Annotated in this window: 106 protein-coding genes and 18 pseudogenes (1 of these 124 running past the window's edge); 27 read left to right on the top strand and 97 right to left on the bottom strand. The window is 32.9% G+C overall.

The features are described from left to right. The 43 genes and pseudogenes from ACQVV1_RS17185 to ACQVV1_RS16975 form a co-directional block, all read right to left on the bottom strand. Window positions 1–631: the 5' portion of an N-acetylmuramoyl-L-alanine amidase gene (locus ACQVV1_RS17185; protein ID WP_431169214.1), read on the bottom strand. 416 nt of this gene lie to the left of the window's left edge; the window shows 631 of its 1,047 coding nt (coding positions 1–631); the start codon lies at window positions 629–631; the stop codon falls past the left edge of the window. A 92-nt stretch (window positions 632–723) separates the two neighbouring features. Continuing rightward, window positions 724–1,212, bottom strand: a complete 489-nt coding sequence (locus tag ACQVV1_RS17180; RefSeq protein ID WP_336376631.1) for a phage holin family protein — start codon at window positions 1,210–1,212, stop codon at window positions 724–726. A gap of 70 nt (window positions 1,213–1,282) precedes the next feature. Continuing rightward, window positions 1,283–1,663: a hypothetical protein gene (locus tag ACQVV1_RS17175; RefSeq protein WP_431169213.1), complete on the bottom strand. Its 381-nt coding sequence runs from the start codon at window positions 1,661–1,663 to the stop codon at window positions 1,283–1,285. A gap of 15 nt (window positions 1,664–1,678) precedes the next feature. Then, a complete protein-coding gene (locus ACQVV1_RS17170; protein ID WP_431169212.1) occupies window positions 1,679–2,614 on the bottom strand; it encodes a hypothetical protein in 936 nt (311 codons plus the stop codon). Window positions 2,615–2,629: 15 nt separating this feature from the next. Next, window positions 2,630–3,016: a hypothetical protein gene (locus ACQVV1_RS17165; RefSeq protein WP_431169273.1), complete on the bottom strand. Its 387-nt coding sequence runs from the start codon at window positions 3,014–3,016 to the stop codon at window positions 2,630–2,632. A 114-nt stretch (window positions 3,017–3,130) separates the two neighbouring features. Next, window positions 3,131–3,607 (bottom strand): annotated as a pseudogene (locus tag ACQVV1_RS17160) (phage holin family protein). Window positions 3,608–3,698: 91 nt separating this feature from the next. Next, on the bottom strand, window positions 3,699–4,157 hold the full coding sequence (locus ACQVV1_RS17155; protein WP_431169211.1) for a hypothetical protein: 459 nt from the start codon (window positions 4,155–4,157) through the stop codon (window positions 3,699–3,701). Between the two features lie 9 nt (window positions 4,158–4,166). Continuing rightward, window positions 4,167–5,150, bottom strand: a complete 984-nt coding sequence (locus tag ACQVV1_RS17150) for a hypothetical protein (protein WP_431169210.1) — start codon at window positions 5,148–5,150, stop codon at window positions 4,167–4,169. 11 nt (window positions 5,151–5,161) lie between these two features. Continuing rightward, window positions 5,162–6,076: a hypothetical protein gene (locus tag ACQVV1_RS17145; protein WP_431169209.1), complete on the bottom strand. Its 915-nt coding sequence runs from the start codon at window positions 6,074–6,076 to the stop codon at window positions 5,162–5,164. Between the two features lie 12 nt (window positions 6,077–6,088). Continuing rightward, window positions 6,089–6,478 carry a hypothetical protein gene (locus ACQVV1_RS17140; RefSeq protein WP_431169208.1) on the bottom strand — a complete coding sequence of 130 codons (390 nt, stop codon included), beginning with the start codon at window positions 6,476–6,478 and terminating at the stop codon, window positions 6,089–6,091. A 14-nt stretch (window positions 6,479–6,492) separates the two neighbouring features. Next, window positions 6,493–12,729, bottom strand: coding sequence for a hypothetical protein (locus tag ACQVV1_RS17135; RefSeq protein ID WP_431169207.1), 6,237 nt, complete (start codon window positions 12,727–12,729; stop codon window positions 6,493–6,495). A 295-nt stretch (window positions 12,730–13,024) separates the two neighbouring features. After that, entirely contained in the window at window positions 13,025–16,864 is a 3,840-nt protein-coding gene (locus tag ACQVV1_RS17130; RefSeq protein ID WP_431169206.1) for a hypothetical protein, read from the bottom strand. A gap of 30 nt (window positions 16,865–16,894) precedes the next feature. Beyond that, on the bottom strand, window positions 16,895–18,631 hold the full coding sequence (locus ACQVV1_RS17125; protein ID WP_252209332.1) for a hypothetical protein: 1,737 nt from the start codon (window positions 18,629–18,631) through the stop codon (window positions 16,895–16,897). Between the two features lie 15 nt (window positions 18,632–18,646). Next, a complete protein-coding gene (locus ACQVV1_RS17120; RefSeq protein ID WP_336376637.1) occupies window positions 18,647–19,978 on the bottom strand; it encodes a hypothetical protein in 1,332 nt (443 codons plus the stop codon). Window positions 19,979–19,990: 12 nt separating this feature from the next. Beyond that, complete coding sequence (locus ACQVV1_RS17115) at window positions 19,991–20,368, bottom strand: DUF8551 domain-containing protein (protein WP_000006644.1); 378 nt, start codon at window positions 20,366–20,368, stop codon at window positions 19,991–19,993. A gap of 13 nt (window positions 20,369–20,381) precedes the next feature. Then, on the bottom strand, window positions 20,382–20,756 hold the full coding sequence (locus ACQVV1_RS17110) for a DUF8551 domain-containing protein (RefSeq protein WP_000464270.1): 375 nt from the start codon (window positions 20,754–20,756) through the stop codon (window positions 20,382–20,384). A 44-nt stretch (window positions 20,757–20,800) separates the two neighbouring features. Beyond that, entirely contained in the window at window positions 20,801–21,184 is a 384-nt protein-coding gene (locus ACQVV1_RS17105; RefSeq protein ID WP_000605840.1) for a hypothetical protein, read from the bottom strand. Between the two features lie 10 nt (window positions 21,185–21,194). After that, entirely contained in the window at window positions 21,195–22,739 is a 1,545-nt protein-coding gene (locus ACQVV1_RS17100) for a hypothetical protein (RefSeq protein ID WP_240853370.1), read from the bottom strand. After that, window positions 22,736–23,419, bottom strand: a complete 684-nt coding sequence (locus ACQVV1_RS17095; RefSeq protein ID WP_050845290.1) for a hypothetical protein — start codon at window positions 23,417–23,419, stop codon at window positions 22,736–22,738. The genes ACQVV1_RS17100 and ACQVV1_RS17095 overlap by 4 nt, the downstream gene beginning before the upstream one ends. Further along, the gene (locus ACQVV1_RS17090) at window positions 23,416–25,800 is read right to left on the bottom strand and encodes a phage tail protein (RefSeq protein ID WP_431169205.1); all 2,385 of its coding nucleotides are present in this window, start codon (window positions 25,798–25,800) and stop codon (window positions 23,416–23,418) included. Before ACQVV1_RS17090 ends, ACQVV1_RS17095 begins: the two co-directional genes overlap by 4 nt. Window positions 25,801–25,830: 30 nt before the next feature. Then, a complete protein-coding gene (locus ACQVV1_RS17085) occupies window positions 25,831–26,235 on the bottom strand; it encodes a hypothetical protein (RefSeq protein ID WP_375296237.1) in 405 nt (134 codons plus the stop codon). Next, complete coding sequence (locus ACQVV1_RS17080) at window positions 26,214–26,711, bottom strand: hypothetical protein (protein WP_000210326.1); 498 nt, start codon at window positions 26,709–26,711, stop codon at window positions 26,214–26,216. The genes ACQVV1_RS17085 and ACQVV1_RS17080 overlap by 22 nt, the downstream gene beginning before the upstream one ends. 42 nt (window positions 26,712–26,753) lie before the next feature. After that, window positions 26,754–27,350 (bottom strand): hypothetical protein, encoded by a 597-nt coding sequence (locus ACQVV1_RS17075; protein WP_000118565.1) that lies wholly within the window; start codon window positions 27,348–27,350, stop codon window positions 26,754–26,756. A 12-nt stretch (window positions 27,351–27,362) separates the two neighbouring features. Then, window positions 27,363–27,779, bottom strand: coding sequence for a hypothetical protein (locus ACQVV1_RS17070; RefSeq protein ID WP_000208342.1), 417 nt, complete (start codon window positions 27,777–27,779; stop codon window positions 27,363–27,365). After that, window positions 27,776–28,192, bottom strand: coding sequence for an HK97-gp10 family putative phage morphogenesis protein (locus tag ACQVV1_RS17065; protein ID WP_002175907.1), 417 nt, complete (start codon window positions 28,190–28,192; stop codon window positions 27,776–27,778). The genes ACQVV1_RS17070 and ACQVV1_RS17065 overlap by 4 nt, the downstream gene beginning before the upstream one ends. Window position 28,193: 1 nt before the next feature. Then, the gene (locus tag ACQVV1_RS17060) at window positions 28,194–28,520 is read right to left on the bottom strand and encodes a hypothetical protein (protein ID WP_000392019.1); all 327 of its coding nucleotides are present in this window, start codon (window positions 28,518–28,520) and stop codon (window positions 28,194–28,196) included. 28 nt (window positions 28,521–28,548) lie between these two features. Beyond that, window positions 28,549–29,082, bottom strand: coding sequence for a hypothetical protein (locus ACQVV1_RS17055; protein ID WP_431169204.1), 534 nt, complete (start codon window positions 29,080–29,082; stop codon window positions 28,549–28,551). Window positions 29,083–29,095: 13 nt separating this feature from the next. Next, window positions 29,096–29,260, bottom strand: coding sequence for a YqbF domain-containing protein (locus ACQVV1_RS17050; RefSeq protein WP_000691127.1), 165 nt, complete (start codon window positions 29,258–29,260; stop codon window positions 29,096–29,098). A gap of 16 nt (window positions 29,261–29,276) precedes the next feature. After that, the gene (locus tag ACQVV1_RS17045; RefSeq protein WP_001060156.1) at window positions 29,277–30,257 is read right to left on the bottom strand and encodes a phage major capsid family protein; all 981 of its coding nucleotides are present in this window, start codon (window positions 30,255–30,257) and stop codon (window positions 29,277–29,279) included. Between the two features lie 20 nt (window positions 30,258–30,277). Next, window positions 30,278–31,468: an XkdF-like putative serine protease domain-containing protein gene (locus tag ACQVV1_RS17040; RefSeq protein WP_431169203.1), complete on the bottom strand. Its 1,191-nt coding sequence runs from the start codon at window positions 31,466–31,468 to the stop codon at window positions 30,278–30,280. A 28-nt stretch (window positions 31,469–31,496) separates the two neighbouring features. After that, the gene (locus ACQVV1_RS17035; protein ID WP_431169202.1) at window positions 31,497–32,837 is read right to left on the bottom strand and encodes a phage portal protein; all 1,341 of its coding nucleotides are present in this window, start codon (window positions 32,835–32,837) and stop codon (window positions 31,497–31,499) included. Window positions 32,838–32,930: 93 nt separating this feature from the next. Beyond that, window positions 32,931–34,178 carry a phage terminase large subunit gene (gene terL, locus ACQVV1_RS17030; protein ID WP_227749024.1) on the bottom strand — a complete coding sequence of 416 codons (1,248 nt, stop codon included), beginning with the start codon at window positions 34,176–34,178 and terminating at the stop codon, window positions 32,931–32,933. Window positions 34,179–34,367: 189 nt separating this feature from the next. Continuing rightward, window positions 34,368–34,859, bottom strand: a complete 492-nt coding sequence (locus ACQVV1_RS17025) for a hypothetical protein (protein ID WP_000113634.1) — start codon at window positions 34,857–34,859, stop codon at window positions 34,368–34,370. A 17-nt stretch (window positions 34,860–34,876) separates the two neighbouring features. Further along, complete coding sequence (locus ACQVV1_RS17020) at window positions 34,877–35,062, bottom strand: hypothetical protein (protein ID WP_431169201.1); 186 nt, start codon at window positions 35,060–35,062, stop codon at window positions 34,877–34,879. A gap of 233 nt (window positions 35,063–35,295) precedes the next feature. Continuing rightward, complete coding sequence (locus ACQVV1_RS17015) at window positions 35,296–35,796, bottom strand: sigma-70 family RNA polymerase sigma factor (protein ID WP_242253712.1); 501 nt, start codon at window positions 35,794–35,796, stop codon at window positions 35,296–35,298. Window positions 35,797–36,067: 271 nt separating this feature from the next. Beyond that, on the bottom strand, window positions 36,068–36,448 hold the full coding sequence (locus ACQVV1_RS17010; protein WP_242253713.1) for an ArpU family phage packaging/lysis transcriptional regulator: 381 nt from the start codon (window positions 36,446–36,448) through the stop codon (window positions 36,068–36,070). A 63-nt stretch (window positions 36,449–36,511) separates the two neighbouring features. Continuing rightward, a complete protein-coding gene (locus ACQVV1_RS17005; protein WP_336584441.1) occupies window positions 36,512–36,688 on the bottom strand; it encodes a Fur-regulated basic protein FbpA in 177 nt (58 codons plus the stop codon). After that, window positions 36,669–37,307, bottom strand: coding sequence for a hypothetical protein (locus tag ACQVV1_RS17000; protein ID WP_001261480.1), 639 nt, complete (start codon window positions 37,305–37,307; stop codon window positions 36,669–36,671). The genes ACQVV1_RS17005 and ACQVV1_RS17000 overlap by 20 nt, the downstream gene beginning before the upstream one ends. Window positions 37,308–37,543: 236 nt before the next feature. Continuing rightward, entirely contained in the window at window positions 37,544–38,374 is an 831-nt protein-coding gene (locus ACQVV1_RS16995) for an ATP-binding protein (RefSeq protein ID WP_489752942.1), read from the bottom strand. Then, the gene (locus ACQVV1_RS16990; protein ID WP_000096621.1) at window positions 38,310–39,074 is read right to left on the bottom strand and encodes a conserved phage C-terminal domain-containing protein; all 765 of its coding nucleotides are present in this window, start codon (window positions 39,072–39,074) and stop codon (window positions 38,310–38,312) included. The genes ACQVV1_RS16995 and ACQVV1_RS16990 overlap by 65 nt, the downstream gene beginning before the upstream one ends. Before the next feature lie 79 nt (window positions 39,075–39,153). Continuing rightward, a complete protein-coding gene (locus ACQVV1_RS16985; protein ID WP_097879319.1) occupies window positions 39,154–39,438 on the bottom strand; it encodes a hypothetical protein in 285 nt (94 codons plus the stop codon). A 213-nt stretch (window positions 39,439–39,651) separates the two neighbouring features. After that, window positions 39,652–39,774 (bottom strand): hypothetical protein, encoded by a 123-nt coding sequence (locus tag ACQVV1_RS16980; protein WP_431169200.1) that lies wholly within the window; start codon window positions 39,772–39,774, stop codon window positions 39,652–39,654. Window positions 39,775–39,959: 185 nt separating this feature from the next. Beyond that, window positions 39,960–40,166 carry a helix-turn-helix transcriptional regulator gene (locus tag ACQVV1_RS16975; RefSeq protein WP_000549412.1) on the bottom strand — a complete coding sequence of 69 codons (207 nt, stop codon included), beginning with the start codon at window positions 40,164–40,166 and terminating at the stop codon, window positions 39,960–39,962. A 137-nt stretch (window positions 40,167–40,303) separates the two neighbouring features. Here ACQVV1_RS16975 and ACQVV1_RS16970 point away from each other — a divergent pair, with 137 nt between their 5' ends. Next, the gene (locus ACQVV1_RS16970) at window positions 40,304–40,948 is read left to right on the top strand and encodes a LexA family protein (protein ID WP_000834515.1); all 645 of its coding nucleotides are present in this window, start codon (window positions 40,304–40,306) and stop codon (window positions 40,946–40,948) included. Between the two features lie 469 nt (window positions 40,949–41,417). Here the strand turns inward: ACQVV1_RS16970 and ACQVV1_RS16965 are convergent, their stop codons facing one another. Beyond that, the gene (locus ACQVV1_RS16965; protein ID WP_016127872.1) at window positions 41,418–41,780 is read right to left on the bottom strand and encodes a hypothetical protein; all 363 of its coding nucleotides are present in this window, start codon (window positions 41,778–41,780) and stop codon (window positions 41,418–41,420) included. A gap of 235 nt (window positions 41,781–42,015) precedes the next feature. Here ACQVV1_RS16965 and ACQVV1_RS16960 point away from each other — a divergent pair. Then, window positions 42,016–42,276 (top strand): annotated as a pseudogene (locus ACQVV1_RS16960) (hypothetical protein); the annotation flags it as partial. Here ACQVV1_RS16960 and ACQVV1_RS16955 read toward each other — a convergent pair. From ACQVV1_RS16955 to ACQVV1_RS16915, 9 genes and pseudogenes are all read right to left on the bottom strand, one after another. Continuing rightward, window positions 42,259–42,492, bottom strand: a pseudogene (locus ACQVV1_RS16955) (S-layer homology domain-containing protein); the annotation flags it as partial. The pseudogenes ACQVV1_RS16960 and ACQVV1_RS16955 sit on opposite strands and share 18 nt — an antisense overlap. 389 nt (window positions 42,493–42,881) lie before the next feature. Continuing rightward, on the bottom strand, window positions 42,882–43,406 hold the full coding sequence (locus ACQVV1_RS16950; protein ID WP_431169199.1) for a nuclear transport factor 2 family protein: 525 nt from the start codon (window positions 43,404–43,406) through the stop codon (window positions 42,882–42,884). A gap of 155 nt (window positions 43,407–43,561) precedes the next feature. Further along, a pseudogene (locus ACQVV1_RS16945) lies at window positions 43,562–43,941 on the bottom strand (nuclear transport factor 2 family protein). Window positions 43,942–44,083: 142 nt separating this feature from the next. After that, entirely contained in the window at window positions 44,084–45,163 is a 1,080-nt protein-coding gene (locus ACQVV1_RS16940; protein ID WP_242253725.1) for an RNA-guided endonuclease InsQ/TnpB family protein, read from the bottom strand. Next, on the bottom strand, window positions 45,160–45,570 hold the full coding sequence (gene tnpA, locus ACQVV1_RS16935) for an IS200/IS605 family transposase (protein WP_242254019.1): 411 nt from the start codon (window positions 45,568–45,570) through the stop codon (window positions 45,160–45,162). Before tnpA ends, ACQVV1_RS16940 begins: the two co-directional genes overlap by 4 nt. A 193-nt stretch (window positions 45,571–45,763) precedes the next feature. Further along, window positions 45,764–46,585, bottom strand: a complete 822-nt coding sequence (locus ACQVV1_RS16930; protein WP_242253727.1) for an MBL fold metallo-hydrolase — start codon at window positions 46,583–46,585, stop codon at window positions 45,764–45,766. A gap of 282 nt (window positions 46,586–46,867) precedes the next feature. Further along, window positions 46,868–47,488: a DsbA family protein gene (locus tag ACQVV1_RS16925; RefSeq protein WP_242253729.1), complete on the bottom strand. Its 621-nt coding sequence runs from the start codon at window positions 47,486–47,488 to the stop codon at window positions 46,868–46,870. A gap of 487 nt (window positions 47,489–47,975) precedes the next feature. Continuing rightward, window positions 47,976–48,311, bottom strand: a pseudogene (locus tag ACQVV1_RS16920) (YxeA family protein). A 497-nt stretch (window positions 48,312–48,808) separates the two neighbouring features. Beyond that, entirely contained in the window at window positions 48,809–50,623 is a 1,815-nt protein-coding gene (locus tag ACQVV1_RS16915; protein WP_242253731.1) for an acyltransferase family protein, read from the bottom strand. A 463-nt stretch (window positions 50,624–51,086) separates the two neighbouring features. On the opposite strand from ACQVV1_RS16915, the pseudogene ACQVV1_RS16910 reads away from it, so the two are divergent. Then, window positions 51,087–51,308 (top strand): annotated as a pseudogene (locus ACQVV1_RS16910) (zinc ribbon domain-containing protein); the annotation flags it as partial. Window positions 51,309–51,647: 339 nt separating this feature from the next. Here the strand turns inward: ACQVV1_RS16910 and ACQVV1_RS16905 are convergent. From ACQVV1_RS16905 to ACQVV1_RS16895, 3 genes are read right to left on the bottom strand one after another with little or no spacing between them, the layout of a single operon-like run. Continuing rightward, entirely contained in the window at window positions 51,648–52,223 is a 576-nt protein-coding gene (locus ACQVV1_RS16905; RefSeq protein ID WP_431169271.1) for a replication-relaxation family protein, read from the bottom strand. A gap of 22 nt (window positions 52,224–52,245) precedes the next feature. Beyond that, window positions 52,246–53,412: an FtsK/SpoIIIE domain-containing protein gene (locus tag ACQVV1_RS16900; RefSeq protein ID WP_431169198.1), complete on the bottom strand. Its 1,167-nt coding sequence runs from the start codon at window positions 53,410–53,412 to the stop codon at window positions 52,246–52,248. Between the two features lie 10 nt (window positions 53,413–53,422). Next, window positions 53,423–53,743 carry a hypothetical protein gene (locus ACQVV1_RS16895; protein WP_242253734.1) on the bottom strand — a complete coding sequence of 107 codons (321 nt, stop codon included), beginning with the start codon at window positions 53,741–53,743 and terminating at the stop codon, window positions 53,423–53,425. A gap of 290 nt (window positions 53,744–54,033) precedes the next feature. Here ACQVV1_RS16895 and ACQVV1_RS16890 point away from each other — a divergent pair, with 290 nt between their 5' ends. Further along, entirely contained in the window at window positions 54,034–54,255 is a 222-nt protein-coding gene (locus tag ACQVV1_RS16890; protein WP_075312952.1) for a helix-turn-helix domain-containing protein, read from the top strand. Window positions 54,256–54,651: 396 nt separating this feature from the next. Here the strand turns inward: ACQVV1_RS16890 and ACQVV1_RS16885 are convergent, their stop codons facing one another. Then, window positions 54,652–55,449 carry a LysM peptidoglycan-binding domain-containing protein gene (locus tag ACQVV1_RS16885; protein WP_242253737.1) on the bottom strand — a complete coding sequence of 266 codons (798 nt, stop codon included), beginning with the start codon at window positions 55,447–55,449 and terminating at the stop codon, window positions 54,652–54,654. A gap of 444 nt (window positions 55,450–55,893) precedes the next feature. Here ACQVV1_RS16885 and ACQVV1_RS16880 point away from each other — a divergent pair, with 444 nt between their 5' ends. Next, window positions 55,894–56,022 carry a hypothetical protein gene (locus tag ACQVV1_RS16880; RefSeq protein WP_255448914.1) on the top strand — a complete coding sequence of 43 codons (129 nt, stop codon included), beginning with the start codon at window positions 55,894–55,896 and terminating at the stop codon, window positions 56,020–56,022. 157 nt (window positions 56,023–56,179) lie between these two features. Here the strand turns inward: ACQVV1_RS16880 and ACQVV1_RS16875 are convergent, their stop codons facing one another. The 4 genes and pseudogenes from ACQVV1_RS16875 to ACQVV1_RS16860 all read right to left on the bottom strand — a co-directional run bounded on the left by ACQVV1_RS16875 (window position 56,180) and on the right by ACQVV1_RS16860 (window position 59,051). Beyond that, window positions 56,180–57,064 (bottom strand): Rpn family recombination-promoting nuclease/putative transposase, encoded by an 885-nt coding sequence (locus ACQVV1_RS16875; RefSeq protein ID WP_431169197.1) that lies wholly within the window; start codon window positions 57,062–57,064, stop codon window positions 56,180–56,182. 524 nt (window positions 57,065–57,588) lie between these two features. Beyond that, complete coding sequence (locus tag ACQVV1_RS16870) at window positions 57,589–58,170, bottom strand: SMI1/KNR4 family protein (protein ID WP_431169196.1); 582 nt, start codon at window positions 58,168–58,170, stop codon at window positions 57,589–57,591. Window positions 58,171–58,262: 92 nt separating this feature from the next. After that, a pseudogene (locus ACQVV1_RS16865) lies at window positions 58,263–58,691 on the bottom strand (hypothetical protein). Between the two features lie 53 nt (window positions 58,692–58,744). Then, window positions 58,745–59,051: pseudogene (locus ACQVV1_RS16860) on the bottom strand (transposase). A gap of 78 nt (window positions 59,052–59,129) precedes the next feature. Here ACQVV1_RS16860 and ACQVV1_RS16855 point away from each other — a divergent pair. The 3 genes and pseudogenes from ACQVV1_RS16855 to ACQVV1_RS16845 all read left to right on the top strand — a co-directional run. Beyond that, window positions 59,130–60,186, top strand: a pseudogene (locus tag ACQVV1_RS16855) (DinB/UmuC family translesion DNA polymerase); the annotation flags it as partial. After that, window positions 60,183–60,524: a YolD-like family protein gene (locus tag ACQVV1_RS16850; RefSeq protein WP_431169195.1), complete on the top strand. Its 342-nt coding sequence runs from the start codon at window positions 60,183–60,185 to the stop codon at window positions 60,522–60,524. The pseudogene ACQVV1_RS16855 and the gene ACQVV1_RS16850, both read left to right, overlap by 4 nt. 46 nt (window positions 60,525–60,570) lie before the next feature. Beyond that, window positions 60,571–60,945: a hypothetical protein gene (locus ACQVV1_RS16845; protein ID WP_431169194.1), complete on the top strand. Its 375-nt coding sequence runs from the start codon at window positions 60,571–60,573 to the stop codon at window positions 60,943–60,945. A 63-nt stretch (window positions 60,946–61,008) separates the two neighbouring features. Here the strand turns inward: ACQVV1_RS16845 and ACQVV1_RS16840 are convergent. The 4 genes and pseudogenes from ACQVV1_RS16840 to ACQVV1_RS16825 all read right to left on the bottom strand — a co-directional run bounded on the left by ACQVV1_RS16840 (window position 61,009) and on the right by ACQVV1_RS16825 (window position 63,632). Next, window positions 61,009–61,812: pseudogene (locus ACQVV1_RS16840) on the bottom strand (DUF2971 domain-containing protein). 65 nt (window positions 61,813–61,877) lie between these two features. After that, window positions 61,878–62,102 carry a helix-turn-helix domain-containing protein gene (locus ACQVV1_RS16835; protein ID WP_431169193.1) on the bottom strand — a complete coding sequence of 75 codons (225 nt, stop codon included), beginning with the start codon at window positions 62,100–62,102 and terminating at the stop codon, window positions 61,878–61,880. A 258-nt stretch (window positions 62,103–62,360) separates the two neighbouring features. Then, window positions 62,361–62,690: a tRNA-binding protein gene (locus ACQVV1_RS16830; protein WP_309260393.1), complete on the bottom strand. Its 330-nt coding sequence runs from the start codon at window positions 62,688–62,690 to the stop codon at window positions 62,361–62,363. Window positions 62,691–62,753: 63 nt separating this feature from the next. Then, window positions 62,754–63,632 carry a DMT family transporter gene (locus ACQVV1_RS16825; RefSeq protein ID WP_431169192.1) on the bottom strand — a complete coding sequence of 293 codons (879 nt, stop codon included), beginning with the start codon at window positions 63,630–63,632 and terminating at the stop codon, window positions 62,754–62,756. 590 nt (window positions 63,633–64,222) lie between these two features. Here ACQVV1_RS16825 and ACQVV1_RS16820 point away from each other — a divergent pair. Next, the gene (locus ACQVV1_RS16820) at window positions 64,223–65,296 is read left to right on the top strand and encodes a Rap family tetratricopeptide repeat protein (RefSeq protein WP_309260391.1); all 1,074 of its coding nucleotides are present in this window, start codon (window positions 64,223–64,225) and stop codon (window positions 65,294–65,296) included. Between the two features lie 608 nt (window positions 65,297–65,904). Further along, on the top strand, window positions 65,905–66,618 hold the full coding sequence (locus ACQVV1_RS16815) for a hypothetical protein (protein WP_336376647.1): 714 nt from the start codon (window positions 65,905–65,907) through the stop codon (window positions 66,616–66,618). Between the two features lie 146 nt (window positions 66,619–66,764). Here ACQVV1_RS16815 and ACQVV1_RS16810 read toward each other — a convergent pair. From ACQVV1_RS16810 to ACQVV1_RS16795, 4 genes and pseudogenes are all read right to left on the bottom strand, one after another. Next, window positions 66,765–67,175 (bottom strand): annotated as a pseudogene (locus ACQVV1_RS16810) (Tn3 family transposase); the annotation flags it as partial. A gap of 128 nt (window positions 67,176–67,303) precedes the next feature. Next, complete coding sequence (locus ACQVV1_RS16805) at window positions 67,304–68,281, bottom strand: DUF4179 domain-containing protein (protein WP_431169191.1); 978 nt, start codon at window positions 68,279–68,281, stop codon at window positions 67,304–67,306. A gap of 3 nt (window positions 68,282–68,284) precedes the next feature. After that, complete coding sequence (locus ACQVV1_RS16800) at window positions 68,285–68,815, bottom strand: RNA polymerase sigma factor SigX (protein ID WP_242253743.1); 531 nt, start codon at window positions 68,813–68,815, stop codon at window positions 68,285–68,287. Window positions 68,816–69,095: 280 nt separating this feature from the next. Then, window positions 69,096–69,311, bottom strand: coding sequence for a hypothetical protein (locus ACQVV1_RS16795; protein WP_431169190.1), 216 nt, complete (start codon window positions 69,309–69,311; stop codon window positions 69,096–69,098). 342 nt (window positions 69,312–69,653) lie between these two features. Here ACQVV1_RS16795 and ACQVV1_RS16790 point away from each other — a divergent pair. Beyond that, window positions 69,654–70,268 (top strand): annotated as a pseudogene (locus ACQVV1_RS16790) (recombinase family protein). Window positions 70,269–70,331: 63 nt separating this feature from the next. On the opposite strand, the gene ACQVV1_RS16785 reads toward ACQVV1_RS16790, so the two are convergent. After that, window positions 70,332–71,051 carry a hypothetical protein gene (locus tag ACQVV1_RS16785; RefSeq protein WP_431169189.1) on the bottom strand — a complete coding sequence of 240 codons (720 nt, stop codon included), beginning with the start codon at window positions 71,049–71,051 and terminating at the stop codon, window positions 70,332–70,334. A 290-nt stretch (window positions 71,052–71,341) separates the two neighbouring features. Further along, window positions 71,342–71,884: a hypothetical protein gene (locus tag ACQVV1_RS16780; protein ID WP_431169188.1), complete on the bottom strand. Its 543-nt coding sequence runs from the start codon at window positions 71,882–71,884 to the stop codon at window positions 71,342–71,344. Window positions 71,885–72,679: 795 nt separating this feature from the next. On the opposite strand from ACQVV1_RS16780, the gene ACQVV1_RS16775 reads away from it, so the two are divergent. Continuing rightward, window positions 72,680–72,985, top strand: a complete 306-nt coding sequence (locus ACQVV1_RS16775) for a hypothetical protein (protein ID WP_242253747.1) — start codon at window positions 72,680–72,682, stop codon at window positions 72,983–72,985. 48 nt (window positions 72,986–73,033) lie between these two features. On the opposite strand, the gene ACQVV1_RS16770 is transcribed toward ACQVV1_RS16775, so the two are convergent. Next, window positions 73,034–73,474, bottom strand: coding sequence for a hypothetical protein (locus ACQVV1_RS16770; RefSeq protein ID WP_242253748.1), 441 nt, complete (start codon window positions 73,472–73,474; stop codon window positions 73,034–73,036). Between the two features lie 374 nt (window positions 73,475–73,848). Between ACQVV1_RS16770 and ACQVV1_RS16765 the strand changes: the two genes are divergently transcribed. Further along, window positions 73,849–75,078 carry an NAD(P)/FAD-dependent oxidoreductase gene (locus tag ACQVV1_RS16765; RefSeq protein ID WP_431169187.1) on the top strand — a complete coding sequence of 410 codons (1,230 nt, stop codon included), beginning with the start codon at window positions 73,849–73,851 and terminating at the stop codon, window positions 75,076–75,078. Window positions 75,079–75,246: 168 nt separating this feature from the next. On the opposite strand, the gene ACQVV1_RS16760 is transcribed toward ACQVV1_RS16765, so the two are convergent. Next, on the bottom strand, window positions 75,247–75,519 hold the full coding sequence (locus ACQVV1_RS16760) for a zinc ribbon domain-containing protein (RefSeq protein ID WP_431169186.1): 273 nt from the start codon (window positions 75,517–75,519) through the stop codon (window positions 75,247–75,249). Between the two features lie 24 nt (window positions 75,520–75,543). Next, a pseudogene (locus tag ACQVV1_RS16755) lies at window positions 75,544–75,738 on the bottom strand (nucleoid-structuring protein H-NS); the annotation flags it as partial. An 8-nt stretch (window positions 75,739–75,746) separates the two neighbouring features. On the opposite strand from ACQVV1_RS16755, the gene ACQVV1_RS16750 reads away from it, so the two are divergent. Next, window positions 75,747–75,992: a recombinase family protein gene (locus ACQVV1_RS16750; protein WP_431169270.1), complete on the top strand. Its 246-nt coding sequence runs from the start codon at window positions 75,747–75,749 to the stop codon at window positions 75,990–75,992. Window positions 75,993–76,317: 325 nt separating this feature from the next. Continuing rightward, window positions 76,318–77,205: an NAD(P)-dependent oxidoreductase gene (locus ACQVV1_RS16745; protein ID WP_286676877.1), complete on the top strand. Its 888-nt coding sequence runs from the start codon at window positions 76,318–76,320 to the stop codon at window positions 77,203–77,205. Between the two features lie 93 nt (window positions 77,206–77,298). Here ACQVV1_RS16745 and ACQVV1_RS16740 read toward each other — a convergent pair. After that, window positions 77,299–77,669 (bottom strand): annotated as a pseudogene (locus tag ACQVV1_RS16740) (MerR family transcriptional regulator). Window positions 77,670–78,058: 389 nt separating this feature from the next. On the opposite strand from ACQVV1_RS16740, the gene tnpB reads away from it, so the two are divergent. Beyond that, window positions 78,059–79,180: an IS200/IS605 family element RNA-guided endonuclease TnpB gene (tnpB, locus tag ACQVV1_RS16735; RefSeq protein ID WP_431169185.1), complete on the top strand. Its 1,122-nt coding sequence runs from the start codon at window positions 78,059–78,061 to the stop codon at window positions 79,178–79,180. 224 nt (window positions 79,181–79,404) lie between these two features. Here the strand turns inward: tnpB and ACQVV1_RS16730 are convergent, their stop codons facing one another. Further along, entirely contained in the window at window positions 79,405–80,376 is a 972-nt protein-coding gene (locus ACQVV1_RS16730; RefSeq protein ID WP_336376654.1) for a hypothetical protein, read from the bottom strand. Continuing rightward, on the bottom strand, window positions 80,376–81,245 hold the full coding sequence (locus tag ACQVV1_RS16725; protein ID WP_336376670.1) for an RNA-binding protein: 870 nt from the start codon (window positions 81,243–81,245) through the stop codon (window positions 80,376–80,378). Before ACQVV1_RS16725 ends, ACQVV1_RS16730 begins: the two co-directional genes overlap by 1 nt. 445 nt (window positions 81,246–81,690) lie before the next feature. Here ACQVV1_RS16725 and ACQVV1_RS16720 point away from each other — a divergent pair, with 445 nt between their 5' ends. Both ACQVV1_RS16720 and ACQVV1_RS16715 read left to right on the top strand, forming a co-directional pair. Continuing rightward, on the top strand, window positions 81,691–82,095 hold the full coding sequence (locus ACQVV1_RS16720; protein ID WP_431169184.1) for a hypothetical protein: 405 nt from the start codon (window positions 81,691–81,693) through the stop codon (window positions 82,093–82,095). Between the two features lie 1,244 nt (window positions 82,096–83,339). Next, on the top strand, window positions 83,340–84,068 hold the full coding sequence (locus ACQVV1_RS16715; RefSeq protein WP_431169183.1) for a glycosyltransferase family 2 protein: 729 nt from the start codon (window positions 83,340–83,342) through the stop codon (window positions 84,066–84,068). Window positions 84,069–85,500: 1,432 nt separating this feature from the next. On the opposite strand, the gene ACQVV1_RS16710 is transcribed toward ACQVV1_RS16715, so the two are convergent. Then, complete coding sequence (locus tag ACQVV1_RS16710; protein WP_075313364.1) at window positions 85,501–85,566, bottom strand: YopX family protein; 66 nt, start codon at window positions 85,564–85,566, stop codon at window positions 85,501–85,503. A 143-nt stretch (window positions 85,567–85,709) separates the two neighbouring features. Between ACQVV1_RS16710 and ACQVV1_RS16705 the strand changes: the two genes are divergently transcribed. The 3 genes from ACQVV1_RS16705 to ACQVV1_RS16695 all read left to right on the top strand — a co-directional run bounded on the left by ACQVV1_RS16705 (window position 85,710) and on the right by ACQVV1_RS16695 (window position 87,373). Beyond that, window positions 85,710–85,943: a CGEA protein gene (locus ACQVV1_RS16705; protein WP_242253761.1), complete on the top strand. Its 234-nt coding sequence runs from the start codon at window positions 85,710–85,712 to the stop codon at window positions 85,941–85,943. Between the two features lie 175 nt (window positions 85,944–86,118). Further along, window positions 86,119–86,364: a CGEA protein gene (locus tag ACQVV1_RS16700; RefSeq protein ID WP_242253762.1), complete on the top strand. Its 246-nt coding sequence runs from the start codon at window positions 86,119–86,121 to the stop codon at window positions 86,362–86,364. Between the two features lie 31 nt (window positions 86,365–86,395). Next, window positions 86,396–87,373: a CgeB family protein gene (locus ACQVV1_RS16695; protein ID WP_336376656.1), complete on the top strand. Its 978-nt coding sequence runs from the start codon at window positions 86,396–86,398 to the stop codon at window positions 87,371–87,373. A gap of 240 nt (window positions 87,374–87,613) precedes the next feature. Here the strand turns inward: ACQVV1_RS16695 and pseI are convergent, their stop codons facing one another. The 9 genes and pseudogenes from pseI to ACQVV1_RS16650 form a co-directional block, all read right to left on the bottom strand. Beyond that, complete coding sequence (gene pseI / locus ACQVV1_RS16690; protein ID WP_336376657.1) at window positions 87,614–88,663, bottom strand: pseudaminic acid synthase; 1,050 nt, start codon at window positions 88,661–88,663, stop codon at window positions 87,614–87,616. Further along, entirely contained in the window at window positions 88,656–89,216 is a 561-nt protein-coding gene (gene pseH / locus ACQVV1_RS16685) for a UDP-4-amino-4,6-dideoxy-N-acetyl-beta-L-altrosamine N-acetyltransferase (RefSeq protein ID WP_336376658.1), read from the bottom strand. The genes pseI and pseH overlap by 8 nt, the downstream gene beginning before the upstream one ends. A gap of 1 nt (window position 89,217) precedes the next feature. Beyond that, window positions 89,218–90,318, bottom strand: a complete 1,101-nt coding sequence (gene pseG / locus ACQVV1_RS16680) for a UDP-2,4-diacetamido-2,4,6-trideoxy-beta-L-altropyranose hydrolase (protein ID WP_336376659.1) — start codon at window positions 90,316–90,318, stop codon at window positions 89,218–89,220. Between the two features lie 39 nt (window positions 90,319–90,357). Continuing rightward, complete coding sequence (locus tag ACQVV1_RS16675) at window positions 90,358–91,353, bottom strand: cytidylyltransferase domain-containing protein (protein ID WP_242253782.1); 996 nt, start codon at window positions 91,351–91,353, stop codon at window positions 90,358–90,360. After that, window positions 91,354–92,559 carry a UDP-4-amino-4,6-dideoxy-N-acetyl-beta-L-altrosamine transaminase gene (gene pseC, locus ACQVV1_RS16670; RefSeq protein WP_242253783.1) on the bottom strand — a complete coding sequence of 402 codons (1,206 nt, stop codon included), beginning with the start codon at window positions 92,557–92,559 and terminating at the stop codon, window positions 91,354–91,356. Continuing rightward, window positions 92,559–93,521 (bottom strand): dTDP-glucose 4,6-dehydratase, encoded by a 963-nt coding sequence (locus ACQVV1_RS16665; RefSeq protein WP_000699379.1) that lies wholly within the window; start codon window positions 93,519–93,521, stop codon window positions 92,559–92,561. Before ACQVV1_RS16665 ends, pseC begins: the two co-directional genes overlap by 1 nt. Beyond that, a complete protein-coding gene (locus ACQVV1_RS16660) occupies window positions 93,518–94,543 on the bottom strand; it encodes an SDR family NAD(P)-dependent oxidoreductase (protein WP_000465151.1) in 1,026 nt (341 codons plus the stop codon). Before ACQVV1_RS16660 ends, ACQVV1_RS16665 begins: the two co-directional genes overlap by 4 nt. A 238-nt stretch (window positions 94,544–94,781) precedes the next feature. Beyond that, a pseudogene (locus tag ACQVV1_RS16655) lies at window positions 94,782–94,981 on the bottom strand (CDP-glycerol glycerophosphotransferase family protein); the annotation flags it as partial. A 4-nt stretch (window positions 94,982–94,985) separates the two neighbouring features. After that, a complete protein-coding gene (locus ACQVV1_RS16650; protein ID WP_431169182.1) occupies window positions 94,986–95,753 on the bottom strand; it encodes a glycosyltransferase family 2 protein in 768 nt (255 codons plus the stop codon). A 291-nt stretch (window positions 95,754–96,044) separates the two neighbouring features. On the opposite strand from ACQVV1_RS16650, the gene ACQVV1_RS16645 reads away from it, so the two are divergent. Then, the gene (locus ACQVV1_RS16645) at window positions 96,045–97,334 is read left to right on the top strand and encodes a glycosyltransferase family 2 protein (RefSeq protein ID WP_242253786.1); all 1,290 of its coding nucleotides are present in this window, start codon (window positions 96,045–96,047) and stop codon (window positions 97,332–97,334) included. A gap of 1,191 nt (window positions 97,335–98,525) precedes the next feature. Here the strand turns inward: ACQVV1_RS16645 and ACQVV1_RS16640 are convergent. From ACQVV1_RS16640 to ACQVV1_RS16630, 3 genes and pseudogenes are all read right to left on the bottom strand, one after another. Beyond that, a pseudogene (locus tag ACQVV1_RS16640) lies at window positions 98,526–98,672 on the bottom strand (3D domain-containing protein); the annotation flags it as partial. Between the two features lie 378 nt (window positions 98,673–99,050). Further along, window positions 99,051–99,842, bottom strand: coding sequence for an SDR family oxidoreductase (locus ACQVV1_RS16635; protein ID WP_242253787.1), 792 nt, complete (start codon window positions 99,840–99,842; stop codon window positions 99,051–99,053). Further along, window positions 99,829–100,746: an aldo/keto reductase gene (locus ACQVV1_RS16630; protein ID WP_336376661.1), complete on the bottom strand. Its 918-nt coding sequence runs from the start codon at window positions 100,744–100,746 to the stop codon at window positions 99,829–99,831. The genes ACQVV1_RS16635 and ACQVV1_RS16630 overlap by 14 nt, the downstream gene beginning before the upstream one ends. Before the next feature lie 882 nt (window positions 100,747–101,628). Between ACQVV1_RS16630 and ACQVV1_RS16625 the strand changes: the two genes are divergently transcribed. Together ACQVV1_RS16625 and ACQVV1_RS16620 are read left to right on the top strand one after the other, a co-directional pair. Next, window positions 101,629–102,639 carry an N-acetylneuraminate synthase family protein gene (locus ACQVV1_RS16625; protein WP_242253791.1) on the top strand — a complete coding sequence of 337 codons (1,011 nt, stop codon included), beginning with the start codon at window positions 101,629–101,631 and terminating at the stop codon, window positions 102,637–102,639. After that, on the top strand, window positions 102,639–103,427 hold the full coding sequence (locus ACQVV1_RS16620) for an SDR family oxidoreductase (protein ID WP_242253794.1): 789 nt from the start codon (window positions 102,639–102,641) through the stop codon (window positions 103,425–103,427). The genes ACQVV1_RS16625 and ACQVV1_RS16620 overlap by 1 nt, the downstream gene beginning before the upstream one ends. A 379-nt stretch (window positions 103,428–103,806) precedes the next feature. Here the strand turns inward: ACQVV1_RS16620 and ACQVV1_RS16615 are convergent. Then, a pseudogene (locus ACQVV1_RS16615) lies at window positions 103,807–104,010 on the bottom strand (IS6 family transposase); the annotation flags it as partial. A gap of 29 nt (window positions 104,011–104,039) precedes the next feature. Next, on the bottom strand, window positions 104,040–105,437 hold the full coding sequence (locus tag ACQVV1_RS16610; protein WP_242253795.1) for a CDP-glycerol glycerophosphotransferase family protein: 1,398 nt from the start codon (window positions 105,435–105,437) through the stop codon (window positions 104,040–104,042). Window positions 105,438–106,729: 1,292 nt separating this feature from the next. On the opposite strand from ACQVV1_RS16610, the gene ACQVV1_RS16605 reads away from it, so the two are divergent. Beyond that, window positions 106,730–108,091: a YncE family protein gene (locus tag ACQVV1_RS16605; RefSeq protein ID WP_431169181.1), complete on the top strand. Its 1,362-nt coding sequence runs from the start codon at window positions 106,730–106,732 to the stop codon at window positions 108,089–108,091. A 547-nt stretch (window positions 108,092–108,638) separates the two neighbouring features. Next, window positions 108,639–108,878 (top strand): hypothetical protein, encoded by a 240-nt coding sequence (locus ACQVV1_RS16600; RefSeq protein WP_242253805.1) that lies wholly within the window; start codon window positions 108,639–108,641, stop codon window positions 108,876–108,878. Window positions 108,879–108,881: 3 nt separating this feature from the next. Here the strand turns inward: ACQVV1_RS16600 and ACQVV1_RS16595 are convergent. From ACQVV1_RS16595 to ACQVV1_RS16585, 3 genes and pseudogenes are all read right to left on the bottom strand, one after another. Then, window positions 108,882–109,115, bottom strand: a pseudogene (locus ACQVV1_RS16595) (M4 family metallopeptidase); the annotation flags it as partial. Window positions 109,116–109,331: 216 nt separating this feature from the next. Next, on the bottom strand, window positions 109,332–109,625 hold the full coding sequence (locus tag ACQVV1_RS16590; protein WP_242253806.1) for an ArsR/SmtB family transcription factor: 294 nt from the start codon (window positions 109,623–109,625) through the stop codon (window positions 109,332–109,334). A gap of 1,172 nt (window positions 109,626–110,797) precedes the next feature. After that, window positions 110,798–111,895: an S-layer homology domain-containing protein gene (locus tag ACQVV1_RS16585; RefSeq protein ID WP_336376665.1), complete on the bottom strand. Its 1,098-nt coding sequence runs from the start codon at window positions 111,893–111,895 to the stop codon at window positions 110,798–110,800. A gap of 752 nt (window positions 111,896–112,647) precedes the next feature. Between ACQVV1_RS16585 and ACQVV1_RS16580 the strand changes: the two genes are divergently transcribed. Further along, window positions 112,648–113,115 (top strand): COG1361 family protein, encoded by a 468-nt coding sequence (locus tag ACQVV1_RS16580; protein WP_431169180.1) that lies wholly within the window; start codon window positions 112,648–112,650, stop codon window positions 113,113–113,115. Window positions 113,116–113,361: 246 nt separating this feature from the next. On the opposite strand, the gene ACQVV1_RS16575 is transcribed toward ACQVV1_RS16580, so the two are convergent. Both ACQVV1_RS16575 and ACQVV1_RS16570 read right to left on the bottom strand, forming a co-directional pair. After that, window positions 113,362–114,732 carry a lytic polysaccharide monooxygenase gene (locus tag ACQVV1_RS16575; protein WP_431169179.1) on the bottom strand — a complete coding sequence of 457 codons (1,371 nt, stop codon included), beginning with the start codon at window positions 114,730–114,732 and terminating at the stop codon, window positions 113,362–113,364. Window positions 114,733–115,103: 371 nt separating this feature from the next. After that, a partial coding sequence (locus tag ACQVV1_RS16570; RefSeq protein ID WP_431169178.1) for a zinc ribbon domain-containing protein occupies window positions 115,104–115,343 on the bottom strand: 240 nt, incomplete at its 5' end.

The following is a 115,343-nucleotide window of genomic DNA, read 5'->3' as shown; positions in this document are numbered from 1 at the left end:
TTACATCCGTTACACTTTCAGATGGTTGTTGTGGTTTTACTTCCACAGTGACAGAATGACCATTATACGCCTTTAAAACATCAGAACGGAATTGAGCTTCTGATACACCATGTGAAGCAAGATACCCCTGTGGATCCTCATGATCTGTACCGCCTAATTTGTATGTGATATCTTTATGAGTCCATAATCCAACACTCGGATGGATATTTCTATCTTTTAAAATTTTCGCAAGTAACTTTACATATCTTTCATACGATTTTTTGAATTTAATTGGGTCACTAGTCTCAGAAAGTTCTACATGTACAAATCTAGCATTTGCCGCTGGACCTGCACCCCATGCACGATATTTAGTAGAAGCGATTTGAATTGTTTCATCCCAATCCGTTGCATAATGAACGAATGCATTTCTCCATGTTCTAGCTTCATAATTTCTAATATTGATAGCAGGTGCTTCTGGTGTCGCTGTGGAATGTGCTACTACTCCCTCATATGCACCCACACCATATCTGTATCCTTGCTTAGGTAAATCTGGAATAATCATTTCTCTATCTGCAAAAGCACTTGCAGAAAAAGAAAATAAAATAATACACATGATAAATAACGCGCTACATTGTTTCATTAATTTTTTCATTTCGTATTTTCCCCTTTAATATTTGCATAAACAAAAAGAGCACCTCAATTGAGGCTGCTCCTTTTGCTATCATTTTTTATATTTGCCTTTCTTTAATTTTTTTCTTTTCTAGATTTTGATCTTCTAATTTTCGCCTCAATTTCAGAAGATACACTTTCTAACAACCAAGTAGGAATCCATTTATCCCACCCAATCCGTACACAATTGGCTGTAAAACTATTAAAAATATGATAAATTAAACCACCCGTTACCATAAAAAAGAAAAATTCTGGTAGTTTAAATGCAATATCAAATAAATGCGCTAAAGAAGGCAATAAAAAAAGCACCACAGTTCGTGCAATGCCCTCAATTCCATATTGTGATGAATACGTACCATCTAATTTTGAAGCCTTACTACCAGTTATCCAATCTAATACAACTACCCATACCAAAATGATAATCCAAATTAAATTAGATTTACCATATAAAAAATTAAATATAGTTCCTAATCCCCCACTAATTACAGAAGCAACTTTAAATTGGGTGGTATTAATAACATCCAGTACATTTAATGTTTTTACAAGCTCATGAATCCTTTCCAAACTTTCACCCCCTTTTACATTTCAAAGCAAAATAAAAAAGCCTGCCTTGGCACGCTATCGTATAAAAGATTTACATATTCATTTTCTTCCACGCATACTCTAGTGGTTCATTTCGTGGCGGTTTCATTACTTCTTTTTCAGAAGTTCCTCCCTTATTTTGAGATAAGTTATGCATAACGCCTCGACGAATAGAGATTTGCCTAATACCTGTTCGTATCCAATCATCGGGATTTAAAATACCCCCTTGATGTGTTAGGAGTTGCCTAACGCCTGTATGTGAAAAATCGATTGGATTAACAATACCCCCTTGACGATGTGTATTGATTTCACGTATTCCCTCATGATATAGCGTTGTTGGAGATATGATTATACCCTGATGTGTATTAATTTCGCGTGTTCCCGTACGGTATAGATTTTTTGGAGATATGATCATACCTTGAAGTACTGCCATATACTTACCTCCTACTTATTCAATCCGTAAAGCTACATAGTAATCACTAAATGAATTAAATTGATTAGATATAGGGGCCGACGTGTAAAATAATTTGTACTTATGAATTTCCCCATTTTCAACAACCTCTGTAATATCACCATAAATAAAACCGCTACCTCTATAGATGTAAAAGCCATCGTACTTCCCTCTGAATCCATCACTACTATCTCCCATGTATAAAGGAGTGAAAACTATCTTTCCTTCATTAGAGGGGGCCTTCAGAAAGACTTTATCCCAATAAAATGTAGAGTTTGTATTAGAAGATGAAGAGGCCCCTGCAAATTTAGCTCTATCAGTTGTATGTGCAGTTGTTTGAGCGCGAGAACCGCAGCTAAACATAACACTGAACGGACATGAATAAGGTGAAAATAATTCCGGTTGATAGTATTCCTCTGGAAGACCTATAAAACCAATCACTGTCTTTCCTTTGTGAGATGGGATTTCATCATCATTTGCATATACACAATAAATGACAGTATCTTTATCGACGTATAGATATAGGTCAACCATATATTTTTCATAATTTAAAGCAATTGCCCCACTAGAATAATTTGCTTTCCCTTGATGGAATACTAAAGAGAACCAAGCTTCTTCTCCAGTTCCACTCCCACCCTCTTTATCGTAACCTCTGATTAGTCTGTAACTACCATCTGTATATTTCACATTCGGTTCTCTTATATCATACGAACTTGATAATGAAGAATTTTTTGCAAGCGTATCATAAGGACGCAGCTCAATATAATTGTTTTTGGTTCCATCATTACCTGTAGAATACATAACAAAAATATTATTCTTATCCGGTTTGTCAGCATTTAATTGCTGCCATCCAGCCTTTTTCATTTCATCGATAATCTTCATAAAGACTTCTCTGCGCTCTAGTCTGTGTAACTTACAAATTTTATTCGTCATTTTATATGTTCCTCCTTAATTTAAACGTATTGCTTTTATAGAAACATTAAAAGTAGAGTTTGCTACGCCCCTATTTTCTATATAAAGATGTACCTTGTTTGTATGATCTTTATCCTCACAAGGAATAGCCCAAATATCATATGTTCTTTTTTCTGATAAGCTTTTATAGACTTGATTCCCATTCTCTTTTTGATCGTACATAAATAACATTGCTTCAACGTTTGAATCATTTGTAACTTGAATCGTACGAATATCGTATTTGTTACACCCTACATCCAGTGGCGTATATAGAACTTTCCCTGGTTCAATTGTAATTTGTACATTCCTCTCAATAAGGATTGATGGTGTAATCCCTCTTTCGGATGTATATCTATAAAATTCATTACAGTTCCCATATTGTATTCACCTCAATTATGTTTTAGATGAACATTAAAATAAATTGGTTCAAATGCTAGGACATTTGTATCCTTCACAACCTTTACCCAAAAATCTCGCATACTTTGTGCAGCTACTGAATCAATCTGTATTTATTTGATTTATTTCTTTTCTAGATTTTGATCTTCTAATTTTCGCCCCAATTTCAGAAGATACACTTTCTAACAACTAAGTAGGAATCCATTTATCCCAGCTAATCCGTACACAATTTGCTGTAAAGCTATTAAAAATATGATAAATTAAACCACCCGTTACCATAAAATAGAAAAACCCTGGTAGTTTAAATGCAATATCAAATAAATGCGCTAAAGAAGGTAATAAAAAAAGCACCACAGTTCGTGCAATGCCCTCAATTCCATATTGTGATGAATACGTACCATCTAATTTTGAAGCCTTACTACCAGTTATCCAATCTAATACAACTATCCATACCAAAATGATAATCCAAATTAAATTAGATTTACCATATAAAAAATTAAATATAGTTCCCAATCCCCCACTAATTACAGAAGCAACTTTAAATTGGGTGGTATTAATAACATCCAGTACATTTAACATTTTTACAAGTTCATGAATCCGTTCAAAACTTTCACCCCCCTTTTTACATTTCAAAGCAAAATAAAAAAGCCTGCTTTGGCACGCTATTGTTTTAATTCAAATTCTTTTTGCTATACGTTCGCTTTTTCCATGGTGATTCTAATGGTTCTTTTCTTGGTAGTGCTTGATTACGGATTTGTTCCTCAGATATATACTGATTTTGCTGAAAAAAACCTTCAAATGTCCCACTTGGAACTCGAACCCCCTCTTTTAAAAATGGGATAGGAAGAAAAGTACTCATTACCTTTGTTTTTACACGACTCCCTTTAATTACGTATATCGGATTCGAAACTTCTTGTCCAGCAGTCTTTCTAACTTCTCGTTCCCCATAATTTTCCACCATAATCTGAGGTAACACTTTACCACTTGTTTTTGTAATTATCCGTTTACCCTGTTCCTTCATATTAACTTCAGGTACTATCTTTCCCATTGTTTTATCATTAATTCGAATTCCTGGTTTATTACCTTGGTGACTGACAGTTAATTTTATTCCTCTATAAGTAGCCATCATTCATATCCCTCATCTTATTCTTATAGCCAAATATGATATTTCACTACCAAATGAAGAAGTAGTTTTGGAACTGGATTCACTACCGTATGAAAAATAATTTGTCCAAAATGGTAAATAAACTTCAATACCATTCTCAGTTTCAATTTCAATTGTATCTCCACTTCTTCCATCAGCTATAATCTTACCATTAGGTTTAAAGCATTGTAAAAATCCCAATTTAGCCCTTAAACCAACATTCACCTCTGCTATATATAAGTCCCATAACATAATTGTCCCATTATTTGCCCCACCTTCTGCCGGTGCAGGATAACACGTTAAATACGTAAATTTATTTTGATATGCAAAATTATCTAAAAGCCTTTTAGGTGTATTACATATAAGGAAAGCATAATCCATACCAAAATACGACGTGCTACTACTTGCATGTATCGCACAGGAATAGGATGGTTCATTTTTTTCTTCAACATATGTTTCTTCAGGTATACCAAAAAAGTGTACTATTGGTTGTACAGCTTGACCTGGTTTTTGCTGCTTTAAAATCGTCACATTTGGTATAGCTATAAAAACAACTCTATCTAAATCAGCATAACAATAGTATTCCATTTCCAGATCTTGGCTCAATGTTAGTTCACCACCATAAGTTAGCTTGGGGCTTCGATAAAAGAAATTCAACCTATTCCAATTCCCATAAATACTTATTTCTTTTTTATTTTCATAATCCCATTCCCTAATCCACTTAAAAAGTCCATCCGTTGAATTATTTTTTCTAATATCATAACTCGGTTTTCCAAGTGCATCTTGTCCTGAATAAGGGTAAAAAGCTAAATACATTGGTGATCTTCCATTACTTCCTTTAGAATGTATTACAATTCGATAGTCTTTCTCTGTACCATTATCCTCAAGAACTTCCCATCCAGCTTCTACAAACATTTTTATAAATGAATCAAATAAATCCTTCCTTAAACATGTTTCTCTTTTATAAATGATACTCACTTTATATCACCTCATTCTATTCTTAATGCTACTGCTTGAGTAGGAAAAGACGTGTAATTATTACTAGAACCTCCCAATGTTGTATATCTATACTTTTGAATCTCATTATTTACTTCAATGTGAATTATATCACCATCCAGCATACCACCTGGCTGTAAAAAATACACTCTACCTAATCGCCCCCTAGTTCCAGTATTGCTGTCACCATAAAACACTTCACTTAGTACAAATTTATTATCAACATTAGGTGATAATGGTGAAATTATGCTCATCGTTGGTTGTGCAATGGTTATTGCATTTTCCACCTCTAGTAAATTCTTAGGATTATCTGACACCTTACACTTATTCTGCCCTGTATATCTTCCAGAATGGCCACTATTAGCATAAATAGCACCTGAATATGGTTTACGTTCATTTCTCTTGCTTTCTTCAATAAATGATTGTTCTGGAAAACCTAAATATATAAGGGTATTACCTAGGCCCGTGTATCTAAAAGGTTTAACTAAAAAAATAATAACCTCTTTATCTGCGTAGTAAAAATATTCCATTTCCCATAATCTATTATATTTTCTAGCCCCAGTATAATTATTGCTATCATATTGTCTTCCGGGAAAAAAACAAAAAGTATCAAATCCATCTACGGAATAAAAGGTTGTTGGAGAATTCAATACTCCCATTCTCATAGTTGCGTCTGCGTAATCTGTTTTTCTACAATCAGAAACTTCACCCCAATCACCATCAAAAGCATTTAGCTGTACGGCCAAGTGTTTATCACCATTATAGCCATCAGTATATATTTCAACTAACCTATTTGTTAAATCCGCTCCTTCACGTAGTCTCCAACCTGCATTTAAAGCTACTTGTATAAACGTATCAAATAATTCAAACCGTTTACACATACCTTTAGTAAAAATAGCCTTAGTCATTTAATTTCACCTCTAAATTAATGTCGTTACTTTTAATACCACAGTATACAAAGAAGGAACATTACTAAAATTTTCAATAAATAGGTGACAAGACTTTGTTTGATCTTTATCATCACAAGGAATATTGATTATATCGTATGTTCTTTTTTCTTTAATACTGCTGTACTGAATTTGCCCATCTTTTTGTTTATCAAAAATTGTACACTCATAATCATTATTTGCTGTATTTTCAATAAAGATTGTCCTAAGTTCATACTTGTTTATACCTAGTTCAATAGGTATATACTTCTTTTCGTTACTATTAATCTCAACCTTTACTTTTTTTTCGATAAGCTTGGGAAGAATATTGTCTGTTTGTTCTTCTTGCTTATAATATCGATTTACGACCATTGATGTTCCCATCTTTTCACCCCCAACTACTCATGTTCAAGATGTATTTGAAATTGTAATGGAGCAAGGCCAACATAATCTGTTCCTTTTGTTACTTTTAACCAAAACTTTATTGTTTTTTCTGGATTTACATAAGGAATATTGATACTATCTTGATATTGACCTGGTTTACCATTACTGTCTAACGCAAGATCCGCCCATGACCATCCAAATTTATCTTCATATTGAGCAATACTTAAATTCACATTATTCGCTCGTGCAACTGAAGGATTCACAAGTTCTAGCATAATTTCTGATTTCCCTGATATCATATCTGGCAATCGAGTTTGTGCTAATGTTGAAAGCTCCTCACCTGAAAATTTAATTTCTAAATTAGATCCGAATCCATATACATCTCCACCATAGAATGTAGTCTTAATAACACCCAATTCTTTACCTTCTACATTTTTCAAAATAACTTTACCTGCAAATTCTAGTGACGGGAGAGTAATTTGAATACCTGTGTTATACCCTGTATTTCCATTGAAAATAATTCCCCCAAATTCATCTTCCATCTGCACACTTATATTCGGCGCTATATTAGCAATGGTTAACTTTCTTCCTCTTGTAGCAATAATGGAATCAATATCAAGATTTATAAACTTTGAATTCGATCCTTTTTTTAATACAACACCAAACTTACTACAGTTCATTCTATCTGAGTCATAAAAATTAAAACCTTCGCCATAATCAGAAAAAAACGTCCAATCTTCATTATCTTTGCACGCCATCCACTTCAATTCAGTTGTTTCTCGAGTACCATCTTCTGTTTCTAAAAACTCAATATTCTCCTCACCGTTTTTCCAAACGATAATACCGCCTTTGTCATCTTCATGGGTTGGCGTATAATCAGCAGATACTTCAAATGCGAATTCTTTCTCATTCGGAAGATCTGCAAGTAATAATGTATCACGCGAAACATTGTGTAGCATTCTAAAATATCCTTTTCGATCAATTAAAGAATAGCTACCGACAGGAGATGCAATCCATCTGGAATCGAACGTATCAAAATCATCCTTAAAGATTAAACCACTTCTTATTTGATATGGTTTTAATTTCTCATCGGGTATCTTTAATAGTGTTGCACCTTCTTCTAAGTCAATAGCATCGATACTGATGTATTTCCCTGACAACTCAATAACGTGAATCATATCTTCAAGATTTTTCTTTTCATATGCAAACGTTTGATATTGCATACCTTCTCCTGAAAGTTTAAGAATTTCCTTTTGGCCATCGATTTTCAATTCAATGTCTTCAGGATAAGATGGACTTGTCATACTAATTAATCGGAACTTAGTACCCTTGAATACAAATCTAGCTGATATGGTGCTATCGTTATTGTCTTCCTTACTCTTCCAATGATGAGTATTATTGTAGCAACTAACATCAGCTTCAGTTGTTTTCCAGAAACCGTTGTACTCAATATTCTTATGAGTATCATCGAAACGTACCCAACCAGGTTCCGGCTCAACTAACTTGTCACCTAATCTAGCAAGTAAGTATCCGTCAGCGTCAATGTCAATGGAATCTAACGACATAGCTTTACCAATCACTTTTACAGTATGCTTGCCACGATCTAAACCTATTTTCTCGTAACGTATGACTTGGTTACCTGAAGGACTATTGTAAACCATAGTTTCTTCTTTACCATCAATAAATACTTTAGAAGTTGCATCGTAACCATTGTCGCCATAAGATAGAAGTCTAAATTTAGTACCTACGAACTCAAATTCGAAACTCGTATCAAGTTTCTTGTCGAGATTGTAATGAGTTGTCTTGTTGTAGTGCTTATCATTACCCGTGGTTAGTTTCCAGTTACCGATATAACGAATTAATGGATCGGTATCATCAATCCGTTTCCAACCTTTTTCAGGCTCTGTAAGAACAGTACCTACACCAGGTCGTGAAACAAGAGTACCAGTGTCATCAATATCAATAGCATCCATACGGAAGTCATATTCTAAAGCACCGGGTTGATTTGTAATAACTGTTACCGTTACATCGTGCTCAATATCTTCTAAACCGAGTTTCTCATATTTCAAGACTTGGTTTGTATCTTGTGGTGCAATAGCGTCAAAATACTCTTCCGGTAAGTCATCAATTTTTACTCTGATTCTATCTGAATAATATTGATTAGTAGCACAACCAACAATGAGTCGTAACTTAGTACCTTTAAATCTGAATACCATACTTGCATTTTTACCCTTTTTAGCACAAGTACTTTTTCCGCCATAAGCACCATTATAGGCTACGTTTTTACTCCAGTTAGCATCATATTGAATGTATGTGGAGTTGTCATCATAACGTTTCCATCCATAGTTTGGATAAGTAGAAACATCACCAATACTTACAGGTAGTCTATCAATGTTTCCAGTAGCGTCGATATCAACACCAATAAATTGAGGGTCCCAACCTTCATGAGTTCCACCGTTGACTGTTACCACGTGGTATCCTTCATCTAGGTTAAGTACTTCACAAGCGACTTTAGCTGGTCCGGATACAGGGAACATATTAACAGGATACTTCACTCCGTCAATTAATACGTTACCAAGTTGTTCTTCATTTGAGCCTAAGTTAGACGAATAAATCAATCTAAATTTTGTACCGAAGAATCTAAACTGAATTTTATCGAACGAGTACTTGATTGGTGGTGTTTGATTTTGGTAATCCATGCCACCGGTATAATCAAAATACATATTCTCCTTTGTGAAACGTTTCCAACCGTCTTCTGGTGTAGCTAAGAAATCTCCAACTGTTATAGGTGGTTTTTCAATATAACCATCTGCATCAATGTCAATTGCATCAATATTAAGTCGATAAGTGCCTTTAGTTCCACACTGAATTCTAACTCTATGCTTCCCTTTAGTTAAGCCTAACTTCTCATATGCAAGACCTTGATATACCTTAGCAGATGCTATCTCGCTATACTTTTCTGTCACGCCATCAATTGTAATTGATATGTCATCTGTACGATATGATGCAACATCGAAGCAAGTAATAATTCTAAGCTGAGTTCCATAAAAATCGAATTCAACTGCACCTTTAGAGTCATTGTCTTTTACATAATGATAAGTACCATTATACCAGTCAGAAGATGAGCCTTTTTCCCAAGTACCTTGATATTTAAGTAACGAGTCGGTTCCATCAAGGCGTTTCCAACCTGCCTCTGGCTGTTTTAGTTGGTCTCCAATCTTAACTGATGGCTTACTTCCAATTGAACCAGATTCATCAATGTCAATAGCATCGAGATTTATAAATTTACCTTTTATTTCAACCGTATGCAATTTATTTGATAAACCTAACTTCTCGTATATTAACGACTGGTAGATAGCAGTTAAACCTGAGGGTCTAAAGAAATTGATAGTTTCTTCTACTCCGTCAATTAGAATTTTAGCGCCAGATTCATACTCAGATAACCCAATTCCAATAATTCTAAACTTTGTCCCTGTAAAATTAAATTTTATAGAAACTGGGTTAGAATCAGGTGGGATGTTTGAACTTGCATGTTTATAATGAATGGTTTTGTTGTAGCATCTACCATCAGCATCGGTTGTTGCCCATACACCATTGTATTCAATATTACTATCTGTATCGTCAATTCGTTGCCAACCAGGTTGAGGCTCGAATAATACATCACCAAGGTTAGTAGGAGTTTCTACTAATTCTCCTCCTTTTATATCAAAAGCATCGAATGTACATTGAGTACCTGAAAGTTTTACTTTATGAACGCTGTCGGGTAAGTTTTTCTCGTATAGTATAACCTGATACTGAGTCTTGGCCCGATCAGTTGTAGTGTTAACCTTATATTTCTCAGTCACACCGTCAATTTCAATGGAAACATCCTCCCAAGAACTTTCGGAGTAGGTTGCTGAAATGACACGAAAGCCTGTACCTTTGAAAGAGAACTCTACTGTCCCTAATGTTCTGTTCGAGTGGTCAGGAACTCTAAAAGTTGCTGTTTTATTGTATCCGCCTTCATACCCTCCATCCTTAGCTAAAGCCCAGTAATCACCTCTGTAATGAATTAACGGATTTGTATCATCTACACGAGTCCATCCTGGTTCGGGTTGTAATAGAACGTCTCCTACTTTAGCAGGTGGTGTCACTAATTCTCCACCTAGAACGTCAATAGCATCCATTATGATACCGTTAGGTGCGACTAGCTTAACTGAGTGCACTGCGTCCGGTAATCCTTGTTTCTCATATAGAAGTGTTTGCCATTGGTCTGAAGAACCTGTAATACTGTATTTCTCAGTAACCCCATCAATTAATACATCTACAGGACCATAACCGGAAGTAGTAGTAATCATTTTAGAAACAATTCGCAAACCAGTTCCTTTAAAGCTGAATTCTATGTCACAACTAACTCTAGAAAATGTATTTGTTGAATTGTAGTACCTAGAATCCGTTGCTAACTCCCATGTACCTGAACCATATTTAATCAATGAATGTCTATCATCGAATCGAGTCCATCTACTTTCCGGTTGGAGTAAAACATCCCCTACTTTAGCAGGTGGTACCATTGATCCATTTTCATCAATATCAATTGCATCTAGAGCCATAAATACACCTTTTAACTCAACAATATGAATTTCATCAGTTAAACCTTGCTTATCAAATAATAGAGTTCTATGGGGTGAAATATCTCTTTCAGCATAGAAGCTAATCGTTTCTGGCTTACCATCAATTATTATTTGAGCATCTTTGTCATACGTGTTATTAGATACACCAATAACTCGAAACTTGGTCCCTTTAAACCTGAATGTAAGTGACATAGCACTATTGTCAACAGGTTCTGGAGTTTTAGAGTTTTTAAATCGTATTGTAGAATTATAGGCAAGAGGTTGATTATCTATCAATGACCAATTACCGGTATACTGAATATTTGAATCAGTGTCATCAATGCGTTTCCATCCTGCTTCAGGTTGAAGTAACACATCACCTACTTTAGTAGGTGGTACCATTGACCCAGTTTCATCAATATCAATAGCATCTAGGTGCATGAATACACCCTTTAACTCAACAGTATGAATTTCATCAGTTAAACCTTGCTTATCAAATAATAGTACTCTAGTAGGTGAAACATCTCTATCAGCATAAAAGCTAATTGTTTCAGGTTTACCATCAATAATTATTTGAGCTTCTCTATCGTAAGTGTTATTAGATACACCAATAACTCGAAGTTTAGTTCCTTTAAACTTGAATGTTGCAGACATAGCACTATCGTCAACCGAACTTTGCTTTGCGTGCTTAAATCGAGCGGTAGAATTATGGTAGTCAGAAAGATTGTCTATTAACGTCCAATTACCTGAATACTTAATATTTACATCAGTATCATCAATTCGTTTCCAACCAGTTTCAGGTTGAAGCAGAACGTCACCTACTTTAGCAGTTTTCACTAATTCTCCATCAAGAACGTCAATAGCATCCATTATAATTCCTTCAGGACCCTCAAGCTTAACTGAATGAACTTCATTTTTTAGACCTTCTTTATTGTAAAGTAGAACTTTCCAGTTATCTGAACCTAGTACTGGATTGTATGATTCTTTGACACCGTCGATCGTTATATCTACAGGACCATAACCTAAATTAACACTTTTAGAAACAAGTCTGACACCTGTACCCTTAAATGAAAATTCTACAACTGATTTGGTAAGGGAATATACTGCTGTACTATTATAGTACCTATCATCAGTAAATCTATTCCAAGCACCATCACCATACTTAATTAATGAATCAGCATCATCGAAACGATTCCAACCAGGATCAGGTTTATCTAATATCTCCCCTACTTTTTTGGGTGTAAATACATAACCATCAGAATCGATATCAATTGCATCAAGATTTAAGTATGTACCTAGAATCGTTACTGTATGCGGCCCTTTATTAAGATTTGTTTTCTCATATATAACAGCTTGCCTTGTTCCCTCCCATGCATCGTAATCTAATCTCTCTGTATTGCCATCAATAACGATTGTTGCATATCTATCATAACCACCATTATTAACAAGTCCAATAAGCCGAAGTTTAGTACCTACGAAAGAAAATTTAATCTGTACTGAGTTTGATGGTTGACTAGAACTTTTATAGTGGAATGTTTTCAAATAATTATCAGAGTATTTAGAGTATCCACTAAACCAATTTTCTCCTTCAAAGATAATATTCCTATCGCTATCATCAATACGCTGCCACCCTGGTTCGGGCTGAGTTAATACTCTCACCATCATATCACCTCTCCATTTTTATCTTAAAATAATTTCAATTGCTCCATCAGTAGCAATTACTATGCCCTAACTATTTGTATTAACAGCTTGATGGATCAATAAATTTAAATATTTCATGCATAACAGAAAGGAACTAATTTACTTACTAAAAGACATTTAAAATACAATTGAACTGCTTAAGCTTTTACTTTTACAACAGCTCTAGCAGTTCAATTTTAAAAATTACATAATGCCATAAAATACAAATATTCGATATCATATACTTAAATAAAAACTAATCTAGCACTCTACTTTATTATCTCGTTTTCTTCCAATTCCAATTATTCCACCAAGATTCCCGGCTATGTTTTAACCATATTTTTGGTTCTTCTTCGATTAATATATCGCTTTCCTCAAATTCAACCGGTTCTTCTGCCTGATAGATATTTTCTAATTTAAACGTGTCATTTTCAACAAGTATACTTTCGTTGTCTAAAATGCGATTAAATTGTTCTATTTCATCTATATTCGTATGAACGAGATTTCTTCTATTCACTGGGGTTGATTGGATCTCTATACTAGATAATTCTCTTACATTTTCAAACATACCGTATGTATTTATGGATGCTTTATGAGTTGATTTTCTTTCCCATTCATATAGCTCATGTATATTTGAAGCCTCTTCAATTGACTTCCGATGCATATCCTTCAATTCTAAAATATTCATCATTATATTTCGTACTGTACGATCTAATTCTTCATTCTTCACTACATTTGTATTAAATTCTCTTACATCTTTATGAAATTGATCCGTGACTACTATATTTGCCTCTGCCTCTTTCATAAGCTTTTCCATTGGGGCAGATGTAATATTCTTTACATACCAGTTTCGATCATTCATTGCAGTTTCATATTGTTCAATACTAATCTGTAACTCTCTGTCAATGATCTTAAAATTCTCTTTATCGATTATTTTTGCAGCTAATTCTTTTACGACTTTTACATTATCTATCGTTGCAACGGTCGCATCAACTTCTTGCAAGACATTACCAAACTGATAGAATGAACTAATTTCTGCTCTTGTTTCATTTTCTTTATTCATTATTTCATACGTATCTATATTTGTTTGTAATTCTCTTTGGATTCTTGCAAACAAATCATAATCTGGTAAATAAACTGTAATCCCTAATCCTTCGAATAGATCAAACTCTTCATACAATGCTTCTATTTCTTTTTCTTTTTCTAATACAAAAGTATCACTCTCAACAAGTATACTTTCGCTGTCTACTGTTCGGCTGGATTGTTCTATCTCACCAATAGTAGTATTAAAAGTATTGTACTTATTCGTTAAAGTTGTACGGATTTCTTCACTAGCTAGTTCTCTTTCAAACTCACTTACATCATATTCATGTATTGATGCTTTATTATCTGCTTTTCTTTGCCATTCGTCTGCTTCAAAAATATTTGACTCGTACTCATTATTAATTTGTCGCATATCATCAAAATGCTTAATTTTCATTATGAGTTGTTTCGTAAGTCGTTCTAACTCTTCATCCTTAATTACATTTGTATTACGTTCTTTTATTATTCTCTCTAATTGATCAGTAACGATTATATGCGTATCTATTTCTGGCACTCGCTTTGTCATCGGATTAGATATAGTACTTTCTGCATACCAATTCCTATCATTCGTTGCAGTTTCATATTGTTCAATACTAGTTTGTAACTCTTTCTCAATATGTCCTATATCATTACTATCAATTATATTAGTTGCTACTTCTTTCTCTAGATTACCAATCGAATCAACCGTATTAATTTCTGCTTCTATATTATTTTCTCTATTAGCTATTTCAGCTGTCTCTATATTCGTTAGTAATTCCCTTTGAATCCTTGCGAATAAATCATACTCCGGTAAGTAAACTGGAGTTCCTATTAAATCAAAAAGATCAAATTCTTCGTAATGAGAATCCTGTTCTTTTACGCGTCTATTAACAAGGTCATATCCTTCTTCATTATGTGCTATCAATTGTTCTTGCTTTGTAAACTCTACAGGGCTAATACATTCTGATTCATTATCGACTTTAACTCTTTCACTTGTTATTGGTTTATTACTTTCTTCACTTATAAACAATCGATCATACAATACAGAATCCGCTACTCTATCATCCTCCACTAACAACTCATGAAGGTCGCGCTTTGCTAATTCATACGCATTTGTAAATGGAGTTTCTATTTCACCTAGAATCCGATTCATGGACGATATATCTGCTAGAGCAGTATGATACTGTCCATTTACTCGATTGAAATGTTCATATCCATATATCCCCATATCTTCTTGCTCACCTATAACTCGATTAGAAAGTTCATAAGAAGGTACATTCACTTCCATTTGTAATACTTTTCTATCAATAGCAGCTACATCGAAAAAGACTCCCTCTTTCTCTTGCATGCTTCTATCTGCTAGATCCGTATCACGAACATTACCATATACTGAACGTATGTCTCTTTTAGCTGAATTAACTGTTATTTGTTTCGCTTGTAGTTCTCTCTGTACACGAGCAAATAAATCATAGTCTGGCATATAAACTGGGATTCCTAAACTATTAAACAGATCAAATTCCTCATAAAATCCGGTCAATTTTTTGATTTGTCTACTAGCAAATTCATAGTTATCTTGAATAGTCCCCAATAATTGTTTATGTATTAGGTCCATTTCCTCATGGTGTATATATTCAGTCCATACATGTTTCGTTTTCTTATTAACTTGTTCGTCTTCAGCTAATTTTACTTCTACTTCTTTTTTGAGCACATCACTCTGTATCATTTCTGGAAGATTATAATCCATGTACAAATGATTTTGACTTGATACCATCAATGTTTCTACTAAATTTACCTCGTTAGAATGGTACTGTCTTTCTAATAACTCATATTCACTTATGAATTTACTTTCATATTCATGCGTTATATGATTCATGTCATTCATTTCTATGTGAGATGAATCATATTCTATTAATAGTTTTTGAGCGTTATTATATACATGGCCACCATATGTATATATGTCTTGCATTATGCGGTCCGCAAATGACACATCATATTCATTAGTTTGAAGTTCCAACTTTTTACGCTCTAAATCTTCTATATTAATAAATTTTCCATCTATCTTCAGTGCTTTTCTATTTACAAATTCAAAATAATTCATTTCACCATTTCGCTGAATGGCATTTCTATTCGCTGTATTGTAATTTATATTACGAGTCTGTATTTCTCTTTGTTTACGAGCAAACAAATCATAATCTGGCATATAAACCGGAATTCCTGTATCAGTAAATAAATCAAATTCCTCATAAGAAGTAGTTACTTCTCTTGGCAAGTTATTATAAAGCTCAAAATCACTTATATCTTGTACAGGTAATTCTTTTTGGCTAATCTCTACATGATCCACATTTCTAACTACAGTACTACATATTTCTTTTTCTCTTCTTTCAGTCAATATTGTTTCATAAAATCCTTCGCCATATAAAATACGTGCAACCTGTACCCATCGCGGTATTTCATCTACATCGGTTGCAAATTCTCGTAATTTCTGTTTTACTCTCTCTTGCTCAATTGGGAGCATATTACCTGCTTTATATATCTTACGATCTGTACTAGACATTTCTGTTACATCTGCATACTTTGTATCTAATCTGCTTCCATTGTTCCCTTCCATATGTTCCATATCAAAAGTACGGTCATGTTGCATTGCTTTCTGATAGTAATGAACATCTGCAAGAATTTCTTTAAGCGGTTTAGAATCCTGTATGCTTAACAGTTCCATGTTGATACTCCGCATTAGGTTTGCAATATCCACTTTAGCAATATTTGCAGTCACCTCAACTTGCCTTATTGCCTCTACAACAAGGTCTGTTAATATACCTTTTCCCTTTACTATTTTGGTTGCAAATACCCCAGCATCTTCTTCCTTAACAGCTTTGAATCTTGAATATGGTGGCAAACTGACTGGAAAATTATTCGCATTTTTTACAAAAGGATTTAAAACAGAAAGCGAGAGACTATATGTTTTCTTCATTGTTGATCCCAAAGGAATCGAAACAACATGACTCTTCTTTTTCGTACATAAAGAAGGGGAAGCAATAGAATAAATTTTCTCACTCACTCTCTGCATTCCCCCTTATATGATTAATGATTAAATATCTTCTTTATAAATAGCTAGACCAATCGGATTAAATGGTGTTGCTTTCGCTTGTGTCATTGGAGAGACTGCGGTAGTCGGCAACGTATAACGATATAATTGTGCAAATTCATAACTTGCAGTAATCTCTACCCCGTTAATTGGGATTTCTTTAAACGTCACTGTTTTATCATCTTCATTTAAAATAAAGTCAGTATTAGGAACTAGAGTACATGCATTTAACAACTTAAGTGTTCCTGCTTTCGGTTTATGCTCTAAATGGAAAACTTTTCTCATTCCATTTCCTTTTCCTAAAGATTCACTTATAACTTCCTTTTCAATTTCCAATTCATCGGCCTGTTGAATATTTTTTGGGTGAACAGCATAAACATCATCTAATTTCCCAACATATCCATCATTAGGATGAACGATATAAATCTGTGACAGATGATATTTCCCACTATAGACAGATGGATTAAATCGACCTTGTCCACTATCAATATCCATATCGTGCGTAATAAATGATAAATAATGTTTTTGATACATTGCACCTGTGTATGATTGAGCTAATAATACAGAATCATTTCCATTACCTGTATTTTCTCCGTAGTCTAAATTTGCATTTCCAATTTTTTTATTAGGCGCATAATTATATTGATCTCCGTTACGACAACCACCAATAATTACAGTGTTTTTACGCGGTGCATTATCAAATGTGTACATTCTTCCAATATATAATGGTACAAATAATGCTCGAACAGGACTTGGTGTTGGATCTACACGCATAAACATAACAATACGGTCTTTGTTTCCATTTCCATACATATAAACGACAGAATCACGTTTCCAATCTTTTGTAAAACGAGCATCTGGTGTAAAACTAATTGGTGTATAAGGCGAAGGGTTTACAAAATTAACTGTAGAATATACTTCAGCCATAATACTTTCCATTTTTTGCACGTCAAATGATGTCTTTGCTACTAAAGTATCTAACGTTCCGTCTGCCTTTGGTGCTAAAAAATACACTCCAGAAAATTTAATGTTCTCGGAACTTTTTGGGGCAGTTTGAAATTCAATTGCTGTATCTGAAATTGTATATTCCCCCGGATCGACCATCTGATTATTTCTATAAACCATAAAACGACTTTCATCAAAATTTGAAAACGGCAAATTAAATGATTTTTTTGAACCGGTACCGTTTCCTAAATCACTTTCAGCATCTGATAACTTTACTTCCTTCTCAATAAAATATTGGTTAAACGTAAAGAAAATCATATCATTATTTGGTTCGTATGCATCATTTGTTAATCGATACTCACAGGTGATTTTATCTCCTTTTGCAATCGCTTGATTAAAAATAACTTTCCCCGCTTTAGCATCAACTTTATATTTATCCTTTTCTAGTAAAATGCTATTTACATACACTAATAAAGAACTTTCAACTACAGGAAATGTCGGAATTTGAAATTCCTTTTTCACTCCATCTCCCATGCCTAGCTTTCCTAATGGAGAATCCACAGGAATAAATCTACCATCTGTAAAATCAGAATCGCTCGTATCATAAGCATTTGCCACTCCAAATCTGCGCCATTCTCCATCGCTACCTAACGATTCAAATAATCGAACATCAATAAATTTATTAATACCACTTCTAATTTTAAAGTATAACTTTCGACTCCATCCTCGCTCTGTAATCATTTTCTCTAATTCAACCGGTAATGTTTGTAAATAAGCTACTTTATCAAACCACATGTTTTTCTCTCCCCTTTACATTGACTTCTCATAAATTCCTAATCCAGCTGGACGATATGGTGTCGCTGGTCTTTTTGTAATTGGCGAAATCGCATCAACATTATAAAAACGATAAATATCAAATGTATCTGGACAAGTATTTTTTCGCACTTTTAATTTATCCCCATTCAATAATCCTAAAGGAGATAGTAAAACCATATGAGGTAAGAAACCTCGCACACCTTCATCTGGATGAACAATATAAGCACGAGATGTATGAACTCGACCACTATATACCGAAGGATTAAATTGATACTTGTATTCATCATTATCATGAGACTGCCAAGCTAGTGGATATTGACCACCATTTACTCCTTTTCTATCAGGCGGCATCTCATTCGGAGCAACATTCCAAGCAATATAATGCGCTTGATATCTAGCCCCTAATCGCGAACGCTTAATAATAACGTTATCAATACCATTACCCGGTGATTTAGGATACGTTTTTAAAATTGGCAAACTATCATTCACATTTCTATATGGTTTCTTATCATTAAAATCAAATGCATGTGAGCTATTTTCTGTACCTGTATCAAATGCTGTCCCAGCCCAAAGTGCGTCACCAATTTGATCATCTTTCGCATAGCTTTCAATTTTGCCCATGTATAAAGGTGTAACCGGAACTACATTATTTTCAAATGCAGGTGTATTATCTGCTTGAATTAATAAAACTACACGATCCTTATCTACTTGGCCAGTCACTCTAACTAATGAATCAGGCCACCAATTTGTTTTTACATCAACCCCTTCTAAATTCGGGTTACGTAATGTAATTTTTACAAACGGTGACATCATAACATCCGTATTAGCACTGGTATAATCTATACTTGGATTGCCATTCTTCATAAGAATATCCGTTTTACTCACTTCTACATCTATTAAAATTTTTGTGAAAGAATCATAAGCTACTGCTGTCGCTGTCCCATCTTTAAATGCAGGATCTTTTTCAATCATATAAACATAAAAACAGGAACGATCAAGATTTTTACTATATCTTAATTTTGCATCCTTAATAAATTCCGCTTTATCCTCTTCCGTATTAAATTTATACGAAAGATCCTTTTTAGCAATATCCCAAGATGCGATTTGGACTAATCCATACATAGCCCCTTCTGCATTTTTAATAATCGTATGTTCCGCAATTCCAAACCGGTATAATGTTTCATTCATACCAGAATTCTTTAAAATTTCTAATGGATAACCTGCTTTTTGAAACCTTTTAACCTTTGTCCATCCGTTACTAGTTGCTACATTTACAAGATCGTCTAAGAAACTTCCCTCTTGAAATACCTTTTCAATAAACGCCACTTTACTTCACTCCTAATCTTTTAAAAATTGATAATTAAGCCAAATAGCTTTTTTCTCTAAAGATTTATTTATATATTCAAAACGGATAATCGCTTTCGCAGGAATTTGTTTAACAACAGAAAAATTAAATCCTTCGGGAACATCTTTCATATAAATTTCATCTGCTATTTTTTCATTATTAATATATAAATTCCAATAGTCATTATCGTTATATTTTGATGCACCAATAGAAAATGCAATCATCTCCATATCAACTGGTGCTATAAATTCATTATGATGAATATTTTCATAAACACCTATTCTTCTTCCTTTTATAAAAGGAATCGTTTTGGTTGGAAAGTATGGAGCATCTAATCGGCCACCCGCCATATAATTTACAGCAAAACTCATAATCTCCCTCCAATTACTTCAAAAACTGTAAAGCAATCCATACTTGCTTATTATTAATTCCTTGGTTATGGAATTTAAAAATAATTTTATCTCCAGCCTTTAATTGCATATAGGACATAAGACTTATACCTTCTGGTATTTTTTTTGTATAAATATCCTCACAGACAATACCGTCATTTACAATAAGCGACCATTTATCATCGATTTCATACATAGAACTACTCACGCTAATGGCATAAAACTCCATGTCAATTGGTAATACGTATTCCATCTTATCTTCTGTCCATGCTTTAGAATCCATTATAAAACCTTTCATATACGGAAAAGTTTTCGTTGGATAAAATGGCGCATCTAATCGACCACCAGCTATATAAGTTGTTTCAAACAAAGGTAATCACCCTTTTTATTGTATTAAAAAATCCCCATGCATCATTACGACACATCGGGAATTGGTAAATCAGATAACATACCGCTACCTTTATTAATAAGCCTTGGTTGTACTCGATCTAATTGTTTGTTTGCGTTATAAATTAGTTGCATCTCCATCTTTTTACCCGTTATTTTATGGGATATAAGGACCTTTTCAAGCAGTGCTTGTCCATTAAAAACCAAATCGTAGTGCAGATATTTATCTCCAACAACTGCCGATAACCGAGCACCATCACGAACCAGTGTATACCCCTCGGTCATACCCTCTTTAAAAACATCATTTGGATCGTTACCAGGCATCGGTTTTCCACCGCTGTAAAATTCCCTATCAATTAATCCTTTCATTAAATACATAATAGGATCATATAAATTCTTTTGCATTATCATAGAATCACCCCTAATTTACCCTTGTTACAGGCCACGTTTTAGCTGGGCGTTTAATATAATATCTATCTGCATTTAAATCTGTTTCATCAAACGTTAAATCTGGTAAAGAACCATAATCAAATAAGATATTATTTTGTGTATCTAATACTTGTAATCGCCCGGTAAGTATTCCTAAAGGAGTGCGCACCGCTTCAAAAATAATAATATTCACACCATATTCAAGTGGTATATCAACATACGTAGGATTGTTTCGGATAAAGTAGTTTTCCACTATTAATTTGTTATTACAATAAATATTTAATAAATCTCCATCCTCATAATCCCAATCCCACAGCTTTAATCGTAATGTATCTACATTTACTGTGATTCCTGTTATATCGGTATACGGAGTAGGTTCATATCCATAGTTAACGGATAAATCTAAAGTTTGATAGAATCCATCATCAGCAGAAATCATTGTGTTAATTCCTTTAACAAAGTAGTTCCATTGTTGCCCAGAATCCCTGTTGTAAATGGAAACCACATCGAACAATTGAATTCGCGGATTCCCTATCACAGCAACTGTTAGTGTTCTAAATTTTTGAATTGCTTTTAAATGATAAGCTGCAGCAACTGCCCTTCTTGCAAAGAATGTTGTTGCCCAAGGTACCTCTATCATTTCCTCTCGCAAATCCCCTAAAGAGACGTTTTTAAGTAAGAATGAATTAACAAAACCATTAGCATAATCTCCACATTTAATAACAATACTATTACTAATGTCCTGATCTGTTAATTGCATATCTAAAGAGATAAGGTTTTCCCCTTCTCTAAAACTAAATTTGGCAAGTTCGTTAATTTCGTAGTCTGGCATTCTCATAAATGTACAACTTCCATCTGGTTCATGTTTAATGTAGTGGAATGTTGTATCTATAATATCCCGTACAATTTCATCCCACTTTTGAAACCTCTTTCCAGTTGCCCCTTCAACAATCCAGCTTTGATTTGTACCGGGAATATTTACCCTACTTCCGTGTAATGTAACTCCTGCTTTTTCAAGGAAGAATTTCACTACATCATACACATTTCCAGTCGGTGCAACAATTTCATCTGATCCCGGCGTTGGAATTACTGACTTTTGTAGAACCTTTTTATAAGATGTTGTGCAGGTAACTGATATTGTGCCGCTTTCGGCATTCACCTTTACGTCAGATACAAAACCATGTATATATGGTAAAGCTTCTTCGCCATAACCGATAGAAACCTTAAATTCAGTCTGCGGATATAGTTGGTTTGTGTTTGTTACTTCACTGTTGTAAAACCATTCTTGAATGGAAGAAAACTTACCATACCAGTTATCAGGTGCCATTTGCCCATATTCATTAGCAAAGGTAATAGAAAATGTACTTGCGAACTGATCTGCGTTCTCCTGCACTTCCAGGCTCACTACACGATGTTGTATTTGTACATAAGAAGAAGATTCTCTTTTTTTCATATAAACAATTAAATTAGGAGCATTATTCCCCACTTGGAAATAGCTCCCCAACATTCTGATTAAAGAAATAGATCCTTCTCTCACATTCCATCAACTCCAATACCTGCTTGTGACATAGATATTAATTTACACTTTGCTATTACTAGTGTTCCTTTACGTATTGCATCAACTTCATTAGGCGGTATTATACCACCATAGGTACCGTAATCACCTGTAATAATATGAGGGCGATATATTTCCCCCATGAACTCACGCCAATGACTGATATCATTGAATAAAGCAGTAAATTCTACTTCACATCCTTTATTACCAGTACTTTGGTAACGAGGATATCCATGCATAACATTGTAATTTTTTAATCCGTTTAAGGATTTAGGCATTTTCGTTTGTTCAATCATTGCAATTGTAGGTATAGGTCCATATGCATGATAATAAACATCACGCAAATAGGCTACGTCAGAAGAACCGTAACCGCTTGTTGTAAATTCAATTGTTTGTGGCCCTGCACCAACAAAAATTTCTCTTGCTTCCCAGGCATAAGCACCTCTTGCTCTAAATTTTTCAATACCATTTACTCGAACAATAAAGTATTTATCTGGTAACATACCATCAGAACCGATAGGAACTTGGGACATAAAAGAAAAATTATATGTCCCAGGCCATGAAAAATTAATAGTATATTTAATTGTACTTTTTAATTCTGTAGCATCCCATAAGAGATGGTATGAACCGGCTCTTCTATGCAATGTTTTTAATATACTCATACATTCCGCACCGCCATTCCCATTAGATCGTCAGCAACTACATTTTGTAGTAATTTTCTCATTTTCACAAAATCCTCTGCGGTTTGCAATTTTTCAACAGCAACTTTGAATGTAGCATTTTGAATTGTAACACCTTTATCTGTTTTCTTTTCAACAGAAGATTGTCCAGCAAATGGATGTGCAGCTTTTCCAATCATATCCGCAGAATGTGCACCCATTTGTCCAATTCGGGTAGATACATCCGTTACTAGTTGCATCGGTTTCGGTGGAACAACCGCTTTATTTAACAATCCAGAAGCCTTGTCCACAGCCGGGATCATTTTTTCCATCCCTACACCAAGACCTTCTGTAATATATCCGCCGTATTCCATCATTAGACGCGAAGGAGATTTTATACCAAAGAAACTTTTAACTGCTTTTGGTATTCCGTCTACAACACCTTTAGCTTTATCAACAACCCAGCCAGCCATAGATGTCATACCTTTACCAATACCAGCAATAATATCTTTCCCCCAGCTTACAGCGTCGTTTGCTATCCCCTTAACTATAGAACCCACTTTACCGAATACATCCCTTACTGTATCAACAATGCCGTCAAACGCTCCGACGATAGCTTTTTTAATTGCTGCAAAGTTACTTACTATGAAATCTCTAATAGCACCAACAACACTAAATATTGTGTTTTTTATCTTATTAAAGTTATCCACCACAAAGTTAACAAATGTCCGAACAGCAACTATTATTGTTTCTTTAATAAAATTCCATGCGGTTACAATAATAGACTTTACGATATCCATTACAGTCGTAATTGTGTTTTTAATAAAATGAAATGCTGTAACCACAAAATTCTTTATGGACTCTAATACAGTTATAAAAATTGTTTTAATTACATTCCAAATCGTAGAAACAACCGTTTTTATTCCATTCATTACAGTCGTAATTATGCTATGAATTGCTTGAAACACACTACTTACAACTGATTTTAAGAAGTTTAATACAGTCGTAAAAATTGCCTTTATTCCATTCCACACTGTAGAAATGACGGTTTTTATCCCATTCATCACAGTCGTAATTATGCTGCGAATTGCTTGAAATGCACCACTTATAAATGTTTTCAAAAAGTTTAGCACCGTCGTAAAAACTGTTTTTATAATATCCCAGCCAGTTTTAAAAATATTTTGCCATGTTTTAATAGCAGTAGAAATATAGCTTTTAATAAATTCTAAAGCAAACTTAACAACACTTTTTATTACGTTTAGCACTGTATTAAATATCGTTTTTATTAAATTCCAACCAATTTCAAATGTCTTTTTCCATATGTTGATATACATTGTAATTACAGTAGTAATTATTTTCCATGCCCCGCTAAGTATTTTATCTATAAACGATACCGCAGATTGGAATACTTTTTTTGTTCCTTCCCAAAAACTTGAGAAAAACTTTGACAAGCTATCCCATACTGACTTCGCAACTTTAACGATAGCATCCCAGGCTTTAGAACAAATATCACTGATCCATTGCACTGCTTGCTTTGTATATTTCACAATTGAATCCCAATTTTTATACAGCACATATACTAAAGCAACCATTGCAATTATCGCAAAACCCCATGGGCTTAATACTAATGAAAACATGGATTTTCCAAGACCAGTCAATATCTGTGCAAACTCACTAAAAACTTTAATAAGTTTTAAGGCATCTTTAATAATCGCCGTAATTGCACCCGGTATTTGCATTAATGTTTTAACTATATTTACAAGACCACCAATGATTTCACTCGCCTTAGATATAAGACTAGAAACAGATTTGATTAACTCAACCGTTTGCTTCAACGATGGTATTACTATATTGGAAATCTTCACGACTTGTTGAGCGATAGGTTGAATAGTTCCAGCCAAACTCTTTGCATCTTTTTCAGTTAACCCAAGCATATCCTGTAGTTTTTTTTGAGAACCTTCCAAATCGGTAGCAAATTGTAAAGCTTTGCTATTGACTTGTTCTATTGGTTTTGTAACTTTATTTGAAATAGTGTCACCAAACGTTTGCATTTGCTTACTAATATTCCCAAGAGAATCTGCTGATTTTTGGATTTTTTCTTGCATTGTATTAGAGGCTTTTTGCACTCTCTCTTCAAACTTTTCTACACCTTTATATGCCTGATCCGCTTTGTTACCAATCTTCCCAAAAACATTGGTCGCCCCGTTACCAAATTTTTGAATTTGGCCATTTATTTGATTAAGTACTTCTGCTGGTTTTTGAAATTTTTCTTGTATGTTCTTAGAAGCCTTTTGTAAACTTTCCTCAAACTTTGCTAAATCCTTATAAGCTTCATCTGCCTTAATTCCAATTGTACCAAACAACTGGAATACTTCTGTAAACATTCACTCCCCCCTTTCTAACTAGGAAGTTTTTTATTCCTGATCGTCTTCAAACTGAAACTCTGCAATCAGCTTATTTGCATGGTCGATACATTCCTCTTTGGACCAAACTTCCATAGTCTCATTTACTTCCCCATCCGACGTAGATTCCGTAAGTCCAAAAGCTTGCAAATAATCATGAAAAGTTGTTCCTTCTTCTAATTGCCTTGTTTGAAATCCGATAAAGGCCATCTTTTTCCATTCATTTAATTCTTCTTGCTGCTCTTCCTGACTAATAAAAGAAAATAAGTCCATTAAACGAGAATACGGTATGGATAAGACATAATCATCTGTCCATCCATACCGTTTTTGGACTTTATCAAAAGCCCTTAGCATATTTTGCTCTGTTTCTTCTATGTATTTATTAGAGTCATTTTCTACATTTCTTGTTTGTTCCACTTGAGACTTTGAGATTTGATTAGACCCTTGACCTGATTGAAAAAAGACATTAAATCTTCACTTTCTAATAATCCTTCAATAACTGCTACCATAGCTTCTGGTGGTAACTGATCGAATTCTTCACGCTTAATCTGTAATAGACTAGAGAAAAATTCCGAAAACTCATCTTCACATTCCGGAATCATAGACAATAATTGAAAGACAAACTCTAAACCCTTTTCTTTTTTTTGTTTTTCAATTTCATTTAACTGTTCTTGTTGCTCTTCATTCATTTGGGCCAATTGAATTTTTTCATCAATTTCATTCTTTTCTTTCCCAAACTCCATAAAATCAGTCATTGCATGACGACCAACTTTAGAAATAATCTTAGTAAAACGCCAAACATCTTTTACATTTAAACGTCTCATCTTCATCTTCTGACCTGAAATTGTAATTTCTGTACTATTATGCATCATTTTTTCTAGCATTGTTGTCATATTCAATATCTCCTTTTATAACCTAAAAATAAAACCTACAACTTATTTACTTGTTGTAGGTAATTTAGGTGCTTTTTTCTTTGGTAAATAAATTTCATAAGGGGGTGTATTAGGCGAACTTTCGCTATAATGACCAATAAATTTGCATTTAAGTCCTACAGTTCCTTTACCATCTTTTAAATCAATTTCTACAGAAGAAACAACCATTGCATTTCGGATAACAAAAATAACCGGAATATCACTTCCTGAAACTACACCTACTATTGCAATATCACTATAACTTGCGTCTTTAATTTCATTGGTTGGTTTTACAATGTTATAATCGTTATCAGTCGTACTATCTACATCTACGCCTGGTAGAGCTAACTCTAAATTCTCTTTCGTAAATTCTACTAGTGTAACCTCCATATGTGGTTCATCTTTTAATAGCCATTTTCCGCGAACTAGTTTTCCTAAAACACCATCAATATCAGCATCATAGTATTCTCTAGTAAACCCCACTTTACAGCCACCTGTAGTAGCTCCTAACATCTCACCTAGGTCTTTAACACTTTTAAAACCTTTATACATTACACCCGGTCCAATAACAAAATTATCAGTTGTACCCTCACGTACACCATTAATAAGCTTCCAACTCATTTTTTTCCCTCCTTAATATAATTCCATTCTTCCTACCCGTACAAGAAACTTAATACTAATATGAATAATTGATGGATCTTCATCTGGAACTGTAATACTGCCTGCTCGATGAATCGTAATAATACCAGAATCTCTTAACAATCCCGCTTCTCTGTCTAACAAATGTTCTATTCGCCTTGAAATTACATCCGCTTTTTCATAATCACCTTGGCCACAATATATATCAAAAGTGAGGATCATACGATCAATTACCTCTATATCATCCGGATTATTAGATTCAATTCTCATTACCACATAAGGCATTTTCATATCATTTTGTGCAGTTTGAAATGTTAGAGCGGGCTCTCCTTCATATTTCGATAGATTACTTTGCACAATTGTATCTTTCTCAATAATATTTCTAATTGTTGCAATCGCTTTTGTCGTCATTGTTCTCCTCCCAATGTCCTTTTTAATTCCCCACGCTCTTTTTCAAACGTTTTTAAGAAAAAAGGTCGGGCTTCTACAGTACTTGTACCATTTTCGACATACACCGCTCTTTTTAATTGACTTCCAATCGTTCCTACTACTTCGTTATCTGTAATATGTAAGCCATATTTAATAGAATCTTGTAATTCTCCCGTTCTAGAAGCAAATGTCTCTCCTGGTTTTGAAGCAATATATGTGCGACTCGATCGTGGAATTTTATACTTCACACCATTGTGACTACCTGATACTGTTTGTTTCATTTCTCGTTGCAGTTGATTGCAAGCACTTATAATTCTTTCTACCATTATTTTATTAAGTTGTTCTTTAACCTGTTCTACATTACGTGTAACCATGAATTCCGATGTATTCGTCATTTTATTCCAACAACTCACAATACAATTCAATATGGTGATTTAAAAATGATGGATTTCTTGGTTCTCCTCTTACCTCAAATACATAATCATGAAAATAGATTACATCATTTGTATGGATGTTATGTTCTGCAGAAGTATAAATTTTAAAATTCGGCTCAAAATTTTGTTTATTTCTTTTTAACCTTTCATTATCTACCGCTGTGTGTGTTGTAACACGACACTTCATTCTTTCATAAATAATGACAGGCTCTTCTTTAAAATTTCCTGCCGGCTGTTTTACCTTTTGATTCCTTTTCACAGTTACTTCATGTATATATAATTCTTCCATATCTAATGTTCACAGCCTATTCTTTCATTCATAATGCTATTAAAGGGTTTCTACTTCGGTATTTTTTTAATACTTTTAAAACCTTTTTATTAACAGTTTCCTCATCTAGTGATTCAATATTTATTTCATATGAATAATCTCCGATATTTGCTGATTTTTTCATATTTTCATATTGTAGATTTGTTCGAATTACCGCATAACACGTCATATCGATGATGCATTTTTTCATTAAAGTCAAAAGCCCATCATAATCTTGTATTGTATACTCAAATTCATATAATTGATTCTCACTTAAACCATATACAGTGCAACCATCAAAAAAAACTGAATTGGTAACTTCTTCTCCAGAACCAATATGGATTACCTTGATCAAATTTTCTGCTCGAAAAGAAAGCCAAGCCAATTTACTTGTTCTAACTTTCTCTTTCATTGGGTTACTTGGCTTACTCCTTAAATAGTTTTTTGTAATCAATTCATATTGACTAATGAGCTCCTGGATTACCGTATCGGGCATTCGTTGAACATTCACCCTGTTCTTTATGTCCTGTACAGTAATTTCCATTCTTTCACCTCTTTTACTTCTCTTTCTTTTTAACCTCTATACTATCTATTAACTTAAAATGTCCTGTACTCAGTAAATAGTTTGCTTTCTCATTTGCAACCTTTTCCTTCACTCCGTTAAAAAAAGTATAGCCATATGCAGTATATGTACCGCCTAATTTCAATTCTATAATCTTCATATGCAAATTACCTTACTTAATTTCCAAATTTATCAGGTATATTAGTAAGAATTGCTACTGCGTCCATTTCTTGAATAACTGCATCATCATCCAAATGAATAACATAGAATCGCTTATCTTCCATAACAGCAGATTTACCTTCTACAGTCTTACGAACTCGCGTGTCATACGTATTTACCGCAATAAAGTTTTTAGGATCTGCAAAAATAATTACATCATCTTGAATAGAAGGAACTGTGACAATCTCATACCCCAACGGCTTATTAACTTGATCCCCTGTACCTAATAACGCAGCATCGCCTAAGCCAGTTGAACGAGTTGTTAAATATTCAATCCATTTCTCTCTACGAGCAGGTGACATAATCCACTTTAAACCTTCATTTTTATATTTATTAGGCATTGCCTTAGATAAATTAAAGATTGAGTCTTTACTAAACCCAGCGCTAGCTTCAGCATCTCCCGTTCCCGTCACTAATTTAAAATGATCGACAATATGAGATTTACTTGATTGTTTAATTTGTTTTAACCAGCCATCATTAATTTGTAGAAATGGGTCCTCTGAAGTTACATCCCCATTCCAATGCAGGTCTTCAAGGTCAATACCTAACTGTGTTGACATTAATGTCATAACAGTATCTTCATATCCTTCACCTTCGATATTTTCTCGAAGTAGCTCCTCTGTTATCTCCCATGGTAAACGAATAGAAACTGTATCATATTCAACTTTCGACGTTTCTACACCTGCTCGATAGCCATCATCACTATTTTCCATTTTCCTACGTAAAATTCGACCACCGATTGCAATTTTATCTAATTCACCTTTTTTCGCTTTACGAATCTCTTTGCGATGCAATTGAGAAAATGGAGTTGCATCAAATACCATTCGGAAAAATTCTTTGCTTTGTTCCGGATATAATAGCCCCGCTTTCATTCCTCCTGTTGTCATTGTACTCTTTTCAATTCGTTCAATACGTGCTAATAATTCTTTATTATTCATAGATTCATTTCTCCTTATCTTTATAGATCTAATCCTACCCATTTATTTACTGGTTTTCTTATCTCGTTTGTTGGTTTGGCATCAGCCCCAAGGCTTTTACGAACTTGTGCTGATCGCTCAATTACTTCAAGTCTCTTTGAAATGGGGTCTATTACCTTCTGAATAAATTCACTTGTCTTTTTAGATTCTCTATCATTTTCTAATTCATTAGTATCATGAGTTGATTCAAGTTCTTTATTTAACTGTTCTTCCAACTCCTGTAACCTCTCGAGAAAAGGACCCATTTCTCTCTTTACAATGTCTGCAATTTCATCTACATTTTGATCTGCGTTTTTTTGTAACTTATTTTCTTTAATTTGGTTCATCAAAGAAATCATTTCATCAAATTTTTTATCATTTTTCTTATATAAGATTTTGCCTACTTCATTTATGGATTTAATGGTAATATCTTCTGGCGAGAAATCTGTATCACCACCCTTCATTGTAGTTAAAATGTCCTTCATTTCATCTAAGGTGGAAACCATCCGCTTAATATCTACATTTCCATCCCAAATCCCAACATAAAATACATCTTCAAACAAATTAAATACCTTTTGCATTTTAGAGTTTTGTTTATTATTTAATGACTGATTATCCATCTCCTGAGTTTGTTCCTCGTCATAATGTGACTTAAAAAAACTAAACATCTTACGAATTACACCTTTCTCATCTTGTGTAAACTCATCCATTTGTGGCATCTCCATTCTTTCTCCAACCCCTCCCATCGAAAAGCCTGTGATTTTCCCTTTTTTGATTTCTTTCCATGTTTCACTATCGTCTACTCGAACAGTCATAAGCCATGTTCCCTTTTTAATATTTTGTTTTCCAACAACCGTATTATTTTTAGAAATCCAGCTTTCTACTACCGTTCCTTTTCCTGCCAACTCATCATGGTTTTTATCTATGTATCTATATTTCTCTAAAAAATTATAAGCCGCTCTTTCAATTTCTTCAGCCGTCATGATATCACCATGTGCATCTTCTATATTGGGTTCATAAACAACCCCTGTTACAAGTTGTTTTTCATCTTCCCTCTTTAAAATAGGAACATTTTTCAAAACATTAGAGCCATTCATGTTCATACCCTTCATAATTGCAAACGGCCTACCATTAGCCCCCTTTGTTACTAATGAAACATAACTAATTTCTACATTTTTCAATTCATTTGGCATAATATATTCCTACTTTCTAGCAAGACTACTAAATCGAATTTGAATCTTCATTTAAAAATTTATCTCCTTCTAGAACTGGTTCGTATCCAATGACCTTTCGGCATTCATTTCTTGTTAATATACTCTTGTCGTATCCATCTATTGCATATTGCATATCACTCGCTCGATCATCTGTATCAATTTCATTTAATTGAAACTGCCAGTCCAATTCCCCTAATGTCCCTGTAAACTCTTTAAATAATTGTGTATTTAATCGATGTTCTAAAATTTGTTGACCTGGTTCAATAATTGATCGTTTATACATTTCATTCATTTCTTTTGCTGTCGTCTGCCCAAGTGATCCTGTCATAGCCCAACCAATTCTATATGGTGGCACCCGATGAGCTACACAAATTTCCATAGCATTATCTTGACGATATAAACGAAAGCTCGCTTCTTTGACATCAGGCCCTAATTTCTCTAAACGAGCTTTTGCTCCTTCAGGGACAGGAACAACTGCTAACTTATGATGTTCTCCTTTTGTTTCAACAGAGAAAAATGTTTTTAATTCTCTTTCAACTGAATCATCAATTTCATCAACACCCTCAACAAACAAAACAGCATCTGGAATTGTTTTACCAGTGAAATAATTAATATTGTAATCTCTTACAGCTTGTGATCCTACAATGGAACCAATAGAACTCACATAATCGGGAATACCATAGTATGATGATCTAGAACCAAATTTACGAATTACAATAACTTCACCAGCTTTTTCTTCAGTGTCTAATAACGAGTTTTCATCTAAGCTATCACTAATCGTTTCTCCATCTACTAACCTAAAATCATATGGATAACTAAATCGTTTAAACCATCTCTCCTCATTATTTACAATTTGCGCAAATCGAATCTTATCTTTATGCGCACGTACCGTATGTGCTGGAATATGGTGAAGCTGCGCTGGTTCTCCTTTCAAATTACGAACAACCTCTATAATTCCCCAACCTACAGTTTCATAATCCTCCCAAACTGCCCTAAGTATTTCGCTACTTGTCATTTCATTGTTGCAATACCTCATAAAACGCTTTAATTCTTTATATTGTTCTTGATTTGCTTCTGTCACTTCATCTAGCGGTGCAAAATCAAATCCCATACCAGCAATATCATTTACTTTTGCACTAATACATGCCGAGTGAATAGGGTTACTTTCTCTCAAATTTAATAATACTTGCATATCATATGGAGGCTTCACTAGTTCTTTATCACCGTACACTTGTGCAAATGGATCAATTGTCATTTGTTTACTTTGAAGTTCCTCATCACGTAAAGCCATCTCACGACTTTGTAATTTAAGTACCTTCACATTTTTAATTGCTTTTTTCTCAACCATAAGATTTATGCCTCCTTTCATATACAAATCATTTATTCAATGTTTTTCATAAAAACTTTACCAATATAAAAAAACTGAACATTACATGTTCAGCTAAACTCTTTTTATTTTTCCACCCATTATTTTTTTTTGCTTAGTAAAAAAGTATTCTAAGGCTTGTGACGTTGTATCTACTTGATCATTATGCTTACCAGATGGGAAAGAAGCTAATTCATCTATATAATCATATACCCAAGATTGTATTTTAGGATTAGGTATATATACATTTCCAGATTGAAATTCAGGGGATATCGCCTCAGCACGTGTTTCTTTTGAACCCTGTGGATTTATAGGAATAATTCCACTTATTTCATTCTTCAATGAACTAATAATGGCAGGGCCATTTGCTTTTTTTTCAACTAATTTCGGAATGGACTTTTTAAACCCAGAATTCCGAAGGATCGACTCATATTTATGGTGAAAAACAACAAATGCTTTCTTTGTTTCTAGGAAATTCATTTGCGCCCTCACTTGATCAATTAAATATTTGTCTCCATCTATTTTTCCCCAGATCTGTCCAACCACAAATGAACTTTTATTTGTAGTGTTATCAAAAGCCATATCCCAGGAAGTAATAATTTGATCAAATTGTTCCCAATTTGGTAATACATCGTAATATTGAAACCAGTTCCTTTTAAAAATATTCCCTATATCACTTGATGGTTTTTGTTGCCATAAAGATAACCATGAGCGTGCAGAGGAAAACTTCTTTTTATCTTCATAATAATTTTGGCCATAGTGTTCAATCCATAAGCCTCTTCCTATTTCTCTATTCAATGGATCATCCCTTGACTCTGCTATAGCAGGAATTGATAACACGGTCCATTTCTCCTGTTCTTTCTCTAACAATCTACCAGCTAAATCGTCCTCATGCCATCGCGTCAAAATTAGAATTACCTTTGCACCTTTTTGTAAACGTGTAGATAAAGTATCTTCCCATTCATCCCATAGTCTATTTCGGTATGTAATTGATTCGGCCTCTTGGCGATTTTTAATAGGGTCATCAATAATTAATAAATCTGCTCCTTCCCCTGTAATCGAACCACCAACTCCTACAGACAACATTCCACCAGAGTGGTTATGTAGTGCCCAATCTGTTACGGAACCTTGCCGCTCATCAATTCTAATGTTAAATATTTCTTTACCAAACTCTTCAATCTTAGCACGATTTCTTCTACCAAACTTTTCAGCTAAACTTGATGCATAAGATACCTCTATAACTCTCTTATTTGGGTAATTTCCTAAATACCAACTTGGCAATGTTTCTGTTATAGACTGTGATTTTGAATGCCTAGGTGGCATAAACACCATTAATCTATTAGTCGATAATTTCTCTTCAATTAAATCTTGGCAAATCTTTGTTATTAATTTTGTGTGCTTTGCATGTTTATAGAATCCCTTATGTGTATACTGAACATAGAAAGGGGTAGTTCACTTTTGCCAATTCCTTAAATGTATTTTCATCTATTAACTTATGCACATTCATCCGTGTCATGATTGTAATTCTCCTCCTTGAACTTTCTCAAATAATTTCATAGCTAAATCAAGCATTTCCTCATCACACCCAATTTTCATGGCCATTTTATTATGCTCTACTTTCATTTCTCCTGAATGATTTACGTTTGCTTGCAATTGATCTTTCCTTCCCCATTTAGTTGGGAATTTTCTTTCTAATCTCCATGCTGCCGCTTTCCAATTAGATTTTGCATGCTCCCCGATTGTCTCAACGTCTCTCGCCTCACTAAATGCTAATGCCTGATCAATTTCCATGACTAACTTCACATAAATCTTATCTTTTCTCGGTACTACTTCACCTGTCTTTTCACTCGTTTCAATTGCTCTACGCCCTTGCTTTAACCAAACATAAACTATACTTCTACTAATTCCAACTAACGCACATGCGGTTTCAATATAATTCCCTACTTTAATATATTGGGTCAACCTATTTATCAGCTCATCATTCAATTTCATTGGTCGTGCCACTAGCAGTCCCTCCCGTTTTAACTCATCATTTGTACTTCTTTTTCTAAACACTCAATACATATTGTTGTTATATTTTCGTCAACTACCTCACGAATAAACATTTGTTCACTATACTGAATTGTGATTGGAAATTTCAAAACCCACAAACATTTTTCAAGGCAAATTGAACATATTGGCATTGTATCTATATCTTGTTCTAACATCTAATCGCATCCTTCTGTAGTTTTTCATGTACTACTGCCTATTTTGTAGTAAATAAATAGATGCCGTCATTTTTAAAATCTCTCATTTAATTTATAGATACCCTTTGGATTACTCTTTCTTTTTGCTAGTATCCATTCTTCATTTTTTATATTTCATTTAAACTTATTTTATTACTCTCTATTTATAGGTGGCACTATGGTGACAAGAATGTATTTGTAAATAAAAAAAAGACTTAACTACTTTCGCAGAAAAGACTTTTTCTTACTTGTTTAGCAATTTTTATTTCAGATCTATATAGAATCGTTTTAATTGTGCTTCTTGAAACATTCAAATATTTAGCAATTTTCTCTTGTGTAATGCCTCTTCCTCTTGACATGATATATATTTCTCTTTCATATTTTGTCAAAGTAGAGAGCGCATCTTCTAGTTTTATTCTTTCCCATTCTGAAATGACACTTTCTTTGTTTTCATCATCCCATTCATATGTTGTATCAGTACTACGAAAATACCTTTGCATTAACAAGGAATCATATGATTTTTCTCGTTGGTAAGCAGCTCTACGTTCTATTCCCCGGCGATTACCCGGCATCTTTGCATTCTTCATCCACTCCAAAGCATATGTGACATCACTAATCATACTCGTTAATATTTTAATTTCTTCTTCTTTTGCACTTATTTTGGCACACTCTAACTCACATAACGTTTCCTTATATTGGATAATTAAATCTCGCATATACTATTCCCACCCTTATAACAAAGCAAAATTGTTAAAAATAGAGACCATCTAAATCTACATTTAATTTCCATTTATTTTTTCTCACCAAAAACTAAAATTAATTTAAAAAAATCTTCCTTAATACTATTTATCATTGCTACTTTGTACTTATATGATATATGTATATAACGATTCATTTTTATCTCTTTTTCATCATTTTTTTACATAAAAATAACCACCTGCTTGTTTACACAGGTGGTTATAATCCATATTAAAAACTTATTCATTATTAGTAATCTTTACACTCCTCAACCTCAATCCCTAATGCATATGCATAGTTGTAAAAAGCAGTATTTCTTTTTCTATAATAATCTCCCTCGGATAAATTCAACTCTTTCATAACCTCATATCTATTAACTCGATTCTTTAACAAATATTTTCGAATAATTATTCTATCACTTTCAATATCTAGCTTTTCTAACCCTTTGTTCATCGCAATAATATAATTGATCCGCTCTTCTTTCGCATTTTCTTTTAATATATTTTCTTTTGAGAGTATCGTTTCGTTAAAATAATTACACTTCATAAATAATCTGTATTTCTTTATAGCTTTCAGTACATTTTCTTTTGTAGCTTCTTTATTTAATACTGGTAATTCTATATTTAACATGTTAAGCCCCTTTCTTATCATTTATCCTTAACCATAATTTAAATTTCATATATTAATTTGCTACTAAGGCTTACATTCTTTATGTATTAATTCATATATTGTATTGCTAACATTTATTTTCTTATCCTTATGATTTTTGATTAATTTTATTAACTCATCACTATTTAATTCGTACAATTGTTTATCCTTATATTTGTAAATTCCATTTTCAATAAGTTGATTAATTAAAAATAACTTCATCTTGCCACACCACCATATCTTCAACGAAAAATTGAATCTCAATATCTTTTGAATTATAATAACAAATTGCGCCCCCATTAATTGGAACACATCCTACTACAATTTGAGATTCACTTCCACTTTTTACAATAGCCACTTTATACAATTTATTATCTCTTTCAATTACATCACCGAGTCTAAACTCATCTATTTTACGCCCTTTGATAGCGAATAATTTTGCCCGTTCAAATAATAATTTTTCACTTTTTTCAGCTTTCCTAATTTTTAATTTCGTACGCTTTTCAAAATGACCATAATTATTAGAGAACTCCTCTCCATTAATCCAGAACCAACTACCATGCTTTATTTCTTTTTCATTTTCTTTACAATATTCAGCGATAAATTTTTCACTATTTTCATTTTCAATATACAATAGTTCTCCTTTTCGAATAGTTTCTCTACAATCTATAAATTCGTTCTCAAAAAAGAAATTAATTTGTTGATAGCTTTCTTTTTTACCTAAATAATCAGCAATCACTCTTTCACCTTCTATTTTCCAACACATCGGTGTCTCTTGTACTGTTGTAATCCAATTTGTTTTCATTCGTTTAATTGCTTCAAATCCTTTATATGTTCTCATTTTCAAGATGCCTCCATTTAATTATTTAAAACATATTAAATAAACTTAAAAACTACTTTCAATGTACATACGTGTAATTTCTGATCAAATGCTCATTCCATTCCTCATATTCTTTCTTAACTTCCGAATCACTTCACTTACTCGCTAATTAAAAGAACCAATTCATACAGTACAAATTTCTTGAACAATATGTTTTTATCTGAATATATATTTCCTACACCATATATATTCTTTTCTTAAAAAGGTAATTTTCTCTTACGCTTATCTCTTGTTTTTTTAAATTCCATGTGTCGATATGTATTAAACATACGAGATGTAACTCTTTCATCGTACGCTTTTATAATTGCCTCACCTGTTAAATTCGTTGTGATAATTGTTTTTTTCCCTTGTCGTCCATCAAATAGTTTAAATAACACACGATTTACAAATGCTGTTGCTTTTAAATCATTAATATCCATATCCCCTAGCTCTGCTCCTAGATCATCAATGACTAATAAATCCATAGAAATTAGCATATTTGTTATGCTATGCTCTGTTTCACATGATTGCGTATTAAATGTCGAACGTATGTAATCAAAGAGTTCTGAACTTGTAACATACATAACTTTATTCGAACTTTGTTCATTCATTTCATGAGCTATAGAGTATGCAATATGACTTTTTCCAGCTCCAACTTTACCCACGAGAATCAAATTAAATCGAATATCATTTAAATAGTCTGTAAGAGCCTTTTTAGCTAAAATTAAATTGTTTTCATCCTCTTCACACTCTGATATAAATGTCGAAAATCTAGCTAATTTAATAGTTTCATCTTTAATAAGACTATGATCGTAAAATATACTTTTACGTTTTCTTTCCTCTTTTTCATAACGAAAAGCATTCATTTCTTTTTCTAACCTTCTATTTTCTTCTTCTAAACGACATACTGGACAAATCGTTTCACCCTGAATCTCCATCAATCTTACCATTCGCTTTCTCTCCTGCTTACATATCAGACATGTATCAGAAAGGAAGTTCATTCTCTTCGAAAGACTTTGTACTATATCTGTTACCTTTGTTAAAGCCATTTGATTTCACCATCTTTCTCTGTTGCAAATATCCCTCAAATTTAGTTCCAAATAAGGTTTCTGGTCTTAAATATTTTGCCTGTTCTGTATAAAGCCATTCTTTCGCCTTCGTCTCAATAACTTCTTTAAATTCATTTATATTAAATCCCTCTTGTAGTCTAGATTTAATTAACATTTGCGTCTTTTTAGTTGAAATACGATAACTTGTATTACATACACTGTTGAGATAATTAATTATCTCTACTATATCTTTTTGAGTCGTATTCTCTGTGTTAATCTTTTGTGTAGTCTCTGGTATTGGTTGAGACATATTATCATTTTCCATCATGACAATATGTTCTTTTCGTTGAGACAATTTGTCACAATCGTTATCTATTTCTAATTCAACTAGTCTGTTATAATTTATTGAATACCATTTTGTTTTATCAAACTTTAATTTGTTATAGTTACCACTTATCAATAAGTTAAACTCTTCAAGATTTTTAACAATACGTTTCAACGTTCTTTCATTCCAAAACGGGAATTGTTTATGCCAATTTGTAATGCTATTATAGACCCAATAACGATCATCATAATAATGTTTCGAGCGCTTGAGCCAATAATGTATTTGTTGAAGAAAAATTGCCTCGTTCAATCCAATCTTACTTGCTAATCGAGGTAATACTAATAGTGGCTCATCCTGTATTAGCAAACTACTCATTTTATCTTCCTCCATAATTTTTTCTTAAAATCAATATATTAAACTTCTTATATATTAAAAGTTTGATTCTCCAAAACTTTTAAATTTCCCAACCTATTAATATTTGTATAGCCTGATTAGCTTGCTTCCTTGTAAGATCACTCAGTGATTGAATTTTAAGTTTTTCTTTTAATTTATTTTTGATTTTTTCTTTTGATATTACTCCATCATCTTTCAATGCTATTATATGCATTTTGGCATAAATCATTTTTAACTGTTTATTCGAAAGTTTTTCCGATTCAAAACAACTAGTATTACTAAATTCTTCATTTTCATTAGTACTCTTGCTGACATATCCTGGTTTTTTTGTCACTTTAAAAACCATGTTTAATCCTCCTCCCTACAATAGACTTTCCTTTAAGATTTGTTTTTTAAGACGATAGTCTTTCTTTTCTTACACCGCATTCTCTGTTAGCCAATTTAATAAAAATGCCTTCGTTTCTTTAGCCAGAAAACACCATTTCCCGCCCGCTTTAAATTTTTGAAAACGCTGATTAAAAAAAGAATTCTTTTTGAATAGTATTCCACGACATGTATGTTATTTTTTTAATTCACTTGTATCCCAAAATACAAATTCTGCATCCACTTCTTTAAGCTTTTCTTCTAATTTTTCTAAATATAATCTTCTGATCGCTCTTTCATCTACTTGAATATTTAGCATTCTATATTTCACCTCAATTTTTATATACCAAATACACTTTAGCGTTTCATTTTTTGAATCTCTTTCCTTCTTTTCTAATTTAAAACCTATATATAAAGCACCTTTAATAGTAGGATTATTAGATATTTTGTTTAAAATAACCCCAAAAACATCCTATAATCCATATATAAATACGTGCATTTTTGTCACAAATTATTTAAAAAAAGATCAGGGAACAACTCTTCTATAGATTTCTCTAAATAGCACGATAACATATGTGCCTCTTTCAGAGTGAATTCACTTTTATTATGTTCTTTTGCCCAATATGTACGTGGAGAAACATTAAGAAAATCAGCAACTTCTTCAATAGTTTTTCTCTTTAATTTTCTTTCTAAAAATATCATCTTGTGCATTTTTGTCACCTCTTTTCAAATTCAAATATAGTACTACGTGACAAAACAGTCAAGTATTTTTTTACCAAATAACGAAGAAAGTTGCATTTTTGTCACACCAATTATATAATCAATCAAGACGGAGGTGACAAAAAGTCATGAAATCATTCGGTTTAAAATTATCTCAATTGATGAAGAAAAATAATATGACAGACGAACAATTAGCTGAATTATTATCTGTTAGTAGAACTACTGTTTTACGGTGGAGAAATGGTGAAAGAAGCCCTAAAATGTCAAAAATATCACAAATCGCTAAGATGTTAAATGTCCCTGCAACCTACTTTATTGATGAAAATGAATCCTATTGTCCTGAAGATCACATAATTACCAAACGGGATATTCCCATTTATGGTACAATCGCAGCTGGTAAACCAATTGAAGCAATAGAAAATGTAATTGGTGATATACAGGTACCTGATATCATTTTAGATAAATACGGATTTGAAAAACTATTAGCACTTCGTATAAACGGAGACAGCATGAATAGAATTGTACATGATGGACATATAGCTGTACTTGAGAGGACAACAAATATAAATAATGGCGACATAGCCGCTGTACTCATCAACGGATATGACGCCACTTTAAAAAGAATTTACAAAACCAATAATAGAATTATACTTGAACCAGATTCTTTTAATCCTAGTATACATCCATTAATGTTTGATTGTACAGATATAGAAAATTGTCCAGAAATAAAAGTAGTTGGAAAATACATTTGGAGTTGTGCACCAATTCAATAATATTCCATCAATGAATTAAGTTATTTTTTAATAAATTTTTAAAGTAAGGGGGCTTTCTCCCCTTCTTTTTTAAAGGTAAAGAAAAATTAAAAGTTGTAGTTTCAATTGAAACTACAACTTTTCTATTCATATACCTGTTCATGTGAAATAATATATTTCTTAGCTTATTAGGAACTTACTTTAAAATTCACTAACAGTACAATGCAAACGCTTATGATAATAAAAGGGGTTATCTTTATGAAAAACATAAATCCCCTTATTTAAATGAACGATATTTCTTCTTAATACTGCCTACTCTTTTCCTAATTGTTCTGCATCAGACTTCAAGAATAAATGCATATTTTTCGTTAGGTTCAATAGAATAATTCATCCAATTTCAACTAATGCATTTAATCTAGAACATTCATATTTATTACTTCCATTGCTTCTGAAGTTGTTAAAATAAAACTCATTATATTTAGAATCACATCTAATTTACCTTAATCCAGATATAGTCATCCTCATATTTAACATTTAATTTTAATCGAATCCCCTTCATATAAACCTCTAATTGTTTTATAAGATCTTCATCATCAGGGTTATCATATCTATCTACATCTAAATATAACTTAAATATATTTCCCTTCGTTAACTCAAACTCCCATTTTAGAAAGTTATGTAACATATTTTCTTTATTCATATAATTGTTTGCTTCCATATAATCTAGTAATTCATATAAATTATAGTATACTAAGCTACTTGGTCTAAGACCTTCACATCTTGGGCAAAATTCTCTATATCTGTCTTGTAATTGCATAATCATTTCTGTTCCACATTGATTACAGTTATACATATAACACCCTCCTCTACTAGATATCCCAATTTCTCTCCCTTATTACCTGCCCCTGAAATTATAAATTATACTATTTTATTTAACAAATATTCCCCTTATTCAACTTAAAGTATAATTTATTCTCCAAGTTAATTTCTATATTGTTTTGTGGTTTTAATCCGAATATCAATACCCTTTTTGAGGTTTAGTTTTATGTGATGTATAATTATCTAAAAATCTATGTATTTATATATATATGGTTAATATAAAAATAATAGCTGAGGTTTTTAGGATAGGGTTACAAATTGGTTTATTTTCAAAAACTGAAGTAATTGAGTGGGCTGATCATACAATTGAAACATTAGATAGTCCTTCTAATGAAATTATAGAAGTTTCTTTATCCAGTAACGATAAGTTAGTTGATATTGTATCTAAATTAAAAAACATAAAAGGAACGTATGATAAAAAATTACCCGTAAAAATGAAAATTAGCATCTACATCTGCCGGTTTCAAGTATACATAAAGCAATCTAGCAACTTGACCACGTGTAATACTATCACCGAAACCAAAAATGCCATTTCCATAACCAGCTACGATATTTTTCTCTTTTAGATCCATAATTGCTTGATATGACCAATGATCAGTAGGAACATCTTTAAATGTTGTATCTGCCTGTACATTTGTTAAAGACGTTAAAGTTGTTGCTGCAAGTACTGCACCTGTTAAAATCATTTTTTCATTTTCATGCTATTTCCCCTTCTTATCCTAATTATTTTTGCGAACAAAAATATACTTTATTTTCCAACATAAACATAATAACATAAATGCATTATATTTATATATAATTATTTACTGTTATTAATAGTAAAAATACTAATTCACCCCAGAATGCTATAGAAGAGTTTTTACTACGATGTGACTCATACATCAAGAGTATTATCAATTTTATTGCGTATAAATTAAACCTCATTAAAACAAATGTTGATTTGAAATAACGTATAATCAAAAAGGCTCCACAAACCCATGTTATATTGAAAATAAGAAGACCCCATTTTGAAAAAGGTTAATCAAAATGGAGTCTTTTGTTAGAAATCTAAATTTAGTTTATATATATCTTCTATCTAAAACATCGTATTATTATTAGCTGCCTCATTTGGAATCTCTTGAATTACATCCCAATGTTCAACAATCTTTCCATCCTTTATACGAAAAATATCGACTATAGCAACTCCCTTATCTTGAGAATTAGTACGAGAATGTACATGAAGAGCAACTGTATCTCCTTCAGCTACTACACGTTTAATCTCTGCAGAGGAATTAGGGTTTTTAACAAAATCCTCCTTAAAGAAATCCATGAAGGCTTTTCGTCCATCAGCGACAAAAGGATTATGTTGCTTATACTCTTCACCTACATATTTAGGGATAATATCGATATTATGTTTGTTAAAAACTTCATTATAGAAATCAACTACCATCTTTTTATTCTTTTCATTTTCTTTTACTTCTTTTGATACAAAAGCAACATTCTCGCTCTTGATTGTGTTACCTTTGTTATTACCGGTGGAAGCTTGATATACAAAAGTCGAAACTACTCCTAAAATAAATACAGAAATAATTGTTATGATTAAATTTTTCTCTAATTTCATATATACCTACCTCTTCTAAATTATATAAATTATCTTCCATAACACGTTTGAAAAAGGTGAAACCTTCCCCAAAATATGATTTGAGGGGTAATGTTAGTAAAACCTGTTTATCCTAACATTACCCCTTATACAAGGTATGCAAGAAGCGATTAACTCTAACTTAATACCTCATTAACAGTTGCACTGTCCACAATTTGAATAAACTTCTTAACCTTATCGTTCTCATCAAACTCATAAAGGTGACAAAAATCTGCTACAAATGACTTCCCTGTAGTTTTATATGTTCCACTATATTTTCCATACACGATAACAGTATTGTTATTAAATGCATAAATTTCATCTTTAGCGCTATAGTTATCCCATTCCGTGCCAAGACGTACATGTACATTTTTCACCACTTCATCTGAACCTATATAAGTCCCCGCATATGGAAATCCAGCAGCTTCTGTCCAAGATACATTTTCACTTAAATATGTTTTGAAAACATCTAATTTCCTTCGCCAGTTAACACATACGTTTCATTTGACACTCCCACGGCTAAAGCCGCAAGTCCTACACCTTACGGTGTAACGGATGGGATTCTTGAATGACTAACCGTTCGCAGTTCATTTCTGTTTTGAACAGCCTTCAAGATGAGGGTGTGCCATCACCCCTCCTAAGACAGACCATATAGGTTCTTAGGCTGATTGACTATTACCATCAACCACAGTTGCGTAGCGAATGTTCATCGCCCCAACGATATCACGATGCTTCTCAAATCCGCATGGGCACTTATATTTTCTATCTTGTGCTTTGTTCTTTTCAGAACACTTGGGACATGTTTGACTTGTATAAGAAGGATTCACATATTCAACCTTTATGCCAACTAATTTCGCTTTGTACTCTATGAATTGCGCTTGACGAAAGAATGACCAAGTGTGTAGATTTTTTTCGTTTTTACGGCTTGTTCGTGCCGTCTGTCTAATGTTCGTTAGTTGCTCTAATCGAATGACAGAGATATTATTATTCGTTGCGAAATCAACGATTTCACGACTCACTTTGTGGTCTTGATCTTGCATCCATCTTTGTTCTTTATCATCAAGTTGCCGAAGGGCATTCAATTTCTTAGCTTCTCCTAACTTCTTACGAATGCTACGAAACTTACGTTTCATATATTTGTTTTGTCTACCGTTTCCGAAGAAACGAACCTTATCATCGTCTGTGATGGCCACCGCAGGAACTTTGACACCTAAGTCCACTCCTAAAATCTTTGTTCCCATTTTTTCGTTTGTAGGGATTGTGACAGATATTTGAGCGATCCATTTAGTAGATTTCTTTGTGATACGAAGAGTGCCTAACGTGTGTTTCAACAATTCAAAATTGTGATTGTATTTGTCGGTTAATAAAGCACGAATCTTTAACCGAGTTGACCTTCCATTTACCATAAAGGGCATTGAAATGTGCGTGAAGTCAAATGAATAGTTTTGGTTATTCCACACGCAAACAGGTCTTTTTAGAATCGGAACAATTCTGTATTTACTCTTTTTCACTTTTGTAGAAAATACACTTTTCGCATCTTTAATCGCTTGATTTTTAACCGCACTTGGAAGGTTGGCTTCAATATCCTTTGTGCTTTTCTTCATGCTTTTCTTCGCTTCAACCATTTCAGATACCAGTGTATTAATGAGTTTAATATAATCAGAACTACTTTGTTCCAATAGCCTATTTTGTTCTTTTGTCGGAAGCAATTTAACTTTAACCGTGATGGTTTGTGTCACAAGTTCCATCCCCTCGTTTTTTGACTTTCAACATAATGTTGTATTGTTTCACTTGATACATTCCCAGCAGTAGAAATAAAATAGGAACGTGTCCACAGACTTGGAAAATGCGCGGGATGAGAAAATTCTTCTCTTAAACGCTTCGACGTCACTCCTTTAATTTTCGCCATAATATCAGCAGGGCTAAGTGTTGGTAGTGTATTTAAGAACAAGTGAACATGGGCTTTGTCAAATTGCATTGCAATAATAACAATATCTAGTTCGTTACATAGCTCTTGAACCAACGCATTGAAACGTTCTTCTACTTTTGCGTTAAGAAAAATCTTTCTTCGGTATCGTGGACAAAACACAAAATGGTAGTTAATTAATGAAACGGTAATTTTGGTTTTTCTATAATCATTTATCATGCTTACAATGTATCGGTTTGATTGTGAAACTACAACATAAAGGATACCCACACTTTGGATACCTAAAGTGCCAAAAACCTTGCGGTTATTTAGTAGCACTTCGTATCTAACCTCACTTTCATCCCATGCCTAAAGGCGATGGGCTTTCTCGTTCGAGAAGGGGTGTAATAGTTAATGATATTTATTCATATCATTAACCCCAAGGCATTTCGTTTGTTACAACTTTTGCACTTAATTCTAATACACCTTTATTTGCATAGCCTGGATATGCTGCATCAAGTTTCGCTACAAAATCTTTTGAAGTTTTACTTTCCTCAGAAGCTTGAACCGCAGTTCTTAGGTAATCCATAGTTGCAGTAAGTGCCTGATTATTTAAAGATTTTTCAATTGATCCATGGCTAGGTACAATTATGTCAGCATTTAATGCTTGTAATACTTTCAAATTCTCAATCCATGCCTCCATTGCTGCTTTTGAGCTAGTATCTGCTAAGAACACATGGATTTCGTTAAATACATCAATGCCTCCAATCAATAATTTCAATTCTCTATTAAATACGCTAGTTCTGTAATTATCTAAGCCTACTAGTTCAAATGTTAACCCCTGAAAATCAATAGATTTTTCCTTAAACACTTGAGGTAATACCACATTACTTGGTGCATTTTCTCCAAGTGCATCTTTCCAAACTTTTAATTTTCCTAAGACAGAATGAACAATATGTTCAACAGTAGACTCTGTAGCATACGCTATAGCTTCTGGGTAAGCAGCTTTAATGCCCTCTAATCCAAAGTAGTAGTCTGGATCCCCATGAATAATAAAGATTTTATCTAGAGATAAGTTATTTTTTTTCAGATAATCAATTATTTCTTTCGAATCAGACTGAGTAAATTTTGAGTTTATTAAAAATGCATGTCCTGCTTTCTCAACTAAGGTTGCAGTGACCATGAAACTTTTTTCGTCTGAACTAAACACCGTCAATTTTACATCTTTTTGATTTGTATCGATTGTTTTAAACATAGAATGTTTCTCTCCTTTTGTTAAAGTTATTAAATAGATCACACATTTTTTCTTGTTCAAATAGAAACTCGCTCTTCAATTCACCTGAAAGTGTGACAGCACCAACAAGTATTCGGGAGATGAATGTCAGTTGGCGTAAGATAACATGTTTACTACTATGGCCTATAATAAAATTGGACTCTTTAAATACAAATTGAAACCAACTATTATAAAAAGGTTTATCCCATTTACTTATAGTTTTTCTTAAAACGTTACATGCAATATACTGTAGCTTAAGATTTTTTAATATAAACTTTTAAAACGTGCTTCGATTTTATCTGGCGTCATTACCCCGCCACCAATAGGAATAATTTGATTATCCTTTTGTAAAAGTAATGAAGGATAACTATTAACACCAAGTTGTCGAACTTTATTGAAATCATTTTGGACATCTATTACTGTTTCTTGAGCGTTTAAGCGTTCTAGTACTTTTTCAGGGTCCAAACCATGCTCGATCGCAATCTTACGATATGTTTCAGGATCACTTAGACTTTGTCCCTCATAGTAAAACGCTTTTTGCATAGCCGAAGTGAATTCTAACAAACGGTCTGGAGCTAATGAGCGTAATGCCGAAAAACCAATTGCAGCATCTTTCGAATTCATTTTAAAAGTCCCTTCTTCCACCAATTTTTGATATGAAGGACCAAATTCTGCACCTGTAAGTTGATTAATTCTTTTATTTCCCTCTTCTATATATGAGAAATTTTTCATTGGTAAATTATCTAAAAATAAACCTCCACATAAAACTGTTAACGGCATTTCAGTATGGTTTTTGTAAAACCCTTTAATACTTTCTGAAAAGCCATAGCACCATCCACAATAAGCGTCCCATACATAAATAAGGTTATCTTGTTTCGTCTCCATTTAAATCTCCTACCTTTAATTTTTATTATCCAGCTCAGCTAACTTTCTGGTTTATATAAGTACATCTTTTTATATCTTGTTCTTTTTTGAGTTACCTTAATATACTTTTCAAAACTAACCCTTTCAAAAAAGATTAACTATGATTTTTAACAAAAGATAACTGTGCACATTTTTTTCAAAAAACAGACACTCGCTGTAACTTATTTGATTACGCCTTTATGTAACAATTCTAGTTACAACTAATATAGAAGTCAATTCTTTTTTTATAAAAACATTTAATTTCTATCCTAACGCTTCCAGAATTCTAGCATCAAATGCTTTTCTTCTTGTTCTTAAATTTTTCATAGTCCTTAGTAAATTACTCCCAAAACTTATCAGAAAGCAGCGCTCACTTTTCAATATGCTTTATATAAAAAACTACAACATAACATATAATAAAAAACGGCGCCCCCCCCACGTAGGAGAATCCACCATCACAAATAACTGATTATTTCACACCTAGTTTTTCTTTTGCTTTCTTAGGAAGCTCGTCTTCCTGCACTTCCTTCCGAGCTGTTACACCTTTTTTCTCTGAATGATATACACGTAGGAATGCTTCTTTACGAAGATTCTTTTGTACAATAAATTCTAACTCATTTTCCTTGCCTTCCTTATCAAAACCCGATAATGCATATTCATACTCCTTTCCCATCACTTTACCATTCATAGATTTTGAAACTCCCTCTTTTCAATCTATCGTAATTTAAACTCAATATTCATCTTTAACGATATGATTAATATCACATACAATTAAAAGACTAAAAAGTGACATATATTTTTTCATATTGTTCACCTCATTGATTTTTTATAATACTGTAATCCTAATCTGTTTTCGTTTGAAGAAAAATTCAAAAATATGACTTCAACATTACATTTTCGAAAGATAATAAAATTACATACATCAATATTAACAAATGAAATATTCACTTAATCATAGAAATTCATTTAAAAGATTACTAACTGAACTAATACATTATCTTGTAGGAAAAATATAAGTAGCCCGTTAAAGAACCCTACAGAACAGGATTATTAACATATAAAGTGACAACCATTTTGTTAAAACCACAGAAATTCAACATTTTTGTTATGCCGTATGTATAGTAAAAGGCATCGACACCATTCATATCCCGTACAAAAAAGCGAAGTCTTCAACTAAACTTCGCTTTTCAATGTATTATGGATTACAGAAATTATTGCTAAATGCCAAAAATTTATTTCTCCAAACATAGATCTTTTTTATTTCAGCTAATTTTGCAAAAGAATTTGATCAAATATAATTAATTATTGATTAACCGCTTTAGCCACAAGGACTGCGTATGCTTCTGCACCTACATTGGTTAAATGCACACCATCAGGTGCAAAGTAGTCTTTCTTTCCAGCACTTGCTGCATACCAATCAACTAGAGTTACATTAGGATATTTAGTTACTGTTACTTTCAGTCTCTCGTTCACAATTGATTCCCACGGACGTGACACTCTCGTATTAATAAATATTATTTTACGTTCGTTTCCAATTAATTTTATTAATGAAACAAGTTGCTCAGTAGTAAAGGCTCCATTTGTACCTAATCCGATAATGACATAGTTTCCTAAATTCCCTTCATTTTTTAACTGTTCAACTACTGGAATCGCTTTTGACAGCTGACGGCCAATCTGCGCATCAATCCTAATATCAGGAAAAGTATTTTTTAAATATGGAGTAATATCAATCATAACGGAATCGCCTATCGCAGTAACTGTGAGTGGATTTTTAGGGTGTGCAGAATTTACTTCTTTTGATTCCCCTTGATTTAGAGGCGTCTCTTGATTTGGATTTTCCCAAACTGCAACTGGATGTGGCACCGGTTGTGTTTGTACTGCTTCCACCTTATCTTGTTTAGAATTCTCCTTAGCCTTACTAGCATTCGATAACCCTAAAACTGCTATTGACGAAAAGAATAATGAACAAACTAAAGCTAACTTAACACCTAAAGTGACATTTTGAAGTCTTAAGTTCTTAAACTGAATGTTCCGGAGCGCACCTTGTCGGATTGGTTTTTCGATAAACTTCCATGAAATTTGCGCAATCAATATTATTAGAAGAAATTGAAGGATTGCTCTTATTATTGAAAAATCCCCCGCATTTACTTTTGGAGTCGTTAATGTGAGAATTGGATAATGCCAGAGGTATATGCCATACGATCTTACCCCTACCCAACGTAAAGGTCTAAATCGTAAAAATTGAGCAATGCGACTAGCTGGATGAGCTAGATTTGCCACTAACAACGCTGTTGCAATTGATAAGAGAACCATTCCTCCCTTGTATAGAAATGGATCATATTGATTGGTCTTCCAAAACATAACCAAAATAATAATAAGAGCAATGCCCCCCACTACATCAAGAATGAAACGCGCCTTTGGGATAATTTTATTAGCAAGCCTATTGCTTGGCCAAACTAAGGCAAGTACCGCTCCGATAAGTAAGGAAAAGGCCCTCGTATCTGTACCATAATATATTCTGCTCGGATCAACTCCAGGTTCATACAAATTTGCCATTGCTAAAGCTGAAGCAAACGCTCCTAGACAAATCAATAAAATCATACGGGATTGTTTTTTTATGTAGTAAAGTCCTAAACTAATAATAAACGGCCAGACAACATAGAATTGTTCCTCGACTGCTAACGACCAAAAATGATTTAATGGAGAAAGCTGGTTAAAATTATCAAAGTACGATAAGTTATGATAAATATACCACCAGTTACTAACATAAAATAATGCCGCTAATGAATCTCCACGCATTTTTCCAAGTAAAGAACTATGAAAAATCGTAATCCATGCCAATGTTATAACGAGCATGACAAGCATTCCTGGAAGCAATCTTCTTGCCCTACTAAGCCAGAACTTTTTCAAATCAATTCTCTTATTTCTCTTCCACTCCATGGCTAGAATATCTGTAATTAAATAACCTGAAAGTACAAAAAATACTGTAACTCCTAAAAACCCTCCAGGCATCCAATTAAAATTAATATGATACAAAATAACACCTAGTATAGCTAGCCCCCTTAGACTGTCCAACCCAACCATATAACGACTATTTTTTTTAAAAGGTTTAGTCATCCTACATTCACCTCTATTTCTTGGAAACTAGGTTAATAATAACGTCATAAAATGCTATTAATTTCCTAAAATTGTATAAGCTAAACCATTACAAACATCATTTTGTAAGGCTTTTTTTTATATTTACATGCACAGCAATACATACTTTATCACGTTATCTGGCTCTGTTGTGAAAATTTTTATAGTAGGTGTTTATCCTCTTCCTAAAAAAGAGGAATTTGCCCAATCAAAAATTTATATACCGTGTGTCTTAAAGTAAAATTTTGATACGTTTTTACAGACATATCAAGGCCTGTGACATTTTGAATATAATCAATAATGCATACGTAAAGGATTTTGTATATAAAAACATTATAAAAAAGGGATATGTATAATTACATATTTCTCTTACTGATAAAGCGTCTCCATTTTTAAAAAAATCCTCATTAATATTTTAGATTTCCTTGTTAGCTTGATAGCGTAATGGTATAGCAAACAAACCATTATCGTATCGGAAACATTTGCTTCAAATCAATTATGTACTTGTTATGGATATCAAAACCAAGACGTTACTAATCTAAACCTACGAAAATGGGATTACTCTTCTTGTTGTACACACCATAATCGAGAGATTTCCGCAAGTATCAATTGGAAGAATGAAGCGATAAAGCTTCTAACCACAAGGACTATAGTGAAAGCCTACTAATAAGTTGGAATTCGATAGAGCCCCTTACTTATTAATTCCCCCTCTTCTATACGAAGTAATAGTGGGAGTAGTTCAATAAAGGGATAATCTTTATTAAGTGAAATTACTGGAGTAAAAAAGGAGACTTTCGTGTTTATAAGAGCAACAAAAAGAACTTGTAGGAATCTCTACAAGTTCTTTTCAGTTTAAGGTGAATATACGGGATAAAAAAACTATCTTGCAAATTCATCATAGATACTACAGGGGTAATGCTTTGACAAGTATATTATATAACAAATATTAACATCCATAAATTTTGATTTTGAAAATCATGTGAATTCAGAACAAAAGTAGCTTATTTTATGGTTTTACCGCTAAATTATTCATAAAACTCTCTATAGAATTCGCCTGGAATATACGGAAATAAGGAGATTGAACGTCGTAATATTTGTCGGTAATGATAAGAATTGAAGGAAAGAATTTAGAAATTTTCGGTTGCCAAGATTCATTATGCCATTCTTGGCTATGGAAGTATAACTCATATCTATTTATCTTATCTTGCATTATCTTTTTACTGTACACTGACTTTTGAAGTTCAATAAAGAATGGTGACCTACGCCATATAGTAAAAGCATCCGGCTCCATATATTCCTTCCCATACTTTGGTTCCACTTTGAATAATTTAGGATTTTCATAATGAACAAGTTGTTTGTATACGTCCACAATACCAAGAAAATGAGGGATTTTTTGACTCGTCTTTCTGATAGAACTGGGTTGCGGAAAATAAATGTATGGATGTTGCAATACGTTTGCATCAACATGACCGTCTCTTCTTAATCGTTTCATAACCGTATTACAGCAGGTTATCGCATTCTTTAAGCCTTGAAAATGCAAGTCAATAATATCGTCTCGGGACATGCATCTAAATTGCTTCAAATCATTCAAAATTCCTTTATCTCTACTCTTCATTATCTAACACCCCAAATAACGGAATTTCTACTTGCGATGAATTCTTGAGTATCTTCTCCTCTTTAGACATACAATACGGTTCAACAATTTGTTTCGCCTTACTTAATTCCAAATAAGGAGCTTGCACTTTCTTTAATCCATTGCGTTTAAAAATCATTTGTCCAGATTGCTTTAAATGCTCTGAACCAGGAGTACCCATAATATTACTATTAATCAAATTATCACATTTAAAGCCCAGCCTTACAGTCATATTAAGTTTTAACTTACCATCTAGCACCTTGGCATCCGGCCTCTGCATACTAAGCAAAAGAAAAACCCCAAGTGATCTCCCGACTGCTGAAATCTTTTCAATTGTAGCCATACACTCTTTTTCATCTTTAAGCATAGCTACTTCATCAATAGCAAGCAAAATATATGGCTTTTGATGAGGTGGATTTAATTTGTTATACGCATCAATATGATCAACTTCATATTCTTCCATAAGTTTTCTTCGTTCCCTGATTTCCTTCCATAACTTTTGAAGCATTATTTTCATTTCGATCTCTTCCATACAAACTTCTTTTACATGCTTCACTCTACGTAAAAAATGAAATTCAGAGTTTTTTAAATCACCAAGATACAAATGCAACTTTTTAGGAGACATATATTGAATGAGTGTGGATAGCACAACACGTACCATACTACTTTTCCCACTTCCCGTTTCTCCTGCGATTAATAAGTGCGGTGAATTGGAACCAATCATGTCGTACGCAATCATTTTTCCGAATTGGTCCTTGCCGACCACAACAGGCAAACGGTAATCTTTTAATAGCCGCTGCCATTCTCTATAACAATAATTGTACGATTTTAGTCCAGCATTTGAACGAAATACATGTAGGACAAACTTTTTCACGTCCCCTTCAATCGTAATATTCCGCCCTAATATTTGCTGGAAACAAAACCACTTCTTTTCAATCTTCTGTGGATCTAAACCGTTTGGTATGGTAAACACATATCTCACACTTTCTGCTGAGACAGAAACAGTATGTACCTTTGGATAAGTAGGTACTTTCCCTCCGCGTGTTTGATGTTCCGTATATAGACCTGCTTTTCCAAATACCTCTATAAGTTGATTCCTTAACCTTTTTGTATGAAGCCAATTCTTTATCATTCTCATATGCTTCCACCTAAAACATAATTAGGATACGAATAAATACATATCCAATCAAACAAACTCCACCTATTCTCATGCCGTAATAAATACCCTCACTTATAAATTTAGCTGCCGATATATAGTCATGTCGCACCAAATATTTTTCTAACATGACTGCCCCTATTAAAACCGTTCCCATTACTCCTAATGCAATGTAAGTATGTAGTACCTGATCCGACATATGAAGGAATGCAAAAGGACTAAATGAATTGTATTTACGTATTTTCTTTTCTTTCTCTTCGTAGGGTCTCTTCATACATTCACGAAAAGAAATTGTTTCCTTCCTACCAAGCATTTAAATGCCCCCTTCTATAAACAAAATGAACAAACTAGATAAAATATAGGGATTATACGCCTATTACCTTGATAGCATTATCTTGATTGTTAACTTGGTAGATACTTTACTAGTACAAAGGCTAGTTGATTTGGTATCTACTTCTGATAATAAGTTTGCTAAATCCCCTAGTGACTACCTTGATACATCATATTGCGTGGGGCTTGTACATTATTAACACTTTTGTTTAAAAAAATCAGGCTTTGGTAAAGATGTGATTAATAGAGGATTTAAGAATAGGAGTGTTCACAATGTTTGGCTTGGGGAAACCATTATCAAAGTTTGGTAAGTTTTTAAGGAGAAATAATATTACTCAAACCGAATTAAAGGAATGGAGTGGAGTAAATCAAAATACAATTAGTCGTATTTCTCGTTCAAATACATTTAAGCCTTCATTAGGAAATGGCCAAAAACTAATTAGGGCCTTAAAAAGAAAAGGTTACAGCGTAGACTTTGAGGATTTCTGGATGTAATAACCAGCTCAATAAATCGAGCTGGTTATTTTTTGAGGTATTCATCATTTTTTTGATTTTTGAACCACGTTAGCTTATATAATAGTACTAAAATTCAAAAGAACGTGTATAAAAGGTGACAAACAAAAGATATATTGTTAATAGCAATAATATTAATACACAGGTAAAATACAAGATAGAAATACGCTTTCTATTCTCTTTCCAATTACGTATACTGGAAATTATAAAACTTACTATCACCATGCAACAAATCCCAACCAAAAACACCAATACATACTCGTGAATAATAACACCGCAAATTAAAAATATAACTGCTAATATTGCTAATAGTGAATGAACTACACGCAAAAATAACCTCTCCTTATCTCATTGAAAACCTATTAATGTACGATTATTTTATTTAGCAAACAGATGGTTTCCAATTTTCGCAACGGTTTGACGTGTTGTAATCCATTTATCAGTCGAGGTTTTGGGATTGTAGAAATAAAGCCAATCAGAATTTGTTCCTTTTGAAGTAAGAGCCTCTTCTACTGCCATTTTTGCTTCCTGTGTAGCAGGCTGATTAATTCTACCGTCTGTAACAGGAGTAAATGCGTAACCATTTTTAATGGGTTCATAAATTACGTCTGTAATTGTATTTGGAAAACCATTTGCGTTAGCACGATTTAATACTACCTTTGCAACTGCAACCTTTCCTGCATGCGGTTCTCCTCCTGCTTCTGCATTTACCAATCGAGCCATTAAGTCCACTTCTTGTAATGAAATACCAGTATCAATCTTTAAATGCTGACCGACAAAAATATGGTTTTCATCTACGTTATTGTTTTGTTTTAAAGACTGTATTGAAACCTTATATTGTTGTGATATAGAACTTAATGTATCCCCACTTTTTACTTGGTAAATTGCTTGATATGTATTAGTTGAAACTGGTGAATTATTTTTTTGAACATATTTGTTTGCAGTTGACGATATCGGAATTGTTAAACGTTCTCCAATATTAATTTGATCATTTGCTTTATTGTTTTCTTGTTTTAGTGATTGTACGGACACCTCATATTGTTTACTTATTGCTTCTAGGGTATCATTCTTTTGAACCGTATAAACCGTTGAAGCCGCAGTCCCTACTGGATTTGATACTACTGTAATCATTGCAGCAGATAATGGTAACCAGGTTTTCGCCTTACATAACTTCATTCAAAAAAGCCTCCTAAAAATTATTAAGTACTCTTAATATGTTTAAGTTAAAAACAAATCAAGCTATTTATAGCGTAACAAAACATTGAATTCAAGTCATTGAATTTGTATTTCTATATAATAATTGGGTTGCTTATGATATTAAAATTGAATTATTATAATTATGTTTCAAAAGAATCGGACAATCTAATCCTTAAACTAAATATGGTGAAAGTAGAGGCTTATTTCAATTGCCTAATAGTTTCTTCCTAAGAACTGTTTCTATATCCTATACTGACTTCTAATTACTTATAGAAGGAATGATAAAAATGAAAGTTTTGTTATCCATTATTTTGTTTAGTTCTCCTTCAATTAAGTGTTTTTCTTTACATTGCACTTACTATTAATCCTTATATTAAGTATAATAAATACAAAGATATAAATAATGCCATGGAGGTTTACAACATGAAAAACATAATGGAACGCCTCAACAATCCATATATTAAATATCCATTAACTGTAATTTCAGCTATAGCTATAATAAAAACAGGTTATGATTTAGGTTCCTTTATTACAAATTTAAAATATTTTTAAATCGCAAAAAGGAAATTGATTTTTTTAACAAAAGATCAATTTCCTTTTTGATATAGAAAAAGCACTACTGAAATCTTCAGCAATGCTTTCCCATTAACCTTATATGATAATGAACGTCTAATTTTTCTACTCATGAGTTCTGTATACTCACATATATTTATTTTAGATTTAAGATACGTTCTATTTCCTTCACACTCAGCTTACTTGCTTTTGCAATAGTTTCAAGTGGTACACCAATTTCATGCATTCCTCGGATCATCTGCATCTTACCTTGCTCAATCCCTTTTTCCATACCCTCTTTTTCTGCATGTGCTAGCTTGGCTTGTTCATCTAAAAGCAATTTCTCTCGAGCTTCATACGCTGTTCGGAAAGAGGAATCATGGCTCATATTTTCCCATTTATTTATTGCCTTCTGTAAAATTGGATCTTGATTCATCGCAATCTCCTCCAATGTTTGAGTTAAATGTTCATCTTCATGTGCTGGTAATAATAACATCCAACGAACAAATGTATTTTCCCACGGGTTGACTTTTTCTTCACGCCATTGTTTTACCAATTTCGGTATCTCTACAAAATGGATTTCAATGTCGTCACTTAAGAGTTGCTGCATTTTAGTATTCCATAATTGTCCGATGGTATGAAATGCATCATCCTGAGAAAATAAAATAAAATCTAGTAAGTTAATGGTAATAGTTTTCCGAAGTGAACGATATGGCATTCCTTCTTGCATTTGGGATGTATAAAGTTTACTCCAGTAATATAAAGATCGTTTTACCATATCATGTGTATTTCGAAGCTGAATTTCAATATTTACTTGCGTTCCATTATCTAGCGTTGCTAATAGGTCTAAAATCGATAACTTATCATCTTCATAAGATTTATGGAGATGTGGATCATCTAATTGTAGCGAAGTAATAGGTGCATCTAAAGATTCCTCTAAAATTGCATTTAGGAAACCAGTTAAAATTTCCTCATTTCCTTTTGTTCCAAATAACTGTTTAAAAGCAAAATCAATGCGTAAATTCACTAATTTAGTGGACATGGATTTCCTCTCCCTGTCTATATCATATCTTATTACTATTGTACATAAAAAAAGGTAGCACATGCAAACAGGCTATTATGTTATCAGGGTGTCTAAACTTATAAAAACTTGTGATTCCAATAAAAAGCGATTGCAAATAACTTCGTTTTGTGCCAAAATCTTTATTATTCGTCTATTTCTTAATCACATTATTATCAAACTAAAACCTACTTTGCTAATTCAAAATAAGTATATTTAACCAACTTATCTCTTAACCTGTTTGTCCAATAATTGTTTAATTCGCGTATATGATTTAGATTTGCCTCTTGTAATTCCTCTAAATTATTATCTCTAGAAATCTCTCGCATCCCACACTCAAAATAAGAGCCTCGTTACAAATCATTTTGTAGTAAGGCTCTTTAAAATTCTTTAATTTTTAATCTTTTAAATGTGTTTGTAGACAAAATTCAGTAATAAAGTTATTTAAATCTAGTTCAAATAAAGAACCTGTTAGTTTAAGTATAATTCTTCACCAATTATTGAGATTATTCTTCCTCGCCTAGAAAATTAAAATTACCATCAATAAGATCCTGTAAATACTCATCAAAACTGTTTGCAATCACTTCATATTCATCAGGGTCGTGTAAAAAACGAATTATTTGACCACATACCCCTTCTTCAGAAGGATTAAAATCAATATACAGCTTTGATGTTCCACCGTTGTTCATACAATCTGAAAAGTGAATGTACGTGCCAGGAAGAAGTCCTTCTGGATTTATCTTAGGGTCAACAGCATCCTCGTCATCTTGGTATTCTAAAAAACAGGAGACGTCTTCTCCTTCTTTTGAACTTTCGATCATTTCCTGTGTAGAAAGCAAATAATATGGATACTCTTCAACATCTGAACCTAAAATACATACCGAGACTTCGTTTTCTCCATATTTCCGCCAATATGTACCATCGATATTTTCAAGTAAAGAGATTAATGATTCTGGACAATTTGGATATTTCGTTCTTAATATATCAATATCCTCTTTGGTAGCACCGTATGTTTTATTTAATGCTTCGAGATCAGCTGTTGATAAGGCTTCTTTCAAACCGTTTAAAAATTTGTTTACCAAATCCATAATATTGTCCTCCCAATAATGAAATATAAAATTTTTCAGTCTATATATCTATCATAAATGAGATTTTACCTTTAACGTTTTTCACATCTAATTTAATTAGTACCATTACGCTCTAGCTCTTCACGATTAAAGTATTGTTCTAGTAGCTCTTTACCTGTTTTAATTGTTGTATAGTACTCGTCACCATACAGTTTCCCTTCTGATGGATTATGAAAATCTTCGTATTTCTTGAAGTCTTCATTTTCTTCAAATGATTTCTTTGCAACTTCCATGTCTTCTGCTTCTATTTTAGCAAACAATCTACCTATATCGAATACACTATCTTCATCAATACTCTCTTCTACTAAGTAGTTCGCTTCTTCCTATATAGGAGTTAGCTTCTTCTTTGTAACAGAATATAAATGTTTCGTTTCCTCTTCTTCTACCATAATAAAGAACCAACCAACTCTTACTACTGTACATGGTGCTAATCCTAGTAATGTATAGGCAACTACCTTTTGGCCTTTCACATATTTCCCCATCTTACCTACCCCTTAATTTGTTTATTTTATTCTGTTTAAAGGTCAAAGTATTTTCAACGTGATGATACATATCTATAACCATATAAAACAGTAATTCCCTCTTTACTACAATTGTATTTTCTTCAATACTTTTCACTATCGCTTTTCCTGTTAAACGATTCATATATTGAATATAAATAGCAAATTCTACTTTATTTGTTTTGCTTCTTCAAAATAATGTAATTGTTCTTCATCTGCTCTCAACTCTAATTCCCAATTTTCAAAGTTCGTTTTGTGTATAGATAAAACATTTTCTTTAAGGTAACCTACCTCGAGCTTTAAATTTTTAACAAAAACACACTTTACGCAATGCGAGTTCATTTTCCTTCTCATTTTGGTTTATCCTTTTCTTTTCTGTTAATAATGCTTTTTCTACTTCTATGGAATCAATTATCGACTATAAAAACATTGGATGTAAAGAAGATGGCAAGATTATACGAGATTCCTCGCAGAAAAGACATTCTTGTTATAAATCCAATTATGAGTACATACATTAAATGCTCTAATTACATAACAAAATTAGCTTTGCAATACGTTCCTATTGAGGATTTTCACCAATATTCATTTATTTGCCCAAGATCCATATGAATTCGCAATGAAATTTAAGCGTGAAATATACGATCATACACGAATAGAATGTACCATCGGAATTGCTCCTAACCCACTCATGAGTAAGGTTGCCCTAGACATTGAAGCTAAGAAAAACAAAGATGGAATTGCTTTATGGCAGTACAAGGATATATTTACCAAACTATGGAGCATACGACCCCTTAATAAATTTTGGGGTATATCATATAAAACAGAAGAAAAGTTAAATAGAAAGGGAATATACTCTATTGGAGGTTTAGCCAATTATCCCCTTAAATACTTAAAACAGAGCTTTGGCAAGATTGGAGAAGAATTACACTTACATAGCCACGGAATCGACTTTAGTCGCATTTCAGAAAAATATGTTCTTGCCACAACTTCTGTTGGGAAAAGCCAAATTTTAATGCGTGACTACACAATAGAAGAATTTCCGATTATTCTATTGGAACATATAGAAGAGGTTTGTTATCGGCTTAGAAGACAAAGCAAACTTGCTCAAACCATTCATTTTTCTGTCGGTTATAGCAAGAGTTATACTGGTGGCATTAGAAAAACACATACTTTAAACCGCCCAACAAATTTAACAATGGATATATATCATATCTGTACATACTTTTTACATCAACAATATACTGGCGAACCCATTCGCAGCATAAATATATCCTTAACAAACCTACTTAAAGAGGGAGAAGAACAAATTTCTCTTTTTGATGATGTCACGCAACGAGAACAAGAAATGAAGTTGACAAAAGTAATGGATGAAATACGCACAAAGTTTGGGAAGAACAGCATTTTACGTGGGATTTCCTACACGCATAGCGCTACAGCTAGACACAGAAACACACTAATTGGAGGACATAAATCATGAGTAACGCCAATATGCCCAAAGGAAGAGGAATGGTCAAATGGTCTCCGTTCGCAGCAATGCCTGAACAGTTTGCTGATATACGTGAAATCATCAAGGAGAAAAACAAAGTAACTCGGCCAATCTTAACCGTTGAAGAAAAAGAACTGATTGAGAACATGTTATTATGTTCCTTATTATCTGAAGAAGAAATACTAATTACATACTACGAAGACGGTTATTTACTCTCTAGCTATATGACTGTTGTTGATATAGACCCATCAAATAGTGCTGTTATATGTACCGATGCTTTTTATAACAAGATAAAACTGCAATTTTCTAATATAATAGGTGTAAAATAGAACTAATTAACGTTATCAAGTTAGGTTCATTTAAGGGAGTGTAAAAATGCAAGGAAATCAATTAAGGACGAACACAGCAGGAGTAGTTATTCATAATGATATTAAAAAATACCCCTTTCTAAATATACCTATGATTATTAATGAGGAAGACGGAATGGTTTATGAGGTGTTAAACGCTGGTTTTTACACTAATGATGCAGTAGCAATGATAACAACGGATGATTTTACTACAACCAGGGTAAATGCACCGATTATAACAGTAAAAAACAATGATGGTAGTATTCAAGCATATCGTTTACCTTTAGAACTAGAACATTGGGTACTTTCTTGTATGCGTGCTGCTTCAGTAGAAAAAAATCCGTTTCCATGTAAAGTTGCTTTCGGAATCATCGACACTAAATTTTATGTGGAATTTATGTAAAAAGGAGCAAATGAATTTGCTCCTTTTAGTATTACAGATGTCATAATCATCCTTGTAGATATTCTAATTCAGTTCATATAATTTCGAATGGATAACATTAGCATCTATATTGAATTTTTCAAGAATAACTTCCACTACGCTTGCAAACCAAGATGGCGCATCAGGTGAAATATAAATACTTTCAATTAATTCATTAAGATCCACTTTGAGGTTTATTCCATGCGTATCTTCGTATTTTGTTGCATCATCCCAAAAACCTTTTTCATTAAGAGCTGAATAAACCACCCTTACCTCTTCTTCATGTTTGAACGATAGTCTTTTGGTAAAGAATGGTATAATGTTATCTCCGATAAAATTCTCTCTCTTTATATGGTCTATGTATTCCACTTTTCCAATGTATATCCCCTTCCCACAACACTCCAAGCTCCGTTTAACCCTTCCGAAAGTAGTTTGAACAGCTATTCCTTCACCACTTTTAACATATAAATCCTACATTGCAGCAGATTGCTCTTCATTTAAATGCCAACAGTTTACAAATACATTCTTTCTTATGAATTCCGCTGTTTCAAGTTTTACTTTTGAATATTCATCATAACTTCCAAATACGAAACTCTTACCCCCATCTAAATCATCATACTCTTCCGAGACAGATTCGTTACCCATCCTTAAACTCTGATTCTCTAGAACCTTTTTCACATTTTCCAAACCAAATAGACGTCCTTCGAATACGTCTCTAAATTTATCTGACCTACACAAATATAATGACTCATTAGATAATAAACTCACTAGTTTAGCAAAATCCATATAGCGCCATAGCTTGGCATCCTCTTTTATATTTGAATTAACATCATCATGATTTACAAACAAAGACTTTCACCTTCCCCTTAATATTACTTGTTTTTTCTATTATATAAAAAAACCAATATATCTAGCTATTTTTTAGGGAAAAGAATATTCATAGCTTCTATTGTTAAAATCCATTCTCCTCGTTGTTTCCCTTCAGGTTTGTAGTATTTAATTTTTCCGCCTTTAATTAATTCGTCTACTAGTTTGTTATCTTTACCTCTCTTCAATTTCATCCGCAAAGCATCTTGTGTTATCCCCCAACGATCGCACGCTTCCCTTGGTGTCATGACTTCATCTAGCATAAACAACATAACTATCACCCTTGTCACTTTACTTATAATTTTGCCGTGAGTTTGTTATTTATCCATAAGTTTGCCTAAAAATAATGCGAATTAAAGTAATGATATTTTCCTTTTTCATTAAAGAATCCAAATTGCTGTTTAATCTGTCTCTAATTATAGACAGATTAAAAAATAAAAAAGGACAAACTCTAATTAGTATAAGTTTGTCCTTTTTGTTTGCTATTTACCTAGAAACGTCATGTTAACACACATAAATGTGACAGCTATTTAACCCAATCGGTCCCCTTTTTTTACTTTTTGTTGAGGTTCTATCAGTACGACACCTTGTTCTGCATAAACACCCATCACTAATACTTCCGAACTAAAACCAGCAACCCTCATTGGTGGGAAATTTACCACACCAAGTACTTGTTTACCAATAAGATCGGATAGCTCATAACATTCAGTTATTTGCGCACTACTTTGTTTAATTCCTATTTCATCCCCAAAATCAACCCAAAGCTTATATGCTGGCTTTCTTGCTTTTGGGAATTCTTCTACACGGATAATCTCTCCTACACGCATATCTAATTTTTGGAAATCGTCAAAAGTTGCCATATTTATTCCTCCTGAAAAATTATCATTCTACAAACAATTATTTATTAATGAAGTAATCTTTAATTAATCTTGTTTCTCTCTAATAACTAATAGAACTCCTATCAAAATTAAGGCAGAACCTACCCAAAATGTTACACCTATCTTTTCTCCAAGAATAAGCCATCCAAGTAATGTTCCAACAACAGGTTGAAAAAAGAAAAATAATCCTCCACTTGAAGCATTGAGCATTTGTAATCCTCGATTCCAAAGTAAAAATGCAACGGCTGTTGAGATAATTCCTAAATATAAAAGTCCTCCCCAAATAGTTGGTCGAGTTAGCTGAGAGATATCAATTGCATGTAACCTTGGTAAAACAAAAGGAGTTAACACAATTAAAGCTACCAAGGTGGAATAAGTGGTTACCACAATTTGCGAATAATCACTTGGCAGACGTTTTACAAGAACAGACATAAGCGCCCAAGTTAAAGCCGCAATAAGAAGAGAAATACCGCCAAGCACACTTGACGTATTTAAGTCACCAATTCCGACAATAATAATGACTCCAATTGTCGCTAAACAAACAGATATACCTTTTTTAAAAGTCAAACGTTCTTTAAGTATTAACCAAGCAAACAACACCATAAACGCTGGTGTTGAAGAAGTTATAACGGCTCCCATCTGTGCTGAAGAAAGCATTGTACCCGTTTCTTGAGTAACAATCGAAATAGCATAACCAATTACTCCAATTGTTATGATTATTAAAAAATAACGCTTTTCAATGCGCCATTTTTGTTTTGTTACAAATCCAATAATAAGAAGTGCAACAATAGCCACTAAATAGCGCAACCATACAAGTTCTAACGGTGGAATGACCGATACTAATACTTTAACAACAACATACATGCCGCCCCAAATACTAGAAGCTAAAATTAAATATAAAGAACCTAATAAGGTGTTTTTCATTTTTTGTACCCTCCGCTTTTTCTATAGGTCTATAAAGCCCCTAACGGAGAGATGTAGTCACTTTCTCTCTATTAAGAGCGGAAAAGTGCTACTGGTACATCGTTTTCAAATAATGGCGCTAAATACATACTGATTCACCTCTAATTTTATACTAAAATATACTATAGTTTTTTATCCTACATGGAATATCGAGATTTATCAAGATAAAAATATTCATTAAAAAATTCAAGTGAATTGCATACATAGAAATAGATATGCTCTATTTTTGAACCATAAGTTTGCCACAAATCAAAAGAACCATAACTTTGCCAAAGTGGCAAGATTATGGTTCAAATCACAACTCTCCTCGTTACTTATAAATAACACTTACTTGGATTATAAATTACTTATAAATAACATTCAACCGGATAGAATAATAACATGTCGCATCCTATATATAAAAATCTAATAAACAAAAAAGAAATTTCTTCCTGTCATTTTTAAAAAACTGAATAATCAGTTTTTTATTTTTCAATAACAACACCAGCTTGAAATTTCGTTAACATGGTAAGATTATGGAAATATATACTAATAGAATGAGGGGATTAAATATGAATGTGCAAACTGTCTCCAAAGGAGAAATAACAAATCTACTAAACAATTGGTATCAATCCATCATTTCACAACATGTACTAAAATCTACAAATTACAAGAAAGAAATTGATAGTAAGATCCATCAAATCGAAGAAGATCAAAATATACTTATCTATTATTCATTACTAGATTTTAGATATAAGTTACTTACCCATGACGTTAATAACTATAAAGATAGTTTAGAAAAGATAAATCGTATGCCTGATCAAGCAGATGTCTTCCTAAAATACTATCATAATTTTTTTAAAGCAATTTATTCAATTAACATGGGAGATTACACTTCCGCTAAAGAACAATACGAAAAAGCTGAATCATTATTAAAAGACATTCCAGATGAAATTGAAATAGCTGAATTTAATTATATGTTTGGTTCTTTCCACTATCATATTTATCAACCACTACCAGCAATCAAATATACTACCAAGGCAAAGGAATTATTTTCAAAGCATACAGGGTATGAAATCAAAGTTGCTGCTTGTAATAACACACTAGGTCTTGCTTGTACTTCCCTCGGTCAGTATGAAAGTGCGGAAGAACACTTCCTTGCGGCTTTAAATACTTTCAACAAACACGACGAGGATAAACTATCAGCAAAAGTGAAACATAATTTAGGATTATTGTATGCAGATCAAAATCTTTCCGAACTAGCAATTAAATACCTAAATGGATCACTTTTAAATAACCAAAAAACATTGTTCTTATTAGCACAGGAGTATTTCAAATTAAATGATAAAAACGCTGTTAGGTTGAATATTGAAAACGGATTAAAAATTTCAAATGAAGAGTACAATCATCATTTCAATATTCTAAAAGGATTAAATGACAATATAAGTACAGATGAATTAGAAGACATCATTTTGGCAGGGATTTCTTATTTTAAGAAAGAAGAGTTATGGAAATACGTAAAAGATTATTCAGCTGTTCTAGGTAATAAGTTTTACGAGTTAAAATCGTATGAAAAAGCGAGCAAATATCTACACATGACAAATGAAGCTGATGAAAAGGCTTCAGAGAAAGGAGCTTTAAAATAATGAAAAAATCTCTATTAATTTTTGCTATTGTCACAGGTTTTTTATCTTTTAGCTTCAGTAACACTACAAACTTACAATCTGTATCAAAAGAAAAGGTAGATTTTGTTCAATATGCACATGGTGAAACTATTTAACACAATAAAATACTAAAAAGTTATGTCATTACCCCATTACAATGCGTAACATAAATATTTATTAACAAAATAAAAAGAACCCAATAGAGGTTCTTTTTATTTTTGCTTGCTACTTTTAACCATTAATCTAACTTTCATTTATTAGTAATGAACAAGAATTCGAGATTATAAATTACAAAATAAACCAATTGACCATAATATTTCAATTACATGTAAAATATTGAAATATTTACCAATTAAGTATAATATATGTATAAATTTACGAATTTGCTAACTTCCCTGAAATGAATGATAATTTATTAATAGAGAACAAGAAAAGAGGTGTAGAATTTGAAACGATTTACAAGGAAACAAAAAGTAATAATTATCATTTTTATAGTTTTTGTTCTATTAATTTTCTTAGGATTAATAACAATTAAAACTACTTTATTTGAGGGGAGCATTTACGTAAATTAACAAAGCATAGGGGGAATTATGTTGAAAAAACTAGTAAAACCATTCGTCTATCTTTTAGCCTTCATACTAACGTTCACAGGTCTTTTTGTGAATCAGTCTTTCGCCGCAATAGAAACAACAACTAACACCATCGAACAACAACAAATCGAATTGGAAAACCACATCAAGCATTTAGCTACAACTGATCCAGAAGCAAAAAAATCATATGAACAGTATGTTCAATTAAGTGATAAAGATAAGGAAAACTTTGTGAAAGCGCTTAATAGTGAAGAATTTGTAAAAGCACTTCAAGCCACTACAACTTTAAATCCAGGTGAATCAAGATCTTTCAGTAATGGTTCTATCATAGCAAGCGTTGTCGAAGAAGTTAAACCTCAAAATGAGGCACCATTAAACACTCTTGCAAGTTATGCAGTTAAAGAAAGAAATGTAACACACAAAGTAGTTGTATATGGAATTTTCGCTAGTATCTATTGGGTGAAAGTTAGATTCCAGCATCCATTAGGCTCAAGAGATGTAACGAAAACATTAAGTGCTGATAATGGACACACTAATATTAATCCATCAATTATTGTAACCGACCAAGGAGCAAACCATTGGGCATCTGCTGGATGGGCTTTTGCAACTGGTAAATTTAAAATTGCAGCCACTGGTTCTTTAGGGTTCTGGTCATTCACGCATGTATTAAATTTAAAAGCTGATCCTGAATATACAACTGGTTGGCTTAACTAACATTTCCATAACAAGAAAAAAGAGTCCTATTAAATTAGGACTCTTTCACTTTTCTCATAAAGGGGCACGGCAACGATTCCTTCTTTTGGGGGCCACTTAATAAAATAGCCACAATCTATGTATAAATAGATTGTGGCTATTTTTGTTTAATTTGCAGTTTGTAATCCATTAGGCGAAATGTCCATATCAAATTGGATATCGGGTGGTTGACGATCATCATCCAATCCATATTTCCCGAATCGATTTATATGAAAGGTAAGGTATGGACTCAAATCAGATAGTACTTCTTCGTCTAATTCATTTCCTTCTTGGATGTATTCATGCAAGATATGAGTAAGTTGAAAGACGTTATAAAAAAAGACACAAGTTGCAATTAAATGATTGTATTTTATAATTTTCCGTTGTCTTTCTCGATGATTTTCTGCAATAATTCCATCCCCTCCGAAGAATCATCATTTTGTAAACCCATTAAAAGATTCGCTTTTATTTGTAGCCGCTTGAATTGTGCTTCTTAATTCCTCGTCCGATAAATATTTCAATAAAAATAAGGTACGGATTTGTGATTATTTAATGAAAAGAGATAGAGTGAAAATCATGTACGAAATACATGTAAGTATAACCAGAAATAATATAAGCTTCGTATGAGATACATATCGTTCTATTCTTTTTCTCATTTCAATTTGTCTTACTTTTTCAATTTGGAAGGATCAATTTGAATTTGTCCCTTCCAAGATCCAGCTACCTTTCCAATTTTATTTATATTTACATCTAATGTAAGTGGCTGCTTGAAGGAATCTTTCTCCTCAGGACCTTCCACAAATGTAAGGACACTTTCTGGTCGATCTTTATCACGAATACCTACATGTTCTAATTCTTGCCCAGCTGCTTTTAGCTTGAATGGTAATCCATTTTCTCCTTGAACAAATGATAATTGTGAAAAGGTTCCATCTTTCTCATGATACTCTGGATTCTCTTCTTGTTGTCCATTTTTCTTGCCTTCATTTTTTAAATTTAATCCATTTGTATCAAATTCAAATGGTACTAAACTTCCATCCACTTTTTCAATTCTATAATGAACAGATATACGTGAATTTGCAATATATAATTCCTTGAAATGTACCGTCACACCTTGGTCTGTAATTTTTTCATCAATCGGAATGTACTGGCCATTTTTCATCATATCTTGTGTGACACCATTTTCATCTTTCATACCTTCGTTTACAACCTTATCATTTGAAACTTCATTCGAAAAATACGAAGCAACATTTGTAGCTGCCACTTGTACCTGTGGAATCATAGCTGTTGTGAAAATTCCTGCTGCAGCTACTGCCGCATACATAATACGTTTTGATTTTTTATTCATATTCGTAAACAATCCCTTCTTCTGTTCAGTATTTTCATTTATATAAGAAACATTTTCTAGCCTTGTGCGACTTTCAAATGTTTTCCATGCTTGATCAATATCAATGTTGATGTCTTGTGATGAGTGTATAGTTTCTTCCTCTAACATGACATGTTCCCATTGATTTAATTTACTAATTTCAAGTAATGTATCTTGGCATACTTCACATGTATCTAGATGTTTTGTGAATTTTTTTCTTGTATGATGAGGAAGCTCCCCATCTATAAATGCTTGAACAAACCCTTTATCATAACAATTCATTTTTTATGCCCCCTCTACTTGTTTATACATCTTACGAAACTTCTGTTTGGCTCGGACCAATAGTGTTCCAATAGAAGATATGTCGATATGAAGTACGTCTGCGATTTCTTTATATTGAAAACCAGAAAATTTCATTAACAATATGGTTCGATCTCGTTCATTCATATTACTAAGTACGTTTTGTACTTTTGTAATCTCTTCTTTTCTAATCCAATCATCATCTAATGATGGGATAGGTTGAACCTCATGATATTGTATCGTTTTATCTATTCTCGCCTGATGTCTTTTTTCAGATCGTAGATATTTATATGCAACATAAGTAGAAGATTTTATGAGCCAACCAGGTACATTTTCAATTGTTTTCCAATCATTTCTATATAGCTGTAAAAATACTTCTTGTGCTAATTCTTCAGCAATAGGCTGATTTTTAACAATCCATAGAATTTGTTTCACAACGTAAACGTAGTATTGTTTAAATAAGTCTTCAAATTTTACATCTGAGACAGGCCTTTCTTCCTTTTTTATCTTTAACATGTCAGTTAAAACCTCACTCTCATTTGATGCCTGTATTATAAAGAACCCAGAAAGACGAGTTTTGTGACAAAAATGTTTATTTTTTTATTATGTACGAAAAAAAGCATTCATCTTTCAAGTAGATGAATGCAAAAATTAGAATGATTTTGAGTTTTTCTTCCTATCCTTATCAAAAGATGCATGAATTCAAAACATAAGTAATTTAGCCTATTTTCTTTTAAAACCGTAAAAGGAGGTATCTTCTGGAGATAAAAATAGCATTTGAAATTTAATGTGTTTTTTATAAGTGGCCCCAAAAAGAAAGAATCGTTGCCGTGCCCCATAAAAACAAATTTGCAAATTCTATTAACGTTTTAATTAGTGTCATTACCTGAACTACTAGCGTAATCTTCGAAACGATATCTAATTTCTGCACACTCCCTTTCTTCCCATCTTCTTTTTTTCGTGCATGCTTATTAGTATTCTGTTTACTTTTCTTCTTAATTTTTTTGTTCATTATAAAAACTCCCTATTTATTAAAGTAACGAGATTCACTCGTTCACTATGTATAATCAATTTCACCCAACTTTTCTTTCTATTCCAATTATCATTTAATAATTGCTATAAATATAAAAAATACAAATTCAACTACTAAAACATTTAATTTTCTAAAATACAAGAAATACCAAATATAATGTATCCTAAAAGGTACACTTTAAAGTACAGTATTAATACATACAAAAACAACGTTCACAAAAGCCTTAAACCTATAATAACGAACGTCCTTTTTCCGAACAGGAATTAACGAACGCAAAATGATATAATTAATGAAAAAGAGAGTAATAGGAGCAAGAATATAATGAGTATTAAGAAATTTGGTTATGTTCGTGTAAGTACCAAAGACCAAAATGAGGGAAGACAAATTGAAGATATTAAAAAACATGTTGAAAGTGAACGTGATATTTTTATAGATAAAAAAAGTGGCAAAGATTATAACAGAGATTAGTATCAATTAGTAAAAAGGATGTTGAGAGAAGGAGATATTTTATATATTCACTCATTAGATAGGTTTGGAAGAAATAAAGAAGCAATTTTAAAAGAATGGAAAGAAATCACACAAGATATTAAGGCACATATTATCGTATTGGATATGCCATTGCTAGATACAACGAAATATAAAGATAGTCTCGGTAATTTAATTACTGATTTAGTACTACAAATATTGTCCTGGCTTGCAGAAGAAGAGCGAACGAAAAACAAAGTACGCCAAAGGCAAGGAATTGAACTGGCAAAAAAAGAAGGCAGACCGTTAGGGAGAAAACCAAAGGAGATTCCAGAAGAATTTTATGAAGCATACCGTTTGTGGAAAGCTTGTAATATTACAGCGGTACAAGTTATGCAAATGTGTAATATGAAAAAAACTCATTTTTACAAACGGTACGACTTTATTTTAAATCCACAGTTAGCTCATTAAAAAAAGCTTTTTACTTCTAGATGCAAAAAGCTATCATCATTAAACATGATGATAGCTTTTATATTAATCCAAACTAATTTCTTCATTATTTTTTTCTGAATCCCCACCAACTAAAGCCAGTTGTAGTTGTTTATAAATTTCCTGTGTATCCGGTGTAGTTTTTGCTTGTTTACGTTCACGCTTAACTGTAGAACCATTTTTAACCAGTAATTTTTCTTTAGTTTCTGCGACCATTTCCAGGTGCTCAAGTACCGCTACACGCTCTAATCCTTCCATTTCATCTAAATCTTCTACATCATCTGCATGGTCAATTATTTCTGACTCTTCTGTTTTTATAAGTTCCTTCTGTTCCTTTTTCAATTCAATTACTGGTTGCTCTTGCACTATCTTCTCTTTTTCAATATTAACTTCAGCAGCTTCAATTACCTCTAAAGGGTTGTTTTTAGCATTTGTTATTTTATTTGCTTTTGCTATAGCAATTTTCACCTTCATCGCTCTTAAAGAAGAGGATATTTGATTTAGTATTCTTCCTAACCCATAGAAACGAATTGCTTCAACTATAACACCCATTACAATTCCAAAAATCCATGAATTAGAAAAGTATCCAACTAAACCAAATGTTATAACTCCCGGTAAATATAAGCTAGCATAGGCTATTAAATTAGGTATAGCTTTTTCTACTGTTAATTTGAAACTATATTTAATTATTAAATATATAGCACTTAACCCCACTATTAAACCTGCCAGACTTATTAACAAATTTTTAAAAGTTTCACCTATCATTATAATTTCCTCCCTTTATGAAAGAAAATGTTCTAAAGGCAAATTTATTAGAGGGATATAGAATGGCCTCACCACATGTGACACCTTCTCTAATATAATTTCTGCATATTTAAGCATGTAATCAGTTAAACTATTGACCTCTTCTAACGCGGTTCCACAACCAGCCTTCTGAAACAAGGTTTTTCTTCTCTTTTACCATTTCATATTCATTGAAATGGAACTTTAACACCTGGAAATATTTAAATAACTTCTTGTATAGTAACAAGGTATAGACTCAAAGTCTCAATCCCCTATTTATCTAATAATCCTTGATAAATAGATTCTTCTCCTTCCTTTAAAGTACCAATTCCATACTTTTCCCCACCTATAACGTTACGAATTGCAACAGCTGATGACTCTTCAAATGAAAAGGTATACGATCCCTTTCTTACTAAATCATGTACCATAATGATTGCTTTATGGCCATTAATTGTAATTGGAAATGTTGTATATTTTCCCTTTTCAGCATAAAACTGAAACTGTGATTCAAATTGATAACTTATTGAGCTTTTTTCTCCTGTACCGAACTTCAAATCAGAAATTCCATTATCAATTGCCGCTTTTATACTTTGTACTGTACTATCAATGCCCCCAATTATTGTGCAAAGTAGTAAGGGAACACGCTGACCTATATCAGCAACAACATGTGCAAAGCAAAAGGCAGACTGATACGTTTTACCTTCTACAAGAACTTCTATCATCCACGGATGAGTATCAGATATCTCAACTTCTTCTAAAATCTTAGCTATTCGCTCAAATCCATTTAGTTCATTCGTTTTAGTTGTAACTTGCATTATTTTTCCTCCTACTACTTAGTATGAAATTTGTTTAATAAGTTAGTGGAAGTGTTACAAATCCTTTAGAGTAACTGCATAATAAAATTCCCTTTCAAATATATACAACTACCTTCATCCTTTCTTTATAGAAATATCTATATTAACGGCATAAGCTTAATTGTTTTTAAACACAAAAAACCCTTTCGGGTAGATGAATTTTGCAAGCAACGCTGCTTTACAAAGTCATTTCCCCGAAAGGGTTGTAGTATTTATGGATTATAAAAAGAAAAAAAGAAAGTCTTACATACATTATATAAATTATTAGCATCATATTCAATTTGTTTTTAACAGAAGATTCAGATCTTTGTTTGTATTTATGTTTTATTTTTTGTTATAATATGGATATATTTTAAAGGGTTAAGCTATAGCTCCTTATTACTATTGATATGATTTCATAGTATATTATCATCTATTTTGAGTATTATATATTTTAAAATATTGATTGAATTGTGCTACAGTCCCTTATTACCTTCTGATATGTATGTAGCAAAAAAAGCCGAGATTCCAATTCTTGGCTTTTTTGCTATAATTAGATTGGTATATATGTAGACTAATTGTTTGCTATAGTTCCTTATCACTTCTTGATATTATATGATATGTAACCATTGAAGACCTCTAAAATAGCATTATTTAGAGGTCTCCATTTATGGATAAAAGCACTAACTTTATATACTTAAAATATAACATGTGTAACTTTTGAGTAAGTTTGATAATTCGCCTTTAACTATTATTTCTATTTTAGGAGTGGATTCTATGGAAGGAAAAACATTGATAAAGTATATTTTTTACTTTTTTTCTTATTTACTTGTTTACATACCCTCACTTCCAGTTATAGTTGTTCTTGGTATGGCTGGCGCTTCTCCTGATGTAGAGCATACTATACTAGAATGGATAATCATGATTTTTGAGTTAACTGTTACAATTTTAGGTGCTTGGTTTTTTAATTTTATTTTCAAAAACATAATAGGAATTAATAAAAATACAAAATTCACTTGGACTATCTGTATTCTTCATTTAATTCTTATTCCTTTGACATGGAGACTTCTTCTTTATTATTAGGTTATCAATCTTTTTTATGAATAAAACTATATTTCAAATCCCAATTATTCAATCGTGTACTTGCATACTAAAAAAATAAATACCTTTGTCTGTCCTAAACAAATATTCTTCATAACAGCATGCATAATAATCTCCTGGATCTAATTTAATCCAATAAATCTCATCTGGTTCTTGCTTGAATACATTTAATAACTGCTCTATTATAAATTCCTTGGGAGTCAATCCATTTAAATCATATCCGTACGGTATTTTCCCAAACCAAGAAGACTCTCCATTGGGATATTGGCAAATTAGGAATTCTTTTTTCCATTCTTTCAAGCGGATGAGTTCTAATATGTCTTTACTAGTAGCGTATGTCGCTTTTTTGGCTAGTTCAAAAATATTGTCCTTTTTATTTTCTGACATAATACTAACCTCATAATAATTACTTACATATTCGTCTGCATTTATATCAGCAAAATCGCTTAAGATTTTATTAATTGTATTCATTTTTTACTCCTTTTAACTTTAATTTATAAGAGAACGACAATTATGTAAAAAGTAAAGCCGTCCTGATGGACGGTTTTTTGTATTTTTTGGAGAGCATAGTTTTTTCCGAAATGCTGACGATACTCCTTATAGTCTTGCGAAATATTATTTTAAATAATGCGTCTTTTGCTTCATTATGATTATATAAATGTATATAAATTGTAAGTTATATGTCCAATTTTTTCTGTACTTATTTCGTTTTAGCTTCCATACTTTATGTATGTAGTGCATTCTTATCAATTTTCCCCATTACTTTAACTTGTAGGGGCATTAACTTTAGAACTCTGCTAATGGATAAGCAAGTTAATAATTGTACTTGAAAATGGAGTGATACGATGAATAAGACGTATGATGTCATCATTACCGGTGCTAGATGTGCCGGCTCTACCCTGGCAATTTATCTTGCTAAGGCAGGTTTCCATGTGTTGTTAGTGGACCGAGCGAATTTTCCAAGGGACACATTATCAACCCATACCTTTTTCAATAATACTGTCGCTCTTCTTCGAGAAACCGGTGTCCTGGACAAGTTATTGGAAACAAAAGTACCGCCGGTACGGGATATTAAATTTCAATTTGAGGATACCGTGATAGAAGGTCTCATCCCTGAGGTTTACGGAGAGGGAAATTGTTATTGTATTAGAAGAACTTATCTCGATCATATTCTACTTGAACAAGCCAAATCCCAAATGAATGTAACTGTTTTAGAAGGATTTCGTGTGACGGATGTCATCCGTGATGACGAAACAGTGATAGGCGTGAAAGGTTTAGACGGCGACAACGAGAAACAAGAATTTTTAGCTCGCCTGGTAGTCGGGGCAGACGGCCGATCCTCTATTATTCGCAAGCTGGTAAAAAGTGAACTCAAAATAAGTATTCCGGCAACAGTCGGCATCTATTTCGGGTATTTCTCTGGATTTCGCCACGATAATGTCCCTAAATTTGAAGTATACAAGATAAAAGATAACACAGCCATTCTCTTTCCGACGAATGATGATTTATATGTAATTGTCGGCATTTTCCCATTAGAAAATAAGGAATTGATAGAACGGTTGAAATTAAATCCGGAAAGCTGTCTACGCAATTTCTTTACAGATAACTTTCCGAATACAACAATTGGGGCGCGCTTGAAAAATGCAGAACTAGTAGAACCGGTCAAAGGCATTCTCGGATATGATAATTACTGGTATAAAGGAATGGGAAAAGGATGGGCGTTGGTTGGAGATGCAGTTTGTTTTAAAGATCCTGGCATGGCGCAGGGTATCCATGATGCTATATGTGGAGCACGTATATTATCCAATATTCTATCAAAATATAAGGGACAATCCGATCAATCAAATCAAATGTCTGAAGAATATCAAAAGGCAATAGAAGATGAGTTTATGGTTCGGTTTCACATGGGATGCCAAATTTCGAAGAATGAACGCATATCTGAACAACAGGATGCTGTCAACAAGCTAATCAGTTCCCATCCAGAGGCTATAGAGAAGTTTTTAGGAATTTACAATTATGCAAACGAGCCCGCTGCTTTAGAAAAAGAACTCGCACGAATTATGCAATCGATCTAACAATGATTTTAGAGATTAAGTGATTTAAGTACAAAAATAATTCGCTAAGAAATCCCCACTTACTCGCTTCCGCTTGAAGTGGGGGTTTCTTAGCATCAACAAAGACAAGGTCCCATGAGAAGCGGATTTTCCATCTCCTCTCTGCACCTATGCAGGGACTCCTTTTCTTCATTTGACTAAGCAACTTCTGCACATGCAGAAGGGCGGGAACACACCGTCTACTACTTTTTGCTTACGCAATCCACAAATACTTTCTCTTTGTTTCTTCCGGGATATGACACATCTTTCCGTACAGTTCTTTTGCCAAAATGTTTCGGGCTCGTGAATGTCCCAGTGTTCTTCGTAGCCGCACACACAAACGTAGTTACGTGTCCGCACTTTCTTTCTTCTTTGGCAACAAGGGCATGTTTGAGAAGTGTATGTTTCGTCTACGAGAAACAATAGAGGTACCTTTAACAATCTAACCTATTTCGATGCTGGAGCGAGAGTGACTTCGGGTGATGTTACCTTGTCATAAAAATCTACGAATTTGTCACGATCGGCACTATCACGGTAAGCCATGGCGACACGTGGATGTTCATTAAGTACACCAGAGATCATGTAAGGTATGATATAGCCTCACTCCCACTCTTGTCGCATTTCTAACATGTGCTTTTCAATGTGAGCGTATTTACCAGGAAAAAGTATCAGGTGCTCAAAAGAATCGACAAGAATTACAAATAGCTTTGGATATGCTTCGCGAGGGAGATGTATTTGTAGTTTATAAGCTAGATCGATTAGCCCGCTCCGTTAAACATCTATACGAGATCATGGATATCATTCGTAAAAAAATGTTCAATTTATTTCTCTTAAAGATAACATCGATACCTCATAAAGTATGTAAGGAGATTATCTCATGGGTTATTTACAAATAGTAGGTGGGGAATATTTGACGTTTACATTTATAATCTATCAAGACCTAAATTATAAAAATCTTTAAAAATAGGGAAGAGCATATATTATATATCACTAATATACGCTCTTCTTTTATTTAATTAAAGCGCCCTTTAATGGGATAATAGATTACTTATAACTGGTTTGTTGAAATATTATAACTAAAAATATTTCTGTTGACTATGACACTGGTGTCATACTTTAGAATAAAGTTTGAACATCTGAAAGGGGGCATTTACATTGAGTAAAAATGATCAAAGTGAGAAAAAACGAAATATCAGTCAAGTATCAGATAGAGATGTATCTGTGGAGGCGGGCCCATATCATTCACCTGTTACGGTTATCGGCCTGGGTCCGATGGGTCAGGCGCTGGTTGGTGCGTTGCTAAAGAACGGCCACTCTACGACAGTATGGAACCGCACCGCCGAAAAAGCCAATCCCCTTGTTTCTCAGGGGGCAATCCTTGCGAATTCAGTTGCCGACGCGGTGGCTGCAAGCCCGCTGGTTATCATCTGTGTTCTGGACTACAACATCGTCCATTCAGTCCTCGGCCCCGTGGGAGATGCCCTGAAAGGACGGACATTGGTGAACCTCACTGCCGACTCGCCCAAACATGCCCGTGAAATGGCCACATGGGCTGCCCAATACGGAATCGATTACCTCGATGGGGCAATTATGACCCCTACTCCGACCATCGGAACTCCTGCAGCTTCCGTCCTGTATAGTGGACCAGAATCCGTCTTTAAGACCCATCAAGCGACCCTAGCAAGCTTGGGTGGCACTGCCTCTTATCTTGGAGAAGATCCTGGCCGGGCGGCGGCATATGATGTGGCCCTGCTTGATCTCTTTTGGACATCCATGAGCGGTTATGCTCACGCTCTCGCTCTTGCCACTGCCGAGAATATTCCGGCAAAGGAATTCGCTGTCTATGCCCAGGGTATCATAGCCATCATGCCCGACATCATGACTTATTTGGCAAATGAAGTAGACGCAGGTTACTATCCTGGTGACAAGTCCAATATCATCTCGGCCTCAGCAGGAATGGAGCACATTATCCATGCTTCTCAACACCACGGCCTCGACGTCAGCGTTCTGAGTGCTGCAATGGCAGTGACCCAACAGGCAATTAACGAGGGCTATGCAACCGATGGTTTCTCTCGCTTGACCGAACTGCTACGGAAACCGTCTGCATAACATCATTGTCGTCTGAAGAGATCCCAGATTCCGCCATGATTGCGGACTGGGATCTTCAATTATTTCGTTATTTCAACTAGGGGGAATTTCCAGTTATGTATCTCTCAATCTTCGTTTATCCGTCATTTGTATAATTTGTTTTTCTAACCGCTGCTTTACAACATCCAATGCACTGATTTGTCTATTGATTTGATCCAACTTCTCTTGATAAGTTTCCAGCATTTCTTCACAAAATTCATAGTCTTCCGGACCACTATCCTCACATTTCAATATTCCCTCAATTTGTTCCGTTGTCAGACCCAAACCCAAATAAAGCTGGATAATTCGAATGCGTTTAATAGCAGATTCATCGAACTCGCGATAATCATTTTCAAGGCGTACAGCAGTAATTAGATTTTTTTCTCATAATGCCTGATGGATCGAACACTTGCACCTGTCTTTTTAGACAATTCACTAATTTTCAATGGAAACATCTCCCTTTTAAATATAGGATGACATTAGTGTTAAGGAAAATAATAACATATAGATTTTGTTCTATTGAAGTTGTTAGCATTGAGACGAATTAGGATTCAATTACTACGCTATTAAAGTTTATGCTTTCTTTAACTTTTATAAGCTGTTTTCTCGCTTCATCGGATTTTTAAAGGTATTTACTTTTCTTTTTTTATCATTTTAGCCAAGAAGACTCCTTCCTCAAGGAACGCGAAGTGAGTAGGTGGGAGATGAATTGGCTTCGAACAAGGGATGGCAGGAAGCCATCTTAATTGTTTGACATACATAAAGTGTTACTTCACTATCGATCGAATGTACGTTCGGTGTATAATAGTCATATACTAAAATGGAGGTGAATCAAATGATAATTAATAGAGCCTTTAAGTTTCGTATCTATCCAAATCAAGCACAAGCAATTCTAATTAATAAAACAATAGGTTGTTCTCGCTTTGTATTCAATCATTTTCTATCCCTATGGGATCACGCATATAAAGAAACTGGAAAAGGTTTAACATATGGTACATGCTCTGCCAAACTTCCTGGCTTGAAGAAAGAGTTTGTTTGGCTCAAAGAAGTAGATAGTATTGCGATTCAGTCATCTGTTCGCAACCTTGCGGATGCGTATACACGATTTTTCAAAAAACAAAATAGTGCCCCGCGTTTCAAATCCAAGAAGAATAACGTACAATCTTATATCACAAAACAAACAAATGAAAACATTGCCGTTGTAGGAAACAAAATAAAATTGCCAAAACTAGGTCTTGTTCGATTTGCCAAAAGTCGTGAAATAACGGGACGTATTGTAAATGCTACAGTTAGACGGAACCCTTCTGGTAGATACTTTGTGTCGTTATTAGTTGAAACAGAAGTGCAAGAACTTCCAAAAACACATTCTTACATTGGAATTGATGTAGGACTAAAAGATTTCGCCATTTTGTCAGATGGAACAATCTACAAAAACCCAAAATATTTCCGATTTTTAGAAGAAAAGTTGGCAAAAGCACAGCGTGTGCTTTCGAGAAGAACAAAAGGTTCCTCTCGATGGAATAAACAAAGAATTAAGGTAGCTAGAATTCATGAATATATATCAAATGCTAGAAAAGATTACTTGGACAAAATTTCAACTGAAATCATCAAAAACCACGATGTTATCGGTATAGAGGATTTGCAAGTATCGAATATGTTAAAGAATCATAAGTTAGCAAAAGCAATTAGCGAGGTATCATGGTCACAGTTTCGAGCCATGTTAGAATACAAAGCAAAATGGTACGGCAAACAAGTCATTGTTGTATCGAAAACATTTGCTTCCAGCCAATTATGTTCTTGTTGTGGATATCAAAACAAAGACGTTAAAAATCTAAACCTACGTAAATGGAACTGCCCTTCTTGTTGTACACACCATGATAGGGATATTAACGCAAGTATCAATATAAAAAATGAGGCAATAAGACTTCTAACCGCAAGGACTGCGGGGTTAGCCTAATAAATTAAAGTTCAATAGAACTTTTTACTTAGGAATCCCCCTCTTCTAAATGAAGTGAAAGTGGGGGTAGTTCAAATTTGTATCTTACTAATCATTTTTGTCCTCAATTTAAATCATTCAGTTCATTCATCTCCATCTTATTTAGTACAATACAAATGAATGTTATCTACTTTACTTTTTAACTAAAAAAGCTGCTTCAGCATATTTACCTGAAGCAGCTCTTGTTATCTCAAAAATGGTAATGGTGCTTGCTGAATTCCGTTTTGAGTTGAGATATAAAAAGATTTTGCGAATCCCTCACTGTGAATGCATTCGTCTATTAAAAGCATTATAGGAATCTTTCGTAAGTCTAACATTAGCTCCTTTCTAACATGTTCTGCTAAAGCAAGATTAGATATAGATAATATAAAAATTCCTGGTAAACTCTTCGTGTTTTCGAAATTCAATAAATTATTTGGTCCATTTTGAATTTGATCTTCCCAAATTTTCAATCGCGATTTTAAATGTTGTGCATACCGCTGACCTTGTTGTACCCTTTCAAATATGAAGTTTTGATTTCCAATCGGAGTTTTAATTTCTCCAACAGCAATTGGATTATACCCATTACCAGTACCTTGTAACTTCGGATACCAGCACCAGTTTTTTAATAATTGTTGGCCTATTGCAAACTCATATTTTATTTGATTCATAGTGACAAATCTTTGTACACCTGCCACCCCAAGTTTTAACCACTGCTCTGGCTTTAAAGAATAGTTTGTATTACGGTTATGATAAGCCCACATCATCAAATGACCAGCAGTATTTAATGTGATTGGAGCAGAAGTTTTGGGTCGATCCGGAAATAGCCCAGATTTTATCTCCCATCGACTAACAAATCCATACAGTACCAGTTTTTTCAACGATTCTGAAACCTGTGACCTACTAATTTTAGATTCCACAAAATTTTTGATTTGTGCTTCAGTAATCGCTAATGAATCCCAAATAAGCTTTAGTATTAAATTATCTTTTTCATTTATAAAACCTGAATTAATTCTGTCATAAATACTACGTAAATCTGTGAGTGGTTTGAAATTATCTGGAAGAATTGGTCCCCCCTGCAACGAGGGGTCATCCCAAAGTGATAAAGATTGGTCCCTATTAAGCCAATATTGAACCGCCTTTCCATTCTCTTGTACGGAAACCTGCGGCGCACTCATTAGTTAAATAAAAACGCCGTTGGGTCGTTAACTTTTTTGCGTCCAAAAGGAAACTTAAAGATAACCCCCGACCCTCTCTCTTTTTCTACATCCACATTCACAATTCTCATACTAACTACTTCATCCAATACTGGCTGTTCGATTGTTTTAGGGACAATTCCTTTAATTGTGCAGCCTTGGTCCAATTCAACAAAAACTCCAAAACGCGGGTCAACATTTACTACCCTTCCAACGATTGTATCTCCTTCAGCTAATTCAGATAATAACTGATAAGGGTTTTCCACTGCTGCTTTTCTAGAAACGTGGATTAATCGTTGCTCTGGATTAAATTGTAGAACCTTAACTGGGATGCGTTCACCAATAGGTGCATAACGATCCACAGCATTTTTATACACTCTTCCATAGTTTAGTTCATGTAATTTCATGAAGCATTCGGCACCATTGATGCGTAAGAATATAGTTGGAACCTGAGCATTCATATTGTATCCAGTTACTTCTGCTTCGTAGGTTGGCTCTTGCAGTCTTTCATCTTGCTCCAATTCTATTAACTCACGAATTAAAGCATCTGCCGATCTTCTACTTGCTTCTTTTACTGATACCTGAACTTTATTTACATCCAGTTCATCAGACATTTGAGTAATTACTACGTTAAAAATATTACCTGTGAATTGTGTAATACTTCTAAAAGAATAATCAGAGAAGTCCTCTTTTTTACAAATACCTATAATCTTACCGTTTTCAAGGGCAAACTCAGCATATTCAGTATCTGGATCGTCTTTATCATGTTTTTTAACCGTTCTTAATACTGCTTGAATTGGCTCTTTATATCTACGTAGTGCCTGTAGCTTTTCATAAGTTTTTGAATCCATAAAAATATCTCCTCTCCCTCGTTCAATATTTATAAAATTCAAAAATAATACTTCTACTTGAATTATCGGTACTTTTAACTCAAAAACTAAGTTTTTTAGAAATATTTTCTAAAAATTTTATTTGTTCTTTATACTAAGCCTGCTACTCACCTTATTTATTAGAATTAATGTTAAAATAGTTATATATTCAATGAATTAAATTCTTGTCAAAAAATATGTATATACAGGAAATGCTTAGCTATTTTTGCTTTGAATTTTGGTGCGAGGGGGAAGAAAGATGCTTAAACTGCTTACTGGAAAAAGGATATTAGAAAAAGAAACAGAAGAATGATCTCTTTATTTCGTATTACCTTCCGATGCGTTTCACAAATACGTAGGACTTTGGGGTTATCTAATCAGGCCTGGGGAATTTCATCAACCTGTTAAATGGATAAATACTTATAAAATGCATTCATTGGATTCTTATGTATTACTAGATAAATTTAACCCTAACGAATATGAATACATGATTTTTGAAGAGTTTGGTTTAGCTAAGCAGTTAAATCAAATATTAGCTTCTCATGGAATACATATAAATAATAGCTTTGAAGAATTTTTGACTTTAGAAGAAATACCCACAGATGCTGTAAAAGAAGTGAAAGATTGTTTAATTAAAAATGAGTGTATGAACGTTTATCCAGAAGATTTCCCTATTGTAGATGGGTCTGAATATGTATTCGCAGGTGAAAAGAAAAAATTCATTATTGAAACAGAAGAATATTATGATGATGTTACTTTGTATGATCAAACAAATTATTTCTGTAAGCGTAGCGTTTTTTTTGTACAACGAGCAGTTAGTTTTATTAACTAGCTGCTTTGTTGTGCAAAATGAAGTTTTTGTCCAAGTTTTTCACCATTCGATAAAATAAACATAATAATAGTTAATGAACAGACATTTATAATCAATCTCCTATGGAGCACTTTAATTAGGTGCTCCTTTCTACATATACAATTTAGATATCGTTGCGATAGGTAAAACTTTGAAGTTATCTCCATCTTTTCCCCGGCTTAACACTGTACGTGCGACTTTCATTGCTTACAGCGTCCCATCTTATCCTTTTATACTAAAGCAACTAGATTACAAACAATGTTGTACTCACCTATGTATTCATTCCCTTTTCTTACTAAAGGTCCAATCATCTTACTCGATTCTGTGAGTTACATATAGTTGATTTAGCTTTCAAAGAACAAGATTAGGGACTATCCCTCCACATTTGTTACATGCTTCGTTGGTACTGTGAAGAATAAAGCAATTTTGGTTTGTTAGAACCTTATATACATCTGTCTGCTAGTAGGTGTTAGTGACAGTTTCTTGCTTACCACGTTCCGATTGACTTAGCTATACATATATCCTTAGGTGCTTACTTTAAGCCTGTTATCTTTATATCCTCATCGTTAGATGTCCCGAATCCCATATCATTTACTCTTACTTTTCGGTAGATAACGTCTTCCTTGACGACATACACATTTCTAATGTATTAATACGTTCGCAAGTTTGCCAGTCCGTTATTTTGGACATTCTCACCATAGATATTTTGTAGCATCCCGACCTATCCATTACCATACGAGTTCTCACTTAGGTTTTGTTCAGCCGACTTCATCTAGCTTCATACAATTTGTGATTACTATCACGCCTTGCATGTAGGAGTATCAGATAAGTAATTTCAGCTCAACCTGACGGCTTTCATTCCTACTTTCAGTCAAACAGCTGTTGTTATCAAAGTGATAACTCTCCTCTTTCGTGTTTACACACTTATGAGGAAACGTGCCGCACAAATAGCGTTTTTGCAAACTTTTCCCGATTGTCTCTTCTTTATTTCTAACGCATGTAGTAATAATTCTATCCCCCTTTAACATCAGCTCATTTATGCAGAACAGATTTTACTATTGTGTACAAACATTTCTTCTTTTCATTAAATAATATATAAAGACAACTTACGTAACGGAGCGCTAGATACATGTGACCAATTATTTTTATGAAAGGGAGTTTTTTTTATTAATACAACACTAATTTCTCATTTCTTCAACGAAGAGTATCTGCTTCCATGGTGGTTAATGCATCACACAAAGCTATTTGATCATGGTATTCTTATTAATCGGGGGTCTACTGATCGTTCAGTTGAGATATGTAGATTATTTGCACCTCATTGGGAAATCCGCAATTCAAAAGTATTAGAGTTTGATGCCTTATTAGTTGATCAAGAAGTTATGGAAATCGAAAAAGAAATTACAGGATGGAAAATGGTATTGAATACCACTGAATTTCTTTGCTGTTTTGATAAGGAAGCATTTTTTTCATCTCTTACTGCTTTAAAACAAAACATGTATGCCATTAGAACTATTCTCATGGTCGATGATCCGACTCACAGTTATACTAATCCGAGATACGGAATTCCCCTTGTCAAACAGCGTTATCATGGGATAATAATCCATCCTAATCCACCTGCCCCTTACTACGGAGGTAGATTACTCCACAATTATTCACATGGTAACTATTGGGCAGGACGGCATTGGTCACCTCATCCATTTGTCGTTTACATGTATCCTGCTTTCGTTTTAAAATTCTTTTACAGTCCATGGAATAAAGCTATGCAAAACCGAAAATTGCAAATTGGTCCTACACTTTCTACACATAGCATCCAGCATGGCTTAGGTACTCATCACCTGGTAACACTAGATACATTGGAAAAAAAATATATACAATTTGCAACCTCTACTACTGACCTTCGGTTAGTCCCAGAATATCAAGTTTTATTTCCAAATTTATGTTTTCCTAACTATTAATACATCTAAAAAAACATTTCAAAACTTTCCATACAGACAAAAGTCAACTCGCCTTTACAAATCATCGTATTACTAGAATTACTCAAATAACAATTTTGTTGTAAAACTACACATACCTACACAGCATGCATAGACTATCGTGTGGTATTCTTTTTCAATGTTAGTTTTACTTAAGGAGCGCCTTGGAAAGCGCTCTTTAGTTTTTAAATAAAAATTCTGGTCAAATGATTCACACTCTTAGAAAAAGTCATATATATTATCATGTATTCTTTTACAATAAGAGTCTTGGTCTTAAGAACACTTTTAAAAGTGTTCTTTTAATTTATTTAGATTTATATACAGTAAACATAAAATAAACTGACAAGACATAGTTGCATTATAATCGTGTACATTTTTTGTACACGATTTCTTTTTATTGTGTGTGATAGGTAAGGCTTTGATATCATCTCCACCTTTTCCCCCACCTAACGCCGTACGTGTCGGCTTCCCGACATACGGCGTCCCATCTTATCCTTTTATACTTAAAGCAACTAGATTACAAACAATGTTGTACTCACCGATGTATTCATTTCCTTTTCTTACGAAAAAGTCGTATCATCTTACCCGATCCTGTGAGTTACATATAGTTGATTTAGTTTTCAACGAACAAGACTAGGGACTATCCCTCCACATTTGTTACATGCTTCGTTGATACTGTGTCCCCGACCTTCACAAGAATAAAGCAATTTCGGTTCGTTAGAATCGCATATGCACCTGTCTGCTAGTAGGCTTTGGTGACAGTTTCTTGCTTACCACGTTCCGATTGACTTAGCTATACATATATCCTTAAGTGCTTGCTGTAAACCTGTTATCTTTACATCCTCATCGTTAGATGTTCCGAATTTTATATCATTTACTCTTACTTTTCGGTAGATAACATCGTCATTAACGACATACACATTTCTGATGTATTAATCCTTTAGACCCATACATTCGCAAGTTCGTCAGTCCTTTATCGGACATTCTCACCATAGATATTTTGTAGCATCCCGACCTATCCATTACCATATGAGTTCTCACTTAGGTTTTGTTCAGCCAACTTCACCTAGCTTCATACAAGTTGTGACTACTATCATGCCTTGCATGTAGGAGTATTAGATAAGTAGTTTCAGCTCAACCTGACGGTTTTCGTTCCTACTTTCAGTCGAACAGTTGTTGTCATCAAATTGATAACCCTCCTATTTCGTGTTTGCACACTTATAAGAAAACAAGTCGCGCAAATAAGAATTTTATTTATTTTTCTAGTTACTCTAAATTTCCATAAATGCTGCCGAAAACTTAAGCCTTCTATCTCATCCTAATCAAATACCGTGTAGCATAACTTCATGTACTCGTTACATCCTACCTTATAATTCCATTCATCATTTGGACCTTGGAATAGCTGATCACTAAATCACACAATATCTTCCTCATAAACCTCCTTACCATTTTTATTTTTTAAACCTGTGTATCGTAGTATTTCACAGTTATCATATTAATCATGAAGGGATAAAACCGGAAAGTGACTTCTAATAGTCCAAGCACTTCATACTGCTCCCCCATACAATATAAAATGTTTGGAATTTACTACATTATTAAAAATTAGAGTTAGGAGGGTTTAATATGGCAGCATGTAAAGGTTTAGCTTGTGTTATATTCTCTGTATGGCCAGTGGGAATAGTTGTTACAGTTACTACTAGATCAGGTCAAATTATTGGTCCTGCTACTTTTACACAGTTCATTCCGCAAAATTGTGCGGTGATTTTAGTTGAAGAAGATGTGCTAACCCCCTCTTCAACCAATACTATATTCATAAGTTGTGAAGATATAGAAAGCATTACATTAACCACCCCTTAAGATGATTCAAATGGTTTTAGTTCGATCTATAATTAAGACATTCATTAGAATGTCTTTTTTTATTTCAATAATATTCTTTAATTTAAATTTCTTTCCCCTTCTAAAGGTTACTTGTCTACACATCCTTCTACATACTTTCATATGATACAGTATATTGTTTAAAGGAGGGAAAAATTTGTTCTTATGCAATTTATTTCGTTGTTCAGGTGGAGTATGTACTATTTTTAAAAATTTACAACCAGGCGAAGTCGTTACTGTGACTGGTAAATCTGGAAATATTATTGGACCTGCTGTTTTTACAAATTTTAACTCTAATACTTGTATCGTCACATTAGAGGAGGAAAATTCAATTACTCCTCCGACTATAAGTATTACTAAGATCAGTTGTAAAGAAATAGAAAGTGTTACGTTTAGCTCATAATATATTTTATACCTAAAGCAGGGATTGAAATATGAAACTCTTATACATTACTTCTGGTTACTCAAAAATCTATCAATATCTAGATCAAAGCATACAGGAAACACTTATCAATCAAAATTTCGAATGGTTAGCAGTACAGCCGAGTGAATTAGTAGAGCAATTGGATTTCATTACAGCAACTTTTCATCCTAATATTGTTTTCACCTTATTAGGTAATTATCTACCGCAAAAAGCAATTCAATATTTTAAAGAAAGGAATATTAAATTAGCTGTCTGGTTAACTGAGGACCCATTTTATATAGATACTTCTCTTCCTCTATTAAATAACTTTGATTTTATATTTACTATTGATAGCGAAGCACTTAAATATTACACAGCTTTAGGATATACCAATGTATATCATTTACCCTTAGCAACTAATATAGATATATTTAAACCTGGTCTAAAAAATTCAAAATATATAAGTGAAATATTGTTCATTGGATATCCTTATCCAACCCGAGTGAAATTGATACAGTTTCTTTTGGAAAAAACCCCTTATCACTATACTGTTATCGGTCAACACTGGCGAAATAAGTTAATTAAAAAATGGAAAAATCACCGAAGAATTAAGATTATAGAAGAATGGATTCCGCCTCAAGAAGTTGCGTTCTATTATAATAACGCTAGTCTTATATTAAATCCTCATCGTAGTTATCTATTTCCGCAGAATAAAAATAAAAATAGAGTAAAAAGTAATACCATTAATAATCGTACATTTGATATCGCAGCTTGCCAAGGCTTTCAAATTATTGAAGAAAAATCTGATCTTTCATCTTTCTTCAATAAAGATGAAATTATATCCTATAACAGCTTTGAAGACTGTTTAAATAAAATATCTCTTAATTTAAATGATACGATTTCAAAAAAATTAATGGTCGAAAAAATTTACAAAAAAGTTATTACACAACATACTTTTCATGAGAGAATCAATTTTATAACGAATATATTACAATCACAATTTAATTGATTTATTAAATTAAAAATTTCTTTTCTTTTATAATGATTCTGAATAAATTAAAATGCCTTTTTAATTTTATGAAAAGGCATTTTAATTTATCTTTTTCCGCCAGAAGACTCCCCCCTTAATTTTCCTGAAGGTGTGATTGCACCAACAAATAAATAGGAGATGCATATCGGTTAGCACAAGCTATCATGTTTACTACTACATACTTGAAATGAATTCCTATTAGTATTTCAGTATACTCTATCAAATTAAATCCCATGAAATAGGTGTTCCTTTTTTGATATCCTTACTCGCTTTCTTTCCGAGAATTTTGGATAAGTGTTTTGGCAATAAGCCATTACCTGGTCTAATAGCTTTAATATTTTCATTCGTGAATACTTCTCCCGCTTTTATGTCTTCTACAACATATAATGACCTTCTAAACTTTAAAGAGTCTTTTTCTAAATTAGTTGGTCCATAATATACATTACCTAAAGATTCCCATGCTTTTTCAGTTTCACTTACTAATAATTTAAATTCAGCAGGTTCCATTGAAAATTCAGCATCTACACCCCCGTCAGACCTCGAGAGTGTTAAATGTTTCTCAATTACTGTGGCTCCCAAAGCAACACTTGCTACAGATACACCTACTCCAAGTGTATGATCAGATAAACCTATTTCACATTTAAATAACTCCTTCATATGAGGTATGGTAGCTATGTTTGTAGATTTGGGAGATGCAGGATACGTACTTGTACATTTTAATAAAATTAATTCTTTACATCCCTCTTCTCTCGCAGCCCTTACTGTTTCATCTAGTTCAGCAATCGAAGCCATACCTGTCGAAATGATTATTGGTTTTCCTGTTGCAGCTACTTTACGTATGAGGGGGATATCAGTATTTTCAAAAGATGCGATTTTATAACAAGAAACATTTAATGATTCTAGAAAATCCACAGCAGTTTCATCAAATGGCGTACTAAATGGTATCATTCCTAATTCTATACAGCGATCAAAAATGGGTTTATGCCACTCCCATGGTGTATAAGCCTCTTTATATAAATGATAAAGTGATTTACCTTTCCATAAGCTTTTTGTATCTTGAATTAAAAAATCACCATTTTCTATATTTAAAGTCATTGTATCAGGTGTATATGTTTGAATTTTAAATCCCTGTGCTCCAGCCACTGCAGCTGCCTCTACAATTTGCAAAGCCCTATCTAATGATTGATTATGATTCCCTGACATTTCTGCAATTATAAATGGTGGCAAGTTATCGCCAATCTCTCTACCTCCGATATATATATTACTCATTTTTTTCACCTTCAAGTTCTTTTTTTATGGCTTCTTTCCTTTCCGTCCACTGTTCATGAAACAGGGTCATTGTAATGACATCAATATAATCATTATCCCTGCAAATATAGTTTTCATATCTTCCATCTTCTTGGAAGCCAAGTTTCTGATGGAAGTTTAAACTGATACGATTTGATTCTATTATTTCTGCACACACTTTGTGTATGTCTTTTGTTTCAAATATATAGTCTAATGCTAATAAACCTAATACAGTTCCAGCACGTCTTACGCCTTCCTTTTCACCTATATAAAATCCCCAATAACAAGTCTGATTCATTTCATCTATTTTTGTAAAATTAACAAATCCAATTGGCTTTTCTTTATATGTTAATAATCTTGCAACTTTTGTATCGTCCATTACTAGTTTTTCATACCACTTTAAATGTTCGTCTATTGTTATCTGATGATCTTCATACATAACCGTACGTATTTCTTTTGTATTCCTCCACTTTAAAATAAGTTCTAAATCTTTCTTTTCTAAACTTTTCAATTGAAAATCCCCTATATCTAACATGCTATCCTCCTAAAATAATTTTTGCTATTTCATCTGAATTACTGGCACACTGTATAGAAAGAGCTTTATTAGACATTTCTTTCACTATATTAGAATTTGATAAAAGCTTGCTTAGACATTTCGTAATCGTTTCATCCGAAACACTTTCAGCTGTACCAATGTTCCATGTAGCTCCAGCGTTCGACACAGCCTTGGTTACTTCAATTTGATTTGGAGCAGTTGTAATTGTTATAGAAGGTAATCCAAGAAAGCAGCGTTCCCATGTGGTTGTGCCACCAGCTCCTATCCCTAAATCCGCTCGTACGATAAACTCTTCCATATTCTCTATTTGACAATAGAATGAGGCATTAGAAATACTCCTGCAATAAGATTCAATCTCTTCTTTATGGGGATTTTGACTTCCTACTACTACATCTACTTTTAAAGTATCGCTACTTATATTTTGTATAGCTCTTAATGTTTTTAATGTTTCATTCGTTGCATCATGCCCCCCAAAAAATACAAAGATGCGTTCAATCTCGCCTGTTCTTTTTCTTAAAAATTTTTTAGCAGCATGAAACTCTGGTCGTAATATGGCATATTTAGGTCCTAATTTCACTAATGATTGCTCTGGTAATAAATCTTTATAGCGAGTATTTAGGTTATCATATAAATTTTGGTCTAGTAATAAATCACAGTCATGCATTCGATTTGCAAGATCATCAATTACCATAATCTTTCTTACAGTTTTTCTTAAAGCAGTCTCCCACTTATTATCTAATCCATAATGATCAACAATTAACCAATCAAACTTGGGAAGTTGCGACAAAATATCATTGGTCTGTTGTGCATCAACAAACCAATGATATTTTAGCCAATTCAAATAACTCCCGTGTACTGTACTTGAGAAATTCGTATTTTCACCATCTGCATCTAATAAAAACACATGAAATCCCTTATTTAAAATATATTGCTGCAGATCACCTTGCAGCTTACGACAAATGAAATAAATCTGAGCACCTTTATTCCGTAACTCATGGGCAAGTGTTAAACAACGCATAATATGACCGGTCCCTATTTCAATAGATGCGTCGGCGCGAAAGGCAATTTTTTTCTCAAGCAAGTTACTCCCTCCTCACTAAAAGCGCTACAATTTATTAATTTATAATTTTGTTTCTCTATTTAACTCATCTACTAACGATTTTTGATTTATATATTTCAGTTTCACATGACTATTGATTTGAATAAGTTCAGGATTTTCTAGGATGTAATCTTTTATTTGATGAAAAAATAAAGGTTTAGATTTTACATTCAGACTTTTATAAAGTTCATTGAACATATCTAAATCTGGTTGTTCATCTAATGTTAGCCTCCAAGTAGGGTAACGAAATGGAGGAGGGAGTTTTACTATATTGACTTGGAATAAATGGGGATTATTTATAAAATACAACGGAAGGTATTCTGCATAGGTTAAAGTTTTTTGGGTTTGTAGCAATCGTTCGATTGCCTCTAATGTAAAAATATCGCCTGCTGTTCCAACAGGTAACGTACTTAACTCTGCCTGTGTATAATCTGCACCGCTTTTCAAATGTTCATCTAGTAAAAAAGTATTGATTTCTGGTGACACAACTGGGCAATCTCCTGTAATCCGCATTACAATGTTTGCATTTTCTTGTTTGGCAGCTTGGAATATGCGATCAGCAGTATTTTCTGGATCACCTCTGAAAATTTTAACCTTCCTGTCTAAATCAAATTTTTCCAAAGGATCATCTTGTGCTATATCTGAAGTAGCAAGTATGACCTGATGTTTTCCTGGAATAGCTAATGTATTTATAAGACATCTTTCAATGGAAGGAATTCCGTGTATTGGTAATAATGCCTTTAAAGGTAACCTAGTAGATTTTAACCGGCAAAGTACAATTATTACTACTTTTGGAGGTTCAATAACCTCTTTTGATAATGGGGTACCTGCAGACAAATTATATAAAGCTATCTGAGGTAATAATTCCTCTGCTTCAAGCTGGTTAAGTGCATTTTCAACAACATCTAGTTCCATAGCTATTTTATTAGCTGTAATAATCTCTCCTTTTTTTATATCGATTTTTGTAACAGCTCTTAACAATTTTTGATTTTGCAATCTTAATAACACCCCTTTCATTTAATGTTTAGCAACTCTATAAAACGAAAGAACTTTTCTCACCGCTTTTATTACATCCCATACATCAGCTTCTGTCATTTTCGGAAATAGAGGCAGTGTAATAATTTCCTCATATACATTTTCTGCTTGTGGACAAATACCTTTTTCATAACCTAATTTTTGATAAAACGGTTGTAAATGTACGGGTATATAGTGCACATTCACACCGATATTTTCTCTCTGTAATGCCTCGTAAATTTCTTTGCGATTACATTTTAATAATTTAGTATTTAAACGAATAATATAAAGGTGCCAACTTGATTCGGTCTGAGGCGATTGCTTTGGTATGATGATTTCAGATAAACAACTAAATTCTTTATTATAGATGTCTACATATTTCTTTCGAACCTTAATAAAAGAGTCTAATTTACTTAACTGTGATAACCCAAGAGCAGCTTGTATATCCGTTAATCTGTAGTTGTAACCTAAGAATTGCATTTCATAATACCAAGGCCCATGATTTTCAAGAAGTTTTTGAGGATTCCTTTCAATTCCATGCGTACAGAATTGAACAAGTTTTTCATAAAACAGTGGATTATTTGTAGTAATTACTCCGCCCTCTCCGGTAGTAATATGTTTCACCGGATGGAAACTAAACATTGTCATATCACCAATAGAACCAATCTTTTTATTTTTATATGTGGCTCCTAATGCGTGGGCTGCATCTTCAATGATAATCAAATTATTTTCTTTTGCGATTTTCTTTATTGCCTCTAACTCTACAGGCTGCCCAGTAAAATGTACGGGAATCATGGCTTTTGTTTTGCTTGTAATCTTTTCCTCTATAGATTTAGGACTAATGTTATATGTTTCATTGTCAATATCTGCGAATACTGGCTTTCCACCCTGGTATAAAATACAATTTGCACTTGCTACAAATGTCATTGGAGTTGTAATTACCTCATCTCCCTCAGTTATGCCAGCTGCATAACAAGCAGCATGCAGAGCAGCTGTACCATTTGAAAAAGAAACAGCGTATTTTGCTCCCACATATTTCGCTATAGCCTCCTCAAACTGTTGAATCGTTGGCCCTGTCGTTAAAAAATCCCCTTTTAATACATCTACAACCGCCTGAATGTCATGTTCATCAATTTGTTGTTGACCATATGGCAAATATGTTTCTCTAACAGGCTTTCCTCCATGTATACCGAGAATTTCCCTTACCATTATTCTTTCTCCTTAGGGTTACTTTTTAAAGATTTAATCCACTCTTCTGTTTTAATAACTCCATCTTCTAAAGAAACTTTCGGTTCCCAACTCAATATTGTTTTTGCTTTTTCATAGTTACATAATAATTTTTGAATTTCACTTTGTGGATGGATATGAGTTACATGTTGAATACTTACTTTATTTCCTGAAATCAATTCTGCTAATTTATTAATTGATATATCTTGTCCTGTTCCTGCGTTAATAATATGACCATTTGCTTTTGAAGAGTATCCTGCTGCCACAACAAAATCCGCACAATCTTCAACATACAAAAGATCTCTCGTTTGTTTCCCATCTCCATAAATATTTAGTGGTACATTATCTAATTTATTATTTATAAAAATAGCAACAACCCCACCTTCACCACCAGTTTTCTGGAATGGGCCATACGTATTAAATGGACGAATAACCACAACTGGCAGCTTGTAAGCATAATAGTAAGATAAAACCATGTTTTCAGCAGCAATTTTTGACCCAGCATATGGAGAAGCTGGTTTAATCGGGTCTAATTCTGATATTCCTTGTATATTAGTAGCTTTATCGTATACCATACACGTACTCATAAAGACCATTTTGACATTATGCTTATGACATTGTTCTAACAAATTAAAAGTACCTACTGTATCATTTTCAAAAGTTGTTCTAGCATCGTCTATACTATCTTGAACATTAATACTCGCTGCTAAATGATAACAAAGGTCAAATGAATTATTTTCAAATAATTGAGCAACTAATTTTTTATCTTTAATATCTCCTTGAATGCATTGTTTTAAATTTAGATCGTGTGCAAACTCGGTAATATTTGCAGTAGTTGAATTTGCTAAGTTGTCTAATATCCATACTTCATGCTTATCCTGCAATAATCTCTTTACAACCCACCTACCAATAAAACCTGCACCACCAGTTACTAATATTTTCATAGTTTCTCCCCTCCTGTTAATAGTTGCTGGTTTAATATTAAATTTCTAAGCTCTTCTTTTGAAATAGCATTTTGATTATCAGAACGGTAAAACCCTGCCTTCGCCCTTTTTGCATTTTCATATTGAGCACCCTTTTTTAATGGGCTAGGAATGATAAACATATCTGGTAATTCAAAAGCCTGTAAAGATTCATCATGTGTCATAAGTTCTTCATACATTTTTTCACCAGGTTTTAACCCAATTTCTTCAATTTTAATATTCTCCTTGGGCAATCCATATAACTTTGTAACTTCTTCTATCATCACTTCACTTAAATCGTTTAATGAAATAACTGGCATTTTTAATATAAAAGTTTCACCACCCTTTGCTATTTTCATTGCTTCAATTGTTAACATAGTTGCTTGGGTCAGTGTCATCATAAATCTACTCATACTAAGATCCGTTACAGTTATTTTTTGGTTTTCTTTAATTTGATTTTCAAATAAAGGAATGACAGAGCCTCTTGACCCCATAACATTTCCGAAGCGAACACTTGCAAATATCGTTTCACTTGAACCTTTTGAATATTCCGCTGACGTAATCAATCTTTCAGCAGTCAATTTTGTTGCACCGTAATTATTTGTTGGTGAAATCGCTTTATCAGAACTTGTAAAAACTACCTTTTTTACTTTCTGAGCAATTGCCGCTTTTATTACATTTTGTGTTCCAAAAATATTGGTCAAAACTGCTTCAAACGGATTATATTCACAAAACGAAACATGCTTCATCGCTGCCACATGGAACACATAATCAATATTTTCCATTGCACTATATAATCGATCGTAATTTCGAATATCCCCAATTAAATAGCGAATATTTTGATTTCTACCCCTGAGTTCTTCTTGTAATAAAAATTGATTATATTCACTTCTACTAAAAATCCTTACAACTTTGGGCTTTTCTTCTAGAATATTAGAAAGAATGCTCTTTCCAATTGTTCCTGTTCCACCAATAATTAAAATGTTTTTATCTTTAAAAAACATATAAATGCATACCTCCTCTTATTGAAATAATTTTTAGTCAAGAAAACTCCCTTCTCAATTTGTATGTAGTGCTATTGCACCAACAAATAGGTGGGAGATAAATTAGCTTTTTGAATAGCAAAACATACGATGCTGTTTTATATTTTTGGTACAGGTTGCTCATTGAAAACTGAAAATATGAGGTTGTTTAAGGAGTTATCTTTGGTTGAAATGAAGATATTTTTTCAAACTCTAACTACAACTGCGTTTCTTCTATTTGCTCAATGGACAGTTGTTTATAAAAATTATTTACTTTCATATTATTTTTTACATCATCGTCTAAATATTGATAAAAATTACTCAGTAATGGCAAACGGATATTATAATGGTTTAGCTCAGAAAAAACATTTATATATTCCGGATTTAGTTCCCGGTAATTTCCAAATAGATATCACTCAACATTTCACCCTCTTTTTCTTCTTAAGTCTTCTCTTAATTCTTTACATGTTCTTTGTAGCGGTAATAATTGTACAAATTCATTTTTTTCTTCTGCAAATAACTGCGAATGTATTGAATGTGAAGTAATATAATTGATATCTAAAATTTCATCTAAAGGATGAAAATCCCAATAATGATTTAATCTCCAAAAAAAGCGTGCATCTCCTATACGATAAAATTGAGGATCTTCATCCCAGTATGAATTCCACCTTTTTTCAAGAATCGGTAAAACAGAGGCTCTATGCATAATAGAACAATGATCAATTGTACATGGAGCATTATTAGTAATTTTTTTGGCAGCTCTTTCAACAGTTTTAATAGGCAAATCTGATTCATCTAGATGAATCGTTTTTGATGCAGAATAAATAATTTGAACACCTTTATTCTCATCAAGATAACTAGACATCTTTTTGAGTCGTTCTTTTTCATATTGATTATCATCAGTAATATAAGTAATATACTCCCCCTTCGCATGCTTAAGAGCCTCATTAATTAAAGCAGCATATCTGACTTTTTTTGTCCGTTCAGAAATATGGGCCACATTACTTTTATAAAAATGTACATTTTCCTTATTAATAAATGGTTGAATTACCTTCTGGGTCATTTCATTAGAATTATCATCCATGATAAAAAGCTCAAAATCTTGAAAAGTTTGGTTTAATACACTTAATATCGATTTTTCAACAAACGTAGGCTTATTGTAACTTGTCATTATAACTGAAATTTTAGGCAAATATTCCTCTCCTCCTTATAACCAAATACAAAAACAGTTACGTTATTATATAAACAGAAAGGACAATCCGTTCCGATAATTTTAAAAAAATTTATATATATATTAAAGTCTATAGCAGCGTTTATATTTATCTATATATATCTTTTTTTACTCCACTATAGTCCATACCATATCTATGAAAAGGTAATAAACTATCCAAGTACAAAAAAGAATGTATCAATAAAGGTTTATTATTATCTATTAGACTTCGCGAGAAAAAAACATTCAATATTCTCAGAAGAGGTGACGATTTTGCAACCCCTAATTTCAATTATCCTTACTAGCTATAATAAGCCATCATTAATTAATCAAGTTATTGAAAGTGTCCTAATGCAAACTTATAAAGAATGGGAACTTTTTATTATGGATGATAACTCTTGTCCAGAAACTATAAATATTATAAAAAATTATTTAGATGACCCTCGAATTTATTATGAAAATAGTTTTATACAAGATAATGAGAGATATAAAACCACAAGATATGCAACTCTCATCAATAAGGCACTTCCATTAACACGTGGGCAGTATATTTGCTATTTAACGGACGATACTATGTACGTTCCAAACAGATTAGCTGAAATGTTATCTTTCTTAGAAAAACACCCTGAAATTGATATAGTGTACTCTTCTCAATACGTAAAATATGTTGATTATAATCTACAACCTATTCATGAATATGTAAGAGAAGCTTCAAAAATTTTATATACAGCTGCAAATGTTGTGGATCACTGTTCAGTTATGCATACTAGAAGAATATTATTAAAGGTTTATGAAAAATACTGTGAATATTGGGATACAAATCCTTTATATTGGTTTGTTGGAGATGCGATGTTTTGGAAGCGCCTAAATACATTCCAGCCTTTTTATCCCATTAACAAAGTGCTCGATATTACTTTTAAAACACCATTTTCCTTCCAAAATTTATATGCTAACCTCCCTTCCAAAGATTTAAATGGTATTTTATTTAGAAATTCACAAGGTGAAGTATTTTTAATTGATAATTATAAACGTAGGCTTATATCGAAAGAAATGCTTTCCTACTTCAAATATAATCAAAATGAAATTGTCTCAATCCCTGATCCCTTTATCTACAAATATACTGAAGGTCCTCCCATAACCCTTACTGAATCAATCCCAAATCTACGGGTTGTGCAAAACGAAAAAGAAGAATTATTTTATTTAGAAAATAATCAAAAACGTCCATTCATTAACACCATAGCATTTCGCAAATTAAAATTTTCAAATCAAGAAATTATTAAAGTTTCACAAAGTAGTTTAGATAAATTTTCAGATGGACCACCTATTTATCCGAATTTATCTCATTACACGATTCTACCCGAAGGAAAAGTATTTATCTATCATCACAATTATTTCATAATGACAGATTACATGCTTCATCCAATAGATAAAGACATATTGCAAAAACTATATTTATTAAAGAACTGTATACCGATTTCAAAAACTAGTTTATCCCTCTTTAAGATTGGTCCTCCTATTTCATCATACCCCTCTCACTTAGCTAAAGAATACCAAGAAGAATGATATAAGAGGATAGCACCAATAAGAGATATTGCTTTAAAAAATAAAATAAGTTAATACAGGTAGTAGCGACTCTCAATATTAATAAATTAGACATATTAGCTTATCGAATACATCTATGAAATCCTAAGAAGACAAGTTAGTAAAAACTCTTAAAGATATCTAAATACTACACTTCACATATCACCAAATGTCTATAGAGCTACAAGTGATTTAAATCATTCATGTTCATTTAATAGAGGGCCTCGGTTCTCTATTTTAACGAATTCTTCGAAAGAGTTCTCCTTCCTCAAGCGTGTGAAAGGCGATAGTCCAACGGTAGGTGGGTGATAAATTTCGGTTTGGCATAACCAAAAAATTTTGATAAAACTAGCTATATGAAGTTCTTTGATAACTTGATATATAAGGTTGCAGGAAGAAAATAGAATGTGCAAACCAAACCATTCGGTTCCCGTGTAAAATATCAATCATACCAAAGGAGCGTCCAAACGTTGGACATCTAGGGTTGGAACACCCGGAAGTGGCGAGTAGTTCACTACATGAAACTCCAAATTAGTCTTATATACCAACTTCGAACTATTATTGGATGGCTAAATATAGACCGCTCTAAATAAACATTAACACTATACACATAGTGTTAATGTTTATGATTAAATATTAGTAATAGTAAGTATAAATATTATTATTTTACTATATCTTACATTTATGTAAAAATAGATATATGTTAAGTTTTTTCTAAATCTTTCCCCTAATAAAGATTTGAAAATAGCATTTCATGATTATCCTTACTGTTAATATGCCTAGAAAAAGAATCCTATAGGGTTCTTTTTCTAGGCATTACAACTAAATTCTACTTAACATTATTATCTTATACATAATAATTGCATTGCTATGAATATAACAGGTAAACACTCTCCCCCTGCGCTTGATTGGATAAATTACCTCTAAAATAATAGTTGTTGCATTTTACTATTAATAAGAGTGCAAGAAATCTATTCTTTTTACATTTAATATATAAACATGATACAAATTGTATTTTTTCATTTTCCATTAAAATTTTGGTGCTATTTTGGAAATAACCCTCTTAAAATACCTAAATCATATTAACAAAGGTTTTCAATGAGTTGCACTAACTCAAAAATAAAAGTCAGTCTCAATAAAGAGAAATGGCTTCTATTTTTGTTACCATGAATATCATAGAATTTTCACTTTAACCGTTTGTCTTCCCAAATTTATAACCTTACTTTTTGAACCTACTAAAACATCAATACGTTTACCTTTAATTGCACTACCGGTATCACCAGCAATTGCTTCACCACAATTTTCTACCCATACTTTTGATTCCGTAGTTGGCTTTTCACGTACGTTGAGTACATCCGCTATTACGATAGTTTCTGCGGTAACAGATGTTGTAAAAGTCCTCAGTCCAAAAACTGTTACTGCGTCAATTATTTTTTCTTATTAGCCTCCATTATGTTTTTTTGACTTCTATCTATATCAAATACTTCCTTAAAATTAGGGAATTTCACAGAATAACAAAGTATTTGTAACGATAAATTTATCAATATAATCTAATATAACATTATTAACGAAGGCTCTTTTCACTCCTAGATTGTCAAATTCTCACTATAACTAAAAAATCTCTTCATCTTATATAAAATGAGAAAATTTTTTCAGTGGAAAGGGTTCTTGTTACATCCTTGACTTTCTAGCGATGTTTTACCACGATGTCCAGCCACCATCAATGCAAATATTTTGCCCCGTTACATAACTTGAAGCATTAGATGCAAGAAAAACAATCAACCCTTGTAATTCTTGGGGATTTCCAATACGACCTAGCGCTGTTTTTTTATTTAAATTTCGAATAAATTCTTTATTTTTCTGAACTTCTGTATTAGGAAATGGACCTGGAGAGATAGAATTAGCTCTAATTCCTTTTAAACCATAGTGACACGCAAGATACCGAGTAAACTGTATGATAGCAGCTTTTCCTGCTCCATAATTCGGAGGATTATTAAAGCCTGAATCGCCGTAAATAGAAGGGTCTGGGGAAACAACACCATACATTGAAGAGATATTAATAATATTTCCTTTATTCTTCGGTAGCATATATTGTAATGCCTTTTTAGTAACCCGAAACACATTATTTATAGAACCATCAATTCCTGTTTCCCACTCCGATTCTGTCATTTCTTCAATAGTCTTTCCTGCTCCAAAGTAAGCATTATTAATAAGAATGTCTATCTTATTATCTGAATTATAAATCTCCTCAAATGTATGGTTTATTGATTTACTATCTGAAACATCTAGAGCATATCCCTGACATTTCACATTATATTTTTGATTTAACTGATCAGCTAAATTCATACATTTTTCTTTGCTTCTACTAACTATCATAACGTTTGCACCATACTTAGCCAGCCCTTCAGAAATTGCAGAACCAAGATAACCAGATCCACCAGTAACAATTGCATTCTGGCCTTTTAAACTAAATAATTCATGTTGATTCATTATTCACCCTCCATAAGTTCGGATTAATAATTATCTCAGGTATATCCTTAAATAATTTCTTTGCAGTATTAAGAACTTTCTCTTCTAATAAAGGTGAATTACAGATTTGAATATTTTCTTTTAATTGATCTACTGTTTCACATCCAATAATAATCTTATCAACTTCTTTCAATTCTCGAACAAATAATAAAGCCAATTGCGCTCTACTTAAATTGAATTCCCGAGCTAAAAACTCAAATTCTTTTATTGGTTTTTTAGCGATTTGTAAATAATCGGGAATTTTTTCCGTATCCATTAATAGCAACCCTTGAAGATATGGACTTCTAGCATGTATTTCTATTCCTTTTGTTTTCAGCTTTTGTAGTAGGCCTGAACAAATTAGACGTTGATCAAATATATTTAAAGGAACTTGAATCATATCAAAACAATCAAATTCCAAAAACCGCTTAACTTCATCAGGTGTATAAACGGATACACCAATCTTTTTGATTACTCCCCCTAATTTCAATGTATTTAATTTTTGAATGATATATCCATTATGTGAAACCATATTTTTAGAATCATGTAACAGGCAACAGTCTAAAATGTTTGTTTTCAAATTCATCATAGATTGTTTAATATATTTATCAATTAAGCTATCTAAATGCTCAATACCAATATTTTCAGAATCAATCATAGGTATTTTAGTTACAACCTGAAAAATTTTTTCTGTTGTTTTGCTTGAGACATATTCACCTATAATAGCTTCACTATTTCCATAAGAAGACGCTGTATCTAACACATCTATACCGTTATTTATAGCATATTTGATGATATTTAAAGCCTCTTCCCTATCAGGTTTACCCATTATATTTCCTATTCCATAATGAAGACCCAGCTGAACAGTACCTAATGCTAATTTCATAGAGCACCTCCATAATAACCACTTAGGCTAGTTAGATATTTTAAACAGAATGACAATATATATTTACATTGAACTGCCCCTACCTTCACTCCGTTTAAAGGAGGAGCTCTTCTCGTTCACATGATAAAGATTTCTTATTTATTTTTAGTTATCAAGATTGCGTATAAAGATGTTGATGTAAAAAGAGTAAAGCCTGAAATTTTTGGGCCGAATGTATATAGAATCTGTGGCATTTTCTATACGTACGATACGACAAAGAAAAACTGGATTTATCTTTTATATCCTTATGAAACCGAAAATCAAATTCGTTCCTATAGGCACCTTCGTACAACACGGCAGACCTTACTGACCGCAAATAGCGGGATAAAGCAGGTAAATAGTATCCTGCCCAGTATATGAAAGTGACTGCTATTTGGTACAAATGATTTTGGATTTCGAATAATTAAAAGCTCACTTAAAGAATGCTGCGGTGATGCGATTGCACACTCTAATACATTAATGGAAAACTACTACTTGATATTTCTCTGATGGAAATCAAAACAAATATTTCCCATTTTCCCAATAATAATTTTGAAAAATAATTATTTCACGTTCTAAATTCGTTTCTTGGCTCATACGTTATTAAAGTTGTTGAAAAATAAAAAAGCGAAAGATTTAAAATATGATCCAAATGGTACAGATGATGTTTTAAAAGAGGTAGGTATATCTTCTCCTAAATAAACACTGCAGCTGCTATAGCATGTGATTATTTACACTTCACTTCTGTTTAAACATTTCTAAATAAAAAATCTTGCTAACAATTCCTTACAAATACACTTAAGAAATTACATTCTATACAACTGCTGCAATTTTGTAGTTACCTTGAGAAAGGACAGATTACTGATGCAGAAATTTAATATTAATAGGAAGCTAATTGGTGATGATTCATCAGTTTTTGTAATTGCTGAGGCCGGAATTAATCATGCAGGTTCATTTATTGAGGCGAAAAAAATGGTCGAGGTTGCCAACTCAAGTATGGCTGATGCAGTTACTTTTCAGCATATAGCCTATAATGACATTGATTGTAGAAAATCTTCTAAGACCAAATTAGATTGGGATAAATGGAGATTATCAGACGAACAGATTATCGAATTGTTTGATACTGCACATAGATTGGGATTATCTACGACGGCTTGTGTAGTAGATTTTAAGTCTCTTGAGTTTATTGTCAAGTCAGGTGCTGACTTTCTTAAAATAGTTAGCGGGGATATTACATGCCATCCCTTTTTGGCTGAATGTGCAAAAACTGGTTTACCTATATTTCTTTCTACTGGAAGTGCATTGTTATCTGAAATAGAAGCTGCTTTAGAAGTGATTGAAAAATCAGGTGGAAAAAATGTCGTTGTATATCAAACTAATACTAAATATCCGACTCCACCTAATGAAGTTGATCTTAGAGTAATGGAGACACTAAAAAATTTTAATTATCCAGTAGGCTTCTGTGATCACACTGCAGGAACAGCTATCTCCTTAGCAGCAGTGACGTTAGGTGCTCACGTTATAGAAAAGCACTTCAGTTTAGACGCTACAATAAAAAGACCTGACTATGAAGTTTCTATTAATCCTCATGAACTAAATCAATTTGTAACTGATATACGTAATATTAAAAAAGCAATGGGTGTACCCATAAAGCGCCGGCATACAGATGATGCAAATTTCATATTAACTCGTAGATCCTTGGTAGCTTGTAGTGATATGGCTAAAGGTACAAAAATTCAATGGAGTGATTTAACATATAAGCGCCCTGGAACAGGTACCCAACCTTCAGAAGCTAAGAATTTTATAGGTAGAACTTTAAAATATGATGTAAGTAAAGATGATCAATTATATGAAGATATGTTGGAGGAGATTTAATGAATAAAATTGAAAGACGTACAGCATTAGTGTTAGCTAGTTCTGATGGACTTGGCTTAGCAGTTGCTAAAAGATTATACTGTGATGGACATAATGTGATTATTACAAGTAGAAGTAAAAAATTAGAAAAAGCTAAAAAAGAAATTTGTGATATTGGTAGTAAAGGAGAAGTTCTAGCAATACCATCCGATGTAACTAGCATCGAAGATTTAAATAAACTTATTATGCAAGGAAAGAATCAACTGGGAAAGATTGATATTTTATTTACAAATGTGGCTGGTCCTAAAGCTGGAACGATAGAGGATTTAACTATTGAAGATTTCTGTAAAGCACACAATGATCTGTTATTGCCCGTCATTTATTTAACTAAACAATTAATTCCTGATATGTCTTCTCGTAAGTGGGGAAGAATTATTATAAATTCTTCTCTTACTGCAAAAGAGCCTTCAAAAATGCTTACCTTATCAAATATATATAGGGCTGGACTAGCTTCTCTTTCTAAAACTCTTTCTCATCAATACGCTAGTTATGGAGTTACAGTTAATACTGTCGGACCTGGTTCTTTCAAAACTGCTCGCGCATCCGAATTATTAAATGAAATGTCTAAAACACAAAAGCGAAATGTTGAAGATATCGAATTAGAAATCACACAAAATTTACCAATGAAGAGATATAATGACCCAATAGAATTTGGTAATGTTGTAGCTTTTTTAGCTAGTGATGCTGCAAGTGCTATTACAGGTACTTTTATTCCAATTGATGGTGGAATTTCTCATGGAACATTCTAAATAAGTAGATATTTCACTATTATCCCAAAGTACTAAATGCTCAGATTGAGTTTTTTCTATATTGTTACCCTTCTATTAACAGTCCGTTAGAATATGAAGTGTTGAGTAGTTCACCACTTCATATTAATACACTTTTAACTTCAAGACTAAAAGAAGAGTGCACTGTATTGCCATTCCTATCAGAAAAAAATTAGGAAACACACTGATTTCATAATACCAAACTTCTCCCACATATCTTGTCCACAGGAAATGTCATATTGTAGTGAAAATTCTATCCAGACGAAGTTCTAGACTGGACATATTGGTTCTGTTGCAAAATTAGCTAAATGTAAAAAACTGTGGTTTAAAAAAACAAATTTTATATAGACAGCAATAATTTCTATAATTCATTGTACATTGAAAAAACGGAGTTTGGTTGATGACTCCGTTTTTTATATAGGGCATGAATAGTTTCAATTCCTTTTATTGTGATTGAGGCTTGAAGAGAGTTTTGAAATCTTGAGGATCTAGCAAAACGACGTTTTACGTGTCTACGGCCTTATTCCATACGATTACTTAGATGTTTTGCTGTATAATCCAGTGTGTTTTATAAAGATTTTTCATTTTTCACTTTTACATACCTCGAGATAAATCTTGTAATTTTTGAGTAACTGTTGTTTGAGGGTAATTTTTCTGTATGAAATAATCCCTTAATTGTTTAGCAGTTGTAGAATATGAAGAATCATATAAAACTTTTTCAATTGTCTGTATCATATTTTCAATAGAATGAGTCACAAGCCAGCTTAATTCATCGTAATATTTATAATCCCTCTCCTCTGACTTAGATTTATAAACAACTACTGGTTTATCCAATAACATAGCCTCTAATCCTACTGTTGAATTAGAGATAACTACAAGATCTGAATTAGAAATGACATCATAAATATTCACTTCAGTTGTAATATACTTGACATTAGGATATACCTTACTTAAATGAATATATTCACTCACTAAATTACGACCTTTTTCCCATGGATGAGGCTTTATAATAACTGTAATATTTTTGTCTTTCATCAATTGTTTTGTTAATTCAACATAAACTTGGGTTTTAAATGGTTGCGTTGCTATAAATATTATTTTCTTAGAGGGATCTATATTTAGTTTCTTACAAAGTACTTTTTTTTCTAAATGTTTCTTATTATAGATATCATCATATCTTGGGTGTCCCAATATCTCGATTTGAGAATCAGCTCCCCCTCTTTGAAAATACCACTCTCGTTCGTACTCTCCATATACAATCTGTTTTGTAGCGAAAATTGGAAAAAACGCTTCTTCTCCCATTATGGCCCCATGCTGAAGACAATAACTTGGAATCCCCTTACTTTTAGAGATAAGAGTAAGTACTCGGTTCGTTATATCTTCTGTTGTACCAACAATCACACTCGAGATATCATGTTCTTCAAAAATAAAATATGCCATATTAATTTTTTCAATCATGATAGGAAGATCATTGAGTAGTTTTGTTTGAAAAAATTTATTGGAAAATAACGGATGTTCTTTATATGTTGAAAAAATTTTTTGAGCTTTTTCAATGAAAATATGAGAACTATCCGGAACTTTATTTGTATAATCCATTGTACAAATCGTAGGAAGACCATAAAGCTCGCTTTTTTTTGCTCTTGTTAATATTTTTGTATACTCAGGGTTAAAATGCGAAAAATTACCTGCTGAAAAACGAAGATAATCAGTATTAAGTAATACGACTCCATCTGGTCCTCTTTTCTTTGTCATTTGCTCAAGCAGAGGCAACCATTTTTCAAATTCTGACTGCAATTGTTTTTCTTCTATTGGTGCAACTGACAAATATTTATAAAAATCCTTACTTTTCATCTTGCTTTTAACATCTTCTTCTAAATATTGATAAAAATTACTTAATAAAGGTAAAGAAATGTTATGATGTACTAATTCAGAAAACACCTTTATATACTCTAAATTTAATAACCAATAATTTTTCAAATAGATTTCACTCAAGATCTCACCCTCTTTTTCTTCTTAAGTCTCCTCTTAATTCCTAACATGTTATTTATGGTTTAATAATTGTACAAATTCATTTTTTCATTAATAACTAAAAATGTATTAAATTTGAATTAATACAACTTATATCTAAAATTTTATCTATTGGATAAAAATCCCCAAAATGATTTAATCTCAAAAAAACGAACATATTTTATGCTATAAAATTCAGGTTTTTCATCCCAGTAAGAACCCCATTTTTTAAACGATTGGCAAAATAGAAGCTCAATACATATCAAACTATGATCCATTATATATGGATCATTATTTGTAATTTTTTGTGTTGATCTTTTTACAGTTCTAATAGACTGATAGGCTTCGTTAATTAAAACTGCATACCTTACTTTTTCTGTTCATTCTGAAATATGTTGAATATTACTTCTATAAAATTATATATTTTTTATACATGTTCGAATTATTTATTGAGTAAGTTTGCTAGAATTATTATCTATAATAAAAACTGTGAAACATTTACAATTCTAATTTAATACATTCCGTATTGATTTTTCTACAAACAATGGCATGTGTTATTACTAGCCATAATAACCATAAATTTAGGCAACTATTATCCCACTCCTTATCAATAACTACAGTTCAGTTATGTTATTATATAAACAAATAGAACAAACTGTTCCGGTAATTATGATTTTCTTTTTATATACACTAAAAGATAAAGACGTTACCTTGTTTGTTCATGAATTTTTATTATTTTCGGTGAAAACCTATTCCATAAATAACTTCAATTACAATATGACTTGCTAAGTAGAAAATCTACTGATGTGAAAAATAAACCAGGAACATCTAATCACTCTCTAGACTTACTCTTCCTCATTCTTAAGCGATCACCCTCCTCATTAGTGGCACATATGCAATTTCCGTTTCTGCCATAGCGTTGAGCACCTTTCATGCTTTGACTTCTTCGAAATCAACAACGCTTTAGCAGCATGCCTTATTGCTCAGCTTAATCTATCGAAATCAATTTCACATTTATCTCAATATGTTTTACCATTATTGAATCAGATTTTATTCCAATTAAAATAACCATGATATGTACAAGCATTAAGAAATAGGAAGCATAATATAGAGCATTGCCAACTATTTGTATATTGCATTAACAAGTAGATGCCTTTCAATCATGATTATTTCATAAAAAGGCATAGGTTCTAAAAATTTTTTTCTTAATACGATATGTAATCAACTTTATATACCACATGAAATAACAAATAATTTTTGATAAAGGAAGTGAAATCATGTTACCTTGCCAAGGTACGTGCAATCAATATGTAGATTTTGAGGTTTTAATTACAGCTCCTGAAGGCTATATAATTAATGCTACGAATTATACCGGTGCTGTCACCTGGAATACAAACCGATTAAAATGTGCATTTGAACCATGTACGCTGCAAACACCGAACCCTTGCCTTCTGCAAGATGACCTACCAGACGGTTCCTATCCAGTACACAGTGTTCTCATATATGGCGTACTTACAATGCTTGTTAGTATTTCTCCTGTTCAAAATCAATATGGACAAGGAGATGCAGCTTTTTCTAAATGGCATAAATTCTCTATCAATCAGATTGTTTATTATACAACTGATCCGAATTGCTGCTTTGATTTTAGCAGCTTTAAACTTAAGAGTTTAACAGTTACGCCACAAGATGAAAATACATTTATCTTAAATGGCACCCTTTCTGTTTTACCAGTGCCACCAAATCCTCCGGTTTATGCTTTTACAGCAAATAGAGATGATAATACTCTTTCAGTAATTAATACAGCAACAAAGACTGTCCAGCATGTAATCAATCTTCCATATCAGCCAATTAAAGTTACTGTTAATCCAAACAAAACATACACTTTAGTTTTGCACTCAAATGATAATCGTGTTTCTACAATTAATAATGAAACACTTACCATTATCTCTACTTTCTCAATAAACAATCCAATTGATATTGGGTTTTCTCCGGATAATCAGTTTGCGTATATACTAAATTTTTTAACTGGTTCAATGGGCATTACTGTTATTAACCTCTTAACTCAAACCATTACTAATACCATCTCACTTGGAGGATTTGGATTTTCAAGTATAGCAATTGATCCGAATGGACAATACGCCTACATCGTAAATTATACAACTTGGAGTATTGTAAAGGTTGATCTAAATACAGGAGAAATTATAGTAGATCTTCCTACTTCAATGGATTATCCAAGCATCATAGAAATTAGTTTGCTTGATGGCTTAGCTTATGTTACAGAAGAACTTCCGGGGTCTGGGACCCTACTTGCAGTTATTGACTTGTCCACTTTTCAAGAGATTGGCAGTATTATTACTGGAACGTATTACTACTCGTTCCTTGCTCTTTCACCTAATCAACCTGTAGCTTTGCTAGGAGAAGAAACTATAGATGAAATCAATATTATTGATACAGCACAACACCAATCCACAGGAACTATTTCCATAAACGACCCAAAAAGCGCTGCGTTTACACCTGATGGAGAATTTATCTATATTGCTCAACCAGAACAAAACACGGTTACTATCCTTAACTCCGTTGACTATACCGTAAATACAGTAGTAACAGTTGGTGCATCACCTGTAAGTATTGCAATATAAAGTTTAACGCTTATTAACATTCAAGAAATACTGAGGATTGCACCCTCTACTTATATTAATTTCCTACTCTCCGGTATTCCATTTATACAAATAACTAGTGTCCTTCTGTCTAGTTAATGACTAATCGTTTATTTCGATATTTAATAATTTATACACGGGCCCTTCTTAAATACTAAAAAACATATTATCTAATAACTCCTTAATATTTCCTATAGTTCTTTCCATTACAATTCTCTTTAATTTTGTTTATCTATCCATTCCCTCCGTCAATCAAATCTCCCTCAAGGAATCTGATTTAAAATTCACTTTACAAGTAAACAACCGTTCCATAAGTAGATTATTTAAGGGAAAGGAGTCAGACTTACTGGATTCCCCTTTCTTCTCATCCTTTTTTGAAGCTCTTTTAAGTCTAATTCTATTGTATTCCAGCTAAATAACATTCCCACTAATAAATAACATATTATATAACTATATAAAAACTCTACCAAATCACTAAAGGAATCTCCTTCCCCCTATCGAATTATTGTAGAGGAAAGGAGAGAAATTCATGGGAATTATAGGATTATATCCTCGCGCATTAGCGACTCTAGGTGCACTTGAATACACCAATCGTCGCAATAAATTAATTGAAGACTCGGAGAATAACATATACGAGTGTAAAGAAATAAAAGAAATACTTCAATCACTCCCTAAAGAGAAGCAGATTGAGGTTCTTGAGAATCAAGCTCAATTTGAAGCTGTGGCAAAGATGATTGAACAAAACAATTTAATTCTTTTAGAACAATAGAAATTAAATATAAGCTGCTTTAAAAGCTTGTTGGGCAGCTTGTACTTCAGATGAATTTTTACCATATAAGTTTATTGCTACACGAATACAACCCTCTTTTAATTCTTTAAAGTCAGAAATCATATTTAATTCATCTGTATTCGCATAATAGAAGATACCAAACATCTTATCTTCTCCAACACCTTGGACATTTACGCCATTGTGATTAACACAGCTAGCTATCAGGTAACCTACCTTCACCTCCATTGTTATCCTATGAGAATAGATGTTTTCAATATCTATTCAATATAATCATTATAGTTACATTTCTATTTAATTATTGGGAATAGATGGTATGCAATTTTCCATGTGTATCCCTTATTAAATATTCTAGACATCTTGCTTTCTTAGCTTTATGTTTTTAAATGTGTACAATTTGTTAAACATACAAGAAACGTTTCACATATTATTAACCTAAAAACCTAAAATTCCTACAATCTGACGAGCTTTAGCATTATCTATAAAATAATGCATCTCTAATCCCTTTCTTTCAGCACGAAGTACGGTTCCCCTTAATTTTGATAAATGCTGTGAAACAGTAGATTGTGGGAGTTTTAATATTTCCGTTAACTGCGTAACATTACACATTTTATGATGCATTAATTCACTTACAATTTGTAATCGAACCGGATGTGCCATTACTTTTAAAACATCTACGTCTTCTTCGCGGATTTCAGCTAGATCTTTATCAGTTACTACTGTTTTCATTTCGCATTCTCCTTTATTATTAATTTCTGTTTTTCCTATTATCCTTATAAATAGTACTTATAGATGATTACGATTTGTCCTGTTGAGAAAATATTTTCTCTTCTTAAAACACAAAGGACACCTATCCTGAAAATAGTTTTTTTACATAACATTGATCTATGATTAACACGATTTACTAAGCAAAAGTACTTCCCCTACCCTTTGGTTAAAGCAAATAAAAAATTCTGCTTTTGCCTTCCTGTCCTGAAAAATTGATAAGCAGTATCTCCTATCTCACACTCTACAAAATAATCATTTTATTTCTCAACATGGATACCTGGAATTAAAATACCAAAAATGGTAATATAGAGTCACCTTCAGTTGTCAATTGTGTCCCTTTTTTGAAAGCCCTGTCTATAATGACAAGGCTTTTAAATTTTCCTAACCTAAGATATCCTTTATATTTCGTTTTTTAGTTAACCCTAATAATATGTATGCCTCTTTTAATGTAATTAAGTCTCTTTTACACTTCTCCATTTAGAGATGCTAAATTAACAAATGTCTATTAAAAATTTATTAGACCCTCATACTACAATCATTATCCAGAACCAAAATAATACAAACGAATAAAATGCGCTTTATCACTTTTACTTCTCCCAATTAGTTTATCACCTAATTTTAAATGTATAATCCCAAAATAATTATTAGAAACACCTTTTATAAGAAGAGCTATTTTTCTGTGAAATTTGGTTTACGAATGCTAATTTATCCCCATTTAAATCTCTTTTATAGTAAAAATTGATCTTATGCACAATCTAATTAATAAACTGTGGTATAACGGGTATAGAAATTAATTTTAATTTTAAATAAAAAGAAGAGTTAATTTTTGATTAACTCTTCTTTTTGCAATTTCCTTCTAGTTATTAGCAATTAATTCACGAAAATGCTCTTCTCTATTTTCTTTTATAAACTTCATCGTTTCTATTTTTCCTACTCAAATTAGCTCCTAAACGTTACATTTTTCATACAATACTGATTCCCAACAGTACTATATGGAATAACTAAACATTATCTTATATACTCTATTAAAAATCTACACTACATAGAGTGAATGTTTGTTTCTATCCAATTACTTGCTTCTTTAATCGCAATAATAACTCCTTCTATCAGTTTAAATCCTTGTAAAAGGTTAATTATTCACCAATATAAATGTACCAGCCCTTATAATTAGCCGTTTGTCCCATTTTTATTTTATGTCGGCCTTTATCAAATGCATATTCCACATTTACATTTTTGACCAATCGATCAATCTCTTTGTCTAGATTCAAATCAGGGTATATCATAGTAACCCATCTTTTCGTCAACTCAATAGATGGGTTATAATTTTCGAAGCTAATAGTAAAATTATTACCGCCCTTTTCATCTATACTCAATGGTCCATACCAATCTTTATTTTCTTTTAACATTTTAGATGAAGCTAAATGTAGTACAGCACTTGTCTCCCAATACTTTATATCTAGATTATATTTCTCATTTATCTCTTTAATGAGATTCTGCGCCTCTTTAGATATAGATTTACTATACACAGGAACAATATCAACCAACGATTTATCAAAAGTGAAATCATCTGTCACCATGGATCTCGGTATCCCTAACGGCATTACTTCAGGTTGTCCCGGCTTCTCTAACTTACGCATTGCACTATATAAAAACTGTGCATACTGCTCACGAGTTACTACTTTTTTAGGCTCAAATAAATTGTTACCTGTGCCCATAACAATTTTGTTCTCTTGCAGGGCACTAATCGCCTCAGTAGCCCAATAATTTTTTTCCACATCATTAAAAGTAGTAATAGATTGTTGCTTTAAATTAAATGTTTTTTGTAAAATTGCCGCTAATTGTTCACGAGTTAAAATATCATTTGGTCCAAATTCATTATCCCCATATCCATTCATAAGACCAGAACTGACAACAGCATAAATTTCTTTTTCAAACATAGTACCTTTTACATCTTTAAATTGATCTTCAAACCTATCCCCTACAAGTAATGGCTGTAGATACACATATAGCAGACGAGCTACTTGTCCTCGCGTAATATTATCGCCTAATCCAAACATTCCATTTCCATAGCCAGCTATCATTTTTTTATCTTTTAGATGCATAATTGCATCATAAGACCAATGATTTGCAGGAACATCTTTAAATGCTGTATCTGCCTGTACATTTGCTAACGATGTTAACGTCGTCGTAGCAAGTGTAACTCCTATTAAAAGCATTTTTGTTAGTTTCATACTATAATCCTCTTATTCCTATAATTTATTATTACAAATTATTTCATTCGCCTTATATAATGCCTTTCCTATCATATTAATATTAACATAAAATACAATAACTGTTATATATATATAATTAAATAGTTTCGTGCATATATTAATAACCTCTGTTCTATTTTCGGAATACCTCTAAAAATAGATTTCGTTGAGTATGTATGCAAAAGAATTGTTGATAGTAAATAAAATAGAATTTACTATCAACATGATGAAATATTTAATAGCATTAAGGTATTACATGAATTATCAAATGCTTAAACTTTTTAAATAACTAAAATTATATAGACCAAAAAGAACCCCGTAATAAGAAAAACTATACAAACTGAGCATCTGCAACATTTGTATAAAACATTTTATTTAATTCCTTTATTTCGCGATAATGGATAGATCAAAGTTATTGGCTCTTGTTAGTAGATTCCAATTTTATGTATAATGAAATTATCATTTTACCAACAAATGGTAATAAGGAGGTGATACAAGTAAAAAAACCAAACGTATCATCGAAGTATTAAAGGATCTATTCAATGTACATTAAGATACATATATAGGATTTAAAACCATGAAATTTTATGTACAGATTGAATTACTACAAGATGGAAGGTTGGTAGCAAATGTACTCAAGAAAAAAGAGCATTCAATTTGCTTAATGTTATAAAACTACTTGATGTGACATCTGTTGAATGAATTAAAAACATACTCAGGGGGAATTTTAAATGAAAACATTTAGTAAAATATTATTAGCGGGAACACTGGCTCTTGGCGGTTTAGCAGCAATGAATGTGGAAACACCTAAAATTCATGCTGATGGGGCGAGCGAATATTGTCGTTACATTTGCGGTCCTAAAGAAACATTAAATAATTTCACAATTCAACTTTCAGATACGAAATACAGACTGGGACAAAATATCATTCTACGAGCAACAAATGATAATCCATATGATGTACATTACACAGCATCTTTTGAAAAACACTATGATACTGGTTGGGATTATTATGACGCTGATTTTCACTATGGTTCATTATTACCAGCTGGAACAAATGTATATGAAGATTTTGATGCTGAGACTGGCAATAATGGAGCAATTTCTGAACCAGGAACATATCGCATGAAAATTGAAGTAACACATGCAGATGGATACACTGATACAATGTACACAGCGCCAATTACATTAGCAAATTAAATAATAAGGTTACTTTATATCTTATTGTTTTTATTATCTATCAAATATTTATTCAAAGTACCTAATCTTTTTATTTGTATTAGGTACTTTGAATAATAGTTTTATTATTAGGTTTCGTTCTCTATTAATAGGTATTGAAAATGCAGAAATTGATATTCAAACAATATTAAGAGTTAAAAAATAGGAATACCCTCTCTTATAATTGGCCCATTGTTTAAATACTAAAGGGATTCACTATTGCCATTATTAGTTTACTTCTTTCCATAATGACAATGCAAAAATCCAATTTGGATCCCCATTCCCTTGATAACTCTGAACTGCCTCATACACCTTATCCTCATGAACTACTCTATCTCCTGCTTTATACGCTTTACGCGCATCCCATTGTTCATAAGAGTTTTCTTGTCCTTTTGTTGTAACTGTGATGGCATCACTTTTCATTGATTCATTATCAGATGTATCGACAGCAGATACTACATACTTATATACTGTATTCGCTTGCAAATCTTTATTCATAAATGAAGCTGTATTAGCAGTACCTATTTCTTTCATGGCCCCTCCAACTTCTCTGTATACAATATAATGGCTCACATCTACATTATCCTCCGATGGACTCCACATTAAATCAATACTACTCGTAGTGGTTCCCATACTGTGTAATCCTTTAGGCTGAGTTGGTGCTTCTGTATCTGGTTTTTCCTCTGTTGTTTTAATAACTAATACTTCACTTTTCTCAGATATATTTCCTGCAGCATCTACTGCTCTTACTGTATACGTATATTCTGTGTTTGGACTTAATTTTTTATCAATTACACTTGTACCGACTACAGTATTAATTAATTCCCCATTACGTAGCACTTGATATTCTTTCACCCCTTCATTGTCTGTTGCAGGTTTCCAATTAAATTCCACACTATTTGAAGTAGCTTTTATTACTTGTAGTTCAGATGGCTTGGTTGGTGCCTCTTTATCTGTTTTTTCATCATTTATTAGATTCACATCAATCACATTATAGAAAGCGTTTACAGTATCAGCTACATCCCAAACAGCTAAAATAACATGGTACCCACTACGATCAGTTGGTACATTGATTTTATGTGATAAATTATTAGATGCTTTAGAACCATCGTGTTTTACAGTACCAATTAACTCAAAGTCTGCTCTTGCTAAAGGTTTATTTGGATCCCATCCCTTTTTCGTGATGTAATAGTGCCATTGACTTGTTGAATGAGGAGCTGTGTATTTCCAAGTGAAGGTATTTTCTCCACCCTTAATTGTATTCTTAAACCATCGATTAGCTGTTTGTTGATCAAGAATCCCACCAAACAGGCCTCCTGCTGAAGCAATTTTCCCATCTGCTGGTCCACCTTGTGGGAAGCCTTTAGGAGCTTCTAAACTTTGCGGTTCATACATTATATTTCCACAATTTGAATTCAGCGCCCCATAATTTTGACTGCATAAAGCTGCACGGCTACCTGGCTTTTCAACAAACCCATGTGCATAGGCATTTTGAGGAATAAGAGTTGTACTCATAATTCCCACTGCTACTGCAGCAGCACTTAATCCTTTTTTATTTGTTGCCATTTTTCTAAACTGTCCTAGAATTTTTTTATTCATACTACTAGTCCCCTCCTATTGAATTTCTTACTATATTAAGAGCATGGATGTAAGTGAAGGCTAAACACGTATAACTAAAATTAACAATTGGATACAAAATTTCATACCAAACTATTTATTTACCTCCATTACATTTGAATAACCCTATAGTTAAATTATTACATACTAATTTATTAAAATTTCACAGAAATTATGACAGTTATTGGACTTTTTCCTTTGACACTCCCACGGCTAAAGCCGCAAGTCCTACACCTTACGGTGTAACGGATGGGATTCTTGAATGACTAAGCATTCGCAGTCCATTTCTGTTTTGAACAGCCTTCAAGATGAGGGTGTGCCATCACCCCTCCTAAGACAGACCATATAGGTTCTTAGGCGGATTGACTATTACCGCCAACCACAGTTGCGTAGCGAATATTCATCGCCCCAACGATATCACGATGTTTCTCAAATCCACATTGACACTTGTATCTTCTGTCTTGCGCCTTGTTCTTTTCAGAACATTTCGGACATGTTTGACTTGTATAAGAAGGGTTCACATATTCCACCTTTATGCCAACTAGTTTCGCTTTGTACTCGATGAATTGTGCTAAACGATGGAATGACCAAGT

This window comes from Bacillus basilensis (genome assembly GCF_050630465.1).
Lineage (GTDB): Bacteria > Bacillota > Bacilli > Bacillales > Bacillaceae_G > Bacillus_A > Bacillus_A basilensis.
The sequence above is the reverse complement of the archived record's forward strand: the minus strand, read 5'-3'. Positions and strand labels throughout refer to the sequence as shown.

Bases quoted from the DNA above. Each gene is read 5' to 3' on its own strand.
- ACQVV1_RS17050 (WP_000691127.1), bottom strand. From the start codon at position 29,260: ATGAAGATTATAGAATTGAAATTAGGCGGTACATATACTGCATATGGC.
- ACQVV1_RS16770 (WP_242253748.1), bottom strand. From the start codon at position 73,474: ATGAATACAATTAATAAAATCTTAAGCGATTTTGCTGATATAAATGCA.
- ACQVV1_RS16785 (WP_431169189.1), bottom strand. From the start codon at position 71,051: ATGATAGGTGAAACTTTTAAAAATTTGTTAATAAGTCTGGCAGGTTTA.
- ACQVV1_RS16795 (WP_431169190.1), bottom strand. From the start codon at position 69,311: ATGAACAAAAAAATTAAGAAGAAAAGTAAACAGAATACTAATAAGCAT.
- ACQVV1_RS17035 (WP_431169202.1), bottom strand. From the start codon at position 32,837: ATGGTTGAGAAAAAAGCAATTAAAAATGTGAAGGTACTTAAATTACAA.
- ACQVV1_RS16625 (WP_242253791.1), top strand. From the start codon at position 101,629: ATGCAGAAATTTAATATTAATAGGAAGCTAATTGGTGATGATTCATCA.
- ACQVV1_RS16890 (WP_075312952.1), top strand. From the start codon at position 54,034: ATGTTTGGCTTGGGGAAACCATTATCAAAGTTTGGTAAGTTTTTAAGG.
- ACQVV1_RS16730 (WP_336376654.1), bottom strand. From the start codon at position 80,376: ATGAGTGCGCCGCAGGTTTCCGTACAAGAGAATGGAAAGGCGGTTCAA.
- ACQVV1_RS17055 (WP_431169204.1), bottom strand. From the start codon at position 29,082: ATGGAAATTACTGTACAGGACATAAAGAACAGGGTGAATGTTCAACGA.
- ACQVV1_RS16705 (WP_242253761.1), top strand. From the start codon at position 85,710: ATGGCAGCATGTAAAGGTTTAGCTTGTGTTATATTCTCTGTATGGCCA.
- ACQVV1_RS17040 (WP_431169203.1), bottom strand. From the start codon at position 31,468: ATGCCAAATGAATTGAAAAATGTAGAAATTAGTTATGTTTCATTAGTA.
- tnpA (WP_242254019.1), bottom strand. From the start codon at position 45,570: ATGATAAATGATTATAGAAAAACCAAAATTACCGTTTCATTAATTAAC.
- ACQVV1_RS16675 (WP_242253782.1), bottom strand. From the start codon at position 91,353: ATGAAAGGGGTGTTATTAAGATTGCAAAATCAAAAATTGTTAAGAGCT.
- ACQVV1_RS16835 (WP_431169193.1), bottom strand. From the start codon at position 62,102: ATGTTGTTTATGCTAGATGAAGTCATGACACCAAGGGAAGCGTGCGAT.
- ACQVV1_RS16900 (WP_431169198.1), bottom strand. From the start codon at position 53,412: ATGAGAATGATAAAGAATTGGCTTCATACAAAAAGGTTAAGGAATCAA.
- ACQVV1_RS16715 (WP_431169183.1), top strand. From the start codon at position 83,340: ATGCATCACACAAAGCTATTTGATCATGGTATTCTTATTAATCGGGGG.
- ACQVV1_RS16660 (WP_000465151.1), bottom strand. From the start codon at position 94,543: ATGTTTTTTAAAGATAAAAACATTTTAATTATTGGTGGAACAGGAACA.
- ACQVV1_RS16880 (WP_255448914.1), top strand. From the start codon at position 55,894: ATGAAAAACATAATGGAACGCCTCAACAATCCATATATTAAATATCCA.
- ACQVV1_RS17125 (WP_252209332.1), bottom strand. From the start codon at position 18,631: ATGTGGTTTGATAAAGTAGCTTATTTACAAACATTACCGGTTGAATTA.
- ACQVV1_RS16980 (WP_431169200.1), bottom strand. From the start codon at position 39,774: ATGCTAAATATTCAAGTAGATGAAAGAGCGATCAGAAGATTATATTTA.
- ACQVV1_RS16630 (WP_336376661.1), bottom strand. From the start codon at position 100,746: ATGAAATTAGCATTAGGTACTGTTCAGCTGGGTCTTCATTATGGAATA.
- pseC (WP_242253783.1), bottom strand. From the start codon at position 92,559: ATGGTAAGGGAAATTCTCGGTATACATGGAGGAAAGCCTGTTAGAGAA.
- ACQVV1_RS16620 (WP_242253794.1), top strand. From the start codon at position 102,639: ATGAATAAAATTGAAAGACGTACAGCATTAGTGTTAGCTAGTTCTGAT.
- ACQVV1_RS16600 (WP_242253805.1), top strand. From the start codon at position 108,639: ATGGGAATTATAGGATTATATCCTCGCGCATTAGCGACTCTAGGTGCA.
- ACQVV1_RS16585 (WP_336376665.1), bottom strand. From the start codon at position 111,895: ATGAAACTAACAAAAATGCTTTTAATAGGAGTTACACTTGCTACGACG.
- ACQVV1_RS16990 (WP_000096621.1), bottom strand. From the start codon at position 39,074: ATGAGTAGTTTGCTAATACAGGATGAGCCACTATTAGTATTACCTCGA.
- ACQVV1_RS16915 (WP_242253731.1), bottom strand. From the start codon at position 50,623: ATGACTAAACCTTTTAAAAAAAATAGTCGTTATATGGTTGGGTTGGAC.
- ACQVV1_RS17000 (WP_001261480.1), bottom strand. From the start codon at position 37,307: ATGAGAACATATAAAGGATTTGAAGCAATTAAACGAATGAAAACAAAT.
- ACQVV1_RS16850 (WP_431169195.1), top strand. From the start codon at position 60,183: ATGAGTAACGCCAATATGCCCAAAGGAAGAGGAATGGTCAAATGGTCT.
- ACQVV1_RS16845 (WP_431169194.1), top strand. From the start codon at position 60,571: ATGCAAGGAAATCAATTAAGGACGAACACAGCAGGAGTAGTTATTCAT.
- ACQVV1_RS16830 (WP_309260393.1), bottom strand. From the start codon at position 62,690: ATGGCAACTTTTGACGATTTCCAAAAATTAGATATGCGTGTAGGAGAG.
- ACQVV1_RS16765 (WP_431169187.1), top strand. From the start codon at position 73,849: ATGAATAAGACGTATGATGTCATCATTACCGGTGCTAGATGTGCCGGC.
- ACQVV1_RS17090 (WP_431169205.1), bottom strand. From the start codon at position 25,800: ATGTTTACAGAAGTATTCCAGTTGTTTGGTACAATTGGAATTAAGGCA.
- ACQVV1_RS16995 (WP_489752942.1), bottom strand. From the start codon at position 38,374: ATGGCTTTAACAAAGGTAACAGATATAGTACAAAGTCTTTCGAAGAGA.
- ACQVV1_RS16635 (WP_242253787.1), bottom strand. From the start codon at position 99,842: ATGAATCAACATGAATTATTTAGTTTAAAAGGCCAGAATGCAATTGTT.
- ACQVV1_RS16575 (WP_431169179.1), bottom strand. From the start codon at position 114,732: ATGAATAAAAAAATTCTAGGACAGTTTAGAAAAATGGCAACAAATAAA.
- ACQVV1_RS16970 (WP_000834515.1), top strand. From the start codon at position 40,304: ATGAAATCATTCGGTTTAAAATTATCTCAATTGATGAAGAAAAATAAT.
- ACQVV1_RS17095 (WP_050845290.1), bottom strand. From the start codon at position 23,419: ATGAGTATATTAAAAACATTGCATAGAAGAGCCGGTTCATACCATCTC.
- ACQVV1_RS16895 (WP_242253734.1), bottom strand. From the start codon at position 53,743: ATGCTTGGTAGGAAGGAAACAATTTCTTTTCGTGAATGTATGAAGAGA.
- ACQVV1_RS16930 (WP_242253727.1), bottom strand. From the start codon at position 46,585: ATGTTTAAAACAATCGATACAAATCAAAAAGATGTAAAATTGACGGTG.
- ACQVV1_RS17075 (WP_000118565.1), bottom strand. From the start codon at position 27,350: ATGAGTTGGAAGCTTATTAATGGTGTACGTGAGGGTACAACTGATAAT.
- ACQVV1_RS17045 (WP_001060156.1), bottom strand. From the start codon at position 30,257: ATGAATAATAAAGAATTATTAGCACGTATTGAACGAATTGAAAAGAGT.
- ACQVV1_RS16805 (WP_431169191.1), bottom strand. From the start codon at position 68,281: ATGAATTGTTATGATAAAGGGTTTGTTCAAGCATTTATAGATGGGGAG.
- ACQVV1_RS17170 (WP_431169212.1), bottom strand. From the start codon at position 2,614: ATGACGAATAAAATTTGTAAGTTACACAGACTAGAGCGCAGAGAAGTC.
- ACQVV1_RS16725 (WP_336376670.1), bottom strand. From the start codon at position 81,245: ATGGATTCAAAAACTTATGAAAAGCTACAGGCACTACGTAGATATAAA.
- ACQVV1_RS16780 (WP_431169188.1), bottom strand. From the start codon at position 71,884: ATGCAAGTTACAACTAAAACGAATGAACTAAATGGATTTGAGCGAATA.
- tnpB (WP_431169185.1), top strand. From the start codon at position 78,059: ATGATAATTAATAGAGCCTTTAAGTTTCGTATCTATCCAAATCAAGCA.
- ACQVV1_RS17065 (WP_002175907.1), bottom strand. From the start codon at position 28,192: ATGACGAATACATCGGAATTCATGGTTACACGTAATGTAGAACAGGTT.
- ACQVV1_RS17060 (WP_000392019.1), bottom strand. From the start codon at position 28,520: ATGGAAGAATTATATATACATGAAGTAACTGTGAAAAGGAATCAAAAG.
- ACQVV1_RS17145 (WP_431169209.1), bottom strand. From the start codon at position 6,076: ATGACTAAGGCTATTTTTACTAAAGGTATGTGTAAACGGTTTGAATTA.
- ACQVV1_RS16580 (WP_431169180.1), top strand. From the start codon at position 112,648: ATGAAAACATTTAGTAAAATATTATTAGCGGGAACACTGGCTCTTGGC.
- ACQVV1_RS16950 (WP_431169199.1), bottom strand. From the start codon at position 43,406: ATGAAATTAGAGAAAAATTTAATCATAACAATTATTTCTGTATTTATT.
- ACQVV1_RS17010 (WP_242253713.1), bottom strand. From the start codon at position 36,448: ATGTTAAATATAGAATTACCAGTATTAAATAAAGAAGCTACAAAAGAA.
- ACQVV1_RS16665 (WP_000699379.1), bottom strand. From the start codon at position 93,521: ATGAAAATATTAGTAACTGGTGGTGCAGGTTTTATTGGTAGGTGGGTT.
- ACQVV1_RS17175 (WP_431169213.1), bottom strand. From the start codon at position 1,663: ATGGCAGTACTTCAAGGTATGATCATATCTCCAAAAAATCTATACCGT.
- ACQVV1_RS17135 (WP_431169207.1), bottom strand. From the start codon at position 12,729: ATGGTGAGAGTATTAACTCAGCCCGAACCAGGGTGGCAGCGTATTGAT.
- ACQVV1_RS16800 (WP_242253743.1), bottom strand. From the start codon at position 68,815: ATGTTAAAGATAAAAAAGGAAGAAAGGCCTGTCTCAGATGTAAAATTT.
- ACQVV1_RS16820 (WP_309260391.1), top strand. From the start codon at position 64,223: ATGAATGTGCAAACTGTCTCCAAAGGAGAAATAACAAATCTACTAAAC.
- ACQVV1_RS16590 (WP_242253806.1), bottom strand. From the start codon at position 109,625: ATGAAAACAGTAGTAACTGATAAAGATCTAGCTGAAATCCGCGAAGAA.
- ACQVV1_RS16695 (WP_336376656.1), top strand. From the start codon at position 86,396: ATGAAACTCTTATACATTACTTCTGGTTACTCAAAAATCTATCAATAT.
- ACQVV1_RS16965 (WP_016127872.1), bottom strand. From the start codon at position 41,780: ATGTATAACTGTAATCAATGTGGAACAGAAATGATTATGCAATTACAA.
- ACQVV1_RS17020 (WP_431169201.1), bottom strand. From the start codon at position 35,062: ATGTTAGAACAAGATATAGATACAATGCCAATATGTTCAATTTGCCTT.
- ACQVV1_RS17080 (WP_000210326.1), bottom strand. From the start codon at position 26,711: ATGACAACAATGCTAGAAAAAATGATGCATAATAGTACAGAAATTACA.
- ACQVV1_RS16825 (WP_431169192.1), bottom strand. From the start codon at position 63,632: ATGAAAAACACCTTATTAGGTTCTTTATATTTAATTTTAGCTTCTAGT.
- pseH (WP_336376658.1), bottom strand. From the start codon at position 89,216: ATGTTAGATATAGGGGATTTTCAATTGAAAAGTTTAGAAAAGAAAGAT.
- ACQVV1_RS17070 (WP_000208342.1), bottom strand. From the start codon at position 27,779: ATGACGACAAAAGCGATTGCAACAATTAGAAATATTATTGAGAAAGAT.
- ACQVV1_RS16775 (WP_242253747.1), top strand. From the start codon at position 72,680: ATGGAAGGAAAAACATTGATAAAGTATATTTTTTACTTTTTTTCTTAT.
- ACQVV1_RS16815 (WP_336376647.1), top strand. From the start codon at position 65,905: ATGTTGAAAAAACTAGTAAAACCATTCGTCTATCTTTTAGCCTTCATA.
- pseI (WP_336376657.1), bottom strand. From the start codon at position 88,663: ATGAGTAATATATATATCGGAGGTAGAGAGATTGGCGATAACTTGCCA.
- ACQVV1_RS16605 (WP_431169181.1), top strand. From the start codon at position 106,730: ATGTTACCTTGCCAAGGTACGTGCAATCAATATGTAGATTTTGAGGTT.
- terL (WP_227749024.1), bottom strand. From the start codon at position 34,178: ATGCCACCTAGGCATTCAAAATCACAGTCTATAACAGAAACATTGCCA.
- ACQVV1_RS16720 (WP_431169184.1), top strand. From the start codon at position 81,691: ATGCATTCATTGGATTCTTATGTATTACTAGATAAATTTAACCCTAAC.
- ACQVV1_RS16885 (WP_242253737.1), bottom strand. From the start codon at position 55,449: ATGAAGTTATGTAAGGCGAAAACCTGGTTACCATTATCTGCTGCAATG.
- ACQVV1_RS16875 (WP_431169197.1), bottom strand. From the start codon at position 57,064: ATGTCCACTAAATTAGTGAATTTACGCATTGATTTTGCTTTTAAACAG.
- ACQVV1_RS16870 (WP_431169196.1), bottom strand. From the start codon at position 58,170: ATGGATTTGGTAAACAAATTTTTAAACGGTTTGAAAGAAGCCTTATCA.
- ACQVV1_RS17015 (WP_242253712.1), bottom strand. From the start codon at position 35,796: ATGCGAGATTTAATTATCCAATATAAGGAAACGTTATGTGAGTTAGAG.
- ACQVV1_RS16925 (WP_242253729.1), bottom strand. From the start codon at position 47,488: ATGGAGACGAAACAAGATAACCTTATTTATGTATGGGACGCTTATTGT.
- ACQVV1_RS16985 (WP_097879319.1), bottom strand. From the start codon at position 39,438: ATGGTTTTTAAAGTGACAAAAAAACCAGGATATGTCAGCAAGAGTACT.
- ACQVV1_RS17140 (WP_431169208.1), bottom strand. From the start codon at position 6,478: ATGGGAACATCAATGGTCGTAAATCGATATTATAAGCAAGAAGAACAA.
- ACQVV1_RS17105 (WP_000605840.1), bottom strand. From the start codon at position 21,184: ATGATAATGCAAAAGAATTTATATGATCCTATTATGTATTTAATGAAA.
- ACQVV1_RS16975 (WP_000549412.1), bottom strand. From the start codon at position 40,166: ATGCACAAGATGATATTTTTAGAAAGAAAATTAAAGAGAAAAACTATT.
- ACQVV1_RS17155 (WP_431169211.1), bottom strand. From the start codon at position 4,157: ATGATGGCTACTTATAGAGGAATAAAATTAACTGTCAGTCACCAAGGT.
- ACQVV1_RS17115 (WP_000006644.1), bottom strand. From the start codon at position 20,368: ATGAGTTTTGCTGTAAATTATATGGCGGGTGGCCGATTAGATGCTCCA.
- ACQVV1_RS17005 (WP_336584441.1), bottom strand. From the start codon at position 36,688: ATGAAGTTATTTTTAATTAATCAACTTATTGAAAATGGAATTTACAAA.